Below are 108,675 nucleotides of genomic sequence, written 5' to 3' on the forward strand. Positions count from 1 at the left end.
GGGCGAGGCCGCGCGCGATGCGGCCCTGCGCGAGTTGGAGGAAGAGACCGGCATTCCCCGCGATCTGGTGCGGATCGAAGCCGAGACCTCACGCTGGCTGCCCTATGAACTGCCCCATGAACTGGTGCCCAACATCTGGAAGGGCCGCTACCGGGGGCAGGAACAGAAATGGTTCCTCATGCGTTTTCTAGGGCAGGACGATCAGGTTAATATCCAGACGGCCGAGCCTGAATTCTCGGAATGGCGTTGGATGCCCGCAGATCAACTGGTCGCAAATATCGTGCCGTTCAAACGTGCGGTCTATGCGGCGGTTCTTGAAGAGTTTGAGGAGAAGTTATGACACGGATCATCGCCTGCGCCCTCGTCACTTTGGCCCCACTGCCTGCGCTTGCGCTCAGTTGCTTGCCCCACTCAGTCGAGGCGACCTATCAACGCGCGGCCAAGGCCGAGGAAAGCTATGTCGTGGTGCAGGGGCGTCTGACCTTTGACGCGAGCGCCCTGCCGAAGGGCGGCACCATCGGGATCAACCCGCCCGAAGAGACGCCGATCCGGGCACAGATCAGCGGCAAGGCGCTGTCGGAAGAGGGCTTTGACGTGCCCTTTGACCAGCCCTTGATGCTCAACGTTCTGTGTTTCGGCCCGTGGTGCGGCTCTGCCGAGGAAGGGGACGTTCTGGCCTTTCTCGAACGCAAACCGGATGGTGCCTATGCACTGGAAAGCAACCCCTGTGGGGGCGACCTTTTCGGCTCTCCGAAACCTGTTATGGTCGACAAGGTGATCGCCTGTTTCCAAGGGGCGGAGTGCACGCCGGTTCGGTGATCCGGCGGTAGTTTTACCCTTCGCTGTTCCTACCCTTCGATAAGTGGCACTTGCGGCGCCGCATCGCGCGGCAGCAGGCCGGTCAGGCGCGGATCATCGTCGATCTCGACTTGACGGCTGACGGGGGTGAAGCCTGAGCGCATATAAAAGCCAAGCGCCTGCGGGCTGTCGTTGGTGCAGGTGTGCAGGTGCAGCCGGTTGATTGGTTTTTCCCATGCCAGCGTGATCGCTTGGTTCATCAGATACCGCCCTGATCCGCTGCCGATCAGCGCCGAGGTCAGCCCGAAATAGGCCAGCTCGCAGCTGCCATCTTCGGCGAAGTTCAGCTCGAGCAGCGCCTCATCCTTGCCATCGCGGGTCAGCGTGTAGAAGTCTCGCGCCGGGTCTTGCAGCAGCGCAGAGAGGGCCGCGTCATCCAGTTTGAGCCGCCCGTACCAGAGCCAATCCATCCCGACGCGCCGGAAAATGTCGCGAAACCAGTCGAGTGTCGGTGTGACCTTTTGAAAGGTGACTCCCTCTGGCAGGGGCACCTCCCGCAGGCTGGGTTTGGCGTCCATTTCCAAATGGGTCACCACCACCGCAAATTTGCCGGGGGGAACATCGTGAAAGCCGCTTTCAATCATCAAACCAGCCCTTCGGCCTTGAACAGGGCCATGATGTCGGTCTGCGGGCGAGGGCCGATGTGGCGGATCACTTCGCCCGCGCAGATATTGCCCATGCGGCCACAGGTCTCCAGATCGCGGCCCGTGGCAAGACCATAGAGGAAGCCCGCCGCGAATTGGTCGCCCGCGCCCGTGGCATCTACCGGCACGACCTTTTCAACCGGCACGTCGACACGTTCCTCGCCCCGCACCAGCGTGACCCCGTCGCCCGACCGGGTGCAGACCACCAGCGGGCAAATCTCAGCGGTTTTGGCCAGTGCGGCTTCGGTGTCGTCGGTCTCCCAAAGGGCGCGAATCTCGGCTTCATTGCCGATCACATAGCCCAGATCGTTTTCGATCAGCGCGAGGAAGTCGTCGCGGTGACGCTCCACGCAGAAGGGATCGGAGATGGCGATGCCCGCCATGCCGCCACCCGCCGTCGCCGCGCGCGCGGCCTCACGGAACGCGGTTTTGCCGGCGTCATGGTCAAAAAGGTAGCCTTCGAGGAACATCAGCTTGGCTTTCTCCGTCACCGCCTGCGGCACATCGGCCGAGGTCAGCCCGGTCGAGATGCCGAGATAGGTGTTCAGTGACCGCTCCCCATCCGGCGTGACAAAGATCATGCAGCGCGAGGTGGGGTTCTCCCCCTCGGCCACGGGGGCATTCACGAAATCGATGCCGATATCGGTCATCGCCTTGGCATAGAACTGGCCCAACTCATCATCGCGCACCCGGCCGATGAAGGCGGTCTTGAGGCCCAGCGCGCCCGCGCCGGCGACGGTATTGGCGACTGAGCCGCCCGGCGTCTGCACCCGGTCTTGCATCGTGGCATAGAGGTCTTCGGCGCGGTCGCGTTCGATCAACTGCATGATGCCTTTTTCGATGCCGTTATCGGCAAGAAAATTGTCATCGGCATGGGAGATCACGTCGACGACGGCGTTGCCGATGCCAACCACTTCGTATTGGGTCATTCTGTCTTGTCCTCGTATTGGCACAGGTCTCGGATGATACAGGTGCGGCACAGCGGTTTGCGTGCCTTACAATGATAGCGGCCATGCAGGATCAGCCAGTGATGGGCATGGCGCTGGAAATCAGCGGGGATGTTGTCTTCGATAGCGCGCTCGACTGTGTCGACGGTTTTGCCCGGCGCGATGCCGGTGCGGTTGCCAACGCGGAAGATATGCGTGTCCACCGCCTGCGCGGGCTGGCCCCACCACATGTTGAGCACAACATTCGCCGTTTTGCGCCCCACCCCCGGCAGCGATTGCAGCGCCGCGCGAGAGTTCGGCACCTCGCCGTCGTAGTCATCAACAAGGATTTGGCTTAGTTTGATGACGTTCTTGGCTTTCTGGCGGTAGAGGCCGATGGTCTTGATATGCTCAATTAGCCCCTCAACCCCCAGATCCAGCATCTTCTGCGGGGTGTCGGCGATTTTGAAAAGCTCGCGCGTGGCTTTGTTGACGCCCGCATCGGTCGATTGCGCGCTCAGCGCCACGGCCACAACCAGCGTATAGACGTTCACATGCTCCAACTCGCCCTCGGGCTCAGGCTCTGCCTGTTGGAAGCGTGCGAAGATCTCGCGGATGGTATGATAATCAAGTTGGCGGGCCATGGCTCTGGGTATGCGATGAATGACGCGGCAGGGCAAGCGGGGGCGGGCTGCGATACATTGGCGCAAGAAACGGGTCGCGCGGGGGCAGGGGCGTGGCTAATCTAGGGGCATGACACAGATCGCACAGATATCCCCCGCGCCCGAAGATCAGGGTTACCACTATCAGGTGATGCGCCGCGCCATCGCCCTGATCGACGAGGCCGAAGATCCCAAGCAACTGGACTGGATCGCCGGGGAAATGGGCATGTCCGCCGCGCACTTCCAGCGGCTGTTCTCGCGCTGGGTGGGGGTGTCGCCCAAGCGCTACCAGCAATATCTGATGCTGGATCAGGCCAAGGTCATGCTGCGCGATCACTTCACCACATTGGCGGCGGCACATGAACTGGGGCTATCAGGCAGCGGGCGGTTGCATGACCTGTTCCTGCGCTGGGAGGCGATGAGCCCCGGTGAGTTCGCCCGCAAAGGCGCTGGGCTCACAATCCATTGGGGGTGGTTTGACAGCCCCTTCGGCCCGACACTGGTGATGGGCACCGACAAAGGCATCTGCGGCTTGGCCCTATCGTCGGAGGTGGGAGAGGACGCAGCGATGGAGGACCTTTGCAGCCGGTGGCCGCTGGCCGATTTCGTCGAAGCACCCGACCGGCTGCGCCCATGGGTCGACACCGCGTTTGGGATGCAGAAAGACCCCGAGGCCAAGGCACCGCTTTACCTCATCGGTGCGCCATTTCAGATCAAGGTCTGGGAGGCGCTGTTGAGCATCCCCTCGGGGCAGGTGACCACCTATTCCGAGATTGCGCAGACCGTCGGCAGCCCCCGTGCCGTGCGCGCTGTAGGGACCGCCGTAGGACGCAACCCGGTGAGTTGGTTAATCCCTTGCCACCGCGCATTGCGCAAAAGCGGGGGCTTGGGCGGCTATCACTGGGGGTTGCCGGTAAAACGGGCGATGCTGGCCTTTGAATCCGCGCGGGCAGAAGCACAAACTCCCCCATCTGGGCGGGTTTCTGCCGAATAACGGTTATATGTAATGTTCGCGGGAACATTGAGTGCCTATATTGCGTTCACGTCAAGATGCCCCGCCCGAACGGGGCCCGCAAACATGAAGGCAGTAGACATGATTTCTTCGAAGATGACTTTGGCCGCCGCACTGGCCGGCGCGATGACACTGGGTGCGTGTACGCAGCCACTGCAGCCCGGCAATGGCGATCCCAACCAGCGGACCAAGAATGGCGCTTTGATCGGTGCGGGCGTCGGGGCCCTTGCTGGCGCGATTTCTGAAGGTGACGGCAAAGGTGCCCTCAAAGGCGCATTGATCGGTGGCACCTTGGGCGCGGGCGTTGGTTACTCGCTCGACAAACAAGAGGCAGAGCTGCGCGCCGCGATGGACAGCCGTGTGGTTATCACCAACACTGGCGACCGTCTGATCGTGACTCTGCCGCAGGATATCCTGTTCGCGACCGACAGCACCAGCGTATCACCCGCATTGCGTGACGATCTGGCCGCATTGGCGCAGAACGTGAACATCTATCAGAACTCCACCCTGCAAGTTGTCGGCCACACCGACAGCGATGGTGAAGCGGCCTACAACCAGCAGCTTTCCGAGCGTCGTGCACAAGCCGTGGGTAGCATTCTGCTGTCCAACGGCGTGCCGCAGCAGCGTTTGCAGACATTCGGTCGCGGCGAAAGCCAGCCGGTGGCAAGCAACCTGAGTGCCGCAGGCAAAGCGCAGAACCGCCGGGTCGAGATCGTGATCCTGCCCAACGCGCGTTAAGCCGCGACCCTTTGGGAGCGGTATTGAACCCCGGTCACTGGCCGGGGTTTTTCTTTGGCCTAGAGGTTGTCTTCGACCCTAAAACCCTCGGGGATGGCATCGCGCCCTTCGAGCAGAAGATCGGCCATCACCTCTGCCACTTTGGGGGCCATGCCGAACCCGATTTTGAACCCGCCATTGGCGATATACTGCCCCGGCCTGCCGGGCCATGCGCCCAACATCGGCGCGCGGCTGCGGCTGCGGGGGCGCAGCCCGGCCCAGCGTTCGATCACCGGCGCGTCTTGCAAGGCGGGCACCGCCGCGCGGGCCTTGGCGATCACCACGTCAAGCTGTGCATCGGTGCTGTTGGGGGTGTCATATTCTCTCTCAGTCGTGCCGCCGACAGCCACCGTGCCGTCCAAATGCGGGATCACATGCACCCCATCGGCAAAAAGCTGCGCCGCGCCGCCTTGGTCGAGCTGCAAGAGCGCGGCTTGGCCCTTGATCCCTGCGCCAACCAGACGCGGGCGGCCCGCATTCAGCGTCTCCAGCCCCGCGACGCCGGTGGCCCAGAGGGTCTGGCCCGCCTCGGGGGCTTCGGCCACAATCTCAACGCCTCTCACCGCCAAGGCCGCCACCAGCGCCGCGCAGGCTTGGCGCGGGTGGACGAGGGCGCTCAGCGTATCGTGGATCAGCCAGCCGGTGGGGCTGTGCGGGGCCCAATCGCGATCCTCGGCGCGGATCAATTCCCAGCGGGCACGGCCCTGCCATAGCTCGGCTGCCGTGTCTTGCCGTTGCCGCGCCAGCGCGAGCGCCGCGTCATCCGCCACCGGCTGCAACCGCCCGCTGCGGATATAACCCGGGGCGTGACCGCCCACGGCCTCCACCTCGGTCCAGAAACCATCCGCGCTGAGCAGGCTTTCAAGCTGAAAGGCTTTCTTGGCGTTCCAATTCTCCGGCACATGCGGCGCCAGCGCGCCCACGATCCCGCCCGACGCGCCTGCTGCCGGACCTGCCGGATCGACCACCCGCACCGCCGCACCGCGCCGGACGCAGGCCCAAGCCACCGACAGGCCGAATATCCCGGCCCCTCTTACGGTTACATCCACCATTGCCATTCCCCGCCAGCTTGCGCAGTGTCTGCGCGACTTCTTCCCCCTCTAACAGGACGTACCGTGCCAGACCAGAATGCCCAGATCACGTGGCGCGCGGGCCAAGTGCCCGTATCGACCCAGTTCGATGATCCCTACTTCAGTCTAGAAGACGGCGCGGCGGAAACGGCCTATGTCTTTCTGGCGGGCAATGACCTGCCAGAGCGTTTTCGCCCCGGTTTTCACATTGCGGAGCTTGGCTTTGGCACCGGGCTGAACCTGCTGCTGGCGTGGGACGCATGGATGCGCGCGGGCCACCAAGGGCCGCTGCATTTCACCAGTTTCGAAGCCTACCCCATGCGGCCCGAGGATATGGCGCAGGCCCATGCGGCCTTTCCGGCGCTCGACGGGCGGCGCGATGCGCTGACGGCGGCGTGGGATGGCACGGGTGGCATGTTAGAGCTGCCCGGCCTGCGCGCCGAGATCATCATCGGGGACGCGCGGCAAGCCCTTCCCGTTTGGCAGGGGCGGGCCGATGCTTGGTTCCTCGACGGGTTCTCCCCTGCCAAGAACCCGGAATTATGGGGCGATAACCTGATGGCCGAGGTGGCGCGCCACACCGCGCCCGGTGGCACTGCCGCGACCTATACCGCTGCTGGCTTCGTTCGCCGTGCACTCAGCGCGGGTGGTTTCGAGGTGACCCGCTTCCCCGGCTATGGCCGCAAGCGCCACATGACCCGCGCGCAGATGCCAGTATGAGCCAGTCTAACAACATCCCGCTCGGCATCATGCTGATGATCGCCACGACGATGGTTTTTGCCGTCCAAGACGGCCTGTCGCGCCATCTGGCTGAGAATTACAATGTGCTGATGGTGGTGATGATCCGCTATTGGTTCTTTGCCGCTTTCGTCATCGCGCTGGCGCTGCGCAAGGCGGGTGGCATCCGCAAAGCCGCCGCGACCACCCAGCCTGCGGTGCAAATCCTGCGCGGCGTGCTGTTGTCGGCGCAGATTTGCACGATGGTGCTGGGGTTCACGATCCTTGGGCTGGTGGAAAGCCATGCTGTGTTCACCTGTTATCCACTGCTGGTGGCGGCGCTCTCGGGCCCGATCTTGGGTGAAAAGGTTGGCTGGCGACGTTGGGCCGCGATTGGTGTGGGGTTCATCGGGGTGCTGGTGATCCTGCAACCCGGGCTTCGGGTGGTGGACCCTGCCGCCGCGATCCCACTTGCGGGGGCGGCAATGTTCGCGGTCTACGGGCTGTTGACCCGCTATGTCGCGCGGCGTGACAATACGGCAACCAGCTTTTTCTGGACCGGTGTCACCGGCGCGGCTGTGATGACCGCTGTCGGCGTCTGGTTTTGGGAGCCGATGACGCCGGGCAACTGGCTGTTGATGGGCACGCTCTGCATCACCGGGGTCACGGGTCACTGGCTGCTGATCCGCTGTTATGAGGTGGCCGAGGCGAGCGCCGTGCAGCCCTTCGCCTATACGCAGCTGATCTTTACAGTGATCATCGGCCTGTCGGTCTTTAACGAAGTGCTGCGTCCCAGCGTGGTTCTGGGTGCAGGCATGATCGTGGCGGCGGGGCTGTTCACCCTATGGCGCGAACGCCTTCAGCGTCGACCCGGTTAACTCTTCGCTAAAGGGGATCGGCAGCGGGTCTTTGCCCAGACGGGCGCGGTAGACGGGCAGGCTTTCCGTCACCCGCATGACGTAGTTCTGCGTCTCGCGGAAGGGGATCATCTCAATCCAGTCGACGATGTCGATCTCGCCTTTGCGTGGATCGCCATAGGTCGACATCCAGCGGCGCGGGCGGCTGGGGCCTGCGTTATAGGCCGCCGACATCATGGAGACATTGCCGTCGAAAAGCCCGGCCATCTGCGACAGATAGGTCGCGCCTAGGCGGGCGTTGTAATCAGGATCGGCGATCAGACGATCTGTCGTGTGCTGGCTAGAGATGCCCAGATCGCGCGCCACGTCTTTTGCCGTGGCCGGCATGATCTGCATCAACCCACGCGCGCCGACACCGCTTTGCACGTTGGGATCAAACTCGCTTTCGCGGCGCGCGATGGCGAGGGTCATTTCGGTGGCCATCGGCAGGTCTTTCTCGACCAGACTGTGGAGCGCATAATAGGGGGCGGGCACTTCCAACCCACGCTGCGCCGCGCGTTTGCCGATCATCACGGCGATATGTGGCTGGCCCACGTCGATGGCGGCTTGGCCCAACAGGGCGAGGTCTTCGGGCACGAGTTGTTCTGCGAGGTGGGTCCAGAAACGCTCCGCCGTGGAAAGCTCGCCAGAGGCCTGCAACAATAGCCCGGCTTCGAACAACGGCGCGCGGGCCAGCGGTGAGGTCCGCCATTCCTGCGTAGGCGCAGTGCCTTTCAGGCTTTCGTCAAAAGGAATACCGCCCCGCTCAGCGGCCAGCAATCCGTAGAACGAAGTCTGGAACTTTGCCCCCATGGCATAGGCCCGGGCGGCCCCTTCGGCATCGCCCATCGCCTCCAGCGCGCGGCCCTGCCAGTATCCGGCGCGGCCTTGGCTGATGGGGGATTCCACCGCGCCATCATGCTTTTGGAAGTGGCCCAGAGCGGTCGTCGGGTCATCCAGAAAACGTAAGGCAATATAGCCTGAAAGCCATTCGAGATCGGCAAAGTCCGACCCGCTGGTTAGAAAATGCTGCGATGCGATCTGATAGGCGATTTTGGGGTCGCCATTGCGCATTTCATCGCGCGCCATGGCACGGCGACGGTTAGACCATTTGGGCGGCTGACCGAGGGCTGCGGCAGAGGTAGAGCGCTGTAGCAGCAGGGCTTTGGCATCATCGCCAAACCCTTTGCGGATACGCCATTCAAAGCGGTCATGCGCCAACCCCGGCGCGTCAGCTTTGGAGGCGGGCAGCGCGTCGATCTTGGCGTTCACATCGCTTTCCAGCTTTTGCAGGGCGATGCGGGTCTCGGCCAGTGCTTTGTCGGCGCTTGGGACCAGATCGAACATCTGCCGCGCTTCGGAATGCTCGCGCTGCCAGAGCATCTCTTCCAGCCGTGCCGCGTGATGCGGGGCCAGAAGGCTGCCATGGGCCCCGACAAACAACGCCTGACTGGTGGCGTTCATCGGCATGGTGCGCCACGCCAAAACGAGGTTCGCCTCGGCCTCGCCGCGCTGGCCGCTGTCGATTAGCGCCTTGGCATGGGCCAGCACCCCGCGCGGGGTCTGCGGAGCCATGGCCGAAAAGAACGCCAGTATGTCGCTGCCGGATTGCTCGATCACGGCCTCTTCGGTTTGCTTGCGCAGGTACTCTTCGCCCGGCCAATCGGGCCTGCGGGCGAGAAAATCTCGTGCCTCCGCATAGCTGCCCCGCCCGGCGCGGAGCCGGTGCCATTCGATAACGTCAACGGCGACCTGCCCATCCCGGGCGGCCAAGGCCGCAGCCGCGTCCCAATTGCCGCTGCGCATCGCATCCATCGCCCAGCCCAAAGGGCGCGGGCGCTGCGCTTCGGCAGGCACGGTCAGGACAAAAATACTTATGAGGATCGCCATCAGGCGCGTCATCGCTTGCATTTCCTACGTCTCCGGGGCTAGAGCCTTGCAACATATGGCTCGAGCGACGTTTATCAAACATTAGCGCCCGCGAAAGCCTTCATCCAGTCCGGTTTTCCGCCGGCCAGCACTTAAGGAGCGTGCACATGTTCAAAGGCTCTCTGCCTGCCCTCGTCACGCCGTTTCGCAACGGCGCGCTGGATCTGGATACGCTCAAGAAACTTATCGAATGGCACATCGGCGAAGGGTCGAGCGGGCTTGTCCCCGTCGGCACCACGGGCGAATCTCCGACGCTGAGCCATGCCGAGCATGAGACCGTCGTCGAAGAGGTGGTCAAAGCCGTCGCGGGCCGCATCCCGGTCATCGCCGGTGCCGGGTCGAACAACACGGTCGAAAGCATCCGCCTTGCCCGCCACGCCGAAAAGGTCGGCGCGGATGCGCTGCTGGTGGTGACGCCCTATTACAACAAGCCGACGCAACGCGGGCTGGTGGCGCATTTCACCGCCGTGCATGATTGCTGCGAATTGCCGATCATCATCTACAACATCCCCGGTCGTTCCGTCGTCGATATGATGCCCGAGACGATGGGCGAACTGGCCCAACTGCCGCGCATAGTCGGCGTCAAGGACGCCACCGGCGATCTGGCGCGCGTCTGCGATCAGCGCATCACCTGCGGCCCGGATTTCTGCCAGCTGTCCGGCGAGGACGCCACTGCGCATGGGTTCAACGCTCAAGGCGGCGTTGGTTGTATCTCGGTCACTGCCAATGTCGCACCGCGCCTTTCCGCTCAGATGCAGGCGGCCTGCCTTGAGGGTGATTACGCCAAGGCGCTGGAGCTTCAGGACCGTTTGATGCCGCTGCACAAGGCGATCTTTACCGAGCCGGGGTTGGTGGGCGTGAAATACGCCATGTCGCGGTTGGATCTCTGTTCCGACGAGGTGCGTCTGCCGCTCACGGAACTGACGGACCCGACCAAAGAACTGGTCGATGCGGGTCTGCGCCACGCGGGTTTGATGAACTAAGACTGCTTTTTAAGCTGTGAATTAGAATGCGAGAGGGGGTGGAGGCACCCCCTCTTTTGCGTTCAGCGTTTGCCGTAGTAAATCCCGACCACATGTTCCGCCTGCGCAAAGAACAGCCAGCGTGAGGTCAGCACCCCCGCCGCATGGCTGAGCACCGCGAGGGCAGCGGCAAGGTGGTGGAACACGGGCGACAAGAGCAGCAGAAGCGGCAGCAGCACCATAAGCGTAATCGCGATCACCCGCAGCTTCAGCGCGTGTTTGCGTCCGATTTGATAAACGAACTCTCGCAGCAGGTAATTGCTGCCAGTATGCGGCGGTTCAAAGGCGCGGACGCTGCCCTTGTCCCCCAGCCGCGTCGCTGTGGCGATATCACTGCCCGAGGCCGCAAGTGCGCGATCCCCGCGCCACCATGTGGCGATCTGCACCGCCCCCGCCAGCACCAGAAGCACCATCGCCGCCGTCACCTGTCCGGCCAGCACCGCGCCTCCTGCAATGCTGAGCGACAAGAAGTTCAGTGGCGTCATCACGCTGTGCCAGCGTGGCACAGTCTTCATCTGGGTATAGATCATCGCCGTGGTCAGAACCGTCAGCAATGACAGTGCCGCGCCTAGCAGCCCTAGCGGCCAAAGCCGCATGTCGTAGAACACCAGCCCCGCGCCATAGGCTGCCATGGTCAGCAGGGCCGCGACCGAGGCCCAAGCCTCCCGGCTGAGCCAACTGCTGCGCCACTGGGTAAAGGCCTTGAGCGCGCGTTCCGGATGGCCCAAGTGGAATGTCGATGCGATCAACCCGCCCACGGCCAAAAGGTAAGCCAGCGCGAAGAAAACGAAGGCCACCCAGCCGGTCACGGCAGGGAGGCCGATGCCGAGCCATGCAAGCAGGCCAAAGCCGAGCCCCGACAGGCTGCTGAACAGGATAACAGAAGGTGCCGGATGCATCAGAGCTTCTCCAGTGTGCGGTCAAGCCAGCCGAGGAAGCCTTTGGGGCCGCTGTCGATCGGGGCAAGGAAAGGCGCCAATATGTCAATCTCGCCACTGTCCTCCGGCCCTTGCAACTGATCGCGCGGGCGGGGCGGCAGGTATTTATTGACAGGTTTGGTGCCTTGCTCGGGCATAAGGTCCACACCGCCACGCTCGGCCACTAGTTGGCTCACAGCACTTTCGGGATCACCAAGATCACCAAAGTGCCGCGCGCCCGCCGGGCAGGTGCGCACGCAAGCGGGCTGGCGGTCTTCTTCGGGCAAGTTCTCGTTATAGATACGGTCGACGCAGAGGGTGCATTTCTTCATCACGCCCGCGGCCTGATCCATCTCACGCGCGCCGTAGGGACAGGCCCATGCGCAGAGGCCGCAACCGATGCAATCGCTTTCGTTGACCAGCACGATCCCGTCTTCGACGCGCTTGTAGCTCGCCCCCGTGGGGCAGACGGTCACGCAGGGCGCGTCATCGCAATGCAGGCAGGATTTCGGGAAATGCACGAGTTGCGCGGCACCGGCCTCGGGCTGAACCTCATAGCTGTGCACGCGGTTAAGAAAGGTGCCCGACGGGTCCGCGCCATAGGCGTCTTGGTCCGACAGCGGCGCGCCGTAGTTTTCGGTGTTCCAGCCTTTGCAGGAGATCACGCAGGCATGGCAGCCGACACAGGTATCAAGGTCGATCACAAGGCCGAGTTTGCGGTCGGTCTGTTGCGGGAGCGTGGTCATAGCTTGCGGTCCTGAAGGGTCATTTGCGCAGCGCGCGGGCGGGAAGCGGTCATTTGCCCACCTTCCACGCGATGTCGCGCGGCCCAGGCGGGACGGGAGAGCGCTGCGCCGGGATTTCTGGCTGTGCTTCGGCGGGGGCGTCGGTCTTTTCGATATGCACTTTAAGGTCGAACCACGCGGCCTGACCGGTGATCGGGTCGGAGTTCGACCACCGCAGACCGTCGCCCTTGGGCGGCAACAACTCGTGGATCAGATGGTTGAGCAAGAAGCCCTTGGTCGCCTCCGGCGCGTCGCGGTCCAGTGCCCATGCGCCTTTGCGTTTGCCGATGGCGTTCCATGTCCAGACCGTTTTGGGGTTCAGGGCCGCCATCTCCATCACCGGCACCGTGATCCCCCCATGGGGCGAGGTCACGCGCGCCCAATCGCCGTCTTGCAGCCCCTTGGCACGCATGATCGCCGTGGGTAGGTAGAGCGGATTGTGCCCGTGCAATTGCCGCAGCCAAGCGTTCTGACTGCCCCAAGAGTGGTACATCGCCATCGGGCGTTGGGTCAGCGCGTGGACGTCATAGCCCTCAGCGCCTTCTGGATCGCTTTCGTACCAGATCGGCAGCGGCGACATGGTCTGCTTGATCCGTTCACGCAGATGCTCAGGCGGCTGGCGGTCGCCGTGGCCTTCGGCGGCAAGCTGAAAGCGCCGCAGCGGCTCGACGTAGAGCGAAAACAGATAGGGCTGCGGCGCGTCGTAGATGCCCATGCCGACGGCCCAGTCTTGGTAGGCGGCGTTCCACGGCTTGTAGTAATTCGCGCCCTCGGGGATGTGATTGACGAAGAAACCGCCGTTTTCGATATAGCGGTCGATCTGCTCGGGGTTCGGCGCCCCGCGCCCCGCGTCTTTGCCATCCTCACCGCGGAACCCGGCCAGCGGGCCAATGCCCGGACGGCGTTCGTGGCTGGTGATGTAGTCGGCGTAGTCTTTGTATTTCTGGCTGCCATCCTCGTTCACGAACCCCGGCAGGCCAAGCTGCGCCCCCAGATCGCAGAGCGCCGATTGAAATCCCCGCACGTCGCGGTTGGGCTCCACCACGGGCCAACGGATCGCATCGGCGGCGGCGTCGGCCTCGCTGATTGGACGGTCGAGCAGTGAGATGCAGTCGTGCCGTTCAAGGTACGTCGTGTCGGGCAGGATCAGGTCCGCATAGGCCACCATCTCCGAGGAATAGGCATCGGAGTAGATGATCCGAGGGATGACGTAGTCACCGTTGTCATCGGTATCGGTCAGCATCCCCATCACCCCGCCGGGGTTCATCGACGAGTTCCACGACATATTCGCCATATACATGAACAGCGTGTCGATCTTATAGGGATCGCCTGCATGGGCGTTGGAGATCACCATATGCATCAGCCCATGGGCCGACATCGGGTTTTCCCATGTGAACGCCTTGTCGATCCGCGCCGGGCTGCCATCGGCGCATAGCGCCAGATCGTCGGGGCCATGCACGAAACCCAGATGCGGCCCGTCGAGCGGCCCGCCGGGCGTGGCCTTGCAATGCGGTTTGGGATGCGCCGTGGCGGGCTTGGGGTAGGGCGGCTTGAAACGGAAACCGCCGGGCACTTCGACGGTGCCAAGGATGATCTGCAACACATGCAGCGCGCGACAGGTCTGAAACCCATTGGCATGGGCCGAGATGCCGCGCATGGCGTGGAAAGAAACCGGGCGGCCTGTCATCGTCTTGTGATGCTCGCCCCGGAAGTCGGTCCATTCGTGCTCAAGCTCGAAAGCTTCGTCAAAGGCGACGCGGGCCAGTTCGGCGGCGATGGCGCGGATGCGCGGGGCGGGGATGCCACAGCGGTCGGCCACGGCCTCGGGGGTGTACTCTTCACCCAGATATTGCTCGGCCATCTGGTGAAAGACCGGGCGGTGCGTGATGCCTGCTGTGCGGTAGGTGGCGGCAAGGTCGGGGCGCACGCCGGGCTGATCGAAGGGGGTCAGCTTGCCGGTCTTGCGGTCAACCACCAGCGCCTTGCCGTCCTCATCGCGCAATTGCAGGCCATACTCCGGCGATTTCGGGTCGCTGTTCAGCAGCACTGGCGCGTCGGTGTAGCGCGCGAGGTAGTCCAAATCTATGCGTCCGGCCTTCATCAGGCAGTGGATCAGCGACAGAATGAACAGCCCATCAGTGCCGGGCGTGATGCCGACCCAATCATCGGCGATGGCGTTATACCCGGTGCGGATCGGGTTCACCCCGATGACCCGCGCGCCGCGTTTCTTCAGCTTGCCCAGACCCATCTTGATCGGATTGCTGTCATGGTCCTCGGCCACGCCAAACAGCATGAACAGCTTGGTATGGTCCCAATCGGGTTGACCAAACTCCCAGAACGCGCCGCCCATCGTGTAGATGCCAGCGGTGGCCATATTGACCGAGCAGAAACCGCCGTGGGCCGCGTAGTTCGGCGTGCCGAAAGCCTGCGCCCAAAGCGATGTGAAGCTCTGCGATTGGTCGCGCCCGGTGAAGAACGCGAGCTTTTCCGGCGCTTCGCGGCGCAGCGGCTCCAGCCAGTCGGTGGCAATTTGCAGCGCCTCGGTCCAACTGATGCTCTCAAACTCGCCGGAACCGCGCGGACCCACGCGCTTCATCGGGTTGCGCAGCCGCGCGGGAGAGTTGTGTTGCATGATCCCGGCCGAGCCTTTGGCGCAGAGCACCCCTTGGTTCACCGGGTGGTCGCGGTTGCCCTCGATGTAGGCGACCTTGCCCTTTTTCATATGCACGTCGATGCCGCATCGGCAGGCGCACATGTAGCAGGTGGTCTTGCGAACCTCGTCCGAGACCTTGGGCGACAGATCAAGCGGCGGCTGGGAATGCGTCATGGGCGGGCTGGGTCTTTCGGCAAGGCGAGCGCTTGGCGCGCGATATGTTTCTCTTCGGCGGATGTGAGGATCTAATTGGGAATATTTCCCGCCTAGCAGAGGTTTGCAAGAACCTTTTCCTCTGCCTTCCGATCATTCTCGCCGATGCCTGCGGTTGAAGGTGATGCGGTTGATCCGGTGCAACAGAAGCGTCACGAGGCGATCGAGCCGTATCAGCGCAGGCGGTCGATTTCTTGCGCGATCAGGCCGACCCCTTCGTTGATCCGTGCTGCAGGGATCGAGGAATAGGCCAATCGGTAGTAATTCTTGGCCTTCTCGTCACCTATGAAAAATGCATGGCCAGGTTCGAACAGCACATCGCGGGCGCGTAGGTTTTCGGCCAATTGCGCACTGTCCACGCTTTCGGGTGCACGCATCCAAAAGGATGACCCGCCATAGGCTCCGCGCCCTGAGACGCGCAGGCCATGCTGTTCCAGCGCCCCTTCCATAATGCGGCGGCGTTCGTGCAAGGCCAGCCCCATGCGGCGGATCTGGGCGTCGTAATGGCCCAATGACAGGAAATATGCGGCGGTGCGTTGGATATGCCCCGGCGGGTGGCGCAGCACCGATGCCCGCAGCGCGCGCGCCTCGCGGATAAATGGCTCAGACCCCACCAGATATCCCAGCCGCAGCCCTGGAAAAAGCGATTTGGAGAAGCTGCCGACATAGATCACTCGCCCCTCGTCATCGAGCGATTTCAGTGCGGGCGAGGCGGGCTTGAGGAAAGACATCTCAAATTCATAGTCATCCTCGACGATCAGCGCCTCAAGCGCGCGGGCGCGGGCCAAGAGCGCTCGGCGGCGGTCCATCGGCATGGTCGCATTGGTCGGGCATTGGTGGCTGGGCGTGGTGAAAATCACATCCGTGTCAGGGGGGATCGCCTCGGGGGGCAAGCCGTCTTGATCCACGCGGACGGGGGTTATGTGGCAGCGCGATTGGCTGAGGATGCCACTCAGCGCCGGGTAACACGGATCTTCTAATACGGCGCGGCGGCGTTGGGTCAGCAGAACTTGGGCGGTCAGCCACAGCGCGTTCTGCGCACCGAGGGTGATGAGAATCTGATCGGGCCGTGCCGAGACACCGCGCCGGGGCAGAATATTTCGCACAATGAACTCGATCAACTGCGGGTCGTCTTGGTCGTAGTAATCGGTGGTCATCGAGGTGAAATCACGTTGACCCAAAGCTTGGACCGCACAAAGCCGCCAGTTGGCGTGGTCAAAAAGCGTCGGATCGGCTTGCCCGTAGATGAACGGATAGCGGTAGCTGGCCCAATCTTGCGCTTTGCCCGACAGCCCGTTGCCGCTGAACCGTTGACCGATGGCACGCGACCAGTCGATGGCGTCGTCCACCTTGGCCATTGGGGCAAAGGCTGGGGGCGCAGGCGCGTTGTCAGAGACGAAATACCCCGACCGCCCGCGCGAACTGAGGTAATCATTTGCCAAAAGCTCGGTATAAGCGATGGTTACAGTGATCCGGCTGACGCCAAGATGCGCGGCGAGCTTTCGGGTGGAGGGCAGCTTCTCCCCCCGCTGAAACCGACCCGAGAGGATGCCTTGGGCGATCATCTGTTGGATCTGCTGTTGCAGGGTGCCTTGTGCATCGGGGCGCAGGAAAAAGGTTTCAACGGGCAGGGCCATTGCGCGAGGTTAGGCTGGCCTTAGTCAGAGTTCAATCTGGCATCATGGGCTGCCGACTTAACCTGCCGGTGCGGCGTGCACTTCCGTTCGCCCTGCCGCTCACGTAGAAATACAGCATGAAGATTTCTGCCCCTCTCTTGATCGCCGTGGACGGCGGCGGCACCGGTTGCCGCGTGGCTGTCGGCACGCGCCATGACGGTATCCTTGGCCGCGCCGCAGGGGGGCGTGCGAACATCGGCAACGAGCCAGAGCAGGCTTTGATGAATATCCGCCAGACGGTGGAGCGTGCCACGGTTGAGGCCGGGCTGCCCCTTTCGGCTTTGAAGGATGCGACGGCATTCGTGGGCTTGGCGGGGATGGACAAGGCGCGGGATGAGGCGCGTCTGCGCGCGGCACTGCCGTTCCAGCGGATCATCGCAGATGACGACCGCCCGGCCTGCGTTGTCGGCGCACTTGGTGAAGGGGGCGCAGGCTGGGTGCTGGCCATCGGCACGGGCACCATCGTCGCGGCAACCGATGGCGTGGCGTTTCGTTATGCCGGGAGTTGGGGGTTTCATCTGGCCGACCAAGGTTCGGGCGCATGGCTGGGCTGCAGGGCAATGAACCAAGCCCTTCAGTGCTATGATGGGCTGATGCCGCATAGTGATTTAACCCGGGCGGTGCTGGCAGAGTTTGGCGATGATCCATCGGCGCTGGTTGCGTTTAGCTTGACGGCAAAGCCGGGGGATTATGCGGCTTTCGCGCCCAAAGTGATCGCGGCAGCAAAAGCATCGGATCGCCATGCGCAGGCGTTGATGCAAGAGGGGGCCGCCTATTACATCCGCGCGTTAAAGGCGTTGGATTTCACACCAGGCGATCCACTTTGCCTGCTGGGTGGGATTGGCCCGCATTACGCGGACTTCCTGCCCAAAGATCATCTATCGGGACTGGTCAAACCACAGGGTGCGGCGCTGGACGGGGCGTTTCATCTGCTGTGCAAGGCCACGGCAGAAGAGGCGTTGCCATGACTGAGATCGTCAAGGTTTTCACCGGGGCCGACATTCACGATGGTACGCGGTTGCACCGCGGAAGTGTGCTGGCACAAATGCAGGACGGCAGCCGCCGTATCCTTAATCCGCTTGAGGTGCCGCAGGGAACACCGGCGACGGGGCTGGAGCGCGGTGTGCTTTGCCCCGGTTTCATAGATCTTCAGGTCAACGGCGGCGGCGGGGTGATGTTCAACGACACACCAGACGTGGCCACGTTGCGCCGGATCGCAAGGGCGCATCGCGGCACGGGGGTGGCAGGCTTCCTGCCCACACTGATCACCGACACGCCCGACAGAACCCAAGCCGCGATTGAGGCCACGGTAGACGCCATCGCCATTGGCGTGCCGGGCATCATCGGGCTGCATCTGGAAGGCCCGCATTTGTCACTTGCGCGCAAAGGGGCGCATGACGGAGCGTTGATCCGTCCGATGCAGGAAGCGGACCTTGCTTTGATCTTGCGCGCGGCCAAACGGCTGCCGAACCTCATGGTCACGGTCGCGCCGGAAAACACCACCAACACACAGATCAGCGCGATGGCTGAGGCGGGGGTGATTGTTTCACTGGGCCATAGCGATGAAGATTATGAGAGCTGCATGGCGGCCTTTGACGCGGGCGCGCGCTGTGTCACTCATCTGTTCAATGCAATGAGCCAGATGACCAGCCGCGCGCCGGGTTTGGTTGGTGCAGCACTTGCGCGGGGCGGGGTTCATGCAGGGCTGATCGCGGACGGCATCCATGTACACCCAGCCAGCATGCGCAATGCGCTAGCAGCCAAGGCGGAGGGGGTCTTCCTCGTTAGCGATGCGATGGCGACTGCGGGATCGGATATCACTTCCTTCATGCTGAATGGTCGCGAGGTGTACCGCAAAGAGGGGCGACTGACGTTGGCAGATGGCACATTGGCTGGCGCAGACCTTGAGATGGGGCGTGCGGTGCATACCCTGACCCACGCTGTGGGCATACCGCTTGAGGCCGCGCTGGCACAGGCGATCTCGGGTCCGTTGGCGTTGCTGCGTGACGCAAGAGGGCTGGGCCAAGTCGAGACCGCAGGCCAGCCATTGGTGCATTACGATCCTGAAAGTGGCGCGGTGCGCGTTCTGGCTTAGCCTGGTGAACAGCCGCCAGCAGAATGGCGCGACGATTGAGAATGCTGCGTTTGAAGATATCAGCAACCGCGCTATCGCTCAGGCTCGTCATATCCCCTTCCGCGCCAATCAGGCGTTAGATGCCCTGTTAGGTTCAATTCGCAAGGCAGCTAAGAATGGGCGGGCGGGTAGGATCGGTGCAGAAACAAAAAAGGGCTCCGACCCATGGTCGAAGCCCCCCCTTGGCGCGGAAACGCGCGATGTCAGCCGCTTATGGGCAAGCTGCGGTGTAGCGCTGACCATTGGAGTTTTGGTACACGCATTTGCCGGATTGTGTCTGGCCGATGTAGTTACCAGCAGCGGCACCAGCGAGACCACCAATGATCGCACCCTGCACTTTATCATCACCGCCTGAAACGGCAGCACCGGTGGCAGCACCGAGAGCCGCACCTGTCAAAGCACCTTGGTTGGAGGTGGTGCCATCACAAGCGGCGAGACCAGCGATCATCGGAATTGCGATAAGAAACTTCTTCATGTCTTTCTCCCAGTTTACTCATTTGCCAACGCGGGGGGATTGGAAGAGGTTCCCGCGAAAGCGATACATTTTCAGAAAAACTTCCAGCGCGGTAAAACGCAGTAATTTTTCGAGGCGACGTCATGTTCGGGCAAGACATGGGTTTAGATAGACGAAGGCAGCACCGGGTCAACCGATGCCGCCTGTCGCACGCCTGAAGGCGCGGTTTTACGCCGAAGCGAAGACCCGGCCCAATGCGCCATCCACCGCGGTGATGATCTCATCAATATCATCGCGTGAGGCGATCAGCGCCGGAGAGAAACACAGCGTGTTGTTCTTGCCCGGCAGCGAGCGGTTGGTGGCACCGATGATGACGCCTTGGGCCATGCAGTCACCCACGACGGCTTGAATGCGCTTTTCCTCAATGGGGGCGCGGCTGTCGCGGTCGGTGACCAGCTCCGCCCCAAGGAACAGCCCCTTGCCGCGCACATCGCCGATCGCTGCGTGTTTGTCGGCAAGCGCATGCAACTGATCCAACATGTAGTGGCCCATGTTGGTGGTGTTCTCCAACAGGTTCTCGCGTTCTATGATGTTCATATTCTCGATGCCCGCGGTCGGCCCCGCGGTGCAGCCACCAAAGGTCGAGATGTCGCGGAAGTAGTTCAACGGATCGCTGGCATCGTCCTTGAACATGTCAAACACGGCGTCGGTCGTGACCAGACAGGCGATGGCGGCATAGCCTGAGGCGACGCCCTTGGCCATGGTCACCATGTCTGGCTGGATGCCGTAGTGCTGATAGCCGAACCATGTGCCGGTGCGGCCGACGCCGCAGACGACCTCATCGATATGCAGAAGGATGTCATACTTGCGGCAAATCTCTTGTACCCGCTCCCAGTAGCCCTCGGGCGGGCAGATCACGCCGCCGCCTGCGGTCACCGGCTCTAGGCAAAGCGCGCCAACGGTTTCCGGCCCTTCGGCCAGGATCACCTTCTCGATCTGGTCGGCAGCCCAGACACCGTAGTTTTCCTGCGGCGCGCCGTCTTGTTCGAAGCTGCGATATTCCAGACAATGCGGCACCCGCACGAAACCCGGCGCGAAGGGGCCGTATTGTGCGTTGCGCTCGTCCTGCCCGCCCGCCGAGAGGCAGCCGAGGGTGGTGCCGTGGTAGTCGCGGTCGCGGTAGAGGATCTTGTGCTTCTTGCCGCCGTAGCGCTTGTGCGCGATCTGGCGGACCATTTTGAAGGCTTTCTCATTCGCCTCGGAGCCGGAGTTGCAATAGTAGACGCGGTCGAGACCGGGCATCTTGTCGAGCAGTTTCTCGGCGAAATGCGAGCCGGGGATCGACCCTGCGGACCCGGCGAAATAGTTCAGCTTGATCAGCTGGTCGCGCACGGCATTGGCGATGCTTTCGCGGCCATAGCCCACGTTGACCGTCCAGACACCACCGGACACGGCATCAAGGTGCTCTTTGCCCTTTTGGTCCCAGACACGCATGCCCTTGCCTTCGACAATGATGCGTGGGTCGGTCGTTTCATAGGGTTTGTGCTGGCTCAGGTGATGCCAGATATGCGCGCGGTCGGCTTCGACAACGCGGGAGATGTCGTTCTCGTTAAAATTGCCGTCCATGGGGCAAACCTTTCTGTGCGGGTGGGCGAACCCACGAATGAAGCCCGCGCAGAGGCGGGGAATGTGCGTAACACATCACCGCGAAATTCGCACCGCAAGTAGTGCCAGTTGGGTTTGTTCCTTAAGGCCAGCTGTGGGCGCCGATTTCTTTCAAAGAAATCGGGCCGGACTTTTTTAAAAAGTCCGGGGCCTTATGCAAAAACGCCGGGGTGATGCCCCGGCGTTTTGTCTTATTTCGATTTCGGGCCGCCCTTGCCGCCCTGCTTGCCGATCTTATTCGGCGGGGTGAAGCGTTTGGACGGGTCGGACGCCCGTTTGTACGACTTCTCTCCGCCGGGCGTGGTGGCCGAGGAGGTCGGCTTGCCCTTGCCTTTGCGCGGTGCGTCGCCTGCGGGCTTTTCTTTTTTCCACACCGCTTTCGCCTTGGGCTTGGCGGTGGTTTCGCCGCCAGACTTTGGCTTGGGCGTGGCGCCGGGCTTCATCGGGCTGCGCTCGGTCTTGTGGGACTTTGGCGGGCGTTCGCCTTTGGGTGCGCGCGGTTTGTCGAACTTGGGCTTGTCGTATTTCGGCTTGTCGAAAGACGCGGCACCGGGACCATCCGCCGCTTTGGCGCGTGGCTTGCGCGGGGCGGGCGCGGCGTCGGGATCGTAGTTGTCACGCGGGGGGCGCGGGCCACGGTCGGGGCGGTCGCCTTTGTAGCCGCCGCCGGGCTTGGGACCACGGTTGCCGCCAGGTTTCGGACCACGGGCCAGATCGGGGGCTTTGTCGAGCTGCGTCAACACCGCGCCTTCTTCGAGTTTCATGTCACCGCCGAGCGCAGCAAGCAGGCCGGGAACTGAGGTCTCCAGCACTTCGACAAAGCTGTGGCTGCCTTGCACACGGATCGCGCCGATGTCGTCTTTGGTCAGGTCGCCGCGACGGCAAAGCATCGGCAGCAGCGTGCGCGGCTCGGCCCCGTCGTTGCGGCCTGTCGAGATTGAGAACCAGACCGATTTGCCAAAGGCCGGGCGCGGCTTGTCATCGCCGGGGGCACCGGGTTCGGCCAGTTCTTCTGGCGCGGATTGACGCGCGCGGTAGAGGTTGACGAAGGCAGTGGCCAGTTGCTCTGCCGAGAATTGCTCGACCAGATTGGCAACGAAACCTTCGGCGTCTTCCGGGATCGGGTCGGACCATGCGGGATCGGCCAGCAGGCGGGCTTCGTCTGCGGCGTTGACTTCGGTGGCGGAGGGCGGTGCCGCCCATTCCACTTTCAGCTTCGCGCCGCCAATCAGACGGTTAGCCTTGCTGCGCAGTTTGGCAGGCACGATCAGCGCGGAAACACCCTTGCGCCCGGCGCGGCCTGTGCGGCCCGAACGGTGCAGCAGCGTGTCGGAGTTGCTGGGCAGATCGGCGTGGATCACCAACTCAAGGTTCGGCAGGTCGATGCCGCGTGCGGCAACATCGGTGGCGATACAGACCCGCGCACGTCCGTCACGTAGGGCTTGCAGCGCGTTGGTGCGCTCGGACTGCGTCAGCTCGCCCGAGAGCGCCACGACCGAGAAACCCCGGTTGGTAAAGCGCGTGGTCAGACGCGCCACGGCGGCGCGTGTGTTGCAGAACACGATGGCGTTCTTGGCCTCGTAGAAGCGCAGGACGTTGATGATCGCGTTTTCAGTGTCACGCGGGTGCACGTTCAGCGCGCGGTATTCGATATCGCTGTGCTGTTTGGCTTCGCTCACAGTGGTGATGCGCTGCGCATCGCGCTGGTAGGACTTCGCCAGTTTGGCGATGGCGGCGGGCACAGTGGCCGAGAACAGCAGCGTGCGGCGCTCTTCGGGGGATTCTGAGAGGATGAACTCAAGGTCTTCGCGGAAACCGAGGTCGAGCATCTCATCCGCTTCGTCCAGCACCACGGCGCGGATCGCGTCGAGGTTGATGTTGTTGCGTTTGATGTGGTCACACAGGCGGCCCGGCGTGGCGACGACGATATGCGCGCCACGGTCCAGCGCGCGTCGCTCGGTCCGGGTGTCCATGCCGCCGACGCAGGTGGTAACCACTGCGCCCGCTTTACCGTAAAGCCACGTCAGTTCGCGGCTGACCTGCATCGCCAATTCGCGTGTGGGCGCGATAATCAGCGCCAGCGGTGCGCCTGCTTGGCCGAAATGGGTGTCGTCGCCCAAAAGCGTCGGCGCGATGGCGAGGCCAAAGCCCACCGTCTTGCCCGACCCGGTTTGGGCCGAAACCAGAAGGTCTTGATCGTTCAGCGCGGGGTCTGTGACGGCCTCCTGAACGGCGGTAAGTGTTTCATAACCCTGTTGGGCAAGGGCATCGGCAATAGTCTGGATCACGAAGGCTGTCCTGTCTTGAACGTTTGTGCGGGGGGCGGGCACGTGGGGTGCTACCAGCCACGGCAAAGGAATCCGACCGTCGGTAGAGGGTCGGGGATGGAATGTACATGGGGGTTTTTGGGCGAATTGTCACCCTTTTTACCTGTTCGACGGCTTTCAGGGCATAAATGGGCGAGGAAGTGCCGTCTAATCTCTTGTCCGGCCCCCTCACATCTTGGTCAGGCCAATGGCGCGCCCGGGCGGGTTCGGTTAGCTATGACCGAGGCAAAAAGAGAGAGTGAGGCAATCTGGTGCAAAGCGATCTGCCCCTGACGCGGGATCTGGTGCTGGTGGGCGGTGGCCATGCCCATGCCCTCGTGCTGCGCAAATGGGGGATGGACCCGCTGCCCGGTGCGCGGCTGACGGTGATCAACCCCGGCCCCACCGCGCCCTATACCGGCATGCTGCCCGGCCATATAGCCGGGCATTACGGGCGGGATGAGTTGGAGATCGACCTGATGCGCCTGTGCCGCCACGCCGGGGCGCGGCTGATCTTTGGGGCGGCGACTGGCATCGACCGGGCGGCACGCGAGATCACGGTCGGAGGGCATGGAGCCGTGGCCTATGACGTGGCCTCGATCGACATAGGCATCACGGCCAAGATGGATCTGCAGGGGTTTGCTGACCACGCTGTCGGGGCCAAACCACTTGATGTCTACGCAGCGCGCTGGCGGGCGTTTTTGGCAGCGGTGAAGGCGGGCGAACAGCCGCCCGAGGTGGCGGTGATTGGCGGCGGTGTGGCGGGTTGTGAGCTTGCCATGGCGATGGCTTTTGCACTGCGTCAAGCGGATGTGCAGCCTGCCGTGACGGTGGTGGAACACGGGCCGCAGCTCTCGGGCATGGCCCCTCGGACCGAGGTGATGGTCCGACGCCGCATGGAGGAATTGGGGGTAGGTCTCACGCTCAATGCCAAAGTGGCGCGGATCACCGATAGGGCGGTCATCTTGGACGGGGCCGCGCCGATCCCAGCCGCGCTTTGTGTGGGCACTGCAGGGGCGGTGCCGCATGGCTGGCTCGCGCAGACTGATCTGCCGCTTCATCAGGGGTTCATCCGTGTCGGGACAGACTTGGGTGTCGTGGATGATGATGCACTCTTCGCCGTGGGCGACTGTGCGCATATGGAGGCCACGCCGCGCCCCAAGGCCGGGGTTTTTGCCGTGCGGGCAGCGCCGGTGCTGCATGATAACCTGCGCGCTGCGCTGAGTGGTGGTGCGCGGCGGGCGTTCAAACCGCAGAAACATTACCTCAAGCTGATCTCGCTGGGCGGAAAATCCGCCGTGGCTGAGCGAAACGGGCTGGCCCTTGGCGGCGCGTTGCTGTGGCAGTGGAAGGACTGGATCGACCGGAAGTTCATGGATCAGCTTGACGATCTGCCTGAGATGAAAGGCCCCGCGCTGACCGGTCCGACGGCCTCGGGCGTAGAGGAAGCGCTGGCAGGCAAGCCGCTCTGTGGTGGATGCGGGGCGAAGGTGGGAGGCGCGGTGTTGGGAGACCTTTTGGCCGAGGTGCAACCGCCGGTCTCTGGCGATGTCATCACTGGGGCGGGCGACGACGCGGCCATCCTGCGACAGCCCGGCCGCGGCTTTCAGGTGATGAGCACGGACCACCTGCGCGGCTTTATCGAAGACCCGGCGCTGATGACGCGGATCGCAGCGGTCCACGCCTTGGGCGATGTTTGGGCGATGGGAGCCAAACCGCAGGTGGCGCTGAGCTCGATCATCATCCCGCGCATGTCACCCACCTTGCAGGCTCGGACCTTGCGAGAGATCGCGGCGGCTGCGCGGGACGTGATGGCGGCGGCAGGTGCGCAGATCGTCGGCGGCCACACCACCATGGGCGCGGAACTGACCATTGGATTTATGGTCACAGGCACGCGGGAGGACATGCCCATCGGTGTCGGCGGCGCGCAGCCGGGGGATGTGTTGATGCTTACCCGGCCAATCGGATCGGGCGTGATCCTCGCGGGGCATATGGCAGGCAGCGCACCGGGGCGGGTGGTGGCCGACGCGCTTGGCGCGATGGCCACGCCGCAGGGGCGGGAGGCAGAACTTTTGGCAAACGCTCATGCGATGACAGATGTGACAGGCTTTGGCCTTGCCGGGCATGTGCAGGCGATTTGCCGCGCCTCGGGGCTGGCGGCAGAGCTTTGGGGCAAAGCGGTCCCGCTCTATCCCGGCGCGCAGGCGCTGTCGGATCGGGGGGTGGCATCGTCGCTGTTGCCGGTCAATCAGGCGGATGCTCCGATAGGCGCCGCAGGTCCGGTGAACCCGCTTTTTCACGACCCACAGACCGCTGGGGGGCTGCTGGCGGCCTTACCAGAGGCGGCGGCAAAAGTGGCGCAGACGCAGCTGGAAGAGGCGGGGCTCACGGGCCATATCATCGGTCGCCTAGAGGCCGGTGCCCCGACTATGCGCCTGCGCTGAAACGGGCGTTCAGCGCGGCGGCGGTCTCGGCCAAAGTGGTTTCGTTGAGGTCATCCAGCAGCAGCCGCTCTACCGGCTCGGGGTTGCGGCTGGCGGCTTTGGCATAGCGCGGGTCGTAATGTTGACCAATCAGACCTTCGGCAAGGGTGGCCCAATCGCCGGCGTGGGCTTGGGTCTGCCATTGGGCAATGGTCTCTGCGCTGTGATAGGGGCGCAGCTTGTCGATACGATCTTCAAGCAAAGCAGGGTCCGTCGTCAGGTCGTCATAGGCGCGACAGAGGAAGTCCGCCCGCGCGGCCAAGGGTGCGGCGATCTCGACCCGAGGTGCGGCGAGCATCGCAGCCCAGAGCGCGGGAGGCAGGGTAATGTCACCGATCTTGCTGCTTTCCGCCTCGACCCAAGTTACCCGTGCCGGATCAAGCGGGGCTAGCGCTTGAGCCAAACGCGTCTCAAACATCTTCTGATGCGGCTGGCCGCCATCCACCGCGCCAAACAGGGAACCGCGATGCTGCGCCAGCCCTTCAAGGTCCAGCACCTGCGCGCCTGTCTGAGCCAGATGGTGCAGCAGCCGCGTCTTGGCAGTGCCGGTGCCGCCTTCTATCAGCATCAAACGGTGTGGCAGGGGCGCGTCGTAAAGCGCTGCGACCACCAGACGGCGGTAGCTGCGATAGCCGCCGCGCAGGAGTTGCACACGCCAGCCGACCTGATCGAGAATTGTCGAGAACGCACCCGACCGCTGCCCACCGCGCCAGCAATAGACCAGCGGTTGCCAGCCGCCGTTTTTATCTGCCAGTGCCGTTTGTAAATGCCGCGCCGTGTTCTGCGCCACCAGCGCGCCGCCGATCTTGCGGGCGTCAAAGGGGCTGACTTGTTTGTAAATTGTGCCGACCTCGGCCCGCTCTGCATCCGACAGCACGGGCAGATTGATTGCGCCGGGCAGGTGATCTTCGGCAAACTCCGCAGGGGCGCGCACGTCGATGATCGTGTCGACGTTGAGCGTGGCGAGGTCCGACAGGGCGGTGAGGGTGCAGGGGGTCATCTGGAGTTCCGGCAAAGCCCCGCGCCCCGTGATAGGGCGCGGGGGCAATGGCTCAGGCCTTGGCCGCGATCACCAGCACTTCGACCAGATATTCTGGCGTGGCGAGTTTGGATTCGCCACAAGCGCGTGCGGGGGCGTTGCCTTCGGGCACCCAAGCGTCCCAAACGGCGTTCATCGCCGCGAAATCGGCCATGTCGGCCAGCCAGATGGTCGATTGCAGGATTCGGGTCTTGTCGCTGCCGACTTCGGCCAGCAGGGCGTCGACTTTATCGAGGCAATCTTGGGTCTGCTGGGCTACATCGGCACCCGCCGTGCCGACCTGACCGGCAAGGTAGATCACATCGCCATGCTCGACGATTTGGCTCATGCGGGTGTTGGTGTGATGGCGTTTGATCTCGGTCATTCTGTCTCTCCTTTGACGTTGCAAAACTTGTGGCAGCTTTGCGTGAGGGAGGCCAGATCAAAGGCCGCGTATCAGGACTTCTCGATAGGGCCGCCTGCTTTTTCCCAGCCGCCGAAACCGTCCTTCAGATGCGCCGCGTCAAAGCCCATGTCTTGCAATGTCGCGGCCGAGATGGCCGAGCGCCAGCCAGAGGCGCAGTGAAAGATGAACTTCTTGTCTTGGGCAAAGACCTCTTTGAAATAGGGGCTATCGGGGTCGACCCAAAACTCCAACATCCCGCGCGGGCAGTGGAACGCACCGGGGATGAACCCGGTACGCTCGCGTTCGCGGGGATCACGCAGGTCGACGAATTGCACATTCTTGTCGTCGAGCATGGCGATGGCCTCAGCGCTGCCGATCTCTTCGATCCGGGCACGGGCCTCGGCGACCATTTCGGCGGCGGTTTTCTTGAGGGCCATCGGGGTCTTCTCCTTACAGTTGGTTCAGCAGGTCAGGTGTGGGCCAGCCATCGATGGGGAGGCCGAGACGGGCCTGTTCCGAGCGTACGGCGGCGCGGGTGCCGGAGCCGAGGATGCCATCTACATCGCCCACATCATAGCCCATGGATTGAAGTTTGCGCTGAAGCGTTTTCATCGCGTCGCCGCTAAGCCCCGGTTGCGGATTGCCTGCGTCGAAAATCTGTGCACCTTCCAGCCGCGTGGCGAAATAGGCGGCGGTCATGACGTAGGTAAAGCTCTGGTTCCACTCAAAATAAACCCGGAAGTTCGGATAGGCGATGAAAGCAGGCCCGCCGCGCCCTTGTGGCAGCAGGACCGAGGCGGTCAGCCCTTCGGCCAGCGGCCCGTTGCGGGGAGAGACGCCCATCGCTTGCCATTCGCTGACGGGTTTGGTGGTCTCCAGCCCGCTTTGCGACCAGTCGAAGTCTTGGGGGAGAGAGACTTCGGTCAGCCAAGGCTCCCCCGCGCGCCAGCCGAGGCTTTGCAGCATTTTGGCACCCGACAGCAACGCATCGGGGGCTGAGGTTTTCAGCGAGACTTCGCCATCGCCGTCGCCATCCACGCCGTTTTCGATGATGTCGCGGGGTAGCATTTGCACCATGCCGATCTCGCCCGCCCAGGCGCCGGTGGTGGTGGCCGGGTCAAACTCGCCACGCTCGAAAAGCTCCAAAGCCGCAAAAAGCTGCGGGCGGAACAACTCGGGGCGGCGGCAGTCATGCGCCAGCGTGGCCAGCGCGTTGGCGGTGTTGAAGTCGCCTTGGATCGCGCCGTAGTCCGTCTCGAATGCCCAGAAGGCCAGCAGCACGCCACGGCTGACGCCATACTCGGATTCAACCCGGTCAAAGACCGCGTCGTATTTCTCACCATTGGCGCGGCCCCGGTTGATCCGGTTTTCCGAGATCAGGTGGCGCGAAAATTCGATGAAAGGCTTTTGGAACACGCCCTGCGCCTGATCAGCGCGCAAAACGGCGGGGTCTTGGCGCAGACCGGCAAAGAAGCGGTCGGCCTTGGCGGGGTCGGCGCCACCTGCCACGGCCTCGGCCTTGGCATCGGCGATGAAGCTGGAGAAATCACCGCCGCAGGCCGATTGCGCATAGGCGGTGGCGGGAAGGGTGAGCGCCGCGAGTGCGGCGGCAAGAAACGTGGGGCGCATGGATATCCTCTTGGTCACAGACAGGCCAGAACTAGGGCGATTGCCCACATCACCAACCATGCCTGCCAGAGGCGGGTGATGGCCGCATCGATCTCCTGAGGTCCGATGACGCGCGCCCCCGCGCCGTGCACCCAAGGAAACTGCTGCACCTGCCCATCATAGCTGCGCGGACCGGCAAGGGCCACACCTATGGCCCGCGCCATGGCGGCTTCCGGCCAACCGGCATTGGGCGAGCGGTGCAGCGCCGCGTCGGCCTTGATGTCGCGCCAGTGGTGTAGCACCCCGCTGGGGAGCGCGATCAGCAGCGCAGTCAGCCGTGCGGGGGCAAGGTTCAGAAGGTCGTCCATCCGCGCCGCGGCCCAGCCAAAATCGGCGTAGCGCGGGGTGCGGTAGCCGATCATACTGTCGGCGGTATTGACGATTTTATAGACCAGCAGCCCCGGCAGCCCACCCAACAGGAACCAAAAGGCAGGGGCGATGATGCCGTCGCTAAGGTTTTCCGCGCCGCTTTCGATGGCAGAGCGTGCCACGGCGTCTGACGGCATCGCAGCGGTGTCTCGGCTGACGATCATCGCCACGGCGCGGCGGCCAGCGGGCAGCGACTGGCGCAGGCCGTCGGCCACCGCGCGGAGGTGTTCGACGAGGGAGCGTTGCGCAAGTAGGATCGCGGCGATGATGACCTTGACGAGCGGACCAAGAAGGCTCAGCACCCAGCCAAGGCACGCCATCCCGATCATCAGCGCCAGCAGCAGTGCCACGCCTTTGGCTCGCCGCGAATGGCCGTGGTTCAGCCGACGATCCCCCCAGCCGATCAGCCGCCCCATCAGCACCGCCGGATGCGGCAAGCGCCGCCAGAGCCATTCCGGTTCTCCAAGGGCCGCGTCGAGCAGCATGGCCAGCGCAAGAACCGCCGCCGTGCTCATGCCAGCGCCCGCTCCAGCCGCGTCCAACCTATTGAGGGCGGCAGGCCAAGGCGCAGCCAGCGCGGGTTGTAGGGGAAGACGCGGCTCCAGATATGGTGCCTTGCGAGGCGGGTTTGCCAAGCCTGCGCGTCATCGACCTCATAGAGCCGGAAAAGCGGGGTGCCGCCGACGATCTGCGCGCCTGCTGTGGTCATCAGCCCGTCGATGCGCGTGGCATCAGTGCCCAGCCGCGCCCGCGTGGCCTCGGCCCATGTTTCATCGCGCAGCGCCGCCGCGCCGATATGCAGCGCGGGGCCGCTGACCGGCCACGGCCCCAGCATCTGTTCAAGCCGCGCCACCAAGGCCGGATCGCCGATCACGAACCCCAGCCGCAGCCCGGCCAGCCCCCAGAACTTGCCAAAGCTCTTGAGGATCAGCCCGCCGGGCACCGTGGCCTGCGCCATCAGGGTGGCATCGGGCGTGATGTCGCAAAAGCTTTCGTCGATGATGCTGAGCGGGGCTGTTGTCTCTGCCAAGGGCCACAACCGCCCGTCGGGGTTGTTGGGGTGGACGTGAACGGCGGCCTCGGTCTCGCCCGTCTCGACCACCTGCCAACCGTTCTCGGCAAAGCTTGCGGCATGTTCATTGTAGGTCGGGCCGGGGATGCGCACGCGGCCCTTCGGGGCGAGCGCCGGGATGCGGGCGATGGCCGAGGATGCTCCCGGCACGGCCAGCAGCGCAGCATCCGGTGGGACCTTCCAAAAGGCACGGGCGGCATCCACAAGCGCGGTTTGCGCCGCCGCATCGGGAAGCGCGTTCCACGCCTCAGCAGGCAGGGCGGGGACCTTGTAGGGCTGCGGATTGATCCCGGTCGACAGGTCGATCCACTCCGACCGCCGCCCGCCGAAACGCGCCGCTGCCGCATCGACACCGCCGCCGTGGTCGCGCTGATCTGGCTGTTGCATCATCGTCCCCCTGCCGTTCTTGCTGCGGTGAAAGCGCAAAAACGCTGCGCGATCAAGCGCCTTCCGCAAGGCGGGCAGGGAGAGGAGGGATCAGCCGCGCCCGTGCGGCGCGTCGAAATCCAGCACCGGATTGATCGGGATGATGCGGTGCGGGTTAATCGTGTCGTGGCTGTAGTGGTAGTGCCGCACGATATGGTCGAAGTTCACCGTCTCGGCCACGCCCGGCACCTGATAGAGTTCGCGCGTATAGGCCCAGAGGTTCGGGTAATCGACGATCCGGTTGCGGTTACACTTGAAGTGCAGGTGATAGACCTTGTCGAAGCGCACCAGCGTGGTGAAGAGCCGCCAGTCGGCCTCGGTCATCTTATCGCCCGCGAGGTAGCGGTTCTGCGACAGGATGTCTTCGATCCAATCCAATGTATCGAAGAGCGGATGCACGGCGGCGTCATAGGCCTCCTGCGTGGTGGCAAAACCGGCTTTGTAGACGCCATTGTTCAGCGTGTCATAGACGGGGGCGTTAATCTCTTCGATGCGGTCGTGCAGTGCGGCGGGGTAGTAGTCATCGCTATTGCCAGTGATCTCGTCAAAGGCGCTGTTGAACATGCGGATGATCTCGGCGCTCTCGTTGCTGACGATGGTCTCGCGCTCTTTGTCCCAGAGGATCGGCACGGTGACGCGGCCCGAGAAATTGGGATCGGCACGGGTATAGATGTCGCGGGCATAGGGCAGGCCGAAGAGCGTATCGCCGGTGGCATCGGGGAAATCCGTGTCAAAGGTCCAGCCTTCGCCCAGCATGTCGGGATGCACGACCGAGACGTCGATATGATCCTCTAGCCCCTTCAACTGGCGGAAGATCAGCGCGCGATGTGCCCATGGGCAGGCATAGCTGACGTAGAGGTGATAGCGGCCCGATTCTGCCTTGAACCCGCCCTCACCGCTGGGACCGGCGCTGCCGTCGGCGGTCACCCAGTTGCGAAACTGCGCTTCGCTGCGTTCAAATTTGCCGCCTGAGGATTTGGTATCATACCACTTGTCTTGCCATTTTCCGTCAACCAAAAGGCCCATCTTGTTCTCCTTTGCGCATTTGAGGGTATATCTAGGCCACACGCGCGGACTGCACATCTTCATGCGCGCGCAGTCGCCCTGCGCTGGCGCAGACTGCCGAAACGTCATCAATTCTTAACTTGAATTTCCTACGTTTTAGCCCAGCTTAGAAGGCATCAGCGGGGGAAGATCATGGAAGAATTTCTGACCAAGGAAATACAAGCGGGTCTTGATGCCGCGCGCATGGAAAGCCTGCGCAAAGGGTCACGCCTGCGGCTTGAGGTTGGCGGTGATGTCTACCGCGTGCTGCGCATGTGGAAGACCGGTTTTTCCGTTGATGCCGAAGACGCGCCCAAGCTGCGCGGGCTGGTCGATCTTTATGATGGCAGCCTGCATCTGTTCCAATGTCTGATCGTGGCGAGCGAGGAAGACGCAGGCGAAATGCAGTATGAGTTCAAGCGCGCGACCGCCGTGGCGGACCGTCCGCCGCTTGATTTTGAACGCGCCAGTGATGCACCGCTGGGTCTGATCGAAGACGGCCGCGCCTGAAGCAACGGCACGGCGGGTTAGCCCCGCCGCGCCGTCTTTCAATTACTGCAGATCGCTGAAAGCTTTGACGAGCCGGTCGCAAGCTTCTTCAACCCGTGCACGTGGCGTGGCGAGGTTGAAACGCATGAAGCTTTCGCCGCCGGTGCCAAATGTCGCGCCGTGGTTCGCAGCGATGGCGGCACTTTTCTCGACACGCTCCTGAAATTCCGCAGGCGCCATTCCGGTGCCAGAAAAGTCCACCCAAGCCAGATAGGTCGATTCCAGCGGCATAGAACTCAGCCCCGGAATCGCGTTCACCGCCTCGTCGAAGAGCCGCAGGTTTCCGTCCAGATAGGCGGTCAGCTCATCCACCCAAGCGGCCCCTTCGGGCGTATAGGCGGCGGTTGCCATAATCAGCCCAAAGGAGTTGGCCGACACGCCCAAGGCCGCCATGCGCCGGGCAAAGCGCTCGCGCAGCTTGGGGTCGTGGATGATGACGTTTCCGGTATGGCCGCCCGCGATGTTGAAGGTCTTGGTCGTGGCGGTCATCATCACCAGACGGTCTTCGATCCCGTCGATCTGTGCCATGGGGATATGCTTGTGCCCCGGCATCACCAGATCGTGGTGAATCTCATCCGAGACCAGCACCAGATCGTGCCGCTTGGCGAAGTCAGCCACGCCTTGCAGTTCTTCGCGGGTCCAGACACGCCCGCCAGGGTTATGCGGCGAGCAGAGGATCACCATTTTCTCATCCCCGGTCATCAGGGCGTCATAGGCGTCGAAATCCATCTCGTAGCGGCCCGAGGCATTGGTCAGCGGGCATTCCACCACGCGACGTTCGGCGGCGTTAATCACGCGGGCAAAGGCGTGATAGACCGGGGTGAACAGCACCACGCCATCACCGGGCTGGGTAAAGGCATCGACGCACATCGCGGTGCCGTTCACCAGACCGTGGGTGGTAAAGATCGCCTCGGCGTCGACCTTCCAACCGTGGCGGTTTTCCATCCACCATTGGATCGCGGCAAGGTATTCGCTGTCGTCGCCGAAATACCCGTGCACCCCGTGGTCGATCTGGGCCTGAAGCGCGTACTGCACCACTTGGGGCGGACGAAAATCCATATCGGCCACCCACATGGCGATGCCCGTGTCTGCAGGCACGCCATAGATCGCCTCCATCTTGTCCCATTTCGAACAATGGGTGCCGCGCCGGTCGATGATGTCGTCAAAGCTCATGCTGGTCTCTCCTGATATTGCGGCCAAGCTAACGGCTGCCACAGGCGCTGCAAGCCCCCGGTTGCGCGATGCACGGGCATGGCCTAAATGAGCGGGATGAAACGCCCGATCCTTTTGCACCCCGATCCACGGCTCAAGAAAGCCGCAGCCCCTGTCGCCGATCTCAGCGACGAGTTGCGCGTGCTGGGCGATGATATGTTGACCACCATGTATGACGCGCCGGGCATCGGCCTTGCCGCGCCGCAGATCGGCGTGCTGAGCCGGGTGATCGTGCTCGATTGCGTCAAGGAAGAGGGCGAAGCGCCGCGCCCGCTGTTGATGTTCAACCCTGAGATTGTGGCCTCTTCGGATGACCTCAGCACCTATGAGGAAGGCTGCCTCAGCATTCCTGAGCAATACGCGGATGTGACCCGCCCGGCTGAGGTTAAGGTCCGTTGGCTCGACCGCGACGGCAAAGAGCAGCAGGAGGCGTTTGATGGCCTCTGGGCGACCTGTGTGCAGCATGAGATCGACCACCTCGATGGGAAATTGTTTATCGATTACCTCAAGCCGCTGAAGCGCCAAATGATCACCCGCAAGATGGTGAAACTGAAGCGCGAGTTGGCACGCGGATGAGCGTGCTAGAGGTTCTTCGCTGGCCCGACCCGCGTCTGGCCGAGACCTGCGCGCCGATCGAAGAGATCACGCCAGAGATCGAGCGTCTCGCCGCCGATATGCTTGAGACGATGTATGCCGCACCGGGGCGAGGCCTTGCCGGGCCGCAGGTGGGCGCGATGCTGCGGATCTTCGTGATGGATGCCGGATGGAAAGAGGGCAAGTCCGACCCGCTGGTCTGCATCAACCCTATGTTTCAAAAGATCGGCGAAGAGCGCGTGACCAATACCGAAGGCTGCCTGAGCATTCCGGGCATCAGCACCGACATCTCGCGCCCGTCGCAGGTGCAGATGGTTTGGACCGGGCTGAACGGTGGCCGCTATGTGCAGAGTTTTGAAGGCGCCGCCGCGCTGATCGCGCAGCATGAGATGGACCACCTCGACGGTGTGGTGACATTCGATCACCTTGACACGGAAACCCGCGCCGCCAAGATTGCGGAGTTCAACGCCGAATGACCCTACGCCGCTACGTTGCATGGCCCGATAAACGCCTGCGCAGCCCCGCCGAACCCATTGAGGCGGTGACGGATGAAATCCGCACCCTTTGGGATGACATGATCGAGACGATGGACGCCATGCCCGGCGTCGGCCTTGCCGCGCCGCAGATCGGCGAGATGTTACAGGTTGCGGTGGTTGATGCCTCCGAGGCGCGTAACAAGCGCATCCGGCTGGCGAACCCGGTGATTATCGATGCCTCTGCCGTGCTGCATCCTTATGAGGAGGCCAGTCCGAACCTGCCCGGTTTCAGCGCCGTAATCCGCCGCCCCCGCGGCGTGAAGGTGCGGTTCCTTAATGAGACGGGGGCGGAGGTAGAGCGTGATTTCGTGGGGCTTGAGGCCGTCAGCGTGCAACACCAGATCGACCATCTGGCGGGCAAGATGTATTTCGACAACCTTAGCAAAACCAAGCGTGACATGCTGTTGCGCAAAGCACGTAAACAGAACGGCTGACAGCCCAAAAGGCGCTGTCCGTCAGGAGTGAACAGATGCGACTGATTTTCATGGGCACGCCCGATTTTTCGGTGCCGATCCTCGATGCACTGGTGCAGGCCGGGCATGACATCTGCGCCGTCTATTGCCAGCCGCCACGCCCCGCCGGGCGCGGCAAGAAACCCCGCCCCAGCCCGGTGCAGCAACGTGCCGAAGAGATTGGCCTCTTGGTGCGGCACCCGGCATCGCTCAAACACCCCGAGCCGCAAGAAGAATTCGCCGAGCTTGAGGCCGAGGCTGCGGTGGTCGTGGCCTATGGTCTTATCCTTCCGCAGATCATTCTGGACGCGCCGAAGCATGGCTGCCTGAACATCCACGCGAGCCTGCTGCCGCGCTGGCGCGGGGCTGCGCCCATTCACCGGGCGATCATGGCGGGGGACGAAAAGACCGGCGTTTGTATCATGCAGATGGAAGCGGGGTTGGACACCGGGCCGGTGCTGCTCTGCGAAGAGACCGAGATCGGTGCGGCGGAGACCACAGCGGAACTGCACGACCGTCTGAGCGCAATGGGCGCGGTGGCGATCAACAAGGCGCTGTCGCAATTGTTGCAGCTTACCCCGCAGCCCCAGCCCGAAGAAAGCGTCACCTATGCGGCCAAGATCGACAAGGCCGAGGCCAAGATCGACTGGACCCGCCCTGCGGTTGAGGTGGATCGGCTGATCCGTGGCCTTTCACCCTTTCCCGGGGCGTGGTTCGAGATTGACGGACAAAGGGTCAAAGTGCTGGGATCGGTGCTGGACGAAGGCACAGGTGCTGCGGGTGAGGTCTTGTCGGATGATCTGCGCATTGCCTGCGGCGAGGGTGCCGTGCGACTTACGCGCTTGCAGCGCGCGGGCAAGGGAGCGCAGGACGCGGATGTGTTTCAGCGCGGCGCGCAGATCGCGGTGGGGCGGCGCTTGGGCGAAGGCTGAGGCGTCAGCTTTTCGGCGGGGTGCTTTTGTAGACTGGCAAGTGCCAGCCGAAATACAGCGATCCGGCCCGAAGCACCCAAGTCGTCACGGCACAGGCCAGCAGTGGATAGAGCCTGCCGTCGAAATAGGGTGACAGCAGCACCGCCACCGCAGCGCCAGACAAGGCGGCCGTGGCGTAGAGCTCCCCTTGGGTCAGCACCAAAGGCAATTGGCCGACGACCACATCGCGCATCAGCCCGCCCATGCAGCCGGTGATCATGCCCATAACGATGATGATCGCGGCGGATTGCTCTTGAGACATGGCAACGCCGACCCCTGCCGCAACAGCGACCGCAAGCGCCAGACTGTCGAGCCAAATGAGCGTGCGAAATCGGCTTTCCAGCAAATGCGCGGTGAAAAACACCACCAGCGCCGCCACGATGGCCACGCCGAGCATACTGGGGGTTTCAATCCAGAAGATCGGGTTGCGGTCGAGCAAGAGGTCACGGATCGTGCCGCCGCCCACGGCGGTCAGGCAGGCGATAAAGGCAAAGCCCACGATATCAAGCTGCGCCCGGCTGGCGACCAGCGCGCCGGTGATGGCAAAGACCAGCACGGCGGCATAGTCAAGCAGGGCCAGCAGGCTCACTTCTTGCCGCCCGGCTTGAAGGGGGCCATGCCCGCGCGGGCCAATTCATCGGCGCGTTCGTTTTCGGGGTGGCCGGCATGGCCCTTGACCCATTTCCACGTCACATTATGCCGCGCGTTCGCCGCGTCCAGCCGTTGCCAAAGCTCGGCGTTTTTAACCGGCTTCTTGGCGGCGTTCTTCCAGCCGTTCTTTTTCCAACCAAAGATCCAGCCAGTGATGCCATTTTTGACGTAGTTGCTGTCGGTCACGATAGTGATCTCGGTCGCCCGGCTGAGCGATTCCAGCGCCGAGATCGCGGCCATCAGTTCCATGCGGTTGTTGGTGGTCTGGCCTTCGCCGCCCTTCAACTCGCGCTCTTTGACGATCTTGTCACCGTCCATCGCGCGCATCAGCACGCCCCAGCCGCCGGGGCCGGGATTGCCTGAGCAGGCTCCGTCTGTGTAGGCGTAAAGGTCTGGCATGTCGGCTCCCGTCGCGGTTTCAACGCGGTGTAGGCGGCTGGCGCGCGGCGGTCAATCAGGCGGGTTGGCGCAGGACCCGAGGCACCTTGAACTCAACGTTCTCCTGCGCGGTTTCGACCAGTTCAGTGGTCACGTCATAGCGGGCTTTGAAGGCGTCGATCACCTCGTTGATTAGCACTTCGGGGGCCGATGCGCCCGCCGTGATACCGATGCTGCCGATCCCATCCAACGCGCGCCAATCGATGTCGTCCGCGCGTTGCACCAGTTGCGCATAGGCGCAGCCCGCGCGGGCACCGACTTCGACCAGACGTTTGGAGTTCGACGAATTCGGTGCGCCGACCACCAGCATCGCGTCGCATTTGGGCGCCATGGCTTTGACAGCTTCCTGACGGTTGGTCGTGGCGTAGCAGATGTCTTCTTTATGCGGGCCGATGATGGCGGGGAAGCGTGCCTGTAGGGCCGCCACGATATCGGCGGTGTCGTCAACGCTGAGCGTGGTCTGGGTGACATAGGCCAGACGGGCCTCATCACGCACGGTGACATTGGCCACATCGTCGGGCGTTTCGACAAGCAGCACATCGCCATCGGGCAGTTGGCCCATGGTGCCGATCGTCTCAGGGTGGCCCGCGTGGCCGATCATAATGATTTGGAGCCCGGCATCGGCATGGCGCTGTGCTTCGATATGGACCTTGGAGACCAGCGGGCAGGTGGCATCGACATAGATCATATTGCGCGCCTGCGCGGCGGAGGGCACGGATTTCGGCACGCCATGTGCGGAGAAGATCACCGGGCGGTCGTCGGGGCATTCCGACAGTTCCTCGACAAAGACCGCGCCCTTGTCGCGCAGCCCGTCGACGACGAATTTGTTGTGCACGATCTCATGGCGCACATAGACTGGCGCGCCCCATTTTTCGAGCGCCATCTCGACGATCTTGATCGCCCGGTCCACGCCCGCGCAGAATCCGCGCGGCGCAGCGAGGTAGAGGGTCAGGGGCGTGTTGGTCATGGCGAAGTCTCCGAACGGCTTGGCGCAGAGGTAAGGGCTTGGGCGCGCTTCGTCCAGCCCGTCAGCCTTTCTTGGGCGCAGCCTCGCCTCCAGCCCCATGCACAAGTGCGGCGGCTTGGGCGCGGTTACGGATGCCCAGCTTGCGATAGCCGGATTTCGCGTAGTCCGACACGGTGTGAATCGACAGGTTGCAGTGATGTGCCGTTTGTTGGCGGCTATAACCATGCGCCAAAAGATTAACCACTTCGGCTTCGCGCGGGCTGAGCTTATCAAAAGCAGAGGGGCTATCCGGGAGGGGCAGTAGTTCTGCCCCGACAAGGTCTTCGATGCGCCGGTGCATCAGCAGGCAGAACAGGCGCAACTCTTCGGCGATGTCGTGGAAAGTTTGTTCAAACTCTTCCGCCGCCATTCCGTTGCCGATCACAAAGCCGCCAAAGCGTTCAGACCCTTGCAGACGCATCGGTACGGCAAAAGCAGCGTGAAGCCCCGCTCGCGCCGCACGCGCGATAAGGGAATGTTCGGAGGGCGTGACATCGGGGTAGAGATGTACAAAGGCCTGCCCGATCATCAACACCTCATAGCTGTTGCACGAGTGATGCAGAAACGGGTCATCTTCGGGCGGGAGGTTTTTATAGAGATCGGGGATGGTGCAAAGCAGCTGCGCATTTTTAAAGTCGGCGCCCACACTGATATGGAGTGCATGGGTGAAGCCGATTTCTCGGAGTGCCGCTACGATCCCATCCCAAAGTGTGTCGATATCTTGTAGTTTTTCCAGCCGTACTGCGACATCGACGAGCATCATCCCTCACTTTACCCCCCTATTTAGGGGGGTCGTCTACTTCTACGGGAACAAGTACTATTGGATCAAGGGGAACGCATGGGTTCATGTGCTGTATTGTATCTTCCCTGGGGTATTTTAGAAATTTCACAGGCCAGTGACGGCGACGTCTCTGGCCTGTTATTCGTATCCGCACTTTCCTGATAGAGAAACGCAGGAATTCAACCTCCGCGATCAGCGGAGCCGTTCAGGGCAACAAAAAGGCGATCTGCGGTCAGCTTTGTGGAGCCGGCATCGGATCACGTGGGGGGCGGCCAATGACATCGCGCAGGTCGTCAAGCTCAATGAAGTTGTCGGCTTGGCGGCGCAGATCATCGGAGATCATCGGCGGCTGACTGCGAATCGTCGACACGACAGAAACGCGCACGCCTTGGCGTTGCAGGCTTTCGACCAGCGGGCGGAAGTCGCCGTCGCCGGAAAAGATCACGATATGGTCGACACGCGGTGCCAGTTCCATCGCATCAACGGCCAGTTCGATGTCCATGTCGCCTTTGACCTTACGGCGGCCCATGCTGTCGGTGTATTCCTTGGCCGGTTTGGTGACCATGGAAAAGCCGTTGTAGTTCAGCCAATCAACAAGCGGGCGGATCGGCGAATACTCATCGTTTTCCAGCAATGCGGTATAGTAGAAGGCGCGCAGCAGCTTGCCGCGACGCATGAACTCTTGCCGCAGCAGCTTGTAGTCGATGTCGAAGCCCAGCGTCTTTGCCGCGGCATAGAGGTTGGAGCCATCTATAAAAAGCGCCAACCGCTCATCTTTGTAGAACATTAATCTATCCTTTCGGCAGGCTTCGCCGTATTCCCGGTTTGAACTGTAATCGCCACGAATTAATAAATCCGTGACCTCTGGCGATGCCCCCACATCAGGGTGCATAACTAAGGCTTTTTAACAATGTCGCAAGACCCCGAGGGTATGGAATTAAGCAGTAGAGAGCCTATACGAAAGTATAGTCTCCTGATTGCGCTTGGCGGGAACCTCGGCTCTTCTGTCGGTGCGCCGCAAGAAACCCTGAAGTCAGCTTTGAAGCTGTTGCAAACCTCCGGCGCGGTGATTCGCGCGACCAGTGCATTCTATCATACTCCGGCTTTTCCTGCAGGAGCGGGGCCCGATTATGTGAATGCCGCAGCACGTCTGGAGGCACCGTGGGATCCCGCCAAGGCGCTTGGCGTCCTGCATCGGATCGAGGCGCAGTTGGGTCGGGAGCGGGTGCAGCGTTGGGGCCAGCGCACATTGGATTTGGATTTGCTGGCCTGTGATGATATCGTGTTGCCAGACCGTAACACCCACAAGATGTGGCGTGATTTGCCGCTTGAGGCGCAGATTGGCCGCACGCCAGAGCAGTTGATCCTGCCGCATCCGCGCCTGCAAGACCGCGCTTTTGTGCTGGTGCCCCTGGCCGATGTGGCCCCCGATTGGGTGCATCCGCTGCTTGGGAAACCGGTCCGCGCGCTGCTTGAGGCTTTGCCTGAGCGGGATCGTGCCAGCGTGCGGCGTCTGTAATAACGGCTTGTAAATCTGCCCGAGGCGGCCTAAATACCGCACTTCTGGCAGCAAATGAGATATTGGAGGCTTCATGGCCCGCGTCACCGTCGAAGATTGTGTGGATAAGGTTCCGAACCGTTTCGAACTCGTCATGCTGGCCGCGCACCGCGCCCGCGAGATCTCTGCCGGATCGCCGCTGACCGTTGACCGCGACAACGACAAAAACCCTGTTGTCTCCCTGCGCGAGATTGCTGACGAAACACAGTCGGCTGACGATCTGCGTGAGCGTCTAATCGAGAGCAACCAGAGCCAGATCGAAGTCGATGAGCCCGAAGAAGATGCAATGGCGCTTTTGATGGGTGCCGAGCAGGACAAGCCCGAAGAAGACAGCATGTCCGAAGAAATGTTGCTGCGCCAGTTGATGGCCGCACAGGGGCAGGGGTAACCCCCGCGCCCCGGCCGGGGCTATGAGGCAGATGGCATGAACAGCGCCGACATTACTGCCGACGATCTGATCGCCCTTGTTCAGGGCTACAATCCCCGCACAAACGAGGCATTGATCCGCGCCGCCTTTGATTATGGCGCGCGGATGCATGAGGGGCAGTTTCGCCATTCGGGCGAGGCTTACTTTACACATCCCGTTGCTGTCGCTGCGATTCTTACGGAACAGCAGCTTGATGATGCGACGATCATCACCGCCCTTTTGCATGACACGATCGAAGACACCAAAGCGTCCTACGCCGAGGTGCAGAGCCTCTTTGGCGGTGAAGTCGCCGAATTGGTCGATGGTGTTACCAAGCTGACGAACCTTCAGCTCAACTCGACCGAAACCAAACAGGCCGAGAACTTTCGCAAGCTGTTCATGGCGATGTCCAAGGACCTGCGGGTCATCCTTGTGAAACTGGCGGACCGCCTGCACAACATGCGGACGATCAAATCCATGCGCCCCGACAAACAGGTCAAAAAGGCGCGGGAGACGATGGACATCTATGCGCCGCTGGCGGGCCGTATGGGCATGCAATGGATGCGCGAAGAGTTGGAAGACCTCGCGTTTCGCGTGCTTAACCCCGAGGCGCGCGCGTCGATCATCCGGCGTTTCATCACCCTGCAACGCGACACTGGCGATGTGATCCAGCGGATCACGGGCGACATGCGCGTGGAGTTGGAAAAGGCAGATATTGAAGCCGAAGTCTTTGGCCGGGCCAAGAAGCCCTATTCGATCTGGCGCAAGATGGAGGAGAAGGAGCAGAGCTTCTCTCGCCTGTCCGACATTTACGGTTTTCGCGTGATTACCGCCTCCGAGGAAGATTGCTATCGCACACTTGGCGCGATCCACCGGCGTTGGCGTGCGGTGCCGGGACGGTTCAAGGATTACATCAGTCAGCCCAAAAGCAACGGCTACCGATCTATCCACACCACCGTTTCGGGGCGGGATGGCAAGCGGGTTGAGGTGCAAATTCGGACCCGGCAGATGCATGATGTGGCCGAAACCGGCGTTGCAGCGCATTGGTCCTACCGCGATGGCGTGCGGAGCCGGAACCCCTTTGCTGTCGATCCCGCCAAGTGGATCAGCCAGTTGACCGAACAGTTCGACGCCGAGACCGACCATGAGGATTTCCTCGAAGCGGTGAAGCTTGAGATGTATGCCGACCAAGTCTTCTGCTTCACGCCCAAGGGCGATGTGGTGAAGTTGCCGCGCGGCGCGACCCCGATTGATTTCGCCTATGCGATCCATACGCGGATCGGCAATGCCTGCGTGGGGGCCAAGGTCGATGGGATGCGCGTGCCGCTCTGGACACGGATCAAGAACGGCCAGTCGATTGAGATCACCACCGCGCAGGGCCAGACACCGCAGGCCACTTGGCTCGACATCGCCACCACTGGCAAAGCTAAATCGGCGATCCGGCGCTCCCTGCGTGAGGTAGACCGCGAACGCTTTATCAAGCTGGGGCGGGAATTGGCGCGCTCGGCTTTCGCTCAGGTGGGCAAGAAGGTCACCGATAAGGTGCTGCACACTGTCGCTAAGAACATGCGGCTCAATGGCCCCGACGAGGTGCTTGCCCGGCTTGGCAGTTCCGAACTGACGGGCCGCGAAGTGGTCGAATCCGTCTATCCCGATCTTGCACCGCAAAAGGGCGAGCAGATCGACGTGCGCCGCGCCGTGGTCGGGCTGGAGCCGGGCCAGAGCTTTGACCGCGCGCCTTGCTGCACGCCGCTACCGGGCGAACGCATCGTTGGCATCACCTTCCGCGGCAAGGGGGTGACCGTTCACGCGATCGACTGTGACCGCTTGTCGGAATATGAAGACCAGCCCGATCGCTGGCTTGATCTGCGCTGGCATGATGGCAGCCATCCGGCGGATTATACATGCGCGCTGGACATCACCATTGGCAACGGCGCGGGCGTTTTGGGGCGGGTCTGTACCTTGATCGGCGAGGCCTCGGCCAATATCTCTGATTTGGAGTTTGTGGAGCGTAAGCCTGACTTTTACCGGTTGGTGGTCTATGTGGACCTAAGAGACGTGAGTCATCTGCATTCGCTGATGTCCACGCTCGAAGCCGAAAGTGAGGTCGCCGATGTCAGCAGACACCGCAATATGAGCATAGGAAAGACTGTCGAAAAGACCGCCTGACCCGCGCAGACGAAACGCCGATACTGGACCTGATTCTTGATTTTCAAACGCCGCGATCCGAAACCGACCCTGCGCGCGCTGGCCGAGTTTCTGTGGCCGCGCGGCGGTTGGACGCGCGCGTTTCACTATGTCAAACACCGGATGCGGCGGCTGCCTGACAGCCCAGAGCGTATCGCGCGGGGCATCTGGGCTGGGGTCTTTACGACCTTTACGCCGTTCTACGGGCTGCATTTTATCGTGGCGGCGCTAATCGGGCGGGTGATGCGTGCAAATATCCTCGCCGCGCTTATGGCCACCTTTTTCGGCAATCCGTTGACCTATGTTCCCATCGGCATCGCTGCCCTGCAAACCGGTCACTGGATCCTTGGTGCGCCCGTGGCCCCAACGGCGCATCGGTCATTTGGTGGCAAATTTCTTGATGCGGGGCGCGACCTTCAAGAGAACTTTTTCGCGATCTTTACAGATGCCAGCATGGATTGGTCGGGGCTGACGATCTTTTTCCATCAGGTGTTCTACCCCTATCTGATTGGGGGTGTCCTGCCGGGGATGATCTGCGCCACAATTGCCTATTACATTTCTGTTCCGGTGCTGCGCGCCTATCAAAAGCGGCGGCGCGGCATGATCAAGGCCAAGTTTGAGGCGTTAAAACACAAGGCTTCGCAGAAGGCCGAGGCCAAGCGCCACGCCGACTGAATCGCCGCCTTGCATCAATTTTTCGGAAAAAGGGCTTCTCCCTATGGGGTTGGCAAAAATTCCGACCTATGGTCGCGCCAATGATGCAAGAGGAAACAACATGGCTGACCAACCAAAGCTGAGATTGGGCGTGAACATCGACCACGTGGCGACCGTGCGCAACGCGCGGGGCGGGGCGTATCCTGACCCATTGCGCGCTGCCAAGATTGCGGAAAAGGCCGGGGCTGATGGCATCACCGCGCATCTGCGTGAAGACCGGCGGCATATCTCGGACGCCGATATCGAGGGGTTGATGGAGGTGCTTTCCGTCCCGCTCAACTTTGAGATGGCAGCCACCGACGAGATGCAAAAGATCGCCCTGCGGCACAAACCGCATGCCGTTTGCATCGTGCCGGAAAAACGCGAAGAACGCACAACCGAAGGCGGACTGGAAGTTGCGCGTGAGGAAAACAAACTGGCCCATTTTATCGCGCCGCTGCGCGAAGCGGGCAGCCGCGTGTCGATCTTCATTGCCGCAGAACCTGCCCAGATTGAAGCAGCCAACCGCATCGGGGCCGAGGTGATTGAGCTACATACCGGCGCCTATTGCGACGCCTTCGCCGAAGGCCGCTGGGACGAGGCCGATGTCGAGTTGAAGAAACTGCGCGACATGTCGACTTTTGCGGCTTCCTTGGGGCTTGAGGTTCACGCAGGCCACGGGCTGACCTATGACACCGTGACCCCCATCGCCGCCTTTCCGGAAGTGCGCGAACTCAACATCGGTCACTTCTTGATCGGAGAGGCGATCTTTCTTGGTTTGGAGCCTGCAATCGCCGAAATGCGCCGCCTGATGGATGACGCCCGCGATGGGTAACAGACGCTTGCCGGGGCGGCGGAAAGGCACTCATGCGCTGCCCTTGCTTGGACCCAGATCCGCTTTGCCGCGTTGTGCTGCCAGACTGGTTAACAAAACCTAGGAGGCACCAATGAGCGACCATATCGACACATTGAAAAAACTGCACACCCGCCTGATCGACAGCCGTGACGGCTATCGCGAATCCCGCAAAGAAGTCTCTGACGAGGCTGCTTTCGTCGGCTTCTTCGATCAGCGCATCGCTGAGCGCGAGAAGTTCCACACCGAGCTGCACCGCCAGTTGGGCGTCGATGGCGTGGATGTCTCTGAAGAGGGCTCCGTCGCCGCATCAGCGCACCGGGGCTGGGTCAAGCTGCGTGACGCTGTGACTGGCGACGACGAAGCCGTCTATAATGAGATCATCAACGGCGAATCCGCATTGGTCGAAAACTACGACGATGCGATCAAAGCCACCGCTGGCCGCCCCGGTTATGAGTTCCTGACTGAGCAGCGTGCCTCGGTTCAGCGCGCCATTGACGAAGCGAAAGCCGAGAAGGCCCGCCACGCCGTCGCATAAGCGCCGCGCCTTGCCATAAGTTAACGCCGTCCCGCCCCAGCGAGGCGGCGTTTTCTCGTCGTATTGCTGCTTTTCCTCGGCCCCGCCGCATGATCTATTGAGGGCAAAGGGCGCATCGGCCCCGTCACGCGATAAGAATGGCCCCAATGATCCTCGGCATCGGTACTGATCTGGCAAATATCGAGCGTATCCAAGGCACGCTCGACCGCTTTGGCGACCGCTTCCGCAATCGTGTTTTTACTGACGTGGAACAGCGCAAGGCCGAGCGCCGCCGCGATGTAGCGGGCACCTATGCCAAACGCTGGGCCGCGAAGGAGGCGTGTTCTAAGGCGCTTGGCACCGGGCTGCGCATGGGCATTGCGTGGCGCGACATGGCGGTCAGCAATCTGCGCACCGGCCAACCCGTAATGGAGGTGACAGGCTGGGCCGCCGACCGTCTGGCCGCGATGACCCCGCCGGGGCATGAGGCGATCATCCATGTTACCCTGACCGACGATCACCCTTGGGCGCAGGCTTTCGTGGTGATCGAAGCGCGCCCTCTTGCCGATCCGGCCAGTTAGACTGGCGCGCCCCGCCGTTTCGCGTCATATGCATGCGGGGCAGGCCGATCCGGCCCTGCTTCCCTTGACTTGGCCCGCACGGCCCCGCATGTAACCCCAAACCGATATGTCAGGAGCGCCGCATGGCCGCTAAGGAAAAAACCGGCAACGCCTTTGTCGAAACCATCAAGACAATCTTCTGGGCGCTGCTGATCGCCGGTGTCTTTCGGACCCTGTTCTTCCAGCCCTTCTGGATCCCCTCCGGCTCAATGAAAGAGACGCTGCTGATTGGCGATTTCCTTTTCGTGAACAAGATGGCTTACGGCTATTCCTATGCGTCTTGCCCCAGCCTGATGCTCCCCGGTGTCGGGATCGAGATTGACGCCAAGGATGTCTGCGGAGTGTTCGACGGCGATAATGAGCGTCTCTTCGGGTCCGAGCCTGAGCGCGGCGATGTGGTGGTCTTCCGTCATCCCGTGTCGGGCCGCGACTACATCAAGCGTCTGATCGGTCTGCCGGGGGACAAGGTGCAGATTCAAAACGGCGTCATCAGCCTGAACGGCACCCCGGTCAAAGTTGAGGATGCAGGCACCTTTGAAGAGGTCATGGCCCCCCAAGGTCCACAACAACTGCGTCCGCGCTGCGAAAACGGCCCCGTTGGGCAAGGCGGCACCTGCGTCAAAAGCCGCCAGATCGAAACGTTGCCCAATGGTGTTTCGCATCCGATCTTGAACATCACCAACCAACAGTCGGACAACACGGGCGTCTATACCGTGCCTGAGGGGCATTACTTCTTTATGGGCGACAACCGCGACAACTCTGCCGACAGCCGTCTGGCGCAGCGTGCGGGTGGCGTGGGTTTCGTGCCCTTCGAGAACCTCATCGGCCGTGCAGACCGCATTGTGTTCAGCTCTGCCGGGCGTTCGATGCTGTTCTTCTGGACATGGCGCAGCGACCGTTTCTTCGAAGCTGTCAGATGAAGCTAAGCGGAGACCTCAAAGCCTTCGAGGCGCGGATCGGCCATCACTTCGGCAAGCCGGAACTGCTGGTTCGCGCGGTGACCCATGCCTCCATGTCCTCGGCCAACCGCGACGACAACCAGCGGCTGGAGTTTCTGGGCGACCGGGTGCTGGGCCTTGTCATGGCCGAGGCGCTGCTGGCGCTGGATCCCGGCGCGACCGAGGGGCAGTTGGCCCCGCGGTTCAACGCATTGGTGCGCAAGGAAACCTGCGCCGATGTCGCGCGTGAGATTGATCTAGGCAAGGTGCTGAAATTGGGCCGGTCTGAGATGATTTCGGGCGGGCGGCGCAAGCAGGCGCTGTTGGGCGACGCTATCGAGGCGGTGATTGCCGCCGTTTATCTGGATGGCGGGTTTGACGCGGCCAGAGACCTCGTGTTGCGGCTGTGGGGCAACCGGCTGAAGACGGTTAAAGAAGACGCCCGCGACGCCAAAACCGCGTTGCAGGAATGGGCACAAGCACGCGGCCTGACCCCGCCGCGCTATGTCCAGACCGACCGCAGCGGCCCCGACCATGCGCCGGTCTTTACCATTACCGCGCGGCTGGACAACGGCGCCGAAGCCGCCGCCACCGCGCCCTCAAAACGTGCCGCCGAACAGGCCGCCGCCACCACGCTGTTGCGGCAATTGGAGAAGAACTCATGACCACCCGTGCCGGATTCGTCGCCCTGATCGGAGAGCCCAACGCGGGCAAATCCACGCTGTTGAATCGGATGGTGGGGGCCAAGGTCTCGATCGTGACCCATAAGGTCCAGACCACCCGCGCCCGCATCCGCGGCGTGGCGATGGAGGGCGACGCGCAGCTTGTCTTCGTCGACACGCCCGGCCTGTTCCAACCGCGCCGCCGGCTTGACCGTGCCATGGTCGCCGCCGCTTGGGGCGGGGCGGCGGATGCCGATGTGATCGTGCTTCTGATCGAAGCGCACCGTGGCATGACCGAGGGCGTTGAGCGTATCCTTGAGGAACTCGGCAACATCGCCAAGGGCCGCCGCGTGGCGCTGGCAATCAACAAGATCGACCGCGTTGAGGCACCTGTGTTGCTGGGCCTGACCGAGAAGATGAACGCAGCTTTCGATTTCACCGAGACGTTCATGATCTCCGCCGAACGCGGCCACGGTATCGACACGCTGCGCCAGTGGCTGGCCGGAGAGGTGCCGGAAGGCCCATGGCTCTACCCCGAAGACCAGATCGCCGATCTGCCGATGCGCAACATCGCGGCCGAGATCACCCGCGAGAAGCTGACCCTGCGCCTGCATCAGGAACTGCCCTATCAGCTCACCGTCGAAACCGAGAACTGGGAAGAGCGCAAGGACGGCTCCGCCCGGATCGACCAATTGGTCTATGTGATCCGCGATGGGCACAAGGGCATCGTGCTGGGCAATAAGGGCGAAACGATCAAGGCCGTGGGCAAAGCGGCGCGGGAAGAGCTTGAAGAGTTCTTGGGCCGCAAGGTGCATCTGTTCTTGCAGGTCAAGGTTCGCGCCAACTGGCTGGAAGAGGCCGAGCGCTATTCCGAGATGGGCTTGGATTTCAAAGATGGCAACGACTGAGCGTAAAGGCCAGCCATGCCCCGCCTGACCGCGCGTTTCTGGGTCGATGCCTATCTCACCCGGCTGCGGTTGCAGGACATTCCGGCTTTCGTCGTCGCCCATGGTGACGACACCGGCGGCGCGGTGCTGGTCAAGCTGGCAACGCTTGATGGCCGCGCCGTGCTGTTCCAGCGGTCCTTCGATCTGATGACCGGCGATAGGAAATGGATCGAATTGGCCGCAGGCGACGAGGCCGAGGTTGATGCCACCGTCACCCGCCAGCGCGGGTTCGATCCCGACCTTTGGGTGATCGAAGTTGAGGACCGTCAGGGTCGTCACCTGCTGGACGAGCCGGGGCTAAGCTGATGGAATGGCGCGATCAAGGCATATTGCTGAGCGCGCGGCGACATGGCGAAACCTCTGCCATCATTGAGGTCTTCACCCCCGAACAGGGCCGTCATGCCGGGATCGTCCGCGGCGGCACCAGCCGCAAGATCGCCCCCAGCCTGCAGCCCGGCGCGCAGCTTGATCTGGCATGGCGCGCGCGGTTGGAGGATCATATCGGCGCCTTCACCGTCGAGCCTCTGCGCAGCCGTGCCGCGGTAGCGATGCAAGACCGTCTGGCGCTGGCGGGGTTGAACGCGGTGACCGCGCTTTTGTCTTTTTGTCTGCCCGAACGCGAGCCGCATCCGGCACTCTACCGCCGCACCGAAGCGCTGCTTGACATGCTGGGGCAGGGGGAGGTCTGGCCGCTGGCCTATCTGAAATGGGAACTGCGTCTGTTGGAAGAGATGGGCTATGCGCTCGATCTGGAAAGCTGCGCGGTAACCGGGGTGAGCGAAGAGCTGATCTATGTTTCGCCCAAGTCGGGCCGCGCCGTTTCGGCCAAAGGCGCGGGGGAGTGGGCGAACCGGCTCTTGCCATTGCCGACAGTCCTACGCGGCGGCACGGGGAGCGATGCGGAGATTGCACAGGGGCTTGTCACGACGGGCCATTTCCTTTCGGCGCATCTGGCGCGCGATCTGGGTGGCAAACCTCTGCCGGAAGCCCGGGCGCGCTTTGTAGATGCCTTTAGTCGACGGCTTTGAAGATCAGTCGTTCGCCGCTCTCATCCGACAGAATCAGCGTGTCGCCCAATACATCCGAGATGGTCACCTCTCCTAAAGCATTCAGAAACGCCGTCTCTGCTGCGAGGTCCGGGCAGGCGCGGCGCGTGGCGGCGATATGGCCCGCGTCGAACCACGGGTAGGGCACCGTCATCGCGGCGCTATAGGCGTTGCAGGGCGCCTCTCCGGCAATCTTGCCGGTCTCTGGGAAGGTCAGCGTGGCGCGGGCGTCGAAGGGGGTGCCGTCCAGTTCCACCAAGGTCCATGTCTTGTCGCCCGCCCCGTAGGCGCGGACGGTTTCGTCGCTCTGACATTGCGGCAGGGCGCTGAGGGCGGCGAGGATCAAGAAGCTGCGCATGGGCTGTCCTTTGGCTGGAAACGCCGCCTATGTCTCTGACAGAAGCGGCGCTTGCAACCCCGGAGCGTCAGCCCAGAAGCCGCCGCGCGATAACCTGCGCTTGGATTTCCGCCGCTCCCTCAAAGATGTTCAGGATGCGCGCGTCGCAAAGCACCCGGCTGATCTTGTATTCCAGCGCGAATCCGTTGCCGCCGTGGATCTGCAGGCCGTTGTCCGCAGCGGCCCAAGCGACCCGCGCGCCAAGCAGTTTCGCCATGCCAGCCTCGACATCGCAACGACGGCCAGCGTCCTTTTCAAACGCGCTGTAATAGGTCAACTGCCGCGCAATCATCAGTTCCACCGCCATCATCGCCAGCTTGCCCGACACGCGGGGGAAGTTGATCAGCGCCTTACCGAACTGCTTGCGGTCTTGGGCATATTGCATTGAGATATCGAGCGCCGATTGCGCCACACCGATGGCACGCGCAGCGGTCTGGATGCGGGCGGACTCAAACGTCTCCATCAGTTGTTTGAACCCGCGCCCCTCTTCGCCGCCGAGAAGGTTCTCGCCCTTCACCTCGAACCCGTCAAAGCCCAGTTCGTATTCCTTCATCCCCCGATAGCCCAGCACCTCAATCTCTCCGCCGGTCATGCCAGGGGTGGGGAAGGGGTTGGCATCGTCGCCGGGGGTCTTTTCGGCCAAGAACATCGACAGGCCGCGGTGGTCTGTGGTTTCCGGATCGGTGCGCGCCAACAGTGTCATCACATGGGTGCGCGCCGCATGGGTGATCCATGTCTTGTTGCCGGTGACCTTGTAGTTGTCCCCGTCCTTTACCGCGCGGGTGCGCAGGCTGCCGAGGTCAGAGCCGGTGTTCGGCTCGGTAAAGACCGCCGTGGGCAGGGTTTCCGCGCTGGCAATGCGGGGCAGCCATTTTTCTTTCTGCTCTGTCGTACCGCCGCAGAGGATCAGTTCCGCCGCGATTTCCGACCGGGTGCCGAGGGAGCCGACGCCGATATAACCGCGAGAGAGTTCTTCGCTGACCACACACATCGACGCTTTGGTCAGGCCCAGCCCGCCGTATTCTTCGGGAATGGTCAGGCCAAAGACGCCCATTTCGGCCAGTTCTTCGATCACCTCAATGGGGATCAATTCGTCCTTCAGATGCCAGTCATGGGCATAGGGTTCGACCTTCTCAACCGCGTAGCGGCGGAATTGGTCGCGGATCATCTCAAGCTCTTCATCAAGGCCGCTGACGCCAAAGGTCACATCGGCGCTGCGCTCCTGCATGAGTTCAACCAAGCGGCTGCGCGCGGCCTGCGTGTTGCCGCTGCGGGTCAGAGTGGTGAGCGCCGGATCGTCAAGCGTGGCTTCGTCCTCAGCGCTCAGCCCCAGATCTTGCAGGCGCAGCATTTCGCCTTGGTTCATCTGGATGCCACCACGGATCTGGCAAAGGTATTCGCCAAAGGCGATCTGGTGTAGGAGTTCTTCGACCTCGCCAAAGCGCCCGTCACTCTGTAGGCGCTCGGCCCAAAGCTGCATCTGGCGTAGCGCCTGCACATAGGTGGCGAGCCACGCAAGCCCGTGCGCTGCGGTCTGGTTGGCCTCGATCAGCTTGGCCGAGACGCGATCCCCCTCGCTTACCTGCGCGCGGACGGCGGCAGTGGCTTTCTGGAGCAGCCGGTCCAGCGGCGGGAGCGCCGCGCCGGTCAGCCCGATCAGATCGTCGAGAATTACGCTATGCATCGTCATATCCTGACCGTCATGTGCCATGATCTGTCCTTTCTTGCTTGGGCCAGACATAGCGCCTTCGCAGTTGCAGCACAACAAAGATACGTTTCAATGCCTATTTTTGTTTTTATATTACGTAGAAAATTTGCTCGTGCGGCTGCCGTCCGGCCTGCTATGTAACGGCATGAACAGTATTTTCCCCTTTCTCACCCCGTTTGAGTTTTACGCAGCTTTGGCCATTGGTCTTTGCGGTGGTTTCGTTAAAGGCGTTGTCGGATTCGCCCTGCCGTTGGTTTTGATTTCCGGCCTAACGACCTTCATGGCGCCAGATTTGGCCCTTGCTGGTTTGATCCTGCCGACGGTTCTGGCCAATGCCTTTCAGGCCTTGCGCCAAGGTCCGAAGGCGGCGGCAGGTTCCATTCGATTGTTCTGGGTATTTCTGCTCTGCGGCGGCATCACACTGGTTCTTTCTGCCCAGATGGTACGGGTGATTCCCGAGGAGGCAATGCTGCTGGCCATTGGTGTTCCGATCGTCTTTTTTGCGCTGCTGCAATTGTCGAAGTATAAGTTTCATCTGGCGCAACGTTCCACGCGGGTCGAGGCATGTGTCGGCGCGTTTGCTGGTGCGGTCGGCGGCGTTTCCGGCGTTTGGGGGCCGCCAACGGTTGCGTATCTGACCGCGCTTGGCACCCCAAAGCACGATCAGATGCGGATTCAGGGGGTGATCTATGGGCTGGGCGCGGTGGCGCTGCTTGGGGCGCATATGGGTTCGGGTGTGCTGAACGCGCAGACTTGGCCATTCTCGGCGCTGTTGCTTGCGCCTGTGATGCTGGGCGTTTGGCTCGGCGGCATGGTGATGGATCGGGTCGATCCGGTCCTGTTTCGCAAGATGACGCTGCTGGTGCTGATGGTTGCAGGGCTGAATTTAATCCGACGCGCGTTGTTCTGAGCGGGTCTGGTCGTGAGCGTAAGGCGCGACCGGCTCTCATCTGCCTATCCCAATGGGTTTGCGATTTGGCAAGGTTTGGTGTGCCCTAGGCAATGCACATCATGAGCGCGGCATAGTGACAAGAGGCGAGACAGATCGCCGAGCATCGTTTGCAGTTGCGAGATAGCGTTGTATCGTTTGTATAGGCTGTTGCGCTACGCTCTCATCGCTTCTTCGAAGCGACTGTCGCGCGACGCCTTTTGCTTTGCAAAAGGCTTGGTGGAGCCTAGCGGGATCGAACCGTTGACTCAGAGTAGCCGCGAAGCGGATGCGCGTCAGTCAGCCCCTCTATCGAGCGCTACATGTCTTACATCAGAAAGGGGGTGATGGTGGAGCCTAGCGGGATCGAACCGCTGACTCAGAGTAGCCGCGAAGCGGATGCGCGTCAGTCAGCCCCTCTATCGAGCGCTACATATCTTACATCAAAAAGGGGTGTGATGGTGGAGCCTAGCGGGATCGAACCGCTGACCTCCTGCATGCCATGCAGGCGCTCTCCCAGCTGAGCTAAGGCCCCATCGTGGATCGTGTGATCCGGGTCGTTATGCGCCGCTAACTAGGCGCTGGCGGCGGCGGGATCAAGCGGAAAATTGAACCCGCCGCCGATTAATTAGTCTTCGTCGTCTGACGCGACTTCGGCGATATCGTCGAGGGGAACTGTATCCTCGTCGTCATCGTCGTCGTCCAGCAGATCGTCGTCGAGATCCACATCAACTGTATCGTCGTCATCCACGAGGGAATCGTCGTCTGCCTTATCGCCTTTCTTGGCTTTGGCTGTGACCGCATCCTCGGCATCTGCCGCGATCATGCGGGACTTGGAGTTGTCGACCGCGACCTCTTCGCCCGTATAGGGGCTGATGATCGGATTCTTGTTGAGGTCATAGAAGCGCTTGCCCGTAGTGGGGCACAGGCGCTTGGTTCCCCATTCTTCGTTGGGCATGAAACACCCCTTTATAATATTGCTGTTGCGTGTAGATGATTCCGGCCAAGTGCCATATGAGGGGGGCACTGTCAAAGGCTTTGGCCTCTATCTAGGGACGTTGCTCCGGTAATGAAAGACCCTGTGCTGCCCGGCAACCCGCCGATTCCGTTGATCTTGCGCCGTTCGGCCCGTGCCCGGCGCATCTCTTTACGCATTTCGCAGTTGGATGGGCGGGTGACGCTGACCATGCCCAAACGCTTGGCCGAGCGTGAAGCGCTGGCCTTTGCCGAGACCAAGCAAGACTGGATTCGCCAACACCTTGCCGCGCGGGGCGAAGACGTGATTGTCGCACCGGGGGCTGAGCTGCCTGTGGGCGGTAAGGTTCTTAAGGTGCGCAGCGGGCAGGGGCGCGGCGTGCGGATCGGTCCCGAAGAGATTCTCGTGCCCGGTCCGGACGACAGCATTGGCAGACGGCTTGCAGCACATCTGCGCGAAGTGGCGCGGGACCGGTTGGCTGGCGCCTGTGACGATTACGCGGCATTGCTGGGCAAGCCCTACAATCGGATCACCCTGCGCGATACGCGTTCCCGCTGGGGATCGTGCACCAGTGATGGTGGGCTGATGTTCTCATGGCGGCTGATCATGACACCGCCCGAAGTGCTGGATTACGTCGCCGCCCATGAGGTCGCCCATCTGGCGCAGATGAACCATTCCCCGGCGTTCTGGGCCGAGGTCACGCGGATTTACGGTGATTATCAGGCCCCCCGCCAATGGCTGCGCGACCATGGCGGGGGACTACATCGTTATCGGTTCTAGGGCAGGGTCGCGAACCGTGCCTTTAGCAACGCCTCGGCATATTCATCCTCGGCTGTGCTGTCATGCACTACACCACCACCTACATTCAGCCGCAGCCGTCCATCGGCGTGGCAGGTCGCTGTGCGAATCGCCACGTTGAACTGCATCGCTCCTGAGGGCGCAACCCAGCCAACAGCGCCGCAATAGGCATCGCGTGGAGCAGGTTCTAACGCGCGCAAGATCTGCATGGCGCGGATCTTGGGCGCACCGGTGATGGAGCCACAGGGAAAAAGCGCGTGGAAAATATTTGTCAGGCGCGTTTCGGGCAAAACCTGTGCCGTGATGCGCGAAGTCATCTGATGCAGGGTATCATAGGTCTCGATCTCGAACAGCTTCGGCACCTCAACGCTGCCCACCTCTGCAATCCGGCTTATGTCGTTGCGGAGCAGATCAACGATCATCAGGTTTTCCGCCATGTTCTTTTCCGAAGCGGCGAGGTCGGCGCGCAGCTTGGCATCCTCAACAGCATCTTGCCCGCGCCGCGCGGTGCCCTTCATCGGACGCGCGGTCAGGTGGCCATCGGCAGTCAGCGCAAAGAACAACTCGGGCGAGCGTGACAGCAACACCGGCCCCCCAAGGTCAACAAATGCGCCATGCTCAACCTGCTGGCGCTGGCGAAGTCGGGCATAAAGGGCGGCAGGCGTGCCACTATAGCGACCCTCCAACCCGAAGGTCAGATTGGCCTGATAAATATCCCCGGCAGTGATGAAATCCTGCACCTGCACAAAGGCGGCTTCATATTGGGCAAAGTCCCAATCCGGGGTTAGGGCCGATAGACTGGCCGCGCCCACGTCATCCTTAAAGCTATGCGGCTCCGGCCCATCAAACACCCCGAAGTGCAACAAGGGCTGCCCGCGCTTGGCAGGCATCAAATCACACAGTTTTGTCGACCCGAGGTAACCCAGCTCATAGCTTGCATAGCCCGCCAGCCACGCGCCCTCTGCCTGCACTTTTTCGAGCGCGGCAAAGGCTGCTGGCACGTCCTCGGGCGACTGCGCGCTGATGGTCCGCTGCGGCGCTCGAAAGGCCGTTCCTTGCCCCAGCGGGCCGGTGTCAAATAGGACGCAGGGGTCAGACATCTCGCGCCTTAAAAGTCCGCAGGCATGCGTATGTCGCGCAGGGGGCGCACGATGTCGATGGATTCTTGATAGATCGGATGCGCCTTATAGGCGGCAAGTGCTTCCGCATCGGGGAACTCGGCGTAAACCACCACATCCACGTCCCCTGACAGCGCATCAACACGGGTGTTCTCGCAGATTTCGAAAGTTGTTGAATGGGGGATATCGGCCAGTTTCCAAAGCCCCGCTACAATTGCGGGAATGTCTTTGGGGTCTTTGGCTGAGAAAAAGACCACGTGGCGGATGAAATTTCGTTTGGTCAAGGCGCATCTCCTTTAGCGGTTTGAACCCCGATAAATCGCCTCAGGGGCCGCGACAACGGGTGATTGGCCCGTGGTCTCAAAATGCCGCGCTTGACGGGTGGCTCATTTGTGATCACAAGCGCATCATGAACCTCAGCCCCCGCCCTGTCGAGGCCACGCCGCTGGCCCATGATCGTGTCTACCGCCGCCTACGCGCGCGGATCATGCATGGCGATCTGCCGCCCGGTCATGCGCTCACCCTGCGCGGTATTGGTAAGGAATATGAGGTCTCGATGACGCCCGCCCGCGAAGCGGTGCGGCGGCTCGCGGCTGAGGGGGCGCTGACGATGTCGACCTCGGGGCGCATTTCTACGCCCGAACTCAGCAACGAGCGGATTGAGGAATTGGCAGCGCTCAGGGCGTTGCTGGAGGTTGAACTGGCCTCGCGTGCCCTGCCACGCGCGCATATGGCGCTGATTGAACGGATGCAGACGATCAACACCAATATCGCCGAGGCAGTGGCGCACCGCGATGCGGTCAGCTACATCCGCACCAATCTGGAATTCCACCGAACGCTTTACCTGCGGGCTCAGGCGCCTGCGATGCTCGCCATGGTAGAGACCGTCTGGCTGCAACTCGGCCCCACCATGCGCGCGCTCTATGGCCGCCTGCGCCGGACAGAGCCGCCGCATTTCCATCGGTTGATCATCGCCGCCCTGCGCGCCGGGGATGAGCCGGGGCTGCGGCTGGCGGTGCGTTCGGATGTGACCCAAGGCCTGCGGATGCTGGCAAGCTAACCCAGGCTCAGCCTCCGCTTGACAGCCGGTCGGCACAAGCGCATGACATAGTCATGGAACAGACCTGCCTCAAAACAGTCTATTATCCCCGCTCCTAATCGGCGCGGCCCTTTTCCTATACCCCAAGCCGCCACAGCGCGGCTTTGCTTGTCTCCCTGTGGTAGCCACAAAGAGAGACAATATGCCCCCCATTCGACCTGCCGTTAAATCCGACTTACCAATGGTTCTTGATCTGGCCCATGCGCTGGCCGCCTACCACGGCGACACGGCCACGCTGACACTGGCCGCGCTGGAACGTGACTGCCTCGGCGAAGCCCCTTGGGTGACGCTGTTGGTGGCCGAAGGTGCGACGGGGCTGCATGGATATGCCGCGCTTTGCCCCCAGACGCAGTTGCAATTCGGCGCAAGGGGCATGGACCTGCACCATCTCTTTGTTTGCGACACCGCGCGTGGGCGCGGCATAGGCAAAGCGTTGGTGGCGGCCGCGCTGGAGCACGCTGAGGCGCAGGGGTGTAGCTATGTCACTGTAGGGACGGGTACGCAAAACCGGCGCGCGCAGAGTTTCTACCGCGCCGCCGGTTTTGACCAGATCACCCCTGATCCGCGTTTTCGGCGGCGGCTGGCCTAGGCCGCCAGTCCCTTGCGGCCCATCTCAAGGAACTTGCTCCGGCGGTCTTTGATCAGCGTTTTTCCATCTTTACCGTCAAGGTCTTTAAGCATCGTCTCAATCGCTTTGCCTACGGCCTTGATGGATTGCGCAGCGTGACGATGCGCGCCGCCCATGGGCTCAGGAATGATCTGATCAATCACGCCGAGCGTCTTGAGTTCTTCGGCGGTCAGGCGCATCTGCTCGGCGGCTTCGCGCATCTTTTCGCTGTCTTTCCACAGGATGGACGCACAGCCTTCGGGCGTGATGACGGAATAGACCGAATGCTCCAACATCGCGACGCGGTTCGCCGTGGCAAAAGCCACCGCCCCGCCAGAGCCACCCTCGCCGACGATCACGCTGATCAACGGTACACCGATCTGCAGGCATTTCTCGGTCGAACGGGCAATCGCTTCGGATTGGCCGCGCTCTTCGGCACCCTTGCCCGGGTAAGCACCCGGCGTGTCCACGATGGTGACAACGGGCAGATTAAACTTATCGGCCAATTCCATCAAACGCACCGCCTTGCGATAACCCTCAGGGCGGGCCATGCCAAAGTTTCGCTCGATCCGGCTTTTGGTATCATTGCCTTTCTCATGGCCGATAACCATGACCGGCTTGTCATTAAAACGTGCCAGCCCACCCATCACGGCCAGATCGTCAGCAAAGTTGCGATCCCCGGCCAGCGGTGTGAACTCAGTAAATAGCGCTTCGATGTAATCTCTGCAATGTGGACGTTCGGGGTGACGCGCCACTTGGCATTTGCGCCAAGGCGTCAGCGACCCATAGAGGTCTTCCAGCATCCCAGCGGCTTTTTTATCCAGCGCGCGGGCCTCGTCGGTGATGTCCATCTCTTCGTTGGACCGGGCCAGCGCCCGCAGCTCTTCCGCCTTGCCTTCAATCTCGGCCAGTGGTTTTTCGAAATCCAGATATTGGGTCATTGCATGCTCCGGCTAGTTGCTTTCGTATATGGAGCGCCGCGCGCCGGTTTGCAACGCGGGTTTGCCAAGCAGGCAAGCGCACGCCCTTACCACTTCATCCTTTTTCAAATACCCGCGGGGGTCCGGGGGCAGCGCCCCCGGCGGCTGGCCGCAGTCGCTCAGCCCCCGGCGATCATCTCGGACTGCCGCACCACAACCTCGGCCTGTTTAATGCTGGCGATGTCCACCAGACGCCCCTTATAGACGGTCGCCCCTTCGCCCTTCGCCTTGGCCTCTTCCATCGCGGCAAGGATTTCGCGCGCTTCGGTGACGGCTTCTTCCGAGGGTGTGAACACCTCGTTGCTCAACGCGACCTGTTTGGGGTGGATCGCCCATTTGCCCACCATGCCCAGCGTGGCCGAGCGCCGCGCCTGTGCGCGGAAGCCTTCGTCATCAGAGAAGTCGCCAAAAGGCCCGTCGACCGGCAGCACGCCATGGGTGCGGCAGGCGGCGACGATGGCGGCCTGCGCCCAGTGCCACGGGTCGGACCAGTGTTTCTGCTCGCCGCGCTGCATATAGTAATTCTCCTGCGTACCGCCGATCCCGGTGGTCTGCATGCCCATGGAGGCAGCGAAATCGGCGGCCCCCAGCGACATGGCTTGCAGGCGGGGTGAAGACGCAGCGATCTCTTCCACATGGGCGATACCGGCGGCGGATTCGATGATGACCTCAAAGCTGATCTTGTTCTCGCGCCCCTTGGCGGTCTCGACCGCCGTCACCAGCGCGTCGACGGCATAGACATCCGCCGCGCAGCCCACCTTGGGGATCATGATCTGGTCAAGCCGCGGCCCGGCCTGCTCCAGCAGGTCCACCACATCACGATACCAATAGGGCGTGTCCAACCCGTTGATCCGGACCGAAAGTGTCTTCTTGCCCCAGTCGATCTCGGAAATCGCCTTGATGATATTGGCGCGGGCGCTGTCTTTGTCCGAAGGTGCCACGCTGTCTTCGAGGTCGAGATTGATCACATCGGCATCCGACGCTGCCATCTTTTCAAAGATCGCCGGGCGGGAGCCGGGGCCGAACAACTGGCAGCGGTTCGGACGGGCAGGGGCGGCAGGCTGAATGCGGAAGCTCATGGGGCACCTATGGGTAATTTTGTTTCATCATCAGTCTCCATTCTGGTATGAAATTGCGCCGTCAATCGCAAGAAGGTTTTCGCAGTCGCAGCATTTCGATGTTTTTCGAGACAGGCCAAGGCGGCGCACGATTTTTGCGCAGTCAACGGTAATTTGCGGGAAATGCTGCGCATTTGCATGCAGATGCGTCGACAACGCCACGCACTTGCGTATTCTCGCGCGCAATATGCGGACAAATTCAATGCCGGAGGCTTGCCATGATCAAAACCCCCTATCTGCTCTTTCTGGGCGACGCGCCTGACTCTCTGTCCGCCAAGGTCGCCCAAGGCATCAAGGACTGGCGCCCCGACAACGCGGTCGGTCAGTTCCGCATGGAAGGCTGCAAGGCCGATCTCGGCTTGCAAGACATGACGCTGGCCGAAGCGCGTGAGGCGGGGGCCGAGACATTGGTCATCGGCGTCGCCAACCGTGGCGGCAAGATCAGCGCGGCTTGGAAAGAAGTGCTGATTGAGGCGCTGAACATGGGCTTCGACATTGCCTCGGGCCTACACAACCTGCTGCGCAACGAAGCCGATCTGGTCGCCGCCGCCAAGGCGAGCGGCACCACATTGCATGACGTGCGCGTGCCCAGCGTCGAATATCCCATCGCCGACGGTAAGAAACGCAGCGGCAAGCGGGTCTTGGCCGTGGGCACCGATTGCTCGGTCGGGAAAATGTACACGGCTTTGGCGCTGGATGAGGCGATGCGCGAAAAAGGCATGAAAAGCACTTTCCGCGCCACGGGCCAGACCGGCATCCTGATCACCGGCGAAGGCGTGCCGCTGGACGCCGTGATCGCCGATTTCATGGCCGGGTCGGTGGAATATCTCACCCCCGACAATGACGATGACCATTGGGACATCATCGAAGGGCAGGGCAGCCTGTTCCACGTCTCCTACTCAGGCGTGACCATGGCGCTAATCCACGGCGGCCAGCCCGACGCGCTGATCCTCTGCCATGAGCCCACGCGGACCCATATGCGCGGCCTGCCAGAATACTCCCTGCCCAGCATGGAGGCGGTCCGCGACGTGGCGCTGACACTGGCGCAGGTGGCCAACCCCGACTGCAAGGTCGTTGGTATCTCGGTCAACACCTACCACATGTCTGAGGCCGAGGCGGATGCCTATCTGGCCGAGGTTGAGGAGCGTCTTGGCCTGCCTGCGGTTGATCCCTTCCGCCAAGGGGCGGCGCGGCTGGCCGATGCACTGGCGGCGCTGTGACCATGCAGATCGACGTTACCGCAGATACATTCAAACTGGCCCAGGTCTTTACCATCAGCCGCGGTTCGCGGACCGAGGCCAAAGTGCTGACCGTCCGCGTGACCGAAGGTGGCGTGACTGGCTGGGGCGAATGCGTGCCCTACGCGCGTTACGACGAAACGCTCGAATCGGTCACGGCTGAGATTAACGGCTTGCCCGACAATTTCACCCGTGCCGCGCTTTATGATCTGCTGCCCGCCGGGGCGGCCCGCAACGCTGTCGATTGCGCGCTGTGGGATCTGGAAGCCAAACGCGCGGGCAAGCGCGTTTGGGAGCTGGCCGGGCTGACCGCGCCGGGGCCAGAGATCACGGCCTATACCCTCTCGCTCGACGAACCCGAGGCGATGCGCGCGCAGGCGGCGAAGCACAGCCATCGGCCACTGCTGAAGATCAAGCTCGGCACACCCGACGACATGCCCCGGCTCGAAGCCGTGCGCTCGGGTGCGCCCGATGCCACCATCATCATCGACGCCAATGAGGGCTGGTCGGCTGAGGTCTATGCTGACCTTGCGCCGCATCTGGTGCGCCTTGGCGTGGCATTGGTCGAACAACCCCTGCCCGCAGGGGACGACGATGCGCTTTTGGGCATGGATCGCCCCGTGCCCGTCTGCGCGGATGAAAGCTGCCATGACCGCGCCAGCCTGCCGGGCCTCAAGGGCAAATACGATGTGGTGAACATCAAGCTCGACAAGACCGGCGGGCTGACCGAAGCGCTGGCCCTGCGCGATGCGGCACTTGCCGAAGGCTTCGACGTGATGGTCGGCTGCATGGTCGGGTCGTCGCTGGCGATGGCCCCGGCAACGCTGGTCGCCCAAGGCGCGAAGGTCGTGGACCTTGACGGCCCGCTGCTTCTGGCCGAAGACCGCGACAATGCTTTGAAATTTGACGGCGCGGGCGTGCATCCCCCCGCCGCAGCGCTTTGGGGGTGACCATGCGGACTGTTTATGTAAACGGCGAATACCTGCCCGAGGATCAGGCCAAGATCTCGATCTTCGACCGGGGATTCCTGATGGCCGATGGGGTCTATGAGGTGACGAGCGTGCTGGATGGCAAGCTTATCGCTTTTGACGGCCATGCCGAGCGGTTGACCCGCTCGATGAACGAGCTCGACATGCGCGCGCCTGCCACCACTGAAGAGCTGCTGGAGATTCACCGCGAGTTGGTGCGTCTCAACGATATCAAAGACGGGCTGATTTACCTTCAGGTCACGCGCGGGTCGGATGGCGACCGTGATTTCGCCTTCCCCGACCCCGAGACCACTGCGCCGTCGCTGGTGCTGTTCACCCAGTCGAAACCGGGGCTGGCCGATAACCCTGCCGCCCGTGATGGCATCCGCGTCATCAGCATCGAAGACATCCGCTGGGGCCGTCGCGACATTAAAACGGTGCAGCTGCTCTACCCGTCGATGGGTAAGATGATGGCCAAGAAAGCCGGTGTCGAAGACGCGTGGATGGTCGAAGAGGGTTTCGTCACCGAGGGCACCTCGAACAACGCCTATATCGTCAAGGACGATAAGATCGTGACGCGCGAGACCTCGAACGACATTCTGCATGGCATCACCCGCAAGGCGGTGCTGGAACTGGCCCGCGAGGCGCAGATGCAGGTGGAAGAGCGGAACTTCACCATCGAAGAGGCGCAGCAGGCGGATGAGGCTTTCGTCACCTCGGCCAGCGCTTTCGTGACGCCGGTGGTTGAGATTGACGGCGCCAAGATCGGCAGCGGCACGCCGGGCAAGCTTGCGCCCCGTTTGCGTGAAATCTATCTCGAAGAAATGCGCAAAACCGCGATCTGAGTTTCAGAACCGCGATAGAACCAGCCCCGCCGCCACCAGCGCGGCGGCGGCAATGCGGGTGGGGGTGATGGCCTGCACGGTGAGCCCCAAGAGCCCCGTGGCATCGATCACCAGCGCCGCGCTCAACTGCCCAAGGATCAGCGCTGAGATCACGGTCAGCGCCCCCAGCGTCGGGATCGCCCAGAGCACCGACCAAACGTAGAACGCCCCCAGCACACCGCCCAGTAGCAAGACCGGCGACGCGGAAAACGCACGGGGCAAAGCCCCCAATTCGCCACGCAGCAGCAAAACCCCCAGCAGGATCGCGAAACCGACGCCAAAAGACACCGCCGCCGCAGCTACACCGCTGCCGATGTTGCGGCCCAGGGCAGCGTTGATCGGGGTTTGCAGGGCCACGGCGGCCCCTGCGACGGCCACGATGATAAGGGCGAGGATTGGGGTGTTCATGGAGGTCTCCGCTTTGGTTTCACCCAGCATGTAAGTTGGCCCGCCGGACGCAAGGGCTTTCGCCGGGCGGGGGATCGTGGCTAGGGTGGCGCTAAGCAGGAGACCGCAATGCGCAACGAGATTGACCGGGCAGAGATGGAAGCAGCCGTGGGCCGCGAATTAGGCGTCTCGCCGTGGTTCATGATGGATCAGGCGCGGATCGACGCCTTTGCCGATGTGACCGAAGATCATCAGTTTATTCATGTCGATCCCATCCGCGCAGCAGAAACCGATTTCGGTGGCACCGTGGCGCATGGGATGCTGACACTGTCGATGATGTCGGGCATGGCCTATGGCGCGCTGCCGGGGATGGCGGGGGCAAAGACGTCGATTAACTACGGGTTCGATAGCGTGCGTTTCATTGCCCCGGTGCATTCGGGCAAGCGGATCCGGGGGCGGTTTACTTTAACCGAAGCGCAGACGCGGGGGCGGGGCGATCTGATGACGCGCTTTGCTGCCACGGTTGAGATTGAAGGTGCCGCGCGCCCCGCGCTCAAGGCCGATTGGCTTGTGCTCTATCAGTTCTAGGCGGCGCTTAAATTAACCACCGAGATATCGGGAATATCCGCGTCGCCAAGACCTTGCAGAACGGCCAGCACATAGTCCGGCGTGGCGGCGACCACCGCGTCGTAGGAAGGATCATAGCGCAAGTCGACGGTTGCGTCGTATACGTCGGTGAAAGCCAGTAAATCCTCTTCGGTATCAAAATCGGTGATGATCACCGGCGCCATCGGCGAATCCCCCTCATTGTCGACCGCGAAGAGGTCATCGCCCTCGCCCCCGGTGACCAGATCGCCATAGTCTACGAAGAGGCGGTCGTCGCCTTCGCCGCCGTTAACGGTGTCTTCGCCAAGCCCGTCGTTGTCCAGCGCGCGGATCTCGTCATCTCCAGCCTCGCCGAAGAGAAGATTGGCCCCGCGCCCTTCGAGGATCAGATCGTCGCCTGCGCCGCCATAGACCGTATCGTCGCCAAAGCTCCGGTCGCCATAGGCCGCGCCGCTGTCGTCGCCCGCGCCCATGTAGATCAGATCGTCCCCGTATCCGCCTGTGACGGTATCGTCGCCCGCCCCTCCGCGCAGCAGATCATTGTCGTCCTCACCGCTGATGTGGTCCGCGCCCGCGCCGCCATCAATGGTGTCCTCGCCGACGCTGCCAATGCCCCGGTCGTCCCCGTCGCCGAGGTTGATAAGGTCATCCCCGCCATCGCCCCAAACCCGATCGTTCCCGCCACGGGCGTCGATCTCGTCATCGCCTTGGCGTCCGGCGATGTCGTCGCTGTTGTCACTTCCAGTTATCGTGTCGTCCCCCCGCAGGCCTGCGATAAAGCCGCCTTCGTCGCGGGCAATGATGGCGTCGTCGCCGGGGGTGCCGCGGAAGACCACAACATCGTCAGGCACTTCCAGCGGGTCGACGGTCGGTTCATCGGGATCGGGCGTGGGATCGTCGGGCGTATCCTCTGCGGTTTCTGTGTCATCGTCGATGACAAGAAACAAGCCAAGGCCAAGCAAGACGGGAAGGGCGAAGAGGGCTAGCATGAGGTACTCCTGATCGGCAGCGGCGCTATGATGCTCCGCGCAAAACGGCTTTCGATCAAGGTTTTTGGCCCGCCTCGCCCTCTTATTGTTTCCGTTTTGGTGGTGAATGCGCTTAAGATGCAAGCATTGTTTCGCCAAGTGCAACGCTAGGCGCTTACTCCTTTCCGACATTCTCCTCGAAGGCCGTCTTGAACGCCTCTTTCTGGCTGTCCTTCGCGTCGGTCTGATAATTGGCTTTCCAATCGTCCATGGTCATCCCGTAGAACAGTTCGCGCGCCTCGTCTTTGCCCATTTCGATGCCACGCTCGTTTGCGGCCTCTTGGTACCAGCGCGACAGGCAGTTGCGGCAAAATCCGGCGAGGTTCATCATGTCGATGTTTTGTACATCGGTCCGGTCTTCCATCAGGTGCTTTTGCAACCGGCGAAAGGCGGCGGCTTGCAGTTCGATCTCTTGTTGGCTGGGCATGGCAGCTCCTTTTCATAATGCTGGACGGCGCAGCGTTAGGCCGTCATTCTGATGAAACCTTTGACAGGCACACATCGGGACGGTAGGCCATCGACAAGTCGATGTTACCGTTAACATTCCCCGTGGGGCGACATAGATACGAAGGAACAGATATGAGACGTTTGCGCAATGTAAAGATCGTGGCCACTTTGGGGCCAGCCTCGGAAACACGCGAGGTGATCGGGGCATTGCACAACGCCGGTGCGGATGTTTTTCGGCTCAACATGAGCCACGGCAGCCACGACGAGATCCGTGAAAAACATCGTATCATCCGTGAGATTGAAAAAGAGACCGGCGGCGCGATCGGTATTTTGGCTGACCTTCAAGGGCCAAAACTGCGTGTAGGGGTCTTTGAGGGCGACGGGCCGACCTTGGAAGAGGGGGCGACTTTCCGGCTGGACCTTGATGAGGCACCGGGCGATGTGAACCGCGTTTGCCTGCCGCACCCTGAGATTTTCGCAGCGTTAGAGGCGGGCGCGAGTCTGTTGGTTAACGACGGCAAAATCCGTCTGAAGGTGCGCGACTGTGGCCCAGATTTCGCGAATTGCGAGGTGGTGACAGGCGGTGTGATTTCGAACCGTAAGGGCGTGAACGTGCCCGACGTGCTGCTGCCGCTGGCCGCCCTGTCGGAAAAAGATCGGGCAGATTTGGAATTCGTTTGTGAGTTGGGCGTCGATTGGCTTGCGCTGAGCTTTGTGCAGCGGCCCGAAGATGTGACCGAGGCGCGTGATCTGGTCAAAGGCCGGGCGGCGATCCTGTCCAAAATCGAAAAGCCCGCCGCGGTAGAGCGTTTTGAGGCGATCCTTGAGGTCAGCGATGGCATCATGGTGGCGCGCGGCGATCTGGGTGTGGAGCTGCCAGTGCAGAACGTGCCGCCGATCCAAAAGCGTCTGGTGCGCAAATGCCGCGCGGCAGCCAAGCCGGTGATCGTGGCGACACAGATGCTCGAATCGATGATCGAAAGCCCGATGCCGACCCGCGCCGAGGTGTCGGACGTGGCCACCGCGATCTATGAAGGCGCGGATGCGGTGATGCTGAGCGCGGAATCAGCCGCCGGTGATTATCCGTTAGAAGCCGTGGCGACGATGGACAATGTTGCGCAAGAGGTTGAGGCCGATCCAACCTATACGCAGATCATCGAATCCTCGCGCACAGCCGAACGCACGACCGTGGCAGACGGCATTGTCGCCGCCGCACGCGAGATTGCGGAGACGACGGACATCAAAGCGATTTGCTGCTTTACCCAATCCGGCACCACCGCGTTGCTGACCGCGCGCGAACGGCCCCGTGTGCCGATCATCGCGCTATCGCCGCTGGTGAATACCGCCCGCCGTCTGGCGCTAAGCTGGGGAACGAACTGCATCATCACCGATGGGCATGATCGGTTTAAACTCGCTGTCCTCAGCGCGGCACGCTCTGCTTTGTCAGAGGGTTACGCCGGACCAGAGGATCATATCGTCGTGACAGCAGGGGTGCCCTTCAACGTCCCGGGCAGCACCAACATCCTGCGCGTGGCTCCCTGCGACGAACGTTTGATTTACGCATCTGATCCAGAGTAACCTTTCCCGAACAAGGGGAGGGTGCGCATGAATTCTGATTTGGCGATGGTTGTCGGCATCGTTCTAGCGGTGTTGTCGATACCCTCGATACTCTCTGCGGTGACCGACCGTCGGTCGCCGCGCGTCTCGGCCATCACGATCATGATTGCCGGGGGACTAATCGTTTACGCGTTGCGGGAAAATCCGGGGCGCTATTCGTTTGAGAACCTGCCGGATGTCTTTGTTTCTGTCGCGGCAAACCTGTTACACTAGGTCCTTCGAGCGCCCCTCAAAACCTCTTGCATCCTTGTCCGAGCGCGCCTATACGGCGCATCTTAGCCTGCACGACCGGCCCAAAGTGGCATGCCGAGTCGTGTTTATACCGAACTCAAAAGACGGAGACGGAAATGCCCAAGATGAAGACGAAATCGAGCGCCAAAAAGCGCTTTAAGGTCTCGGCGACTGGTAAGGTCATCGGCAGCCAAGCTGGCAAACAGCACGGCATGATCAAACGGACCAACAAGTTCATCCGTAACGCACGCGGCACGACAGCACTGTCCGAGCCCGATGCAAAGATCATCAAGGGCTTCATGCCCTACGCCCGCTGATATAGGAGTACCGAGATGTCCCGAGTAAAAGGTGGTACAGTCACCCACGCGCGTCACAAAAAGATCATCAAAGCCGCAAAAGGCTATTATGGTCGGCGCAAGAACGTCTTCAAGGTCGCCACACAGGCGGTCGACAAGGCCAACCAATATGCAACCCGTGACCGCAAGAACCGCAAGCGCAACTTCCGCGCTCTGTGGATCCAGCGGATCAACGCCGCCGTGCGCAGCCACGACGAAGCGCTGACATACAGCCGCTTCATCAACGGTCTGTCGCTGGCCGGTATCGAAGTGGACCGGAAGGTTCTGGCCGATCTGGCCGTGCATGAGCCCGAAGCCTTTGGCGCGATCGTCAAACAGGCGCAGGACGCACTGGCAGCCTAAGCTGACATGTTATGACTTTGCGGAAGCCCTGCCATTTGGCGGGGCTTTTTGCGTTTCGGCGGGCATGATGTTTTAGTCTCCGCCTCAATCTTGCCTTAATAATCCCTTGTTTCGGTCATTCCCTTTCCCCAGCCCTGGGCAATGATAGCTTATTGACAGACCGCGACTCAGTGCATCTGGGTGAAGGGTCCGGCTATTGATGCTGATCAGTCGATAGGTAATTTATAAAAGGTGGGGAAGTTCATGCCCGCAATTACGATCAATAGGCTAGATGAGGATCCCCATGAGTCGGTTCATGGGATACGCGACGATACCAGTTCGCGCGGCGTCGATCTTGAGGGGGCTAGGGTTACGCTTAGCTATGCAGATGGCACCAGTGAAACGCTGACGTGGTATGCGACAGACCCTTACACAAACGGTGCAGCCGTAGGTGACAATGCCGAGATGTCTTTCGGTTTTGATTGGCACCATCTTGAGACCACCAAACCACTGGCATCCATGCAGATTGACCTACAGCCTGCCAGTTCTGTATTTGACACAACCACTGCGGCGGAGGACGCGCCAGACGGCGGTTCTACGCCCGGTTCTCTTGGTGGATTTCCCTTCCGGCTGGGCGAGGAATCTGAGGATTTAGCTGGCGATCTTGATGTAACCTATTCCGGTATCGTCAATCTGGCGGGCAGCCCGCCTGCGGGCGATCTGTTTACCACGATGACTGTTGATTTCTCGGACCTTCCCGAAGGCGGCCTGCTGGGACGCCTGAAATGGAATTCCGATATTGATACGATGCGCGAGGAGGGCGATCTCGTCTCTACGGGTGTCGCCTGTTTCACACGGGGTACATTGATCGCAACCTATATGGGCGGTCTTCCTGTAGAGGTTTTGACCCCGGGGATGCGTATTCTGACGCAAAGCGGCGAATATAAAGAGCTAGTCACCGCGCTGCGCCGCGGTGTCGATGCGTCCGAACTTGCAAAGAACCCCAAGCTTTACCCTATACGGATCACTGCCGGAGCGTTGGGGGCCGGACTGCCCAAACGTGATCTTATCGTTTCACGCCAGCACCGAATGATGGTGCAATCTGGTATTGTGGAGCGGATGTGCGGTGTTTCGACCGTGCTGGTCGCTGCGATCCGGCTTACCGAATTGCCCGGTATCTTTGTTGAAGAGAAGGTTGAGCGGGTAGAGTACTTTCATCTCATCTTTGAAAACCACGATGTCGTCTATGCAGAAGGCGCCCCGACCGAGAGTTTCCTGCTGAATGCGGACACCATCAAAACCATTGGCACAGCGCAACGTGAAGAATTTGAAGCTCTCTTTTCAGGACTGGTTGAAACCGCGACCTTCGGCGCGCACGCACATATGATCCCGCCCGGCGCAGTGCAAAAGAAACTTGTCCAACGACACAAAAAGAACGGGCGAAATCTGTTAACTGTCTAGGGTATTCGGGTCATAGGGATTAAGGCTGGCGGGCGTCAGTTTGATGCCCTCCTGCGACGATTTGTGAGATATCGCCTCTTCCGTGCGGCCCAGTTGCACCGCGATCACGCTGGTCGATGTACCTTCTGCCGCGAGGATGCGAAGCTGGTCGAGGTCTGTTTCGCTCCACGGTGCGCCGGTGGTGCGGTCATAGTCTGCCATATCGGAGGCTCCTTTCGGGAGTAAAACACGGCGCGTCCATCGGCGGTTCCCGTATAGGATAAAAGGGGGCACGCAATGCGCGCCCCCGGTGTCGTCACTTCTGTCTGGCGATCACTTCAACAGGGCCAGCATTTCTTTCGCCGCCTCTTCGGAAGAGGCGGGGTTCTGGCCGGTGACCAGCTTGCCGTCGACCAGCACGTAAGACGCCCAATCGTCGCCTTTACTATACTCGCCGCCGTTCTTCTTCAGCATGTCTTCGACCAAGAAGGGCACAACGTCGGTGAGGCCAACGCCCTCTTCCTCGGTGTTGGTAAAGCCGGTGACGCGCTTGCCCGAAACCAGCGGCTTGCCGTCGGCTTGGGTATCTTTGAACACCGCAGGCGCGTGGCAGACGGCACCCACGGGGCGGTCGGAGGCCCAGAAGGTCTCGATCAGGCGCTTGCTGTCGGCGTCATTGGCCAGATCCCACAGCGGGCCATGGCCGCCGGGGTAGAAGATCGCGTCGAAACCCTCCGCATCCACATCGCCCAGCACTTTGGTTGAGCTGAGGGCTTTCTGTGCCGCGTCGTCGTCTTTGAAACGGCGGGTGGCATCAGTCTGCGCGTCTTCGCTGTCGCTGTTGGGGTCAAGTGGCGGCTGGCCGCCCTTGGGCGAGGCGAGGGTCACATCCGCGCCCGCGTCTTTGAAAACGTAATAGGGGGCGGCGAATTCTTCGAGCCAGAAGCCGGTTTTGTTGCCGGTGTCGCCAAGCTCGTCATGCGATGTCAGAACCATCAGGATTTTCATAGGTCTCTCCTTTCGGGGGAGTTTGAGCGCGCCGCTGCCATGAGGGCGCGCCGGGGGATGCGGGCTAACGCTCAGCAGAGGTGGTGGTTCCCCCATGCCGTCACAACCCCTACGGCTTGCATTCGCGGGGCGGGAGGGCTAGCAGGACGGGGTATTATTCCAAGGGCCTGTCATGGACGATCTGAAGCAAAAGTACCTGAGCCAAATCGCCGATGCCGGTGACGAATCCGCATTGGAAGACATCCGGCTGGCTGCCGTCGGCAAGAAGGGCGAGGTCGCGCTGAAGATGCGCGAGCTGGGCAAGATGACCCCCGAAGAACGGCAGGTCGCGGGCCCCGCGCTGAACGCGCTGAAGGATGAGATCAACTCGGCGCTTGCCGCCAAGAAGGCAGCACTTGGCGATGCCGCGCTTGATGAGCGTCTGCGCAGCGAATGGCTCGACGTGACCCTGCCAACGCGGCACCAGCGTCAGGGCAGCATCCACCCGGTCAGCCAAGTGACCGAGGAGTTGACCGCGATCTTCGCCGAGATGGGTTTCTCGGTCGCCGAAGGCCCGCGCATCGACACCGATTGGTACAACTTCGACGCGCTGAACATCCCCGGCCACCACCCCGCCCGGGCAGAGATGGACACGTTTTACATGGCCCGTGCCGAGGGCGACGACCGCGCCCCCCACGTGCTGCGCACCCACACCTCGCCCGTGCAAATCCGCACCATGGAGGCCGAAGGCGCGCCCCTGCGCATCATCTGCCCGGGCGGTGTCTACCGCGCCGACTACGACCAGACCCACACGCCGATGTTCCATCAGGTCGAAGGTCTGGCGATCGACAAGGATATCTCGATGGCGAACCTCAAGTGGACGCTTGAGGAATTCTTTGCTGCCTTTTTCGAGATCGACGGCATCAAAACCCGCTTCCGCGCGTCGCACTTCCCCTTCACCGAGCCTTCGGCTGAGGTCGACATTCAATGTTCTTGGGTTGACGGTCAATTGCGTATTGGCGAGGGCGACGGCTGGCTGGAAGTGCTCGGCTCCGGCATGGTGCACCCCAAGGTGTTGCAGGCGGGCGGGATTGACCCGAATGAGTGGCAGGGCTTTGCCTTTGGCATGGGGATCGACCGGATCGCGATGCTGAAATACGGCATTCCGGATTTGCGGGCGTTCTTTGATTCAGATTTGCGGTGGTTGCGGCATTATGGGTTCGCGAGCTTGGATCAACCGAATTTGCATGGTGGGTTGTCGCGTTAAGCTACGCGTTCAGCGCGACACGGTCGCTATAGAAACCTCAGAAACTGCGTAACGCATCGCAACACAGGTCTAGAATGAAACTCTTTCGTCACGAAAACCGCGAGAATAGCGCTGGCTCCCGCGCGCTTTATGCGAAGTTCGAGATGGCCTACACCTTTGTGGATTTCTGCGCTGCGATCTGCTTTGTCGTAGGTTCGGCGCTGTTTTTCTTCGAGAGCACGCAGACCAGCGCGACGTGGCTCTTTTTGATTGGCTCGATCTTCTTTGCCGCCAAGCCGTGCCTGCGGGTGATCCGCGAAATCAAACTTTATCGGATGGGCGACATGGCCGATCTGGCCAAACGATACGAGAATTAGGGAACGATTATGAAATTCACCCTCTCCTGGCTCAAGGACCATCTCGACACCACAGCGTCGATTGATGAGATCACCTATGCCCTCACGGACCTCGGCCTCGAAGTTGAAGGCGTCGAGAACCCGGCGGCGAAGCTTGCCGACTTCACCCTCGGCTATGTGCAATCGGCCGAGAAACACCCCGATGCCGACCGGTTGAACGTCTGTCAGGTGGAAACCGACGAGGGCGTCATGCAGATCATCTGCGGCGCGCCGAATGCCCGCGCGGGCATCACCGTCGTCGTGGCCAAGCCGGGCGTCTATGTGCCGGGGATCGACACCACCATCGGCGTCGGCAAAATCCGCGGCGTGGAGAGCTTCGGCATGATGGCCTCCGAGCGCGAGATGGAACTCAGCGACGAGCATGACGGCATCATCGAGCTGCCCTCGGGCAAGCCCGGTGACCGTTTCATCGACTGGCTGGCCGAGAATGACCCGGCGAAAGTCGACCCGGTGATCGAAATCGCCATCACCCCCAACCGCCCCGATGCGCTCGGCGTGCGCGGCATTGCGCGCGACCTCGCCGCACGGGGGCTGGGCAAGCTGAAGCCGCGTGATTGCGATGCGGTGGAAGGCAGCTTTGCCTCGCCCATCAGCGTCAGCATCGACGAAGATACGCTGGACGGCTGTCCAGTATTCTATGGCCGCGTGATCCGGGGCGTGAAAAACGGCCCCAGCCCGCAGTGGTTGCAAGATTGCCTGCGCGCCATCGGGCTGCGTCCGATCTCGTTCCTCGTTGATGTGACCAACTTCTTCACCTTCGACCGCAACCGCCCGCTGCACGTCTTTGACGCGGATAAGGTCAAAGGCAACCTGCGCGTCCACCGTGCCAAGGGCGGCGAAGAGATCGTGGCACTGGACGAAAAGACTTACACCCTGCAAGCGCGGCAGATGGTCATTTCCGATGACAGCGGCGTGGAAAGCATTGCCGGTATCATGGGCGGTGAGGCCACAGGCGTGACCGAAGACACGGTGAACGTCTTTGTTGAAAGCGCTTATTGGGACCCGGTGCAGATCGCCTATGCGGGCCGCGCGCTCAAGATCAACTCCGACGCCCGTTATCGTTTCGAGCGCGGTGTGGACCCGGCGTGGACGCCCTATGGTATCGAACATGCCACGCGGATGATCTTGGATCACGCGGGCGGTGAGGCCTCCGAGGTCGAGGTCGCGGGCAAGGTGCCGGACACGTCGCGCGCTTACAAGTTGGACGCGGCCAAGGTGCAATCTCTGGTCGGCATGACGATCCCCGAGAGCGACCAGCGCCAGACGCTCACCGCGCTTGGTTTCCAACTCGACGGCGACATGGCACAGGTGCCAAGCTGGCGTCCTGACGTGCAGGGTGAGGCCGATCTGGTGGAGGAGGTTGCACGGATTGCGTCCCTCACCAAGCTCGAAGGCAAGCCGCTGCCGCGCCTGACGACGGGCGTGCCGCGCCCCGTGCTCTCGCCCATGCAGCGCCGCGTGGTGACTGCGCGGCGCACGGCGGCGGCGCTCGGCTACAACGAATGTGTGACCTACAGTTTCATCGACCAAGCCTCTGCTGCGCTCTTTGGTGGTGGCACGGATGAGACGCGTCTTGAAAACCCGATCTCGTCGGACATGAGCCACATGCGCCCCGATCTGCTGCCCGGTCTGCTGCAAGCTGCCGCCCGCAATCAGGCGCGCGGCTTTGCCGACATGGCGCTGTTTGAGATCGGCCCCGCGTTCAGCGGCGGTGAACCGGGCGAAGAGCAGATTATGGTCAGCGGCCTGCTGGTGGGTCGCACCGGTCCGCGTGATGTGCATGGCGCGGCGCGTGCGGTTGATGTGTTTGACGCCAAAGCCGATGCCGAGGCCGTGCTGGCCGCCATCGGCGCGCCCGCCAAGGTGCAGATCCTGCGGGGCGCTGACGAATGGTGGCATCCGGGCCGTCACGGCAAAATCTGCCTTGGCCCGAAAAAGGTGCTGGGCGTCTTTGGCGAAGTGCACCCGCGTGTGTTGGCTGCGATGGACGTGAAAGGCCCGGCAATGGCCTTCACCATCTGGCCCACCGAAGTGCCGCTGCCGCGCAAATCCGGTGCCACGCGCCCGGCGCTGCAGATCAGTGATCTTCAGGCGGTCGAGCGTGACTTTGCCTTTGTCGTCGACGCGGATGTAGAGGCGCTGACGCTGGTTAACGCGGCCAAAGGGGCCGACAAAGCTCTGATCGAAGACGTGCGTGTCTTTGATGAGTTCATCGGCGGCAGCGTTGGTGAAGGCAAAAAATCCCTCGCCATTACCGTGCGTTTGCAGCCGAGTGACAAGACGCTCAAAGATGCCGATATCGAAGCGGTTGGTGCTAAGGTCGTTGAGAAAGTCACCAAAGCCACCGGCGGCCTGCTGCGCGGCTGAACCAAAGGACAGAAGCGATGAAAGTCTACCTCTCTGGTGAAATCCATACCGACTGGCGCGAACAGATCATTACGGGGGCCCAAGGGCTCGACGTGACTTTCGCGGCGCCCATCACAGACCACGCCGCCAGCGACGATTGCGGCGTGGCGATCCTTGGCGCTGAGGAGGACAAGTTCTGGCACGACCGCAAAGGCGCGCAGATCAACGCGATCCGCACCCGCAAGGCAATTGCCGAGGCGGATGTGGTCGTGGTGCGCTTTGGCGATCAGTACAAACAGTGGAACGCGGCCTTTGATGCGGGCTATGCCGCTGCCTTGGGCAAGTCACTGATCATTCTACACAGCGCAGATCATGCGCATGCGCTCAAAGAGGTCGATGCAGCCGCTCTTGCCGTGGCCAGTGAGCCTGCGCAGGTGGTTGCGATTCTGCGCTATGTGTTGACCGGCGCGCTGGCTGGGTGACGCCGCAGCAGGGCTAGGCGCTTCGAAAATTAGCATTTATCAAGGCTACATGACCGAATCGATCCGGTCGAGTTGCTGGACGTCGGTGGTTTCTGAGCCAAGCCTGTAGATGCTGGGGGTTTTCGGCCCTGATCTGCCCCCACCGGCAGGCGATATCCGATCCGCGCCGCGGCTGCGCGGCGGGTCAAGACTGGAAGGAGAAGGCCCATTTTAGCTGACACGCCCTCGGAGCAGGACGAACGTCTAGAGACGCTGCATTCCTACAATGTCCTTGATACCGAAGCTGAAGCTGATTTTGACGATATCGTCGACCTTGCGTCGAAGATCTGCGAAACGCCTGTTTCTCTCATCAGTTTGGTGGATGAAAAGCGGCAATGGTTCAAAGCGCGCGTCGGGTTTGAGCCACATGAGACGACGCTGGATCAATCGGTTTGCTCTCATGCCATTCTCGATGGCGACTTTACCGAGATTCCGGACATGGGGGCCGATCCGCGAACGGTGGATAATCCCCTCTATGTCGGGGACCCACGGGTAAAGTTCTATGCAGGGGCCAAGCTGGTCGCGCCGAACGGCCAGCCGATTGGCACGCTTTGTGTGCTGGATACCAAGCCCCGCACCCTGACTGAATTTCAACGCCAGGCGCTGCAAACCCTGTCGCGTCACGTGATGATGCAACTTGAGTTGCGCAAGAAAATCCGCATCGAAGAGGCCCTGCGTGCCGAGATGGATCACCGGGTGAAAAACTCGTTTCAGACCATCGCCTCGCTGTTGCGGATGGCGACGCGCAAGGTGCAAGACCCGGACGCCAAGGATGTGCTTGCTCTTGTTGAACGCCGTTTCGGCGCGGTGGCGTCGCTGCATAGCGAACTGATGGGGCAGGGCGGCAAGAGCAAGGTGCAGACCGCCTCTTACCTTGAGCAGTTGAGCAAGCTGCTCGCCGCTGGCGCGCCAGGTCATGTAACCATCTTCTGCGAGGCCGATCCGGGCGAGTTGCAAGCGGCGCAGGCTTCGGCGGTTGGGATGATTGTCAGCGAATTTGTGGCCAACTCGATCAAACACGCATTTCCCGAAGACCGGGCAGGAGAGATCAAGATCTCTCTGCGCAGGCAGGTTGGGACGGATGGCTGGCTGTTAGAGTGTCGCGACAACGGCCGTGGGCATGGCGGTACGGTCGCAGGGGCCGACAGCACCGGGCTGGGGCGGATGCTGATGTCTACGGCGACAGAGCAGCTTAATGGGCGGCTCACGACCGATTTCGGCGCTGACGGTGCGCTGATGCGCGTTTGTTTTCGCGCTTAACACCGCAGAAAGCGGCAATTTTTCCGCTTCACGCTTAAATCAACGATTGACCGCCTTCTTTGTCAGCCCGCACTATTGGTCTATGGCGGCAGGACAGTCGGCTGGCTTAGAACAGGGACAGACACAATGATTCAAGAATTCAAAGACTTTATCGCCAAGGGCAATGTCATGGACATGGCTGTTGGTATCATCGTGGGTGCGGCCTTTACGGCGATTGTGTCATCCATGGTGGCTGATTTGATTAACCCGATCATCGGGCTTTTCACGGGCGGGGTGGATTTCACCAATAACTATGCTGTGCTGTCCGGGGATGTACCCGCCAATGCGTCGCTAGAGCAGGCGCGCGAAGCTGGGGCGTCGGTCTTTGCCTATGGCTCGTTCTTGATGGCCGTGATCAACTTTTTGATTATCGCCTTTGTCGTTTTCATGTTGGTGAAGATTGTGAACCGCGTGAAAGCTGCAGCGGAAAAGCCTGACGAAGTGGCACCTGAGGTTAAAACGGGGCCGTCGCAGCTTGATGTTTTGCTGGAAATTCGGGATGCATTGAAGACCCGCTAACCGGTATCTACGGAATGAAAAGGCCCGCCAGATTGGCGGGCCTTTTTGTATATATGGGGTTGGGCTTAGCCTGCGATGGCTTGATCGGCGGTGATGCCGTCGATCCCAAGCGCTTCGCCAACAGCGGCATAGGTCAGCTTGCCCGCGTGAACGTTAAGACCTGCCTTAAGGTGCGGATCATCTGCGCAGGCTTGCTTCCAACCTTTGTCTGCCAGCGCCAGCATGAAGGGCATGGTGGCATTGCCAAGCGCGATGGTTGAGGTGCGCGCCACGGCGCCGGGCATGTTAGCCACGCAGTAGTGCATGATGCCGTCGACCTCATAGACCGGGTCTTGGTGCGTCGTCGCCTTGGAGGTCTCGAAACAGCCGCCTTGGTCAATCGCCACATCCACCAGCGCCGCGCCGGGTTTGAGTTCGGAAAGCTGCGCGCGGCTGATCAGTTTGGGGGCCGCCGCGCCGGGGATCAGCACCGCACCGATGATCATATCGGCTTGGCGGGCCAGTTCGATGGTGTTGCCTGCGCTGGCATAGGCGGTCTTGAAGGTGCCGCCATAGATGTCATCGAGATAGCGCATCCGGGGGAGCGACCGATCAAGCACAGTCACATCCGCGCCCATACCAGCAGCGATCCGGGCCGCATGGGTGCCGACAACGCCGCCGCCGATGACCATAACTTTGGCGGGGCCGACGCCGGGCACGCCGCCCATCAACACGCCGCGTCCGCCATTGGCCTTTTGCAGTGTCCAAGCGCCGACCTGCGGTGCCAGACGGCCTGCAACCTCGGACATCGGCGCCAGAAGGGGCAGCCCGCCGTTGCGGTCGGTCACCGTCTCATAAGCAATCGCGGTACAGCCCGAGGCCAGCAGATCACGGGTTTGGTCAGGATCGGGGGCGAGGTGCAGATAGGTAAAGAGCAATTGCCCTTCGCGCAGCATCTTCCGTTCGCCCGCCTGTGGCTCCTTCACCTTGACGATCATATCGGCGCTGGCAAAGATTTCCTCGGCCGTGTCGATGATGGTGGCACCTGCGGCGGTGTAATCCGCATCTTCAAAGCCCGCGCCGACACCGGCCCCGGCTTGCACGATAACCTCATGCCCGTGGGCGATGGCTTCTTGTGCGGCATTGGGCGTCAGGCCGACGCGGAATTCCTGCGGTTTGATTTCTGTCGGGCATCCGATTTTCATGGGGGTCACTCCTCCTCCGTAGTGGGACAGAACTATCATATCTGCCTTGCATATCGTTGCGAATTTGGGGTCGCCAAGCCGGGCGGTAATCGAATATCATTGCGTAGAAATGAAATTTTACGCGAAAGTATTGCGCATATGGCCTTGGATGAGATTGATCGGCGTGTTCTGCGCGCTTTGCAGCGCGACGGGCGGATGTCCAATGCCGAATTGTCGGAAGTGGTGCATTTGTCGCCTTCGGCTTGTCATCGCCGTGTGCAGCGGTTGGAGAAAGAGGGCTATATCCGCGATTATGTGGCCCTGCTGGACCCGCGCAAACTGGACATGCCGACGACGGTGTTTGTGGAGATCACTCTGCAAGCGCAGGCTGAGGAAGTGTTGGAGGCCTTCGAGAAGTCGGTCTCGCGCATTCCCGATGTCTTGGAATGTCACCTGATGGCGGGGACGGCGGATTACCTGTTGAAGATCGTGGCGGAGAATACCGAAGATTTTGCCCGGATTCACCGTCAGCATTTGGCGCGGTTGCCAGGGGTGGCGCAGATGCAGTCGAGTTTCGCACTGCGGACGGTGTGCAAGACCACGGCGCTGCCCGTGTAGTTGGCTCCACACGATCTGCGCCGCCGCGCCACCAGCCCGGAATAAAGGGCGTATGCCCGCCGGGCAGCGCCAGACCGCCCGGACGGGCTGGCGCTTTTGCAGTCGGAGTGCTGTCCTGCGGACCCGGCGTATGGGCTGCTGCCATAAACTGCCCAATTGCCGAAGTTTCGAACGCCACCTCGCGGTCTGGCGTTGCCCGGCTCTGCTCCCCCCCACAAAACAAAACCCCCGCTGCCATCGGCACCGGGGGTTCTATATCTGTCGCGTGTCGCGGGAATGATTTACATCATACCTTCGCGTTGCGCTTTTTTGCGTGCCAGTTTACGGGCACGGCGGATCGCTTCAGCTTTCTCGCGCGCTTTTTTCTCGGACGGTTTCTCGAAATGTTGCTTGAGCTTCATTTCACGGAAAACGCCTTCGCGCTGTAGCTTTTTCTTCAGAGCCCGAAGGGCCTGATCGACGTTGTTGTCGCGAACACTAACCTGCATGTGGTTGTCACCACCTTTCTAGGATAAAGTTGCAAGGAATTGCAGGAAATGGGCCTATAACAGCCTATATCACGTTTGTCCACCCCATCATGCCCCGATAGGAGCCCGCCATGACACCGCCCAAGGCCGACCCAAAGGACCAATTGCTGGATGCCGCAATGATGCATGTGCCGTTTGACGGCTGGTCGCCAGCAACATTCAATGCCGCGATCAAGGACAGCGGTCTGGACCCGGCGTTGGCCCGTGCGGTTTGCCCCCGGGGGGCGGTCGATCTGGCCGTGACCTATCACCGGCGCGGCGATGCCAAGATGGTCGAAGGTTTGGCGCAGGCCGATCTGTCGGAGCTCCGGTTCAGGGATCGCATCGCCAAGGCCGTACGCCTACGGCTCGAAGCCGGGGATCGTGAGGCGATCCGCCGGGGCAGCACGCTTTTCGCCCTGCCGCATCACGCGCCCGAAGGGGCGGGCCTGATCTGGGAGACCAGCGATAAAATCTGGACTGTACTCGGCGATACCTCGGACGATGTGAACTGGTACAGCAAACGGGCCACACTGTCGGGCGTCTATTCCGCGACCCTGCTCTATTGGCTGGGCGATACCAGTGAGGGGCATCAGGCGACGTGGTCATTCCTTGATCGGCGCATTGATGATGTAATGCAGATCGAAAAGCTCAAGGCGCAGGTGCGCGACAGCCCGACGCTGAGCCGTCTGATGGCCGGGCCGAACTGGTTGCTGAGTCATATCAAAGCGCCGCGTGGGCAGCGTGACTCTGATCTGCCGGGGCGCTGGACGCCGCCTAGCTGAGGCAACCTGCAGGCTTTCCTGCCCGCGCAGCAGATGGTAGGGCGGGGCACTCGGTTTAACACAGGCGCCCGATGACCAGTCCGACCCCTCCGCTCATTGATATTGACAGGATCAGTTACACCCCCGCAGGCACGCCGGTGCTGCGCGACGTGAGCCTTAGGTCCGATGCATCGCGGATCGGGATTGTGGGGCGCAACGGGTCGGGTAAGACCTCTTTCGCGCGGGTTCTGTCTGGGTTGGTGGCCGCAGATGAGGGGCAGGTGCGGATCGGCGGGATCGACGTGGCCCGTGACCGCCGCCGCGCGATCGGCGCTGTGGGCATCCTTTTCCAGAACCCCGACCATCAGATCATCTTCCCAACTGTGGAAGAAGAAATCGCCTTTGGGCTCCTGCAAATGGGCCAGTCCAAGGCAGAGGCGGCGCGTGGCGTGGCCGCGATCCTCGGTCAGTTTGACAAGCGGCATTGGACGCAAGCATCGATCCACCAGCTCTCTCAAGGACAGCGGCAGTTGGTTTGCCTGATGGCGGTTTTGGCGATGCAACCGCGGGTGGTGGTGTTGGACGAACCCTTTGCCGGGCTCGACATCCCCACGCGGCTGCATCTTGAACGTGTTTTGGCCGGGCTCGACCTGACGCTGGTGCATATCACCCACGATCCGGCGGCGGTGGCAGCATACGATCACATCCTCTGGCTGGAGCGCGGCGAGGTCGTCCAGCAGGGCAGCGCCCGCCCGGTGCTGCGCGCTTTCGAGACACGGATGAAAGAACTGGGGGCGAGCGATGATCTCTCTGACCTCGCCGGTTGAGACCCGCGCCCACGGCTGGCCTGCGGGGGCCAAGCTGGGCGCGCTTTGTGTGGCAACGCTGCTGCTTTTCAGGGTGGAAGAACCGGGGTGGCAGGCAGCGTTTTGCGCCGGGATGCTGGTGCTCTATGCTCTGCCGGGGCAAGCTTTTCTAAAGACCGGGTTGGGGCGGCTGTGGATGCTCTGGCCCTTTGTTGCGTTGATCTTGCTGTGGCATGTGCTGACCCGCGATGCGGAGGCGGGTCTTGTCATTGTGTTACGGATGATCACCGCTGTGGGGCTGGCCAATCTTGTGACCATGACCACGAAACTCAGCGATATGATGGCGGTGGTGCGTTGGCTTGCCACGCCCCTGCGCCGCTTTGGGGTTCGGACCCGTAGCCTTGAACTGGCCGTGGCGCTGGTGGTGCGTTTCACCCCGGTACTGGCGGCCAAGGGGCAGATGCTATCGCTGGCGTGGCGCGCGCGGTCGCGCAGGCGGGCGGGCTGGCGGATCGTGATGCCCTTTACCGTGCTGGCCATCGATGACGCCGAACATGTGGCCGAGGCGCTGCGCGCGCGGGGCGGGCTGTGATTGCTTGACCGGGGAAGAGGGCTGGCCTAGGCATTGGAAACTTTAATTCAAGGACCCTCTCGATGGAACGCAATCTGACCATGATCGCCCTCTTCGCCGCGCTGATTGCGGCACTGGGCCTGATTCCGAAATTCACGCTTGGCTTCGGTGTGCCGATCACGGCGCAGTCGCTGGGCGTCATGCTTTGTGGCACGGTGCTGGGCGCATGGCGCGGTGGCCTTGCGGCGCTGCTGTTTGTGGCACTGGTTGCTCTTGGCTTGCCGCTTTTGGCCGGGGGCCGTGGCGGTCTGGGCGTCTTTGCCTCGCCAACCGTGGGTTTCCTCGTTGGTTTCCCGATCGGTGCTTTCGTAACGGGCTTTATCATGGACCAGTGGCGCAATGCGCCGGTAGGTTTGGCCGCCGGGGTTTCCGCTGTCTTGGGTGGTATCCTTGTGGTCTATGCCTTTGGCATCTTCGGCATGATGATGACGCTGAACAAAACCCTGCCTGAGGCGACCCTGCTGGTCCAAGCCTTCATCCCCGGTGACCTTATCAAGGCCGTGCTGGCGGGTTTCATCACCTCTGGTCTGGCCAAGGCGCGCCCTGCAAGCCTGCTGTCGCGCAGCTAATACAATCGGCCCGTTCACATCGGGGACGGGCCGCTACAGCCGCATCAATGCGGCACAGCCGATCCCCCCAGCCGCAGCAATCGCCGCCAGCCCTGTGCCTGCGCCCCGCGCCACCAATTCATGCCAGAGCCGCACCGCATTGATTGCCCCCGAAGCGCCAATGGGATGCCCTCGCGCCAGCGCCCCCCCGCCGAGGTTTGTGATCCCCGGCGCAATTCCTGCGCCAGTCACACAAGCGATGGCCTGCACGGCGTAGGCTTCCATGATCTCGGCCACATCAAGATTGCCCGCAGATAGCCCGCTTTGCCGCAACACATCATCAATCGCCATTAGCGGGGCCACCCCCGGCTCTTCGGGGGTGCCGCCCTTTGTAGCCGTGGCAAGAAGTTCAACCTTTGGTGCGGTGATGTCTCTCGTCACACGCTCTGACACCACGATGCAAAAGGCCGCCGCGTCGGCAGCAACGGCGGCATTGGCAGCGGTGATGTCCCCAGTCAGCACTCTGGCGCGGCGGCAGAGCGCGGGGGTAAGGCGGCGGGTGAATGTATCGTTTTCGGTCCCCGCCAGCGGCACCAGCTCTGTGTCCGCCGGCAGATGCGCGCGGGCTTTTGCATGGCTCTCTACCGCCCAATCATCCTGTGCTTGGCGGGTGATGCCTTGTGACAAACCAAGTTCTGCGGCGGCCTGCGCCATTTCGGGGTCGCGTTTTGGCCAGGGGGTAAAGGGCGCTTGGGTGTAGGCTTCGGGAGGGCGGCCATCGGGGAATGTACGATAGCGCAGTGGCTGGCGGGAATAGCTCTCAGCACCTCCGGCGACGACCACCTCTGCGGCACCGCTCAGGATCATTTGTCGTGCCAGCGCCAGCGCATCCAGCCCGCCCGCGCATTGCCGGTCAATGCTCAGGCCCGCCACATGCTGTGGCAGTCCCGCTGCCAGCGCAATGCTGCGCGCAGGGTTACCACCGGGGCCAATGGCGCTGCTGCAAATCACCTCGTCAACTTGTTCAAGCGTCAGCCCGGCGTGAGACAGTGCAGCCCGAAGCACTGGGGCGGCGAGGCCGGGCAGGGATAGATGCGACAGCGCCCCGTCGCGCGGTGCGACCGGACTGCGGCAGGCGGCGATGATGTAGGCGCGGGTCATGATTGTGTCTCCAGCCAAGTTGAGAGGGCGCGCAGGTCAGGCTTGCCGGAGGGGAGCAGCGGTAGCTCGGGGCGAAAATACACGCGCCGGGGGCTTGCCAATGGGCCGAGTTCCGCGCGGCATGTCTCAATGATCTTTTCGGCCTGTGCGCGGTTTTCTGCGCCTTCGACAACCGCCACCAGTTGCTGGCCGCGCATTGTGTCAACCCGCGGCAGAACGGCGCAGGCCGTGCCCTCCCGCGCGGCGATCATTGCCTCAACGGCTTCGGGGAAGACAAGCTGATCTGCGATCTGCACCATGCGCTGGCGCCGCCCCTTGATCCAAAGCTGTCCGTTGGCGTCAAACTCACCCATTTCGCCCACGGTTACGAAGCCATCGTGCCAGCGGGTGTCGGGGCTGTCGCCCAATGCATAACCGTCGAACAGATAGGGGCTGCGCACCCAGATTTCGCCTACACCAGATGTGGGGTGGCTCTTCTCATCCAACAGGCGCAGTTCTACACTTGGGTAGGGCTGGCCGACGGATCCTTTGGGGGTGTCGGCATCTGCAAGGGTGATAAAGCTCGTCTCGGCAGCGCCATAGAAAACATGGAGCGCCGCGTTGGGGCAGAGGGTCTTTACCGCAGCCCTAGTTGCCGCGTCCAGCGCACCGCCTCCGCAAAGCACCAGCCGAAGCGAAGGCAGCGGCGCGGCGGCCCCGCGTGCGAGCAGGCGCAGTTGGGTCGGTGTGGCGTAGATAAGGGTCGCGCCGACCTTCGAGATGCGCGCCGCCTGAGTGCGAGGGGAGTGCTGAGCCAAGACATGGGTATCAAGCCCCAAATGCAGCGCTTCCAAAACGGCATAAAGCGAGAGCGAATGGCTGAGCTGACCCAGCACCGCGACACTGTCGGTGCTGCGCAAGGCGAAACGATCGGCATTGACCGCGAAGCTGGCGGTCCACGATCTCTGACTGCGCCGGACTGCTTTGGGCAGGCCAGACGCCCCGCCAGTTAGGGTCAAAAAAACACCGGGCGGGCAGGTGAGGTCTTCCGGCAAGGGACGGTCACTTAGGCAGAAGGGTGCGCGTTGTGTGATGGCGGCGCCAAGGGCCGCGAGAGCGTCGGCCGTCGGCGTTGCGGGCAGGGGGCGGAAGGCGTCGCTGTTGCCCAGAGACGGGCGGAGCAGTTCCTGAACCCCGGCGAAAAGCCGCGCGCCTTCGGCCCAAGCAAATCTATCCTCTACAGCCATCTGACCCTCCCTCCGGTTCTGGGGTGGAAATTCCGGGTGCATGCCAACGGGGCGCCCGTTAGGCTGCGGCAAAACCAGACCCGAGGATACTTCAGACATGACACAGACCATGCGTGCAATCGAAATCACCGAACCCGGCGGTCCGGACGTTCTGCAAGGCACGACCCGCCCCCGGCCCCAACCGAGACACGGGCAGGTTATCATCAAGGTCGCCTATGCCGGGGTGAACCGTCCTGATGCGCTTCAGCGTGCGGGCAAATACGCGCCCCCCGCCACCGCCAGTGATCTGCCGGGGCTGGAGGCGTCGGGTGAGGTCGTCGAGGTCGGGCCCGGGGTGACGACACTGGCACCGGGGGATCTGGTCTGCGCGCTGTTGCCCGGTGGCGGCTATGCCGAGTATGTGGCGACGCCCGCCGCGCATTGCCTGCCGATCCCCGAAGGGATGGGGCTGAAAGAAGCCGCTTGTTTGCCTGAGACCTTCTTTACCGTCTGGTCCAACCTTTTCATGCGGGGCGGGCTCAAAGCCGGAGAGAAAGTGTTGATCCACGGCGGCTCTTCCGGGATCGGCACTACGGCGATTCAACTGGCGCGCATCTTGGGCGCGCGGGTGTTCGTGACCGCGGGCACGGATAGCAAATGCACCGCTTGCATGAAGTTGGGTGCCGAAGTGGCGATCAACTACCGGGATACGGATTTCGTTGACGTGCTGCAGGCCGAGGGCGGTGCGGATGTGATCCTCGACATGGTGGGCGGCAGCTATATCAACCGCAACCTCAAGGCTTTGGCCGAGGACGGCAGGCTGGTGCAGATCGCTTTTCTGCAGGGGGCCAAGCAAGAGGTAAACTTTGTCACGCTGATGACCCGTCGCCTGACCATGACCGGTTCGACCCTACGGCCCCAAAGTGACCTTGCCAAAGCGCGGATCGCTGAGGAATTGCTGCAAAACGTCTGGCCGCTGTTGGAGGCTGGGCGCGTGGCCCCGGTGATGGACAGCACCTATGATCTTTCAGGGGCAAACGACGCGCACCGCCGGATGGAGGCCAGTGGCCATATCGGCAAGATCGTCTTGACAGTGGGCGGAGAGCTGAGTGCCGAAGAAGATGAGTAAAGGTTGAGACAGTAACGAATTGTTAAGAAACTATTCGTTTACTTTAAGCACGGAATGGGACGCCATCACCCGTGTTGGAGAGAGAGCCGTAAGGCAATTGATAGCGGGGGAGGAAATTATGCCTCTCCCGCTTTCACATCAATAGCTGTCTCGATGCTTTAGCGCAGGGGGGTGAACAGAGCGTTATCAAGGCTACAATCGCGTCGCACATCCGGACCGCAAGGAATGAAGTCGAGACTGCGCGAGAGGCAGATGCGTGCCTCTTGAATATGATCTTGACTACAGGTGATGGTAATCCCTTGGTCGGTCAGATCGGGGTTTGCTTTCAAAAATGCTTGTTCGACAACTGCGGCTGGCAGGGCAACGGTACGGTCCAGCTTGCGAAACACCTCTGGGCGGTTGATGCGTGCGTAAGCCTCTCGGGAAAGGGCGAAATAATCCGCCGGGTCCAGTCCGCTGCAAGAGCCGTGTTTCTTCCATTGATGCCATGCCAAACCGCCAGTTCCCATGATATCGGTCATGGCCCCGGTTTGAGCGCGGCTGGGCGGGCGCCGACCGCTTTGACAGTAAGACGGATACCCGCGTGTGAACTGCGGCCAAAGCCCATGCAGGGTCCAGCCATGGTCCTTATCCGCATCGCATTGCGGGGACTGGCGCGCATCGCCGGTCAATTCGCACCAATTTGGTGACCAAGACAGAGACATGACATAGTAATCGAATTCGCCTGAGCGCTCCCCTTCGGCCAGCGTGGCGATGGGGGCAAGCAGCCCGAGGATCAGCAGACAGGCGCGCAGTGGCCGCATTGGGTCTTTCCTTATGAAGTTTGAGTTAGTATACAGCCGCCAACTTCCCCGACAATGAAGACCGTTCTGCCAGACAGGACAGCCTTTCAGGCGACGGGAAAATTGCGTTTTTAGGAGAGTGACATGGCAAAACCGATTATGGCCAAAGCCACCGCCGTTTGGCTCGTGGACAACACCACCATCAGCTTCAAGCAGATCGCCGATTTCGTCGGGATGCATGAGTTGGAAGTGCAGGGCATCGCCGATGGCGACGTTGCACAGGGTGTGAAAGGGTTTGACCCGGTTGCCAACAACCAGCTGACGCAAGAAGAAATTGACGCGGCGCAAGACAACCCGATGCACAAGCTGAAGCTCAAGTTCAACGCCGCCGCCGAGGGCGAAGAAAAACGCCGCGGCCCGCGCTACACACCGCTCAGCAAACGTCAGGACCGTCCGGCGTCGATCTTGTGGTTGGTCAAGTTCCACCCCGAACTCAGCGACGGTCAGGTCAGCAAGCTGGTGGGCACCACCAAGCCGACGATCCAAGCGATTCGCGAGCGCACGCACTGGAACATCTCCAACATCCAGCCAATCGATCCGGTTGCTCTTGGCCTGTGCAAACAATCCGAACTTGATGCTGCCGTGCAAAAGGCTGCCGCGAAAAAGGCCGCTGCGGGCGAAGTGATGAACGACGACGAGCGCCGCAAGCTGGTGTCGACAGAGCAGAGCCTTGGCATGGATAACGAGCCCAAGATCCCAACGGCCATCGAAGGTCTGGAAACATTCACCCTCTCCGGCAACAGCACGGACGACGATGAAGAAGATCACTCGAAGGGCGATTACTCAGATGCCGACAGCTTCTTCTCGCTGCCCGACAGCACCGAAGAAGATGACGACGCCGAGGATAAGGCCAAGGGTTAAGCCCCCTCAGAGCGGTGCGGCGGAAGGAACTTTCGCCACAAGGATGTGTTAAAGTGACAGGGCGTCGGTTTCTCCGACGCCCTGTTTTGTATTTGAGATAGGGGCGCATCGCGCTGGGGGATGAATTTGGAAACGGCATTGGATTGGGCAATTTGGGGAATGGCGGCGTTGCTGATCCTGTGCAGTCTTCTGCCCCTGAGCAAACTGCCGTTCGGTGCGATCCGGGGGCTGGCATTTCCCCGCGAGCAATTTCTAGATTTGGCATTGCTGCTGGCGGCAGCTTTTGCACTAACGCAGGGCGCGACGACCCCCTCCGGCATGGTGGGTATCGCGCTGATGCTGGGCGTGGCTGCGCTTCAGTCCCTATATATCATCAAATTCACCCCGATTTGGCACAAACAATCGTTGGCTGCGTCACCGGAATTGCGCAGAAAGACGGACCGCCAGTTCAGTCTGGTGGCTGCGAACGTCAAAAAATCCAACCGCGACTATGGCAAACTTATTGCCCTTGTTGAGGCACGCGTGCCGGATATCTTCATGGCTATCGAGGTGGATCAGGATTGGATTGACGCCTTAGACAACGGGCTGGGCAAAAATTATGATCAGCGCATCGATGTACCGCTCGATAATGGCTATGGGCTGTGTGTCATGTCTAAGCTGCCGCTGTCTGAGGTGGAGGTCCGTGAATTGGTAACGCGTGAGGTGCCGTCAATCCGCGCCCGGGTGCATCTGCCGATGGGGGAGGATTTTCGCCTCTATGTCGTGCACCCCGAACCGCCTGTGATCGAACATGACACAAAGGGCCGCGACAGCGAGATTGCGATGGTCGGTATCGAAGCTGAGAAAGACTCGCTGCCTGCCGTGGTGACAGGCGATCTGAATGACGTGGCGTGGTCCACGACGACGCGGCGGTTCCAGCGGCTTTCGGGCCTTTTGGATCCGCGCGTGGGGCGCGGCATGTACAATACCTTCAGCGCAACGATGCCTTGGATGCGCTGGCCGTTGGATCACCTGTTCCATGATCCGCAGTTTCGTCTGCTGGAAATGGACCGGCTTGATAAGATCGGCTCGGATCACTTCCCGATGTGGTTTGTGCTGGCCTTGGCCGAAACAGAAGCCGCTGAAAGCGATCCCGAAGGTGCCGACCGTGAGGAAGAAAAGAAAACTAAAGATATGATCAAAGAAGAACGAAAAAGGGACCGCGATCCCATCGGCAGTGACTGGGAAGACGAGCAAAACTAACAATCTGCATCAGGGGCAATTTTACCTCTTGTACGAATCCTAAAACGGCGTATGTGGCGCATTACAGACGCCAACGCACGCGCCTCTGGCCGGTCAGTTCCTACTCTGACTGACCCGCGTTTATGTAGCGACGGTAACGTCTCTTGAAACGACACGCGGGGAACGAGCCCCACCTGCTCTTTGGAGATGACCATGAATGCTACAGTCCCCGGCGCCCTGCGCGCCGCACCGTCCTTTCACGCCGACCCGGCTGCGGCCTATATCGCCGTCAACAGCTTTGACAAGCCAACGCTGGTGATCAGTCGCGACCGTGTGGCCGCGCAATATGACGCGCTGCACAAGGGCTTAGGCGACGCGCATATCCACTACGCGGTCAAGGCGAACCCGGCGCCGGAGATCATTCGTCTGCTGGTCAAGAAAGGCTCCGGCTTCGACGCGGCTTCGCGGGCCGAGATCGAACTGTGCCTGAGCCAAGGGGCGAAGCCCGAAAACATCTCTTTCGGCAACACCATCAAACGCGCTTCGGACATCGCCTTCGCCCATTCGGCGGGGGTGACCTTGTTCGCAGCCGACAGCGAAGCGGAGCTCGATAAGATCGCCGCCCATGCGCCCGGCGCGCGGGTCTACCTGCGCTTGATCGTTGAAAACTCCATGGCCGACTGGCCGCTCAGCCGGAAATTCGGCTGTGCCGGTTCGGCGCTGCCCGCGCTTCTGAACCATGCGGTGGCCGTGGGTCTTGTGCCATTTGGCCTGTCCTTTCACGTCGGCTCGCAGACCCGCAAGGCTGAGTTCTGGAACCCGGTGCTGGATCAGGTGGCACCTCTGTGGCACGCCGCTCGCGCGGACGGTCATGACCTGCAACTGCTGAACCTCGGCGGCGGTTTCCCCGCGTTCTACGGCGAGAATATCGAAGCGCCCCGCGCCTATGCCGCGGCCGTGATGCGCGCCGTCAAAGCCCGCTTTGGCGACGTGCCCCAGGTCATGGCAGAGCCGGGCCGTGGTCTGGTGGCCGAGGCTGGTCACATCGCTGCCGAAGTCATGCTGGTCAGCCGCAAGTCTGCGGATGATCTGCACCGCTGGGTCTATCTGGATATAGGTCGCTTCTCGGGACTGGCCGAGACCGAGGGCGAAGCGATTCGCTATCAGTTCGTCACCCCGCATGACGGCGAAGAGACCGGACCCTGCGTTTTGGCCGGCCCCTCCTGCGATTCGGCGGATATTCTCTACGAAAAACGCCCCATTCACCTGCCTTTGGCCCTGCGCGATGGCGATAAAGTGATGATTCGTGCTTGCGGAGCCTACACAAGCTCGTACAGTTCGGTTGGGTTCAACGGATTTCCGCCGCTTGATGTGATCGTGCTCTGACAGCACGATCTGCGTCGCCACGGAAAAGGGCCGTCTGCTTTGGGAGGAGCGGGCGGCCCGCTTTGATTCTGGGTAGGGTTAAATCGACTTACGCGCCTGCATTGCGGCGGTGATCGTCCCGTCGTCGAGGTAATCCAACTCCCCGCCAATCGGCACCCCTTGAGCGAGGGAGGTGAGCCGCACCCGGCCCTCCAACTGATCCGCGATGTAATGCGCCGTGGTCTGCCCGTCGATCGTGGCGTTGAGCGCGAGGATCACCTCGCTCACGCCTTCGGTGTCGATCCGGTCCACCAGACGCGGGATACGCAATTCCTGCGGGCCGATGGCATCCAGCGCCGAGAGCGTGCCGCCCAGCACATGATAGCGCCCCTTGAACACGCCGGACCGTTCCATCGCCCAAAGGTCGGCCACATCCTCGACCACGCAAAGCTCACCATTCGCGCGTTTTTCGGAGGTGCAGATATCACAGACATCAGCGGTGCCCACGTTGCCGCAGTTCAGACATTCCCGCGCCGTGACGGCGACGGTCTGCATCAGGTCAGACAGGGGGGTCAGCAGCAGCGCGCGCTTGCGGATCAGGTGCAGCACTGCGCGCCGGGCCGAGCGGGGGCCAAGGCCGGGCAATTTCGCCATCAGCTCAATCAGGGCGTCAATGTCGCGGGTAGAGCTCAAGAATGGCACCTGTGGGAAGAGGGAGGGGAGGGGCGTTTCCGCCCCAACCGTTTAGAAGGGCAGTTTCATACCTGCGGGCAGGCCCATGCCTTCGGTCAGCTTGCTCATCTCGGCCTGAGCGCGGTCCGAGGCTTTGCTCTGAGCATCCTTAATGGCGGCAAGGATCAGGTCTTCGACGACCTCTTTCTCGTCTTTGTTAAAGATCGACGGGTCGATATCGAGCCCCTTCAACTCACCCTTGGCGCTACAGGTCGCTTTGACGAGGCCCGCACCAGATTCACCCTCAACGGTGATGTTGTGCATCTCCTCTTGCAGTTCGGCCATTTTGCCCTGCATTTCCTGCGCTTTTTTCATCATCCCGGCCATATCGCCGAGGCCGCCTAATCCCTTGAGCATCTGGGGTCTCCTTGTTGTGTTGTCTTTTATATGTGGCGTGAGGGGGCGTGGATCAACCGTCCTCGAACGGATCCCATTCGTCTTCGACCTCTGGCAGCGCCTCTGCCGTGGCGGCGGCGGCGATGTCTTCGGGGGTCCGGATCGCGGTGATGCGGGCTTTGGGGAACTGTGCCAACACGGCCTGCATCATCGGATGTTCTTGGGCCTGTTTCTTCAGCGCCAGTTCGCGCGCGTCTCGGATCTGCGCGATGGTTTCGGCGCCGCCCTCATTGACCAGCGACACCGCCCAGCGGTTGCCGGTCCAGAGTTGCAGCTTTTGCCCCAGCCGTTGCGCCAGATCGCGCGGGGCGTCGTCGGTGGGGACGAATTCGATGCGACCGGGCTGATAGGCGGCCAGTTGCAGGCAGGTTTCGACCTCGACCAGCAGTTTTACATCGCGGTTCACGCGGATCAGCTCAACCACATGTTCGAATGTCGGGAAGCGGGCCAACGCGGCGTTCAGGTCTTGCGCCAAGGCGGTGGTCTGCCCCTGTGGACCGGGGTTCGATGCCATGCGCTGCTGGGCGTGTTGCACGGCCTGCGCGCCGGTGCTGCCTTGGGGCGCGCCATTGCCGCCGCCACCGGCACCACCGACGGGGCCGGGGGCCGGGGGTGGCGTGCTGTTTTGCAGCTTGCGTACCAGTTCCTCGGGCGAAGGCAGGTCGGCCACATGGGTCAGGCGGATCACGGCCATTTCGGCGGCCATCATCGCATTGGGCGCGGCGGCGACTTCGTCCAGCGCTTTCAGTAGCATTTGCCAGAGCCGCGTGAGCACCCGCATCGGCAGGGTCTCGGCCATTTGCTGACCGCGGGCACGTTCTTCGGGGGCGATTGTAGGGTCTTCGGCAGCGTCGGGGGTGATTTTCACAACCGACACCCAATGGGTGATCTCGGCCAGATCGCGCAGCACCGCCATCGGGTCGGCCCCATCGGCGTATTGCGCGGAAAGTTCGGTCAGCGCGGCACCGGCATCGCCGCGCAGCACCATGTCGAAAAGGTCCAGCACCCGACCACGGTCGGCCAGACCCAGCATCGCGCGGACCTGTTCGGCGCCGGTTTCGCCCGCGCCGTGGCTGATGGCCTGATCCAGCAGCGAGGTCGCGTCGCGGGCGGAGCCTTCGGCGGCGCGGGTGATGAGCGCCAGCGCGTCGTCGGTGATCTCGGCCCCCTCGGCTGTGGCGATTTTGCGCAGCAGAGCGATCATCACTTCGGGCTCGATCCGGCGCAGATCGAAGCGTTGGCAGCGCGACAGCACCGTCACCGGCACCTTGCGGATCTCGGTGGTCGCGAAGATGAATTTGACGTGTTCGGGTGGCTCTTCCAACGTCTTGAGCAGCGCGTTGAACGCGCCGGTTGAGAGCATGTGCACTTCGTCGATGATATAGACTTTGTAACGGGCCGAGGCCGCGCGGTAGTGTACCGAATCGATGATCTCGCGGATGTTGGCGACGCCAGTGTTCGAGGCCGCGTCCATCTCCATTACGTCGACGTGGCGGCCTTCCATGATGGCGGTGCAGTGCTCGCAGACGCCGCAGGGATCGGTCGTCGGCCCGCCGTTGCCGTCAGGCCCGATGCAGTTCATCCCCTTGGCGATGATCCGCGCCGTGGTGGTCTTACCGGTGCCGCGAATGCCCGTCATCACAAAAGCCTGCGCGATCCGGTCGGCTGCGAATGCGTTCTTGAGCGTGCGGACCATGGCATCTTGGCCGACGAGATCGGCGAAGGTTTCGGGCCGGTATTTGCGGGCCAGAACGCGGTAGGCGGATGTATCTGTCATGGTGCCCCAGATCGGATTCGGTCAAGGCCGTAAACTAGGCGCTCCGCGCCGTGGCGTCTACCGTGCTTGCGGAAGGCTCAGAGCATCCAGAGAATTGCGCCGACCCCGGCCGAGGCGAAAGCAAGGAGGATCGCCAAGATTTTCATGCGGCTGTTGGGTTGGGCATGGGCGTGATGGTCACTCAGCCGTTTTTGGGTTTTCGCCGCCGACGCCTGCGCGGCCCAATAGACATAGAGCGCGGCTATGATGAAGACCGATGCCACGGCTTTCGCCACCCATGTCGGCTCGAATTCTCCGAACACGGCGCGCAGACCGATCGCTACGGCCACGGCGGCCATGCCGGTGCGCAACCAGCCCGCAAAGGTGCGCTCATTGGCCAGAATCGTGCGATCCTCGGCCCAATCGGTGCGGTCTTCGGCTAGGTCATTCTTATCACTCATTGAACCAAACTGCGCTTTGCGCGTTCATGTGGCAATAAGCTTTGACATAGCGGGGACGATTTATGCGGTTGCGGGGAATTGGGCGGAGCAAGAATGTCATTCGCCGCAGCGGTGGGGCGGGCAAGGCAGGGGGGCTAGGTCTGGTCGGTGTGCTGGCGGTTTTGGCAATCGGCTATTTCACGGGCATTGACGTTACCCCGCTGCTGACCGGCCAAAGTGGCGGTCAGGTCCAACAGTCACGTCCGCTGAGCGACAGCGAAGATCCGCAGGTCGATTTTGCTGCCCGCGTGCTCACCACGACCGAGCAGGTTTGGAGCCGCGTCTTCCAAGAACAATTGGGGGAAACCTATACGCCGCCTCAACTCGTTGTGTTTGAGAATGTGACCCAAAGCGCCTGCGGTGGGGCCTCTGGCGCGACGGGGCCGTTCTACTGCCCGGCGGATAATATGGCCTATCTCGACACCGCGTTTTTCCGCACGTTGGACCAGCGCCTAGGTGCCGGAGGGGATTTCGCAGCAGCCTATGTGATCGCCCATGAGGTCGCGCACCACGTGCAGAATGAGATTGGCGTGCTGCCGCAGGTGGCACGGATGCGGCAGCAGTCCTCCGAGGTTGAGGCAAATGCCCTGACCGTGCGGCTTGAACTGATGGCTGATTGTTTCTCAGGGATCTGGGCGTCAAATGTCGAAGGGCTGATGGAGAAGGGCGACCTCGAAGAGGCGCTGAACGCGGCGCGGATGATCGGGGATGACCATTTGCAGCGTCAGGCCGGTCAGGTGCCGCAGCCACATACCTTTACCCACGGCACGTCAGAGCAGCGTGCGCGTTGGTTCGAGCGCGGCTATGAAAGCGGCGAGATGGCGCAGTGTGACACGTTTAAGGCGGACCAGTTGTGATGGGGTAAGGGGGAGCCCATCCCCATCGGGCCATCTACGTACAGCTGACCGCAAAAAGCGGCGTGCGCTTTATTGTGGCGAGCTGGAACATCATCCTGAGTGGGGGCAGTGTGAGGAAGTTTGGCTGCTTGCCCCTGTCATCGCTTCTGCGAAGCGACTACCGGGGCTCGCACCATTGCTGCGCAATAATGCTTGGGTGAGAGGCTGATAACGACCCAAGCGGGGCTCGTTACGGCTGCTTCCTTCCGGATCTGACCGGGTTGGCGAGGCGCCTGCCCGCACCAACCTCTCAATGCCCATATAGGAGAGAGAGGGCCAAAGTGCAAGCCTCACAGATGAAGCCGTATTTCTGCAAAACCTAAGGGCGTTGTTCCGCCGGGATTTGGGGAGAGATGCGCGATCTCTTTGATGAAGGGCAGCGCGTCGGGAGTGGTATGTAGGATTGCTTGTGCCTCCACAGCGCTGAAGCGCCATGGCGGGGCATCGGGCCAGAGGACGGCGCTTGGATCGGCGAGGGTGGTGATCAGCGCCTCCGACAATGGCATTGGATTGCGCAGCACCACAGTGGCCTTGGGCGCGCAATCGAATCCCCCCCCTCCGGCTGCGCGAAACTGGTTCGTGGCCAATAGATATTTCTGCTTTGCCGTCACTGGCACGCCTTGCCATGACAATGCGGTGATGCGGTCCCCCTGCGGGCGGCGCAGGTTGATCTCATAGGTTACACCGTGAATCGTATCAAAGTGGTAGGGCGGACGGTGTGGATCAATCAGCGGTCCCGCGACGGTCCCCAGCGGGGCAAAAACCTCTGCCGCAGTCTCCAACCACTGACGAAGGTCAGCACCCGTGACGCGCAGCGCCCAGACTTCGTTGCGATAGGGGACAAGTCCGGCGATATGGCGGCGCTGTACCGGTCCGGGCGGGATATGTAGAAAATGTCCCGGCCCAGCACGCCCCCCTGCCGTATGGGCGGCTGTTGCGACGAGGATGGGAAGATCGCCGTCGGGCGTACCGGCCACCCCTTCGCGTATCACCTTGGCCTGCGCGCGGGCGGTCAGTGCGTCAATGGCGGTGGGCATGGCAAGCGCGAAGAAGTTGTGCAGCGCCGTGTCGGTATGGCCGACGACCTCTTCCAATTGCGCACGGATTGCGGTGTGGTTTGGCCGTGCGGCACTCAGCACAACAGGGTCGGCTAGGGTGTTGACGGTGTTACAGCGCAGGCGGCTTTCGTGGCTCAATACGCTCCATCGTCCCTGCGCATTACGGTTAAGTGCAAGATCAAGAACAGCCAGATCAGACCCGCCAAAGCCCGGCATTGCAGCGGGTTTCCGTGAAAGCGTCCCGGCCTGCGCGTCCACACCGCTGCCTTCGGAATGATCTGGCCCTGGAAAGCGGCGGTGAGTGTGGCCGGTGATGACCGCGTCGATCCCGTCGACTTGAGCCAAGGCGCAGATGTCTTCTTCGACTTTGGCCTCGTCTTTATGTGCGATGCCCATATGGGCCAGCAGAACGATCAGATCAGCCCCCGCTGCCCGCAATTTTGGCACCGCGGACCGAAGGCTTTCCAACGCACAGGTGATTTGGGCTTGGCCTTCCAAAACATCACGGTTCCAAATTTTCGTCTTGATTGGCAGCACGGAAAGCAGGCCAATCTGTAGTGTTGCGGCCGTAGGGAGAGCCGCCATCGGCAGGGGGCAAGTGGCGATGGCCCAGTGACGTAATGGGCCGGGTTCGGTCAGATGCAGGTTGGTCGATACCAGCGGCATGTCGAGCGCGCCCGCAACCGCGCGGAGATACGGCAGCCCATGGTCGAGGTCATGATTGCCCAAGCCAATGGCGTCATACCGCAAGTGATTCAAACAGGCGATGACGGGGTGCGCGGGGGATACGGCCATCTGCGCCAGTTGGTCACCCATCGCATTGCCCTGCAGCAGATCACCGTTGTCCAGCAAAACGCAAGCGGCACCTTGGGCTGCGGCCTCTTGCCGGGCGGTCCGGATAAGCGTGGCGATGCCCGCCAGCCCATGATGCCCGACAGAACGGTCACTGACATAATCATGCCCAACAATTTGCATGTGTAAATCGGTGGTGGCGAGAATGCGTAGACGTGTTTCAGCCGGGGTGGTTCCTACAGGAGGATCGGCACCGGCCGAGGCATATGAGCAGCGTCTGTCCACCGAAAAAGTAATCACTCGTTAAAATCACACAACTTTAAGGTGTTTTTATATGAGCACAATACAACCTTTATGGCAAGTGGGGATGGGATTGCCAATATTGCGCGCGCTGTGGCATGGCTTGGCCCAAAGCGGAAAACCCGCGTCAGGAGAGCGCCATGCGTCATGCGGAAACGGTAACTTTTGGAGGCTCGGCGCTGGATCGTGCGGGCGAGCTGCGCGGCAATACCGATGCGCTGGAACAGCTCCGGGCCGACCCTGCGGCGCGGGCCATCGTTTTTTGGCGCGGCAAGCCTTTGATAGCGCCCGAACGTCCTGCCGCCTTGGTGCGGCTGCCTCTGGATCACCCGGCGTTGAAGGAGGCCGATGGCTCAGCGATCTTGCTGGGCCGCGAGGACGGAGCGGCGCGGTTTGCGGTCGATCTCTCCAACTGGCAACCTGCCGATCTGGATCAATCGCAACTGGGTGCCTTCCTTGACCCTAGCGAGCAGCGTCACCCGCTGTTGGGCGAAGACATGGCCTTTGCCGAATTGCGGCGGGTGATGACGTGGCTTGATCCGCGCGACGCGGAATTGGCCGCCAGCGGTAAAGCGATCCTTGGCTGGCATGAAACTCACCGCCATTGTGCTCGCTGCGGCTGCGCGACCGATCTGGCGCAGGGGGGGTGGCAGCGGGTCTGCCCAAGTTGCGGTGCCGCGCATTTCCCGCGCACTGACCCGGTGGTTATCATGCTAATCACGCACGGAAATTCCGTCCTCATGGGCCGTTCCCCGGGCTGGCCCGAAGGGATGTATTCGCTGCTTGCGGGCTTTGTTGAACCGGGCGAGACGGTCGAGGCTGCCGTACGTCGTGAGGTTTTTGAAGAAGCGGGCGTACAGGTCGGCGCGGTGGATTACCTATCTAGTCAGCCGTGGCCTTTCCCGGCGTCGTTGATGCTGGGCTGCGCTGGCGAAGCTCTCAGCCGTGAGTTGATCATCGACCCGGTTGAGATCGAAGACGCGCTTTGGGTTGCCCGAGAAGAAATGATGGACGTTTTTGACGGAAGCCATCCGCGCCTGATGCCTGCCCGGCGCGGGGCCATCGCGCATTTCTTGCTGGAAAACTGGCTTGCGGATACACTGCGTTAACAGGCCCCGCCGTCACTACGGTGTTGACGAACAATACGAGCAGAAGAATTGGAACGGACGTAATGAAATTCTCGACCAAAGAAGACGTCGAAGCGCCGATTGAAGCGGTATTTGACATGCTGTGCGATTTTGAGAGCTTTGAGCGGTCCGCCATGCGGCGCGGGGCCGAGGTGCAGCGCGTTGATACCATGCCCAAGGCCGGCGTTGGCATGACATGGAATGCGGTTTTCCCCCTGCGCGGCAAGCGTCGGGAGTTAACGCTTGAGATGGTCAGTTTTGACCGGCCCAACGAGATGGTGATCGACAGCATGTCGCAGGGTCTGGCCGGGCAGATGTCGTTTGAACTGATGTCCCTGTCGCGCAACAGCACGCGGGTGCTGGTGGCGCTAGAAATCAAACCTTTGAACCTCTCGTCGCGGCTATGGGTGCAATCGCTAAAGTTGGCCAAGACGACCTTGAACAAGAAATACAAAGAACGCGTGGCTGATTATGCACGGGGCATGGAAGAACGCCACGCCCGCGGCATTCAGGCCTAAATCCGCGCGTGTCACATCCCGGTCGGTGCACCCCGGTCGGGATGGGCGGGATAGACGCCTAGAATTTTCAGCATATTGGTAAAGTAGCCCAGTTCATCCAGCGCGCGTTTTACGGCCGGGTCTTCGGGGTGGCCTTCAATGTCGGCGTAGAACTGTGTTGCGGTGAAGGAACCGCCGACCATATAGCTTTCCAACTTGGTCATGTTTACACCGTTGGTCGCGAACCCGCCCATCGCTTTGTATAGGGCGGCGGGGATGTTGCGCACCTCAAAGACAAAGGTGGTCAGCATCCGCTCGGACCTGCGGCTGAGATCAATCTCGGGCGCCATCAGCAAAAAGCGGGTGGTGTTGTGGTCCATATCCTCAATGTCGCGGGCCAGCACATTGAGGCCGTTGATCTCTGCCGCGACCTCACCGGCCAGCACCCCATCGGTGCTGCCTTCGGTGGCGGCCAATTCGGTAGCGGCCCCGGCGGAATCAGCGGCTGGCTCGGACGTGATGCCGTGTTCTTGCAAGAAGCTGCGGGCCTGCGGCAGCAACACCAGATGCGCGCGAACATGTTTGATGTCTTCCAGTGCCACACCGGGGCGGGCCATCAAGGCGATGCGCACCCGCACAAAGGCCTCGCCGATGATATGCAGCCCGCTTTCGGGCAGCAGCCGGTGAATATCTGCCACGCGCCCGTATGTGGTGTTTTCCACGGGCAACATCGCCAGATCCGCACGACCCTCGCTGACCGCGCGAAAAACCCCTTCGAACGATTGGCACGGCACCGGTTCCATGTCGGGGCAAGCGCGAATGCAAGCCTCATGACTATAGGAGCCAAGGGCCCCCTGAAAGGCGATGCGGGGCGTGGTCTGGGGGGTCATGGATCGTATCCTGCTGCAAAAGGCGCGGGGAAGGGCAATTGGTCGCGGTAACTACACCTTGCCTGCGCCAAGGGAAAGCAATAGATACGCGGGCAACGATGCCAAGAACCATGGCCCGCCCATGGTACCAATACCAAGTGATGGACCCTGACGCATGTTCGATACAATGACCCTGACAAAAATCGCAGCCGGCGTATTCGGCGCCTGGTTGGTGCTTCTGCTGGGCAAATGGGCGGGTGAAGAGATTTACCATGCCGATGCTCATGGGGAAGCGTCCTATGTGATCGAAGTGGCGGACGCCGGCGGTGACGAAGGCGGCGAAGAGATCGATTTTGCTGCTGTCATGGCCGAAGCCGATGCCGACAGCGGCTCCAAAGTGTTCCGCAAATGCGCCGCCTGCCACAAGGTTGACGGGTCCAACGCAGTTGGTCCGCACCTTGACGGTGTGGTTGGCCGTGACATCGCCGCCGTTGGTGATTTCGGCTACTCCGGCGCGCTGACCTCGCTCGACGGAAGCTGGACCCCGGAAGAGCTGAGCGCCTTCCTTACGAGCCCCAAAGGCTATGCTCCGGGCACCACCATGGGTTTCGCCGGTCTGCGTAAAGTCGAAGACCGCGCTGACGTGATCGCCTACCTGCAAAGCGTTTCCAACTAAGTCCACGCTGCAATGCGTGAGTGAAAGCCGCCCCAAGGGGCGGCTTTTGCGTTTTTGGCGGGTGGAACGACTTCTTTTGGCAGGTGTTGGGCAATGAAACGTCCACACCGAAAGGAGACGCGCCATGCAAAGTCACACATCTACGGTCGATGGAATCGAAATGCGTTGGGAAGAGATGGGGGCGGGGGATCCTGTCATCCTGCTCCACGGTATTCCTACATGTCCCGCGCTTTGGCGTGATGTTGCGCGGAAAATTCAGGGCCGACGTGTTCTGGCTTGGGAAATGCCGGGCTATGGCGGGTCAATCCCGCAGGGCGAAGGGCGCGATATTTCGGTTTCAGCACAGGCGGATTACTTGGTCGCATGGATGCGCGACCAAGGCATTGACCGTGCGGTGCTTGCCGCCCATGACCTTGGCGGCGGCGTTGCGCAGATCGCAGCGGTGCGCCACCCTGAAATGGTAAGCGGGCTGCTGCTGACCAATGCGATCAGCTATGATTCATGGCCCGTACCTTTGGTCAGCGCGGTGGCCACAACCGGCAGCGTGACGAAACATGCGCCAGATGGTTCATTCCACAAACTGCTAAAAACGATGTTCTCGAAAGGCCATGTAACTGACGCTGCCGCAGAGGCCGCCTTTGACGCGCACGCCCCGCACTACGCACGTCACGGAGAGGCAGAGGCATTTGTGCGGCAGGCGCAGTCATTGGATGTGGAAGATACAAAGGCCATCGCAGACAAGCTTCCTACACTCAATATCCCGGCGCGGATCGTCTGGGGGGCGGCGGATGATTTCCAAAAGATCGAATATGGTGAGCGCTTGGCGAAAGACTTGAGCGCGCCGCTGCGCCGGATCGCGGAGGGTAAGCATTTCACCCCCAAAGATCACCCAGAGGTGCTGGCGGATGAGATCAACGCATTGATCCGCACAATCGACGGTAAATAACGCCGGGGGCGCATCGCGACATCCGCGACACACCGCCGCTGGACCCAAACCTTACATATTCGCAACTTGTATCTTGGCGCGTCACAGCGTTAGCCTACATGACGCTACGATCCGGACTATGCCACGCCAAGGAGTGCCCTATGCCCCGTGCCCAGACCCGCGCCGCGACCCGTCCATCGGCCCTTGCCCCCCTTCCACTATGGTTAACGACGATGACGATATCGGTGCTTGCTTTGTTGGCAGGTTCAGCAACGGCGCATGAGCAGAAGGTCATCAAAAGCCACGGTTATTCCTTTTACGGTGATCTGACATACCCGGAGAATTTTGAGCATTTCGACTATGTGAACCCCGATGCCCCCAAAGGGGGTGAAATTTCGCTGCCCTTCGTCGGCACGCTCGATTCTATGAACCCCTATTCCGGCAAGGGCCGTGCGCATTTGTTTTCGATCTTTGGCTTTGAGAGCCTTTTGGGCGAAGCGCCAAGCGGAGAGCCACTGCCCGCAGATGTCTATGGCGAGAGCTATTGTCTGCTGTGCGAAAGTCTTGAGTACCCTGAAGATAAATCATGGGTGATCTTCAACATGCGCCCCGAGGCGCAGTTTTCGGACGGCACCCCGGTCACCGCACATGACATCGTATTCTCGCACAACCTACTCTTGGACGAGGGGCTGAAATCCTATGCCGACGCGGTGCGCAAACGCATCCCCAAGGTCGAGGCGCTGGACGATCACACTGTCAAATTTACCTTTGCCGACGGCATCTCGCGCCGCAGCTTGATTGAGACGGTAGGCGGCGTGCCTGCATGGCCGAAAGCGTGGTTTGAAGAGACCGGCAATGGCCTGAAAGACAGCTGGATGGACCCGCCTCCCGGATCGGGTGCTTATATGGTGGAAAGCGTCGATCTGACCAAACGGATCGTACTGAAACGCAATCCCGACTATTGGGGGAAAGACCTGCCGATTAACCGCGGGCGCATGAATTTTGATCGTATCCGACTTGAGATCATCAGCGACGACACCTCGGCGTTTGAGGCGTTTAAGGCAGGCGAATACACCTTCCGGGCTGAGGGCGATTCCAAGAAATGGGCGACGGGATATGACTTTTCCAAGGTAACCGACGGCGATATCGTGAAAGCGGAACTGCCCGACGGCTCGCCCCCTACGCCCTCGGGAATTATCTTCAACCTTGGACGTGAGGCGCTGCAGGACCGTGCCGTGCGCGAAGCCGTGGCGCTGATGTTCAACTTTGAGTGGACGAACGAGTCGCTGCAATACGGGCTGTTCAACCACCGCGCCTCCTTTACCCAAGACACACCGCTTATGGCGCAAGGCGCACCCGAAGGGGCGGAGCTGGCGCTGCTGGAAAGCCTCGGTGATCTGGTGCCTGCTGAGATGCTGAGCGAGCCTGCCGTGGTGCCGCATACCTCCGATTCCAGTCGCCTGCTGGACCGTCGCAACGCGCGGCAAGCCTCCAAGCTCTTGGAAGAGGCGGGCTGGACCGTGCAGAACGGCATGCGCGTCAACGAGGCGGGCGAGCCGCTGCGACTGAACTTCCTAATGAACTCCTCCGGCTCTCCAACGATTTCTGCCGTGATTGAGAATTTCGTGGGCAATCTGACATCTATCGGCATCGACGCCCGGCTCGAGAAGGTGGACAGTTCGCAATACACTGCACGCGAGCGTGATCGCGACTACGACATGATCTACGATGCCTACGCGGCCTTCCTTGGCACCGGTACGGGGTTGTCGCAACGCTACGGGTCTGAGGCGGCTGAATTCTCGCTCTTTAACCCTTCTGGTCTGGCCAGCCCGATGGTGGACGCGATTATCGAAGCCTCACTAGACGCTGAAACAGCCGAGGAAGAGGACGCCGCCCTTATGGCGCTTGACCGGGCGCTGCGGCATGAATTTTTCATGATCCCGACGTGGTACAACGACAGCTATTGGGTCGCCTACTACGATCAATACGACCACCCCGAAGAGATTCCGGCCTATGCCTTGGGTTACCTTGATTTCTGGTGGTACGATAAAGAGGGCGCAGAACAATTGCGCGCCTCGGGCGCCTTGCGGTAAAGCGACCTAATGGGTGCATATATTCTCAGACGGCTGTTGCTGGTGATTCCGACGTTGCTTGGGATCATGTTGGTTAACTTTGCCTTGGTGCAATTCGTCCCCGGTGGCCCGGTAGAGCAGGCCATCGCCCGTATTCAGGGCGGCGGCGATGTATTTGGCGGCTTTGCCGGGGGCAACAATGACGCTGGGGTTGATACTATGGCGCGCGGGTCTGACAGCACCTATGTCGGCGCCCGCGGGCTACCGCCTGAGTTGATCGAGGAATTGGAGAAGGAATTCGGCTTCGACAAACCGCCCGTCGAGCGGTTCTTGCACATGCTGTGGAACTACGTGCGGCTGGATTTTGGCGAGAGTTATTTCCGCTCCATTGGGGTGATTGATCTGATCAAGGAAAAGCTGCCCGTGTCGATCACGCTGGGGCTGTGGTCGACGCTCATTGCACACTTGATCTCAATCCCGCTCGGCATCCGCAAAGCCGTGCGCGACGGCAGCCGCTTTGACACATGGACTTCGGGCGCGATCATCGCCGCCTATGCGATCCCCGGGTTTCTGTTCGCGATCCTGCTCTTGGTGCTTTTTGCTGGCGGGTCTTATTGGCAGGTATTCCCCCTACGCGGCCTGACCTCGGACAATTTCGATAGCCTCAGCCCCTTGGGCAAGGTGGCCGATTACTTCTGGCACATCACCCTGCCGGTGCTGGCCTCGACCATCTCGGCCTTCGCCACGCTGACGCTGCTGACCAAGAACAGCTTTCTGGATGAGATCAAAAAACAATATGTCATCACCGCCCGCGCCAAGGGACTGTCGGAGAACAAAGTTCTCTATGGCCATGTCTTCCGCAACGCGATGCTGATTGTGATCGCCAGTTTCCCGGCGGTATTCATCTCGGTCTTCTTCGGTGGTTCGATCATTATTGAGACGATCTTTAGCCTCGACGGCTTGGGGCGCTTGGGCTTTGAAGCCGCCGTGGCTCGGGACTATCCGATCGTCTTTGGCACGCTGTTCATCTTTGGTCTCATCGGCCTCGTCGTCGGCATCCTGTCTGACATGATGTATGTGCTCGTCGATCCGCGCATCGACTTTGAGAAGAGGGAAGGCTGATGGCGCTGTCCCCCCTGAACCAGCGCCGCTGGCGCAATTTCACTGCGAACCGGCGAGCCTATTGGTCGCTGTGGATTTTCGCGATCCTTTTCGGCATTTCGCTGTTTGCTGAATTTGTGGCCAACGACAAGCCGATCTTGGTGAGCTATCGCGGCGAGTATTACACGCCGATCTTTAACTTCTACCCAGAGACCGCCTTTGGCGGCGACTTCCAGACCGAGGCTGCCTATCGCGACCCAGAGGTGCGCTGCCTGATTACCACCGGTGGGTTGGATGCTTGTTTCGACGATCCCGAGGGCTATATCCTCGATGCGGAAGATGGCGAAGTTGAGGGCGAAGCGATCGACAAGGGCTGGGCGCTCTGGCCGGTCATTCCCTATTCCTTCAACACCGCCGTCGACCGCCCTGGCGCTGCCCCGCTGCCGCCCAATGGGCAGAACTGGCTGGGTACGGACGGCACCAAACGCGATGTCATGGCGCGGGTGATCCATGGTTTCCGATTGTCGGTGGTCTTCACGCTGATTGTCACAGGGGCGGCTTCAATCATCGGCATCCTCGCGGGCGCGGTGCAGGGCTTCTTCGGCGGTTGGCTCGATCTGATCTTCCAGCGCATCATTGAAATCTGGTCTTCGACCCCGTCGCTCTACGTCATCATCATCATGTTCGCGATACTGGGCCGAAGTTTCTGGCTTTTGGTGATCCTGCTGGTGCTCTTCTCATGGACCGCTCTGGTGGGCGTGGTGCGGGCCGAGTTCCTGCGGGCGCGCAACCTTGAATACGTCCGCGCCGCCCGTGCGCTTGGCGTGAGCAACGGCACGATCATGCTGCGCCACATGCTGCCCAATGCGATGGTGGCGACGCTCACGATGCTGCCCTTCATCATCACCGGCACGATCTCCACGCTGGCGACGCTCGACTTCCTTGGCTTTGGCCTGCCGTCCTCGGCCCCGTCGCTGGGCGAGTTGACGCTACAGGCCAAGCAGAACCTGCAAGCGCCTTGGTTGGCCTTTTCGGCCTTCTTTACCTTTGCCATCATGCTGTCGCTGCTGGTCTTCATCTTTGAAGGTATCCGCGACGCATTCGACCCCAGAAAGACCTTTTCGTGACCGCGCTATTGGACGTCAAAGACCTGCAAGTCTCCTTCCGGCAGGACGGTCAACTGGTTCCCGCCGTGCGCGGGGTGAGCTTTGCCGTGAACCGCGGTGAGACTGTGGCGCTGGTGGGCGAAAGCGGTTCGGGCAAGTCTGTCTCGGCGCTCTCTACCGTGTCGCTCTTGGGCGATAGCGCGCGGGTCAGTGGGTCGGTCACCTATGACGGGCAGCAGATGATCGGCGCGGATGATACGCTGCTGCGCAAGGTGCGCGGCAACGACATCTCCTTTATTTTCCAAGAACCGATGACCTCGCTCAATCCGCTGCACACAATCGAAAAGCAATTGGCGGAATCACTGGCGCTGCACCAAGGTCTCCAAGGCGCAGAAGCCCGTGCGCGGGTGCTAAGCTTGCTGGAACAGGTCGGGATCAACGACGCGGAAAGCCGCATGGGGGCCTATCCTCACCAACTCTCAGGCGGGCAACGGCAGCGCGTGATGATCGCCATGGCGCTGGCCAACAAGCCTGACATCCTGATCGCAGATGAGCCAACAACGGCGCTGGATGTGACCATTCAGGCGCAGATCCTTGATCTTTTGAAAGACCTTAAGGATCAGATGGGTATGGGGCTTTTGTTCATCACCCATGACCTTGGCATCGTGCGGCGCATCGCCGACCGCGTGTTTGTGATGCAAAAGGGCGTGGTGGTCGAGGAGGGCCCCACGGCTGAGATTTTTGATAACCCGCAGCACCCTTATACTCGCAAACTGCTGAGTGCCGAGCCGACGGGCTCTCCTGAGCCTGTAGCTGAGGATGCGCCCGAGGTGCTGCGCACCGACAACCTCAAGGTCTGGTTCCCGATCCAGAAGGGGCTGCTGCGCCGCACCGTGGGGCATGTACAGGCCGTCAATGACACCAGCTTTTCAGTTCGCGCGGGCGAGACGCTGGGCATTGTCGGCGAAAGCGGGTCTGGAAAGACCACGCTGGCGCTGGCGATCATGCGGCTCATCGGTTCGGAAGGGGAGGTGACCTTTCGCGGCGAGGATGTGCGTAAATGGTCCACCCGGCAACTGCGGAAGCTACGCGCGGATATGCAGATCGTGTTCCAAGATCCCTTTGGCTCACTCAGCCCGCGTATGACCTGTTTTCAGATCATCTCGGAAGGGCTGGCGATTCATAAGGTGGATAAGGGCCGCGACCGACGGGAGGTGGTGGCGGAAGTTATGCAGGAGGTTGGTCTCGACCCCTTGACGATGGACCGCTACCCGCATGAATTTTCAGGTGGGCAGCGCCAGCGGATTGCGATTGCCCGCGCGATGGTGCTGCGGCCCAAGCTGCTGGTGCTGGACGAGCCCACTTCGGCGCTGGACATGACGGTACAGGTGCAGATCGTCGATCTGTTGCGGCGTCTGCAGGTGAAATATGGGCTGGCCTATCTCTTCATCAGCCACGACCTCAAGGTCGTGCGTGCCATGTCACATAAGGTGATGGTGATGAAGCGCGGCGATGTGGTGGAATATGGCGATGTCGATGCGCTCTATGACAACCCGCAGACCGAATACACCCGGACTTTGTTGCAGGCCGCAGGATAAGCAGGTGTCGCTGATGGGGGAGGGGTAGCGGGGGCGCTGCCCCCATCGCGCCATCGGCGCGATTCCCCCGCGGGTATTTTTGAAAGAATGAAGATGGGTTGGGGCACTTGAGGGCGGCGGTGTGCTCCGCCTCAACCCTCGCTTGGCCCGATCATGAAGCAACTGACATTACGGGCAGCGAGACGGCGGCAGGCCAGATCGGCGCTTTCGCGGGACATGCCGAGGAAGTTGGCATCGAAACCCTGCGGGCGCTGTACCACTTTGCGCAGAGTGCCATCGAGCGTCGACATCTCGGCTAGCGCGGTCTTTAGCAGCACTTTTTCGGCAGCATAGCGACTGGGGAAACGGCCAACGTTCACTCCCCAATGGCGGCCGCCGGAGGTAGAGACACGGGTCACAATTTCCTGCTCAACCGCTTGCTGCACGGCCAACGTTACATCCTTTGGGCGCGGCTCGGGCCGGGCTGAGGCTTGGGCTGACGCTATGACGACTTCGGCGTCTTTACTTTCCGGTGTGGCAGCTGGTGCGGCGGGCGCAGTTTGCACGGCTTCACGTAAAGCTGCGGTGATATCGCTGTTGGAAACCACGCTCGTTGCCTCAGGCGCGGTTGCGGTCGCCACGACGACCACCTCACTGCGGGGGCGAAGCTGCGGGCGCTTGGAGGCTGTAACTGCCCCCACAAGGCGGATCGTCTTGCCTGCGGCACCGGGGGCGGCGGGCGCATATTCGACATCAGCGTAGACGGGCGGCACTGGCTTACTGAGGGGCGCGGAAGATGGCGCTCGGCGGAAGCCGAGGTCCATCAGTTCGGCCACTTTGGCGTTTCGCGATGCGGTGGATTTGCCGCCGAAAACGGTGACGATGATCCGTTCATTGCCTCGCTCAGCCGAGGCGGTCAGATTGAAGCCCGCCGCACGGGTATAGCCTGTTTTGATCCCGTCGGCCCCTTTGTAAGACCCCAGAAACCGGCGGTTGGTGTGGGAAACCTTGCGCACGCCTGCATCGGCAGTGATGCGCGAGAACAGGTTGTAGTACTGCGGGTAATCATAAAGCAAATGACGGCCCATGGCCGTCATGTCACGCGCGGTGGAGAGGTGGCCGTTTTCTGTCAGCCCGTGCATGTTTTTGAATGTGGTCCGTGTCATGCCAAGCTGTTTGGCGGTGCGGTTCATGCGGCGGGCAAAAGCAGCCTCAGAGCCTTCGATGGCCTCGCCAATTGCGGTGGCAGCATCGTTGGCAGATTTTACGGCGGCGGCGCGAATTAGGTAGCGTAGGGCGATCTTTTGGCCGGGACGCATGCCCAGTTTACTGGGCGGCTCCGAGGCGGCATTTTGAGAAATCGTGACTTGGGTGTCGAGGGAAAGTTCCCCCCGCTCTACCGCCTGAAAAGCGATGTAGAGGGTCATCATTTTGGTCAGGGAGGCAGGGTGCAACCGGGTGTCGGCGTTCTCTGCGTGGATTTCTTTGCCGGTGCGGGCATCAATGACATAAGCGGCGTAGGGGGCGGCGATCGCGCTGAGCGGTAAAATCACCAGAACCCAGATTGCTGCGAATAGAAATAGCCCGTAACGGGCCGGCTGAATGCGCCGAGCCTTCATTTTTGCCTGCCTTTTACTGCCTCAAGCCGTCGATTTTCGACTGACCATTTATTAATTGGTTTAAAGTTAGCACAGGACGGCGCTTCGCGGAAGCCGTCGAATCTATAGGACAGGCGGAAAAAGGGCGGATCTCCCCTCCAATATGTAGAGGCTGGTGCACGATCACCCACTATAAGCGGCATTAAGGCGAGAATAAGGCTCAATTTGGGCAGCAAGTTGGCGGCGATCACTGTGACCTAGAATCGCCCTTTTACGCCCTAATGAATCACCCAGATCTGATCCGATCCAATGTCTCCGAAAGGCCCGATAAATCTTCAATTTCGGCAAAACGCGGGGAATTGGTTGGCGGTTCGGCATGTTCCATCGCCCATGTCAGATCATGTGGCACATAGACACCCCAGCCGCCCGCATCGAGCATTGGACGCACGTCAGAAGCCAGTGAGTTGCCGACCATCAGCCCCTGCGCGGCGCCTTCGCCATGGTGCTTAAAAATGCGGCGATATGCGGCTTCGGTTTTGTGGGAGACGATTTCGACCGCGTCGAACAGGTCCCGCAGACCGGATTGCGCAAGCTTGCGTTCTTGGTCCAGTAGATCGCCTTTGGTCACCACGATCAGCCGGTATCGGCCTTGAAGACTTTGCAGCACCTCTTCCACGTGAGGCAGCAGTTCGATCGGATGGGCCAGCATCTCGCGCCCGGCGGCAAGCAAATCGTTAATCACTTCGGCGGGCACCTTGCCCTCTGTCACCTCGATCGCGGTCTCGATCATCGATAGGGTGAAGCCTTTGATCCCGTAACCGTAGTGCGGCAGGTTGCGCCGCTCGGCCTCAAGAAGGCGGGTCATCAGATGGTCGCGTTCACTATGTTCTGCCAAAAGGGCTGCAAAACGGTCATGGGAGAGTGCAAAGTAGCGCTCATTATGCCACAATGTGTCATCCGCATCGAAACCGATGGTGGTGAGTGCCCCGCCCATATGTGCTGCCTCTTTCCTAAATTGGTTCAGGGGTTATATAGACGGCTGCACGACGAACAAGCTCTACCCCCAGCCGCAGGAGCAGCAATGCACCGTGACGACGTGAAAGCAGATTGGACGACCCAAGCAACAGACCGGCCCGCGCCGGGCTGGCAGTTGATGGCGAATGGCCCGAAAGACGGTGACGACACCGAGTTGTTGACCAAGACCCGTCCCAAGACCAAACGCCCGCCGCTTTATAAAGTGATGTTGCTGAATGATGATTTCACCCCGATGGAGTTCGTCGTTCTGGTGCTTGAGCGGTTCTTTGGCCTGAACCACGCGCAGGCGTTTGAGATCATGCTGACCGTGCATAAGAAAGGGCTGGCCGTGGTCGGTGTCTTTAGCCACGAGATCGCCGAGACCAAGGTCGCGCAGGTGATGGATTTCGCCCGGCGTCATCAACATCCCCTACAATGTACTATGGAAAAAGAAGAATAACACGTGATTGATCCGCGACTGGAACTGGCCCTGAACGGCGGTGGGCTGGACCTGCCCGAAACAGGCGAAATCGCTGTATTTCAGCCCTCTGTTGACGCTGACTTGGCCGATTTGCCAGTGGACCGTTGCAAGATCATTCACGATTTCAAACCGGCATATGATGCATGGACCGCACGCGGCTATGACGCTGCGCATTCGGTCGAGGGGCGCTTTGCCGCCGCCATCGTCTGCCTGCCACGTGCCAAACACGAAGCGCGTGCGCTAATCGCCCAAGCCTGCGCGGTGAGCGATGGGCCGGTGGTGGTCGATGGGCAAAAGACCGATGGCGCAGATTCGATCCTGCGCGAAATGCGCGCGCGTGTGACAGTGCAAGGTCCGATCTCGAAGGCGCATGGAAA

116 protein-coding genes, 1 tRNA gene and 1 other RNA gene (2 of these 118 only partly in view) are annotated in these 108,675 nt (G+C 61.4%); 66 read left to right on the forward strand and 52 right to left on the reverse strand.

What is annotated here, in order from left to right; genetic code table 11:
- Positions 1-340, forward strand: partial view of an RNA pyrophosphohydrolase gene (locus tag ACSQ16_RS03460; protein WP_243261673.1) — the 3' portion only. The gene continues 143 nt to the left of window position 1, outside the view; the window shows 340 of its 483 coding nt (coding positions 144-483); its start codon lies beyond the left edge, outside the window; it ends in the stop codon at positions 338-340.
- Entirely contained in the window at positions 337-819 is a 483-nt protein-coding gene (locus ACSQ16_RS03465; protein ID WP_243261672.1) for a hypothetical protein, read from the forward strand. Before ACSQ16_RS03460 ends, ACSQ16_RS03465 begins: the two co-directional genes overlap by 4 nt.
- 29 nt (positions 820-848) lie before the next feature.
- Here ACSQ16_RS03465 and ACSQ16_RS03470 read toward each other — a convergent pair whose 3' ends face one another.
- The 3 genes from ACSQ16_RS03470 to nth are packed head-to-tail and all read right to left on the reverse strand — an operon-like array spanning position 849 to position 3,072.
- A complete protein-coding gene (locus tag ACSQ16_RS03470) occupies positions 849-1,442 on the reverse strand; it encodes a GNAT family N-acetyltransferase (protein ID WP_243261671.1) in 594 nt (197 codons plus the stop codon).
- Entirely contained in the window at positions 1,442-2,431 is a 990-nt protein-coding gene (locus tag ACSQ16_RS03475; RefSeq protein WP_243261670.1) for an adenosine kinase, read from the reverse strand. The genes ACSQ16_RS03470 and ACSQ16_RS03475 overlap by 1 nt, the downstream gene beginning before the upstream one ends.
- A complete protein-coding gene (nth, locus tag ACSQ16_RS03480; RefSeq protein WP_243261669.1) occupies positions 2,428-3,072 on the reverse strand; it encodes an endonuclease III in 645 nt (214 codons plus the stop codon). The genes ACSQ16_RS03475 and nth overlap by 4 nt, the downstream gene beginning before the upstream one ends.
- Positions 3,073-3,181: 109 nt before the next feature.
- Here nth and ACSQ16_RS03485 point away from each other — a divergent pair, with 109 nt between their 5' ends.
- Positions 3,182-4,084, forward strand: a complete 903-nt coding sequence (locus ACSQ16_RS03485) for a methylated-DNA--[protein]-cysteine S-methyltransferase (protein WP_243261668.1) — start codon at positions 3,182-3,184, stop codon at positions 4,082-4,084.
- Between the two features lie 99 nt (positions 4,085-4,183).
- Positions 4,184-4,840 carry an OmpA family protein gene (locus tag ACSQ16_RS03490; protein ID WP_243261667.1) on the forward strand — a complete coding sequence of 219 codons (657 nt, stop codon included), beginning with the start codon at positions 4,184-4,186 and terminating at the stop codon, positions 4,838-4,840.
- 59 nt (positions 4,841-4,899) lie between these two features.
- Here the strand turns inward: ACSQ16_RS03490 and ACSQ16_RS03495 are convergent, their stop codons facing one another.
- A complete protein-coding gene (locus ACSQ16_RS03495; RefSeq protein WP_243261666.1) occupies positions 4,900-5,937 on the reverse strand; it encodes an NAD(P)/FAD-dependent oxidoreductase in 1,038 nt (345 codons plus the stop codon).
- 57 nt (positions 5,938-5,994) lie between these two features.
- On the opposite strand from ACSQ16_RS03495, the gene mnmD reads away from it, so the two are divergent.
- Together mnmD and ACSQ16_RS03505 are read left to right on the forward strand one after the other, a co-directional pair.
- The gene (mnmD, locus tag ACSQ16_RS03500) at positions 5,995-6,669 is read left to right on the forward strand and encodes a tRNA (5-methylaminomethyl-2-thiouridine)(34)-methyltransferase MnmD (protein ID WP_243261665.1); all 675 of its coding nucleotides are present in this window, start codon (positions 5,995-5,997) and stop codon (positions 6,667-6,669) included.
- Positions 6,666-7,544: a DMT family transporter gene (locus ACSQ16_RS03505; RefSeq protein WP_093927417.1), complete on the forward strand. Its 879-nt coding sequence runs from the start codon at positions 6,666-6,668 to the stop codon at positions 7,542-7,544. Before mnmD ends, ACSQ16_RS03505 begins: the two co-directional genes overlap by 4 nt.
- Here ACSQ16_RS03505 and ACSQ16_RS03510 read toward each other — a convergent pair.
- Positions 7,509-9,473 (reverse strand): lytic transglycosylase domain-containing protein, encoded by a 1,965-nt coding sequence (locus tag ACSQ16_RS03510; protein WP_243261664.1) that lies wholly within the window; start codon positions 9,471-9,473, stop codon positions 7,509-7,511. The two genes, ACSQ16_RS03505 and ACSQ16_RS03510, sit on opposite strands and share 36 nt — an antisense overlap.
- 125 nt (positions 9,474-9,598) lie before the next feature.
- Here ACSQ16_RS03510 and dapA point away from each other — a divergent pair, with 125 nt between their 5' ends.
- Positions 9,599-10,474 (forward strand): 4-hydroxy-tetrahydrodipicolinate synthase, encoded by an 876-nt coding sequence (gene dapA / locus ACSQ16_RS03515; RefSeq protein ID WP_093927416.1) that lies wholly within the window; start codon positions 9,599-9,601, stop codon positions 10,472-10,474.
- Positions 10,475-10,536: 62 nt separating this feature from the next.
- Here the strand turns inward: dapA and ACSQ16_RS03520 are convergent, their stop codons facing one another.
- The 4 genes from ACSQ16_RS03520 to ACSQ16_RS03535 all read right to left on the reverse strand — a co-directional run bounded on the left by ACSQ16_RS03520 (position 10,537) and on the right by ACSQ16_RS03535 (position 16,718).
- Complete coding sequence (locus tag ACSQ16_RS03520) at positions 10,537-11,412, reverse strand: dimethyl sulfoxide reductase anchor subunit family protein (RefSeq protein WP_243261663.1); 876 nt, start codon at positions 11,410-11,412, stop codon at positions 10,537-10,539.
- Positions 11,412-12,176 (reverse strand): 4Fe-4S dicluster domain-containing protein, encoded by a 765-nt coding sequence (locus tag ACSQ16_RS03525; RefSeq protein WP_243261662.1) that lies wholly within the window; start codon positions 12,174-12,176, stop codon positions 11,412-11,414. The genes ACSQ16_RS03520 and ACSQ16_RS03525 overlap by 1 nt, the downstream gene beginning before the upstream one ends.
- A 49-nt stretch (positions 12,177-12,225) precedes the next feature.
- The gene (locus ACSQ16_RS03530) at positions 12,226-15,042 is read right to left on the reverse strand and encodes a molybdopterin oxidoreductase family protein (RefSeq protein ID WP_243261661.1); all 2,817 of its coding nucleotides are present in this window, start codon (positions 15,040-15,042) and stop codon (positions 12,226-12,228) included.
- A 212-nt stretch (positions 15,043-15,254) separates the two neighbouring features.
- Positions 15,255-16,718 carry a PLP-dependent aminotransferase family protein gene (locus ACSQ16_RS03535; protein WP_093927412.1) on the reverse strand — a complete coding sequence of 488 codons (1,464 nt, stop codon included), beginning with the start codon at positions 16,716-16,718 and terminating at the stop codon, positions 15,255-15,257.
- A 116-nt stretch (positions 16,719-16,834) separates the two neighbouring features.
- On the opposite strand from ACSQ16_RS03535, the gene ACSQ16_RS03540 reads away from it, so the two are divergent.
- Entirely contained in the window at positions 16,835-17,725 is an 891-nt protein-coding gene (locus ACSQ16_RS03540; RefSeq protein ID WP_243261660.1) for a BadF/BadG/BcrA/BcrD ATPase family protein, read from the forward strand.
- Positions 17,722-18,852 (forward strand): N-acetylglucosamine-6-phosphate deacetylase, encoded by a 1,131-nt coding sequence (gene nagA / locus ACSQ16_RS03545; protein ID WP_243261659.1) that lies wholly within the window; start codon positions 17,722-17,724, stop codon positions 18,850-18,852. The genes ACSQ16_RS03540 and nagA overlap by 4 nt, the downstream gene beginning before the upstream one ends.
- Before the next feature lie 250 nt (positions 18,853-19,102).
- On the opposite strand, the gene ACSQ16_RS03550 is transcribed toward nagA, so the two are convergent.
- From ACSQ16_RS03550 to ACSQ16_RS03560, 3 genes are all read right to left on the reverse strand, one after another.
- Positions 19,103-19,366, reverse strand: coding sequence for a glycine zipper 2TM domain-containing protein (locus ACSQ16_RS03550; protein ID WP_093927409.1), 264 nt, complete (start codon positions 19,364-19,366; stop codon positions 19,103-19,105).
- Between the two features lie 207 nt (positions 19,367-19,573).
- On the reverse strand, positions 19,574-20,971 hold the full coding sequence (locus tag ACSQ16_RS03555; protein ID WP_243261658.1) for an aminotransferase family protein: 1,398 nt from the start codon (positions 20,969-20,971) through the stop codon (positions 19,574-19,576).
- A 230-nt stretch (positions 20,972-21,201) separates the two neighbouring features.
- Positions 21,202-23,298, reverse strand: a complete 2,097-nt coding sequence (locus ACSQ16_RS03560; protein ID WP_243261657.1) for a DEAD/DEAH box helicase — start codon at positions 23,296-23,298, stop codon at positions 21,202-21,204.
- A gap of 287 nt (positions 23,299-23,585) precedes the next feature.
- Here ACSQ16_RS03560 and selD point away from each other — a divergent pair, with 287 nt between their 5' ends.
- Complete coding sequence (gene selD, locus ACSQ16_RS03565; protein ID WP_243263228.1) at positions 23,586-25,760, forward strand: selenide, water dikinase SelD; 2,175 nt, start codon at positions 23,586-23,588, stop codon at positions 25,758-25,760.
- Here the strand turns inward: selD and mnmH are convergent.
- The 7 genes from mnmH to ACSQ16_RS03600 all read right to left on the reverse strand — a co-directional run bounded on the left by mnmH (position 25,744) and on the right by ACSQ16_RS03600 (position 31,784).
- Complete coding sequence (gene mnmH, locus ACSQ16_RS03570; RefSeq protein WP_243261656.1) at positions 25,744-26,799, reverse strand: tRNA 2-selenouridine(34) synthase MnmH; 1,056 nt, start codon at positions 26,797-26,799, stop codon at positions 25,744-25,746. The genes selD and mnmH overlap by 17 nt on opposite strands.
- A gap of 52 nt (positions 26,800-26,851) precedes the next feature.
- Positions 26,852-27,202: a RidA family protein gene (locus tag ACSQ16_RS03575; RefSeq protein ID WP_093927404.1), complete on the reverse strand. Its 351-nt coding sequence runs from the start codon at positions 27,200-27,202 to the stop codon at positions 26,852-26,854.
- A 71-nt stretch (positions 27,203-27,273) separates the two neighbouring features.
- The gene (locus ACSQ16_RS03580) at positions 27,274-27,660 is read right to left on the reverse strand and encodes a rhodanese-like domain-containing protein (protein WP_243261655.1); all 387 of its coding nucleotides are present in this window, start codon (positions 27,658-27,660) and stop codon (positions 27,274-27,276) included.
- A gap of 13 nt (positions 27,661-27,673) precedes the next feature.
- Positions 27,674-28,852 carry a lytic murein transglycosylase gene (locus ACSQ16_RS03585; protein WP_243261654.1) on the reverse strand — a complete coding sequence of 393 codons (1,179 nt, stop codon included), beginning with the start codon at positions 28,850-28,852 and terminating at the stop codon, positions 27,674-27,676.
- A 14-nt stretch (positions 28,853-28,866) separates the two neighbouring features.
- Positions 28,867-29,775 carry an adenosylcobinamide-phosphate synthase CbiB gene (gene cbiB, locus ACSQ16_RS03590; RefSeq protein ID WP_243261653.1) on the reverse strand — a complete coding sequence of 303 codons (909 nt, stop codon included), beginning with the start codon at positions 29,773-29,775 and terminating at the stop codon, positions 28,867-28,869.
- Positions 29,772-30,719 (reverse strand): threonine-phosphate decarboxylase, encoded by a 948-nt coding sequence (locus ACSQ16_RS03595; RefSeq protein ID WP_243261652.1) that lies wholly within the window; start codon positions 30,717-30,719, stop codon positions 29,772-29,774. The genes cbiB and ACSQ16_RS03595 overlap by 4 nt, the downstream gene beginning before the upstream one ends.
- Positions 30,720-30,809: 90 nt before the next feature.
- Complete coding sequence (locus tag ACSQ16_RS03600) at positions 30,810-31,784, reverse strand: glutathione S-transferase family protein (protein WP_243261651.1); 975 nt, start codon at positions 31,782-31,784, stop codon at positions 30,810-30,812.
- Positions 31,785-31,955: 171 nt separating this feature from the next.
- Between ACSQ16_RS03600 and ACSQ16_RS03605 the strand changes: the two genes are divergently transcribed.
- Positions 31,956-32,312, forward strand: a complete 357-nt coding sequence (locus ACSQ16_RS03605) for a hypothetical protein (RefSeq protein ID WP_243261650.1) — start codon at positions 31,956-31,958, stop codon at positions 32,310-32,312.
- A 42-nt stretch (positions 32,313-32,354) separates the two neighbouring features.
- Here the strand turns inward: ACSQ16_RS03605 and ACSQ16_RS03610 are convergent, their stop codons facing one another.
- Entirely contained in the window at positions 32,355-33,524 is a 1,170-nt protein-coding gene (locus ACSQ16_RS03610) for a MalY/PatB family protein (RefSeq protein ID WP_243261649.1), read from the reverse strand.
- Positions 33,525-33,620: 96 nt separating this feature from the next.
- Between ACSQ16_RS03610 and def (ACSQ16_RS03615) the strand changes: the two genes are divergently transcribed.
- From def (ACSQ16_RS03615) to fmt, 4 genes are read left to right on the forward strand one after another with little or no spacing between them, the layout of a single operon-like run.
- Entirely contained in the window at positions 33,621-34,139 is a 519-nt protein-coding gene (gene def / locus ACSQ16_RS03615) for a peptide deformylase (protein ID WP_243261648.1), read from the forward strand.
- Positions 34,136-34,633, forward strand: a complete 498-nt coding sequence (gene def / locus ACSQ16_RS03620; protein WP_243261647.1) for a peptide deformylase — start codon at positions 34,136-34,138, stop codon at positions 34,631-34,633. Before def (ACSQ16_RS03615) ends, def (ACSQ16_RS03620) begins: the two co-directional genes overlap by 4 nt.
- A complete protein-coding gene (def, locus tag ACSQ16_RS03625) occupies positions 34,630-35,127 on the forward strand; it encodes a peptide deformylase (RefSeq protein WP_243261646.1) in 498 nt (165 codons plus the stop codon). Before def (ACSQ16_RS03620) ends, def (ACSQ16_RS03625) begins: the two co-directional genes overlap by 4 nt.
- A 35-nt stretch (positions 35,128-35,162) precedes the next feature.
- The gene (gene fmt, locus ACSQ16_RS03630; RefSeq protein WP_243261645.1) at positions 35,163-36,077 is read left to right on the forward strand and encodes a methionyl-tRNA formyltransferase; all 915 of its coding nucleotides are present in this window, start codon (positions 35,163-35,165) and stop codon (positions 36,075-36,077) included.
- Between the two features lie 4 nt (positions 36,078-36,081).
- Here fmt and ACSQ16_RS03635 read toward each other — a convergent pair whose 3' ends face one another.
- The 5 genes from ACSQ16_RS03635 to ACSQ16_RS03655 all read right to left on the reverse strand — a co-directional run bounded on the left by ACSQ16_RS03635 (position 36,082) and on the right by ACSQ16_RS03655 (position 39,779).
- On the reverse strand, positions 36,082-36,705 hold the full coding sequence (locus tag ACSQ16_RS03635; protein ID WP_243261644.1) for a trimeric intracellular cation channel family protein: 624 nt from the start codon (positions 36,703-36,705) through the stop codon (positions 36,082-36,084).
- Complete coding sequence (gene rnhA, locus ACSQ16_RS03640; protein ID WP_093927393.1) at positions 36,702-37,166, reverse strand: ribonuclease HI; 465 nt, start codon at positions 37,164-37,166, stop codon at positions 36,702-36,704. Before rnhA ends, ACSQ16_RS03635 begins: the two co-directional genes overlap by 4 nt.
- A gap of 55 nt (positions 37,167-37,221) precedes the next feature.
- Complete coding sequence (ispH, locus tag ACSQ16_RS03645; RefSeq protein WP_243261643.1) at positions 37,222-38,172, reverse strand: 4-hydroxy-3-methylbut-2-enyl diphosphate reductase; 951 nt, start codon at positions 38,170-38,172, stop codon at positions 37,222-37,224.
- Between the two features lie 61 nt (positions 38,173-38,233).
- Positions 38,234-38,974, reverse strand: a complete 741-nt coding sequence (locus tag ACSQ16_RS03650) for a helix-turn-helix transcriptional regulator (RefSeq protein ID WP_243261642.1) — start codon at positions 38,972-38,974, stop codon at positions 38,234-38,236.
- A gap of 250 nt (positions 38,975-39,224) precedes the next feature.
- Positions 39,225-39,779 carry a LabA-like NYN domain-containing protein gene (locus ACSQ16_RS03655; RefSeq protein WP_243261641.1) on the reverse strand — a complete coding sequence of 185 codons (555 nt, stop codon included), beginning with the start codon at positions 39,777-39,779 and terminating at the stop codon, positions 39,225-39,227.
- Between the two features lie 123 nt (positions 39,780-39,902).
- On the opposite strand from ACSQ16_RS03655, the gene folK reads away from it, so the two are divergent.
- The 12 genes from folK to recO all read left to right on the forward strand — a co-directional run bounded on the left by folK (position 39,903) and on the right by recO (position 49,401).
- Positions 39,903-40,511 (forward strand): 2-amino-4-hydroxy-6-hydroxymethyldihydropteridine diphosphokinase, encoded by a 609-nt coding sequence (gene folK, locus ACSQ16_RS03660; protein WP_243261640.1) that lies wholly within the window; start codon positions 39,903-39,905, stop codon positions 40,509-40,511.
- A 73-nt stretch (positions 40,512-40,584) separates the two neighbouring features.
- Positions 40,585-40,938, forward strand: a complete 354-nt coding sequence (gene rpoZ, locus ACSQ16_RS03665; protein WP_093738298.1) for a DNA-directed RNA polymerase subunit omega — start codon at positions 40,585-40,587, stop codon at positions 40,936-40,938.
- Positions 40,939-40,974: 36 nt separating this feature from the next.
- Positions 40,975-43,125, forward strand: a complete 2,151-nt coding sequence (locus ACSQ16_RS03670; RefSeq protein ID WP_243261639.1) for a RelA/SpoT family protein — start codon at positions 40,975-40,977, stop codon at positions 43,123-43,125.
- Positions 43,126-43,161: 36 nt separating this feature from the next.
- On the forward strand, positions 43,162-43,818 hold the full coding sequence (locus ACSQ16_RS03675; protein WP_243261638.1) for a DUF2062 domain-containing protein: 657 nt from the start codon (positions 43,162-43,164) through the stop codon (positions 43,816-43,818).
- 100 nt (positions 43,819-43,918) lie between these two features.
- A complete protein-coding gene (locus ACSQ16_RS03680; RefSeq protein WP_093927940.1) occupies positions 43,919-44,671 on the forward strand; it encodes a pyridoxine 5'-phosphate synthase in 753 nt (250 codons plus the stop codon).
- Positions 44,672-44,783: 112 nt separating this feature from the next.
- Complete coding sequence (locus ACSQ16_RS03685; protein ID WP_093927387.1) at positions 44,784-45,227, forward strand: PA2169 family four-helix-bundle protein; 444 nt, start codon at positions 44,784-44,786, stop codon at positions 45,225-45,227.
- 146 nt (positions 45,228-45,373) lie between these two features.
- Positions 45,374-45,787 (forward strand): holo-ACP synthase, encoded by a 414-nt coding sequence (gene acpS, locus ACSQ16_RS03690; protein WP_093927386.1) that lies wholly within the window; start codon positions 45,374-45,376, stop codon positions 45,785-45,787.
- A 122-nt stretch (positions 45,788-45,909) separates the two neighbouring features.
- The gene (gene lepB, locus ACSQ16_RS03695) at positions 45,910-46,746 is read left to right on the forward strand and encodes a signal peptidase I (protein ID WP_093927385.1); all 837 of its coding nucleotides are present in this window, start codon (positions 45,910-45,912) and stop codon (positions 46,744-46,746) included.
- A complete protein-coding gene (gene rnc, locus ACSQ16_RS03700) occupies positions 46,743-47,429 on the forward strand; it encodes a ribonuclease III (protein WP_435988591.1) in 687 nt (228 codons plus the stop codon). The genes lepB and rnc overlap by 4 nt, the downstream gene beginning before the upstream one ends.
- Positions 47,426-48,334 (forward strand): GTPase Era, encoded by a 909-nt coding sequence (gene era, locus ACSQ16_RS03705; RefSeq protein ID WP_067935569.1) that lies wholly within the window; start codon positions 47,426-47,428, stop codon positions 48,332-48,334. Before rnc ends, era begins: the two co-directional genes overlap by 4 nt.
- 15 nt (positions 48,335-48,349) lie before the next feature.
- Positions 48,350-48,679, forward strand: a complete 330-nt coding sequence (locus ACSQ16_RS03710; protein ID WP_243261636.1) for a DUF1491 family protein — start codon at positions 48,350-48,352, stop codon at positions 48,677-48,679.
- Positions 48,679-49,401: a DNA repair protein RecO gene (gene recO, locus ACSQ16_RS03715; protein WP_243261635.1), complete on the forward strand. Its 723-nt coding sequence runs from the start codon at positions 48,679-48,681 to the stop codon at positions 49,399-49,401. Before ACSQ16_RS03710 ends, recO begins: the two co-directional genes overlap by 1 nt.
- Here recO and ACSQ16_RS03720 read toward each other — a convergent pair.
- Positions 49,385-49,777 carry an META domain-containing protein gene (locus ACSQ16_RS03720; protein ID WP_243261634.1) on the reverse strand — a complete coding sequence of 131 codons (393 nt, stop codon included), beginning with the start codon at positions 49,775-49,777 and terminating at the stop codon, positions 49,385-49,387. The genes recO and ACSQ16_RS03720 overlap by 17 nt on opposite strands.
- Before the next feature lie 67 nt (positions 49,778-49,844).
- The gene (locus tag ACSQ16_RS03725; protein ID WP_243261633.1) at positions 49,845-51,527 is read right to left on the reverse strand and encodes an acyl-CoA dehydrogenase family protein; all 1,683 of its coding nucleotides are present in this window, start codon (positions 51,525-51,527) and stop codon (positions 49,845-49,847) included.
- 142 nt (positions 51,528-51,669) lie between these two features.
- On the opposite strand from ACSQ16_RS03725, the gene ACSQ16_RS03730 reads away from it, so the two are divergent.
- Positions 51,670-52,434, forward strand: a complete 765-nt coding sequence (locus ACSQ16_RS03730) for a sulfite exporter TauE/SafE family protein (protein WP_243261632.1) — start codon at positions 51,670-51,672, stop codon at positions 52,432-52,434.
- A 477-nt stretch (positions 52,435-52,911) separates the two neighbouring features.
- Here the strand turns inward: ACSQ16_RS03730 and ACSQ16_RS03735 are convergent.
- Together ACSQ16_RS03735 and ACSQ16_RS03740 are read right to left on the reverse strand one after the other, a co-directional pair.
- Positions 52,912-52,987 (reverse strand) — tRNA-Ala (locus ACSQ16_RS03735).
- A gap of 93 nt (positions 52,988-53,080) precedes the next feature.
- A complete protein-coding gene (locus ACSQ16_RS03740; RefSeq protein WP_243261631.1) occupies positions 53,081-53,410 on the reverse strand; it encodes a TIGR02300 family protein in 330 nt (109 codons plus the stop codon).
- Positions 53,411-53,521: 111 nt separating this feature from the next.
- Here ACSQ16_RS03740 and ACSQ16_RS03745 point away from each other — a divergent pair, with 111 nt between their 5' ends.
- Positions 53,522-54,208 carry a M48 family metallopeptidase gene (locus ACSQ16_RS03745; RefSeq protein WP_243261630.1) on the forward strand — a complete coding sequence of 229 codons (687 nt, stop codon included), beginning with the start codon at positions 53,522-53,524 and terminating at the stop codon, positions 54,206-54,208.
- Here ACSQ16_RS03745 and ACSQ16_RS03750 read toward each other — a convergent pair.
- Positions 54,205-55,326 carry an aminodeoxychorismate synthase component I gene (locus tag ACSQ16_RS03750; RefSeq protein ID WP_317405427.1) on the reverse strand — a complete coding sequence of 374 codons (1,122 nt, stop codon included), beginning with the start codon at positions 55,324-55,326 and terminating at the stop codon, positions 54,205-54,207. The two genes, ACSQ16_RS03745 and ACSQ16_RS03750, sit on opposite strands and share 4 nt — an antisense overlap.
- Before the next feature lie 8 nt (positions 55,327-55,334).
- Complete coding sequence (locus ACSQ16_RS03755; protein ID WP_093927376.1) at positions 55,335-55,628, reverse strand: Dabb family protein; 294 nt, start codon at positions 55,626-55,628, stop codon at positions 55,335-55,337.
- A 125-nt stretch (positions 55,629-55,753) separates the two neighbouring features.
- On the opposite strand from ACSQ16_RS03755, the gene ACSQ16_RS03760 reads away from it, so the two are divergent.
- Together ACSQ16_RS03760 and ACSQ16_RS03765 are read left to right on the forward strand one after the other, a co-directional pair.
- Positions 55,754-56,404 carry a GntR family transcriptional regulator gene (locus ACSQ16_RS03760; protein WP_243261628.1) on the forward strand — a complete coding sequence of 217 codons (651 nt, stop codon included), beginning with the start codon at positions 55,754-55,756 and terminating at the stop codon, positions 56,402-56,404.
- A 181-nt stretch (positions 56,405-56,585) separates the two neighbouring features.
- Positions 56,586-57,032 carry a GNAT family N-acetyltransferase gene (locus ACSQ16_RS03765; protein ID WP_093927375.1) on the forward strand — a complete coding sequence of 149 codons (447 nt, stop codon included), beginning with the start codon at positions 56,586-56,588 and terminating at the stop codon, positions 57,030-57,032.
- Here ACSQ16_RS03765 and ACSQ16_RS03770 read toward each other — a convergent pair.
- Entirely contained in the window at positions 57,029-57,991 is a 963-nt protein-coding gene (locus tag ACSQ16_RS03770; protein ID WP_243261627.1) for an acetyl-CoA carboxylase carboxyltransferase subunit alpha, read from the reverse strand. The genes ACSQ16_RS03765 and ACSQ16_RS03770 overlap by 4 nt on opposite strands.
- Before the next feature lie 158 nt (positions 57,992-58,149).
- On the reverse strand, positions 58,150-59,109 hold the full coding sequence (locus ACSQ16_RS03775; RefSeq protein ID WP_243261626.1) for an L-malyl-CoA/beta-methylmalyl-CoA lyase: 960 nt from the start codon (positions 59,107-59,109) through the stop codon (positions 58,150-58,152).
- Positions 59,110-59,366: 257 nt separating this feature from the next.
- On the opposite strand from ACSQ16_RS03775, the gene dgcN reads away from it, so the two are divergent.
- From dgcN to ACSQ16_RS03790, 3 genes are read left to right on the forward strand one after another with little or no spacing between them, the layout of a single operon-like run.
- Complete coding sequence (gene dgcN / locus ACSQ16_RS03780; RefSeq protein WP_243261625.1) at positions 59,367-60,368, forward strand: N-acetyltransferase DgcN; 1,002 nt, start codon at positions 59,367-59,369, stop codon at positions 60,366-60,368.
- A gap of 2 nt (positions 60,369-60,370) precedes the next feature.
- Complete coding sequence (dgcA, locus tag ACSQ16_RS03785; protein ID WP_243261624.1) at positions 60,371-61,336, forward strand: N-acetyl-D-Glu racemase DgcA; 966 nt, start codon at positions 60,371-60,373, stop codon at positions 61,334-61,336.
- 2 nt (positions 61,337-61,338) lie between these two features.
- Positions 61,339-62,199 carry a D-amino-acid transaminase gene (locus ACSQ16_RS03790; protein WP_243261623.1) on the forward strand — a complete coding sequence of 287 codons (861 nt, stop codon included), beginning with the start codon at positions 61,339-61,341 and terminating at the stop codon, positions 62,197-62,199.
- A 3-nt stretch (positions 62,200-62,202) separates the two neighbouring features.
- Here ACSQ16_RS03790 and ACSQ16_RS03795 read toward each other — a convergent pair whose 3' ends face one another.
- Positions 62,203-62,646, reverse strand: a complete 444-nt coding sequence (locus ACSQ16_RS03795) for a DMT family transporter (protein WP_093927936.1) — start codon at positions 62,644-62,646, stop codon at positions 62,203-62,205.
- A 108-nt stretch (positions 62,647-62,754) separates the two neighbouring features.
- On the opposite strand from ACSQ16_RS03795, the gene ACSQ16_RS03800 reads away from it, so the two are divergent.
- Entirely contained in the window at positions 62,755-63,213 is a 459-nt protein-coding gene (locus tag ACSQ16_RS03800; RefSeq protein WP_243261622.1) for a MaoC family dehydratase, read from the forward strand.
- Here the strand turns inward: ACSQ16_RS03800 and ACSQ16_RS03805 are convergent.
- Together ACSQ16_RS03805 and ACSQ16_RS03810 are read right to left on the reverse strand one after the other, a co-directional pair.
- Complete coding sequence (locus tag ACSQ16_RS03805; RefSeq protein ID WP_243261621.1) at positions 63,210-64,220, reverse strand: calcium-binding protein; 1,011 nt, start codon at positions 64,218-64,220, stop codon at positions 63,210-63,212. The genes ACSQ16_RS03800 and ACSQ16_RS03805 overlap by 4 nt on opposite strands.
- A 154-nt stretch (positions 64,221-64,374) precedes the next feature.
- Positions 64,375-64,686, reverse strand: coding sequence for a DUF1244 domain-containing protein (locus ACSQ16_RS03810; RefSeq protein WP_093927368.1), 312 nt, complete (start codon positions 64,684-64,686; stop codon positions 64,375-64,377).
- 152 nt (positions 64,687-64,838) lie between these two features.
- On the opposite strand from ACSQ16_RS03810, the gene pyk reads away from it, so the two are divergent.
- The 5 genes from pyk (at position 64,839) to ACSQ16_RS03835 (ending at position 68,692) form a co-directional block, all read left to right on the forward strand.
- Positions 64,839-66,284, forward strand: coding sequence for a pyruvate kinase (gene pyk / locus ACSQ16_RS03815; RefSeq protein WP_243261620.1), 1,446 nt, complete (start codon positions 64,839-64,841; stop codon positions 66,282-66,284).
- 27 nt (positions 66,285-66,311) lie between these two features.
- Positions 66,312-66,536, forward strand: coding sequence for a hypothetical protein (locus tag ACSQ16_RS03820; protein WP_243261619.1), 225 nt, complete (start codon positions 66,312-66,314; stop codon positions 66,534-66,536).
- Positions 66,537-66,670: 134 nt separating this feature from the next.
- Entirely contained in the window at positions 66,671-66,871 is a 201-nt protein-coding gene (gene rpmI, locus ACSQ16_RS03825) for a 50S ribosomal protein L35 (protein WP_067624805.1), read from the forward strand.
- Positions 66,872-66,886: 15 nt separating this feature from the next.
- Complete coding sequence (gene rplT / locus ACSQ16_RS03830; RefSeq protein WP_007118124.1) at positions 66,887-67,252, forward strand: 50S ribosomal protein L20; 366 nt, start codon at positions 66,887-66,889, stop codon at positions 67,250-67,252.
- A 243-nt stretch (positions 67,253-67,495) separates the two neighbouring features.
- Positions 67,496-68,692 (forward strand): Hint domain-containing protein, encoded by a 1,197-nt coding sequence (locus tag ACSQ16_RS03835; protein ID WP_435988592.1) that lies wholly within the window; start codon positions 67,496-67,498, stop codon positions 68,690-68,692.
- Here the strand turns inward: ACSQ16_RS03835 and ACSQ16_RS03840 are convergent.
- On the reverse strand, positions 68,681-68,893 hold the full coding sequence (locus ACSQ16_RS03840; protein WP_243261617.1) for a hypothetical protein: 213 nt from the start codon (positions 68,891-68,893) through the stop codon (positions 68,681-68,683). The genes ACSQ16_RS03835 and ACSQ16_RS03840 overlap by 12 nt on opposite strands.
- 111 nt (positions 68,894-69,004) lie before the next feature.
- Entirely contained in the window at positions 69,005-69,679 is a 675-nt protein-coding gene (locus ACSQ16_RS03845; RefSeq protein WP_243261616.1) for a type 1 glutamine amidotransferase domain-containing protein, read from the reverse strand.
- 172 nt (positions 69,680-69,851) lie between these two features.
- Here ACSQ16_RS03845 and pheS point away from each other — a divergent pair, with 172 nt between their 5' ends.
- The 6 genes from pheS (at position 69,852) to mscL (ending at position 76,005) form a co-directional block, all read left to right on the forward strand.
- Positions 69,852-70,925 carry a phenylalanine--tRNA ligase subunit alpha gene (gene pheS, locus ACSQ16_RS03850; RefSeq protein ID WP_243261615.1) on the forward strand — a complete coding sequence of 358 codons (1,074 nt, stop codon included), beginning with the start codon at positions 69,852-69,854 and terminating at the stop codon, positions 70,923-70,925.
- A gap of 74 nt (positions 70,926-70,999) precedes the next feature.
- Entirely contained in the window at positions 71,000-71,281 is a 282-nt protein-coding gene (locus tag ACSQ16_RS03855) for a YrhK family protein (RefSeq protein ID WP_067624820.1), read from the forward strand.
- Between the two features lie 9 nt (positions 71,282-71,290).
- The gene (pheT, locus tag ACSQ16_RS03860; protein ID WP_243261614.1) at positions 71,291-73,687 is read left to right on the forward strand and encodes a phenylalanine--tRNA ligase subunit beta; all 2,397 of its coding nucleotides are present in this window, start codon (positions 71,291-71,293) and stop codon (positions 73,685-73,687) included.
- Between the two features lie 17 nt (positions 73,688-73,704).
- On the forward strand, positions 73,705-74,148 hold the full coding sequence (locus tag ACSQ16_RS03865) for a YtoQ family protein (protein WP_093927359.1): 444 nt from the start codon (positions 73,705-73,707) through the stop codon (positions 74,146-74,148).
- A 348-nt stretch (positions 74,149-74,496) separates the two neighbouring features.
- Positions 74,497-75,447, forward strand: coding sequence for a histidine kinase dimerization/phosphoacceptor domain -containing protein (locus ACSQ16_RS03870; RefSeq protein ID WP_435988787.1), 951 nt, complete (start codon positions 74,497-74,499; stop codon positions 75,445-75,447).
- A 126-nt stretch (positions 75,448-75,573) separates the two neighbouring features.
- Positions 75,574-76,005, forward strand: coding sequence for a large conductance mechanosensitive channel protein MscL (mscL, locus tag ACSQ16_RS03875; protein WP_243261612.1), 432 nt, complete (start codon positions 75,574-75,576; stop codon positions 76,003-76,005).
- A gap of 65 nt (positions 76,006-76,070) precedes the next feature.
- On the opposite strand, the gene ald is transcribed toward mscL, so the two are convergent.
- A complete protein-coding gene (gene ald, locus ACSQ16_RS03880; RefSeq protein WP_243261611.1) occupies positions 76,071-77,189 on the reverse strand; it encodes an alanine dehydrogenase in 1,119 nt (372 codons plus the stop codon).
- Positions 77,190-77,327: 138 nt separating this feature from the next.
- Here ald and ACSQ16_RS03885 point away from each other — a divergent pair, with 138 nt between their 5' ends.
- Positions 77,328-77,786: an Lrp/AsnC family transcriptional regulator gene (locus ACSQ16_RS03885; protein WP_243261610.1), complete on the forward strand. Its 459-nt coding sequence runs from the start codon at positions 77,328-77,330 to the stop codon at positions 77,784-77,786.
- 281 nt (positions 77,787-78,067) lie between these two features.
- Here ACSQ16_RS03885 and rpsU read toward each other — a convergent pair whose 3' ends face one another.
- Positions 78,068-78,274, reverse strand: coding sequence for a 30S ribosomal protein S21 (rpsU, locus tag ACSQ16_RS03890; protein WP_007118112.1), 207 nt, complete (start codon positions 78,272-78,274; stop codon positions 78,068-78,070).
- A 110-nt stretch (positions 78,275-78,384) separates the two neighbouring features.
- Here rpsU and ACSQ16_RS03895 point away from each other — a divergent pair, with 110 nt between their 5' ends.
- From ACSQ16_RS03895 to ACSQ16_RS03910, 4 genes are all read left to right on the forward strand, one after another.
- The gene (locus tag ACSQ16_RS03895) at positions 78,385-79,077 is read left to right on the forward strand and encodes a COQ9 family protein (protein ID WP_243261609.1); all 693 of its coding nucleotides are present in this window, start codon (positions 78,385-78,387) and stop codon (positions 79,075-79,077) included.
- Between the two features lie 71 nt (positions 79,078-79,148).
- Positions 79,149-79,883, forward strand: coding sequence for an energy-coupling factor ABC transporter ATP-binding protein (locus tag ACSQ16_RS03900; RefSeq protein WP_243261608.1), 735 nt, complete (start codon positions 79,149-79,151; stop codon positions 79,881-79,883).
- The gene (locus ACSQ16_RS03905) at positions 79,858-80,454 is read left to right on the forward strand and encodes an energy-coupling factor transporter transmembrane component T (protein ID WP_243261607.1); all 597 of its coding nucleotides are present in this window, start codon (positions 79,858-79,860) and stop codon (positions 80,452-80,454) included. The genes ACSQ16_RS03900 and ACSQ16_RS03905 overlap by 26 nt, the downstream gene beginning before the upstream one ends.
- Positions 80,455-80,516: 62 nt before the next feature.
- Positions 80,517-81,062: a biotin transporter BioY gene (locus ACSQ16_RS03910; protein ID WP_243261606.1), complete on the forward strand. Its 546-nt coding sequence runs from the start codon at positions 80,517-80,519 to the stop codon at positions 81,060-81,062.
- Between the two features lie 33 nt (positions 81,063-81,095).
- Here the strand turns inward: ACSQ16_RS03910 and ACSQ16_RS03915 are convergent, their stop codons facing one another.
- Together ACSQ16_RS03915 and ACSQ16_RS03920 are read right to left on the reverse strand one after the other, a co-directional pair.
- Positions 81,096-82,202: a thiolase family protein gene (locus ACSQ16_RS03915; RefSeq protein ID WP_243261605.1), complete on the reverse strand. Its 1,107-nt coding sequence runs from the start codon at positions 82,200-82,202 to the stop codon at positions 81,096-81,098.
- Positions 82,199-83,428 carry an AMP-binding protein gene (locus tag ACSQ16_RS03920; protein ID WP_243261604.1) on the reverse strand — a complete coding sequence of 410 codons (1,230 nt, stop codon included), beginning with the start codon at positions 83,426-83,428 and terminating at the stop codon, positions 82,199-82,201. Before ACSQ16_RS03920 ends, ACSQ16_RS03915 begins: the two co-directional genes overlap by 4 nt.
- A 97-nt stretch (positions 83,429-83,525) precedes the next feature.
- On the opposite strand from ACSQ16_RS03920, the gene ACSQ16_RS03925 reads away from it, so the two are divergent.
- Entirely contained in the window at positions 83,526-84,536 is a 1,011-nt protein-coding gene (locus ACSQ16_RS03925; RefSeq protein WP_243261603.1) for an NAD(P)H-quinone oxidoreductase, read from the forward strand.
- 158 nt (positions 84,537-84,694) lie between these two features.
- Here the strand turns inward: ACSQ16_RS03925 and ACSQ16_RS03930 are convergent, their stop codons facing one another.
- On the reverse strand, positions 84,695-85,339 hold the full coding sequence (locus ACSQ16_RS03930; protein ID WP_243261602.1) for a ribonuclease T2: 645 nt from the start codon (positions 85,337-85,339) through the stop codon (positions 84,695-84,697).
- Between the two features lie 123 nt (positions 85,340-85,462).
- Here ACSQ16_RS03930 and ACSQ16_RS03935 point away from each other — a divergent pair, with 123 nt between their 5' ends.
- The 3 genes from ACSQ16_RS03935 (at position 85,463) to ACSQ16_RS03945 (ending at position 88,846) form a co-directional block, all read left to right on the forward strand.
- Positions 85,463-86,239 carry a DUF1013 domain-containing protein gene (locus ACSQ16_RS03935; protein ID WP_093927346.1) on the forward strand — a complete coding sequence of 259 codons (777 nt, stop codon included), beginning with the start codon at positions 85,463-85,465 and terminating at the stop codon, positions 86,237-86,239.
- A 138-nt stretch (positions 86,240-86,377) separates the two neighbouring features.
- A complete protein-coding gene (locus ACSQ16_RS03940; protein WP_243261601.1) occupies positions 86,378-87,481 on the forward strand; it encodes an endonuclease/exonuclease/phosphatase family protein in 1,104 nt (367 codons plus the stop codon).
- A gap of 186 nt (positions 87,482-87,667) precedes the next feature.
- The gene (locus ACSQ16_RS03945; RefSeq protein ID WP_243261600.1) at positions 87,668-88,846 is read left to right on the forward strand and encodes a type III PLP-dependent enzyme; all 1,179 of its coding nucleotides are present in this window, start codon (positions 87,668-87,670) and stop codon (positions 88,844-88,846) included.
- Positions 88,847-88,924: 78 nt separating this feature from the next.
- On the opposite strand, the gene recR is transcribed toward ACSQ16_RS03945, so the two are convergent.
- The 4 genes from recR to ACSQ16_RS03965 all read right to left on the reverse strand — a co-directional run bounded on the left by recR (position 88,925) and on the right by ACSQ16_RS03965 (position 92,170).
- The gene (gene recR, locus ACSQ16_RS03950; RefSeq protein WP_243261599.1) at positions 88,925-89,518 is read right to left on the reverse strand and encodes a recombination mediator RecR; all 594 of its coding nucleotides are present in this window, start codon (positions 89,516-89,518) and stop codon (positions 88,925-88,927) included.
- Between the two features lie 51 nt (positions 89,519-89,569).
- Positions 89,570-89,914, reverse strand: a complete 345-nt coding sequence (locus ACSQ16_RS03955) for a YbaB/EbfC family nucleoid-associated protein (RefSeq protein ID WP_067624876.1) — start codon at positions 89,912-89,914, stop codon at positions 89,570-89,572.
- A 52-nt stretch (positions 89,915-89,966) separates the two neighbouring features.
- Complete coding sequence (locus ACSQ16_RS03960) at positions 89,967-91,730, reverse strand: DNA polymerase III subunit gamma/tau (protein ID WP_243261598.1); 1,764 nt, start codon at positions 91,728-91,730, stop codon at positions 89,967-89,969.
- 77 nt (positions 91,731-91,807) lie between these two features.
- On the reverse strand, positions 91,808-92,170 hold the full coding sequence (locus tag ACSQ16_RS03965) for a YidH family protein (RefSeq protein WP_243261597.1): 363 nt from the start codon (positions 92,168-92,170) through the stop codon (positions 91,808-91,810).
- A gap of 62 nt (positions 92,171-92,232) precedes the next feature.
- Here ACSQ16_RS03965 and ypfJ point away from each other — a divergent pair, with 62 nt between their 5' ends.
- Positions 92,233-93,066 (forward strand): KPN_02809 family neutral zinc metallopeptidase, encoded by an 834-nt coding sequence (gene ypfJ, locus ACSQ16_RS03970; RefSeq protein WP_243261596.1) that lies wholly within the window; start codon positions 92,233-92,235, stop codon positions 93,064-93,066.
- 194 nt (positions 93,067-93,260) lie between these two features.
- Here the strand turns inward: ypfJ and ffs are convergent.
- Positions 93,261-93,358, reverse strand: an RNA gene (gene ffs, locus ACSQ16_RS03975) — signal recognition particle sRNA small type.
- 37 nt (positions 93,359-93,395) lie between these two features.
- On the reverse strand, positions 93,396-95,138 hold the full coding sequence (locus ACSQ16_RS03980; RefSeq protein ID WP_435988593.1) for a 5'-nucleotidase C-terminal domain-containing protein: 1,743 nt from the start codon (positions 95,136-95,138) through the stop codon (positions 93,396-93,398).
- Between the two features lie 257 nt (positions 95,139-95,395).
- Here ACSQ16_RS03980 and nudC point away from each other — a divergent pair, with 257 nt between their 5' ends.
- Together nudC and ACSQ16_RS03990 are read left to right on the forward strand one after the other, a co-directional pair.
- On the forward strand, positions 95,396-96,364 hold the full coding sequence (gene nudC, locus ACSQ16_RS03985) for an NAD(+) diphosphatase (protein WP_243261594.1): 969 nt from the start codon (positions 95,396-95,398) through the stop codon (positions 96,362-96,364).
- A 62-nt stretch (positions 96,365-96,426) separates the two neighbouring features.
- A complete protein-coding gene (locus ACSQ16_RS03990) occupies positions 96,427-96,900 on the forward strand; it encodes an SRPBCC family protein (protein WP_243261593.1) in 474 nt (157 codons plus the stop codon).
- 11 nt (positions 96,901-96,911) lie between these two features.
- On the opposite strand, the gene ACSQ16_RS03995 is transcribed toward ACSQ16_RS03990, so the two are convergent.
- Entirely contained in the window at positions 96,912-97,769 is an 858-nt protein-coding gene (locus tag ACSQ16_RS03995) for a prephenate dehydratase (RefSeq protein ID WP_243261592.1), read from the reverse strand.
- 154 nt (positions 97,770-97,923) lie between these two features.
- On the opposite strand from ACSQ16_RS03995, the gene ACSQ16_RS04000 reads away from it, so the two are divergent.
- The 6 genes from ACSQ16_RS04000 (at position 97,924) to ACSQ16_RS04025 (ending at position 105,226) form a co-directional block, all read left to right on the forward strand.
- A complete protein-coding gene (locus tag ACSQ16_RS04000; protein WP_093927335.1) occupies positions 97,924-98,424 on the forward strand; it encodes a c-type cytochrome in 501 nt (166 codons plus the stop codon).
- A 124-nt stretch (positions 98,425-98,548) separates the two neighbouring features.
- Entirely contained in the window at positions 98,549-99,370 is an 822-nt protein-coding gene (locus tag ACSQ16_RS04005) for an alpha/beta fold hydrolase (RefSeq protein ID WP_243261591.1), read from the forward strand.
- 140 nt (positions 99,371-99,510) lie between these two features.
- Positions 99,511-101,442, forward strand: coding sequence for an extracellular solute-binding protein (locus ACSQ16_RS04010; RefSeq protein WP_435988594.1), 1,932 nt, complete (start codon positions 99,511-99,513; stop codon positions 101,440-101,442).
- A gap of 9 nt (positions 101,443-101,451) precedes the next feature.
- Positions 101,452-102,543 carry a microcin C ABC transporter permease YejB gene (locus tag ACSQ16_RS04015; protein ID WP_243261589.1) on the forward strand — a complete coding sequence of 364 codons (1,092 nt, stop codon included), beginning with the start codon at positions 101,452-101,454 and terminating at the stop codon, positions 102,541-102,543.
- Positions 102,543-103,649: an ABC transporter permease gene (locus ACSQ16_RS04020; protein ID WP_243261588.1), complete on the forward strand. Its 1,107-nt coding sequence runs from the start codon at positions 102,543-102,545 to the stop codon at positions 103,647-103,649. Before ACSQ16_RS04015 ends, ACSQ16_RS04020 begins: the two co-directional genes overlap by 1 nt.
- Entirely contained in the window at positions 103,646-105,226 is a 1,581-nt protein-coding gene (locus ACSQ16_RS04025) for an ABC transporter ATP-binding protein (RefSeq protein WP_243261587.1), read from the forward strand. The genes ACSQ16_RS04020 and ACSQ16_RS04025 overlap by 4 nt, the downstream gene beginning before the upstream one ends.
- 131 nt (positions 105,227-105,357) lie before the next feature.
- On the opposite strand, the gene ACSQ16_RS04030 is transcribed toward ACSQ16_RS04025, so the two are convergent.
- Together ACSQ16_RS04030 and ACSQ16_RS04035 are read right to left on the reverse strand one after the other, a co-directional pair.
- Positions 105,358-106,824 (reverse strand): D-alanyl-D-alanine carboxypeptidase family protein, encoded by a 1,467-nt coding sequence (locus tag ACSQ16_RS04030; protein ID WP_435988595.1) that lies wholly within the window; start codon positions 106,822-106,824, stop codon positions 105,358-105,360.
- 265 nt (positions 106,825-107,089) lie between these two features.
- Entirely contained in the window at positions 107,090-107,797 is a 708-nt protein-coding gene (locus tag ACSQ16_RS04035) for an HAD family hydrolase (RefSeq protein ID WP_243261585.1), read from the reverse strand.
- Between the two features lie 159 nt (positions 107,798-107,956).
- Between ACSQ16_RS04035 and clpS the strand changes: the two genes are divergently transcribed.
- Positions 107,957-108,277 (forward strand): ATP-dependent Clp protease adapter ClpS, encoded by a 321-nt coding sequence (gene clpS / locus ACSQ16_RS04040; RefSeq protein ID WP_243263227.1) that lies wholly within the window; start codon positions 107,957-107,959, stop codon positions 108,275-108,277.
- Between the two features lie 3 nt (positions 108,278-108,280).
- Positions 108,281-108,675 carry the start of a class I SAM-dependent methyltransferase gene (locus tag ACSQ16_RS04045; protein WP_243261584.1) on the forward strand. Its footprint extends 598 nt past the window's final position, so the window shows 395 of its 993 coding nt (coding positions 1-395); it begins with the start codon at positions 108,281-108,283; its stop codon lies off the right edge, out of view.

It is taken from the genome of Sulfitobacter sp. SH24, from assembly GCF_965641895.1.
Taxonomy (GTDB): domain Bacteria; phylum Pseudomonadota; class Alphaproteobacteria; order Rhodobacterales; family Rhodobacteraceae; genus Sulfitobacter; species Sulfitobacter dubius.

What these genes read in the sequence shown, in the direction of transcription:
- lepB (WP_093927385.1), top strand. Translation starts at nt 45,910, where the DNA reads ATGGCCGCTAAGGAAAAAACCGGCAACGCCTTTGTCGAAACCATCAAG.
- ACSQ16_RS03790 (WP_243261623.1), top strand. Translation starts at nt 61,339, where the DNA reads ATGCGGACTGTTTATGTAAACGGCGAATACCTGCCCGAGGATCAGGCC.
- ACSQ16_RS03960 (WP_243261598.1), bottom strand. Translation starts at nt 91,730, where the DNA reads ATGACAGATACATCCGCCTACCGCGTTCTGGCCCGCAAATACCGGCCC.
- ACSQ16_RS03490 (WP_243261667.1), top strand. Translation starts at nt 4,184, where the DNA reads ATGATTTCTTCGAAGATGACTTTGGCCGCCGCACTGGCCGGCGCGATG.
- def (WP_243261646.1), top strand. Translation starts at nt 34,630, where the DNA reads ATGACCCTACGCCGCTACGTTGCATGGCCCGATAAACGCCTGCGCAGC.
- ACSQ16_RS03845 (WP_243261616.1), bottom strand. Translation starts at nt 69,679, where the DNA reads ATGAAAATCCTGATGGTTCTGACATCGCATGACGAGCTTGGCGACACC.
- ACSQ16_RS03800 (WP_243261622.1), top strand. Translation starts at nt 62,755, where the DNA reads ATGCGCAACGAGATTGACCGGGCAGAGATGGAAGCAGCCGTGGGCCGC.
- ACSQ16_RS03770 (WP_243261627.1), bottom strand. Translation starts at nt 57,991, where the DNA reads ATGACCCAATATCTGGATTTCGAAAAACCACTGGCCGAGATTGAAGGC.
- ald (WP_243261611.1), bottom strand. Translation starts at nt 77,189, where the DNA reads ATGAAAATCGGATGCCCGACAGAAATCAAACCGCAGGAATTCCGCGTC.
- rpsU (WP_007118112.1), bottom strand. Translation starts at nt 78,274, where the DNA reads ATGCAGGTTAGTGTTCGCGACAACAACGTCGATCAGGCCCTTCGGGCT.
- ACSQ16_RS03750 (WP_317405427.1), bottom strand. Translation starts at nt 55,326, where the DNA reads ATGTCTGACCCCTGCGTCCTATTTGACACCGGCCCGCTGGGGCAAGGA.
- ACSQ16_RS03930 (WP_243261602.1), bottom strand. Translation starts at nt 85,339, where the DNA reads ATGCGGCCACTGCGCGCCTGTCTGCTGATCCTCGGGCTGCTTGCCCCC.
- ACSQ16_RS03555 (WP_243261658.1), bottom strand. Translation starts at nt 20,971, where the DNA reads ATGGACGGCAATTTTAACGAGAACGACATCTCCCGCGTTGTCGAAGCC.
- ACSQ16_RS03730 (WP_243261632.1), top strand. Translation starts at nt 51,670, where the DNA reads ATGAACAGTATTTTCCCCTTTCTCACCCCGTTTGAGTTTTACGCAGCT.
- ACSQ16_RS03610 (WP_243261649.1), bottom strand. Translation starts at nt 33,524, where the DNA reads ATGAGCTTTGACGACATCATCGACCGGCGCGGCACCCATTGTTCGAAA.
- ACSQ16_RS03600 (WP_243261651.1), bottom strand. Translation starts at nt 31,784, where the DNA reads ATGGGCCTTTTGGTTGACGGAAAATGGCAAGACAAGTGGTATGATACC.
- ispH (WP_243261643.1), bottom strand. Translation starts at nt 38,172, where the DNA reads ATGACCAACACGCCCCTGACCCTCTACCTCGCTGCGCCGCGCGGATTC.
- ACSQ16_RS03915 (WP_243261605.1), bottom strand. Translation starts at nt 82,202, where the DNA reads ATGACCCGCGCCTACATCATCGCCGCCTGCCGCAGTCCGGTCGCACCG.
- pheT (WP_243261614.1), top strand. Translation starts at nt 71,291, where the DNA reads ATGAAATTCACCCTCTCCTGGCTCAAGGACCATCTCGACACCACAGCG.
- ACSQ16_RS03580 (WP_243261655.1), bottom strand. Translation starts at nt 27,660, where the DNA reads ATGGCCCTCAAGAAAACCGCCGCCGAAATGGTCGCCGAGGCCCGTGCC.
- ACSQ16_RS03495 (WP_243261666.1), bottom strand. Translation starts at nt 5,937, where the DNA reads ATGGCAATGGTGGATGTAACCGTAAGAGGGGCCGGGATATTCGGCCTG.
- rpmI (WP_067624805.1), top strand. Translation starts at nt 66,671, where the DNA reads ATGCCCAAGATGAAGACGAAATCGAGCGCCAAAAAGCGCTTTAAGGTC.
- pheS (WP_243261615.1), top strand. Translation starts at nt 69,852, where the DNA reads ATGGACGATCTGAAGCAAAAGTACCTGAGCCAAATCGCCGATGCCGGT.
- ACSQ16_RS03540 (WP_243261660.1), top strand. Translation starts at nt 16,835, where the DNA reads ATGAAGATTTCTGCCCCTCTCTTGATCGCCGTGGACGGCGGCGGCACC.
- ACSQ16_RS03905 (WP_243261607.1), top strand. Translation starts at nt 79,858, where the DNA reads ATGATCTCTCTGACCTCGCCGGTTGAGACCCGCGCCCACGGCTGGCCT.
- ACSQ16_RS03725 (WP_243261633.1), bottom strand. Translation starts at nt 51,527, where the DNA reads ATGGCACATGACGGTCAGGATATGACGATGCATAGCGTAATTCTCGAC.
- ACSQ16_RS03720 (WP_243261634.1), bottom strand. Translation starts at nt 49,777, where the DNA reads ATGCGCAGCTTCTTGATCCTCGCCGCCCTCAGCGCCCTGCCGCAATGT.
- ACSQ16_RS03535 (WP_093927412.1), bottom strand. Translation starts at nt 16,718, where the DNA reads ATGGCCCTGCCCGTTGAAACCTTTTTCCTGCGCCCCGATGCACAAGGC.
- ACSQ16_RS03775 (WP_243261626.1), bottom strand. Translation starts at nt 59,109, where the DNA reads ATGAGCTTCCGCATTCAGCCTGCCGCCCCTGCCCGTCCGAACCGCTGC.
- ACSQ16_RS03765 (WP_093927375.1), top strand. Translation starts at nt 56,586, where the DNA reads ATGCCCCCCATTCGACCTGCCGTTAAATCCGACTTACCAATGGTTCTT.
- ACSQ16_RS03895 (WP_243261609.1), top strand. Translation starts at nt 78,385, where the DNA reads ATGACACCGCCCAAGGCCGACCCAAAGGACCAATTGCTGGATGCCGCA.
- mscL (WP_243261612.1), top strand. Translation starts at nt 75,574, where the DNA reads ATGATTCAAGAATTCAAAGACTTTATCGCCAAGGGCAATGTCATGGAC.
- ACSQ16_RS03530 (WP_243261661.1), bottom strand. Translation starts at nt 15,042, where the DNA reads ATGACGCATTCCCAGCCGCCGCTTGATCTGTCGCCCAAGGTCTCGGAC.
- ACSQ16_RS03910 (WP_243261606.1), top strand. Translation starts at nt 80,517, where the DNA reads ATGGAACGCAATCTGACCATGATCGCCCTCTTCGCCGCGCTGATTGCG.
- ACSQ16_RS04010 (WP_435988594.1), top strand. Translation starts at nt 99,511, where the DNA reads ATGCCCCGTGCCCAGACCCGCGCCGCGACCCGTCCATCGGCCCTTGCC.
- ACSQ16_RS03795 (WP_093927936.1), bottom strand. Translation starts at nt 62,646, where the DNA reads ATGAACACCCCAATCCTCGCCCTTATCATCGTGGCCGTCGCAGGGGCC.
- ACSQ16_RS03990 (WP_243261593.1), top strand. Translation starts at nt 96,427, where the DNA reads ATGAAATTCTCGACCAAAGAAGACGTCGAAGCGCCGATTGAAGCGGTA.
- recO (WP_243261635.1), top strand. Translation starts at nt 48,679, where the DNA reads ATGGAATGGCGCGATCAAGGCATATTGCTGAGCGCGCGGCGACATGGC.
- ACSQ16_RS04035 (WP_243261585.1), bottom strand. Translation starts at nt 107,797, where the DNA reads ATGGGCGGGGCACTCACCACCATCGGTTTCGATGCGGATGACACATTG.
- ACSQ16_RS03550 (WP_093927409.1), bottom strand. Translation starts at nt 19,366, where the DNA reads ATGAAGAAGTTTCTTATCGCAATTCCGATGATCGCTGGTCTCGCCGCT.
- ACSQ16_RS03995 (WP_243261592.1), bottom strand. Translation starts at nt 97,769, where the DNA reads ATGACCCCCCAGACCACGCCCCGCATCGCCTTTCAGGGGGCCCTTGGC.
- ACSQ16_RS03510 (WP_243261664.1), bottom strand. Translation starts at nt 9,473, where the DNA reads ATGCAAGCGATGACGCGCCTGATGGCGATCCTCATAAGTATTTTTGTC.
- dapA (WP_093927416.1), top strand. Translation starts at nt 9,599, where the DNA reads ATGTTCAAAGGCTCTCTGCCTGCCCTCGTCACGCCGTTTCGCAACGGC.
- ACSQ16_RS03575 (WP_093927404.1), bottom strand. Translation starts at nt 27,202, where the DNA reads ATGACCGAGATCAAACGCCATCACACCAACACCCGCATGAGCCAAATC.
- rplT (WP_007118124.1), top strand. Translation starts at nt 66,887, where the DNA reads ATGTCCCGAGTAAAAGGTGGTACAGTCACCCACGCGCGTCACAAAAAG.
- dgcA (WP_243261624.1), top strand. Translation starts at nt 60,371, where the DNA reads ATGCAGATCGACGTTACCGCAGATACATTCAAACTGGCCCAGGTCTTT.
- ACSQ16_RS03685 (WP_093927387.1), top strand. Translation starts at nt 44,784, where the DNA reads ATGAGCGACCATATCGACACATTGAAAAAACTGCACACCCGCCTGATC.
- ACSQ16_RS03885 (WP_243261610.1), top strand. Translation starts at nt 77,328, where the DNA reads ATGGCCTTGGATGAGATTGATCGGCGTGTTCTGCGCGCTTTGCAGCGC.
- ACSQ16_RS03840 (WP_243261617.1), bottom strand. Translation starts at nt 68,893, where the DNA reads ATGGCAGACTATGACCGCACCACCGGCGCACCGTGGAGCGAAACAGAC.
- rpoZ (WP_093738298.1), top strand. Translation starts at nt 40,585, where the DNA reads ATGGCCCGCGTCACCGTCGAAGATTGTGTGGATAAGGTTCCGAACCGT.
- def (WP_243261648.1), top strand. Translation starts at nt 33,621, where the DNA reads ATGAAACGCCCGATCCTTTTGCACCCCGATCCACGGCTCAAGAAAGCC.
- ACSQ16_RS03805 (WP_243261621.1), bottom strand. Translation starts at nt 64,220, where the DNA reads ATGCTAGCCCTCTTCGCCCTTCCCGTCTTGCTTGGCCTTGGCTTGTTT.
- ACSQ16_RS03835 (WP_435988592.1), top strand. Translation starts at nt 67,496, where the DNA reads ATGCCCGCAATTACGATCAATAGGCTAGATGAGGATCCCCATGAGTCG.
- clpS (WP_243263227.1), top strand. Translation starts at nt 107,957, where the DNA reads ATGGCGAATGGCCCGAAAGACGGTGACGACACCGAGTTGTTGACCAAG.
- ACSQ16_RS03485 (WP_243261668.1), top strand. Translation starts at nt 3,182, where the DNA reads ATGACACAGATCGCACAGATATCCCCCGCGCCCGAAGATCAGGGTTAC.
- ACSQ16_RS03980 (WP_435988593.1), bottom strand. Translation starts at nt 95,138, where the DNA reads ATGCAAATTGTTGGGCATGATTATGTCAGTGACCGTTCTGTCGGGCAT.
- nudC (WP_243261594.1), top strand. Translation starts at nt 95,396, where the DNA reads ATGCGTCATGCGGAAACGGTAACTTTTGGAGGCTCGGCGCTGGATCGT.
- ACSQ16_RS03465 (WP_243261672.1), top strand. Translation starts at nt 337, where the DNA reads ATGACACGGATCATCGCCTGCGCCCTCGTCACTTTGGCCCCACTGCCT.
- ACSQ16_RS03745 (WP_243261630.1), top strand. Translation starts at nt 53,522, where the DNA reads ATGAAAGACCCTGTGCTGCCCGGCAACCCGCCGATTCCGTTGATCTTG.
- ACSQ16_RS03605 (WP_243261650.1), top strand. Translation starts at nt 31,956, where the DNA reads ATGGAAGAATTTCTGACCAAGGAAATACAAGCGGGTCTTGATGCCGCG.
- ACSQ16_RS04000 (WP_093927335.1), top strand. Translation starts at nt 97,924, where the DNA reads ATGTTCGATACAATGACCCTGACAAAAATCGCAGCCGGCGTATTCGGC.
- ACSQ16_RS03925 (WP_243261603.1), top strand. Translation starts at nt 83,526, where the DNA reads ATGACACAGACCATGCGTGCAATCGAAATCACCGAACCCGGCGGTCCG.
- ACSQ16_RS03670 (WP_243261639.1), top strand. Translation starts at nt 40,975, where the DNA reads ATGAACAGCGCCGACATTACTGCCGACGATCTGATCGCCCTTGTTCAG.
- dgcN (WP_243261625.1), top strand. Translation starts at nt 59,367, where the DNA reads ATGATCAAAACCCCCTATCTGCTCTTTCTGGGCGACGCGCCTGACTCT.
- ACSQ16_RS03855 (WP_067624820.1), top strand. Translation starts at nt 71,000, where the DNA reads ATGAAACTCTTTCGTCACGAAAACCGCGAGAATAGCGCTGGCTCCCGC.
- ACSQ16_RS03820 (WP_243261619.1), top strand. Translation starts at nt 66,312, where the DNA reads ATGAATTCTGATTTGGCGATGGTTGTCGGCATCGTTCTAGCGGTGTTG.
- nth (WP_243261669.1), bottom strand. Translation starts at nt 3,072, where the DNA reads ATGGCCCGCCAACTTGATTATCATACCATCCGCGAGATCTTCGCACGC.
- mnmH (WP_243261656.1), bottom strand. Translation starts at nt 26,799, where the DNA reads ATGACCCCCTGCACCCTCACCGCCCTGTCGGACCTCGCCACGCTCAAC.
- folK (WP_243261640.1), top strand. Translation starts at nt 39,903, where the DNA reads ATGTCGCAAGACCCCGAGGGTATGGAATTAAGCAGTAGAGAGCCTATA.
- ACSQ16_RS04005 (WP_243261591.1), top strand. Translation starts at nt 98,549, where the DNA reads ATGCAAAGTCACACATCTACGGTCGATGGAATCGAAATGCGTTGGGAA.
- acpS (WP_093927386.1), top strand. Translation starts at nt 45,374, where the DNA reads ATGATCCTCGGCATCGGTACTGATCTGGCAAATATCGAGCGTATCCAA.
- ACSQ16_RS04015 (WP_243261589.1), top strand. Translation starts at nt 101,452, where the DNA reads ATGGGTGCATATATTCTCAGACGGCTGTTGCTGGTGATTCCGACGTTG.
- ACSQ16_RS03525 (WP_243261662.1), bottom strand. Translation starts at nt 12,176, where the DNA reads ATGACCACGCTCCCGCAACAGACCGACCGCAAACTCGGCCTTGTGATC.
- rnhA (WP_093927393.1), bottom strand. Translation starts at nt 37,166, where the DNA reads ATGCCAGACCTTTACGCCTACACAGACGGAGCCTGCTCAGGCAATCCC.
- rnc (WP_435988591.1), top strand. Translation starts at nt 46,743, where the DNA reads ATGAAGCTAAGCGGAGACCTCAAAGCCTTCGAGGCGCGGATCGGCCAT.
- ACSQ16_RS03470 (WP_243261671.1), bottom strand. Translation starts at nt 1,442, where the DNA reads ATGATTGAAAGCGGCTTTCACGATGTTCCCCCCGGCAAATTTGCGGTG.
- ACSQ16_RS03760 (WP_243261628.1), top strand. Translation starts at nt 55,754, where the DNA reads ATGAACCTCAGCCCCCGCCCTGTCGAGGCCACGCCGCTGGCCCATGAT.
- ACSQ16_RS04030 (WP_435988595.1), bottom strand. Translation starts at nt 106,824, where the DNA reads ATGAAGGCTCGGCGCATTCAGCCGGCCCGTTACGGGCTATTTCTATTC.
- def (WP_243261647.1), top strand. Translation starts at nt 34,136, where the DNA reads ATGAGCGTGCTAGAGGTTCTTCGCTGGCCCGACCCGCGTCTGGCCGAG.
- cbiB (WP_243261653.1), bottom strand. Translation starts at nt 29,775, where the DNA reads ATGAGCACGGCGGCGGTTCTTGCGCTGGCCATGCTGCTCGACGCGGCC.
- ACSQ16_RS03740 (WP_243261631.1), bottom strand. Translation starts at nt 53,410, where the DNA reads ATGCCCAACGAAGAATGGGGAACCAAGCGCCTGTGCCCCACTACGGGC.
- ACSQ16_RS03520 (WP_243261663.1), bottom strand. Translation starts at nt 11,412, where the DNA reads ATGCATCCGGCACCTTCTGTTATCCTGTTCAGCAGCCTGTCGGGGCTC.
- ACSQ16_RS03900 (WP_243261608.1), top strand. Translation starts at nt 79,149, where the DNA reads ATGACCAGTCCGACCCCTCCGCTCATTGATATTGACAGGATCAGTTAC.
- nagA (WP_243261659.1), top strand. Translation starts at nt 17,722, where the DNA reads ATGACTGAGATCGTCAAGGTTTTCACCGGGGCCGACATTCACGATGGT.
- ACSQ16_RS03475 (WP_243261670.1), bottom strand. Translation starts at nt 2,431, where the DNA reads ATGACCCAATACGAAGTGGTTGGCATCGGCAACGCCGTCGTCGACGTG.
- ACSQ16_RS03650 (WP_243261642.1), bottom strand. Translation starts at nt 38,974, where the DNA reads ATGATGCTCGTCGATGTCGCAGTACGGCTGGAAAAACTACAAGATATC.
- ACSQ16_RS04020 (WP_243261588.1), top strand. Translation starts at nt 102,543, where the DNA reads ATGGCGCTGTCCCCCCTGAACCAGCGCCGCTGGCGCAATTTCACTGCG.
- ACSQ16_RS03955 (WP_067624876.1), bottom strand. Translation starts at nt 89,914, where the DNA reads ATGCTCAAGGGATTAGGCGGCCTCGGCGATATGGCCGGGATGATGAAA.
- ACSQ16_RS03920 (WP_243261604.1), bottom strand. Translation starts at nt 83,428, where the DNA reads ATGGCTGTAGAGGATAGATTTGCTTGGGCCGAAGGCGCGCGGCTTTTC.
- ACSQ16_RS03585 (WP_243261654.1), bottom strand. Translation starts at nt 28,852, where the DNA reads ATGCGCCCCACGTTTCTTGCCGCCGCACTCGCGGCGCTCACCCTTCCC.
- ACSQ16_RS03655 (WP_243261641.1), bottom strand. Translation starts at nt 39,779, where the DNA reads ATGTTCTACAAAGATGAGCGGTTGGCGCTTTTTATAGATGGCTCCAAC.
- ACSQ16_RS03945 (WP_243261600.1), top strand. Translation starts at nt 87,668, where the DNA reads ATGACCATGAATGCTACAGTCCCCGGCGCCCTGCGCGCCGCACCGTCC.
- pyk (WP_243261620.1), top strand. Translation starts at nt 64,839, where the DNA reads ATGAGACGTTTGCGCAATGTAAAGATCGTGGCCACTTTGGGGCCAGCC.
- ACSQ16_RS03680 (WP_093927940.1), top strand. Translation starts at nt 43,919, where the DNA reads ATGGCTGACCAACCAAAGCTGAGATTGGGCGTGAACATCGACCACGTG.
- ACSQ16_RS03710 (WP_243261636.1), top strand. Translation starts at nt 48,350, where the DNA reads ATGCCCCGCCTGACCGCGCGTTTCTGGGTCGATGCCTATCTCACCCGG.
- ACSQ16_RS03810 (WP_093927368.1), bottom strand. Translation starts at nt 64,686, where the DNA reads ATGCCCAGCCAACAAGAGATCGAACTGCAAGCCGCCGCCTTTCGCCGG.
- ACSQ16_RS03505 (WP_093927417.1), top strand. Translation starts at nt 6,666, where the DNA reads ATGAGCCAGTCTAACAACATCCCGCTCGGCATCATGCTGATGATCGCC.
- fmt (WP_243261645.1), top strand. Translation starts at nt 35,163, where the DNA reads ATGCGACTGATTTTCATGGGCACGCCCGATTTTTCGGTGCCGATCCTC.
- ACSQ16_RS03965 (WP_243261597.1), bottom strand. Translation starts at nt 92,170, where the DNA reads ATGAGTGATAAGAATGACCTAGCCGAAGACCGCACCGATTGGGCCGAG.
- ACSQ16_RS03935 (WP_093927346.1), top strand. Translation starts at nt 85,463, where the DNA reads ATGGCAAAACCGATTATGGCCAAAGCCACCGCCGTTTGGCTCGTGGAC.
- ACSQ16_RS03595 (WP_243261652.1), bottom strand. Translation starts at nt 30,719, where the DNA reads ATGCAACAGCCAGATCAGCGCGACCACGGCGGCGGTGTCGATGCGGCA.
- ypfJ (WP_243261596.1), top strand. Translation starts at nt 92,233, where the DNA reads ATGCGGTTGCGGGGAATTGGGCGGAGCAAGAATGTCATTCGCCGCAGC.
- era (WP_067935569.1), top strand. Translation starts at nt 47,426, where the DNA reads ATGACCACCCGTGCCGGATTCGTCGCCCTGATCGGAGAGCCCAACGCG.
- ACSQ16_RS03865 (WP_093927359.1), top strand. Translation starts at nt 73,705, where the DNA reads ATGAAAGTCTACCTCTCTGGTGAAATCCATACCGACTGGCGCGAACAG.